106 protein-coding genes and 4 tRNA genes (2 of these 110 running past the window's edge) are annotated in these 114,897 nt (G+C 68.2%); 36 read left to right on the top strand and 74 right to left on the bottom strand.

Annotated elements, in window-relative coordinates; translation table 11 throughout:
• From rfbB to BJ972_RS15285, 3 genes are all read left to right on the top strand, one after another.
• A protein-coding gene (gene rfbB, locus BJ972_RS15295; protein ID WP_129175417.1) for a dTDP-glucose 4,6-dehydratase crosses the window boundary here: on the top strand, positions 1-769 show its 3' portion. Its footprint begins 230 nt before the window's first position; 769 of the gene's 999 nt are visible here — the last part of the coding sequence; the start codon falls outside the window, past its left edge; its stop codon occupies positions 767-769.
• Between the two features lie 26 nt (positions 770-795).
• Positions 796-2,223 carry a sugar nucleotide-binding protein gene (locus BJ972_RS15290; protein ID WP_129175414.1) on the top strand — a complete coding sequence of 476 codons (1,428 nt, stop codon included), beginning with the start codon at positions 796-798 and terminating at the stop codon, positions 2,221-2,223.
• A gap of 311 nt (positions 2,224-2,534) precedes the next feature.
• Entirely contained in the window at positions 2,535-3,182 is a 648-nt protein-coding gene (locus BJ972_RS15285; protein WP_129175412.1) for a glycosyltransferase, read from the top strand.
• A gap of 107 nt (positions 3,183-3,289) precedes the next feature.
• Here the strand turns inward: BJ972_RS15285 and opgC are convergent, their stop codons facing one another.
• The 13 genes from opgC to BJ972_RS15220 all read right to left on the bottom strand — a co-directional run bounded on the left by opgC (position 3,290) and on the right by BJ972_RS15220 (position 17,886).
• Positions 3,290-4,282 (bottom strand): OpgC domain-containing protein, encoded by a 993-nt coding sequence (gene opgC, locus BJ972_RS15280; protein ID WP_129175410.1) that lies wholly within the window; start codon positions 4,280-4,282, stop codon positions 3,290-3,292.
• 207 nt (positions 4,283-4,489) lie between these two features.
• Positions 4,490-5,449, bottom strand: coding sequence for a glycosyltransferase family protein (locus BJ972_RS15275; protein WP_129175408.1), 960 nt, complete (start codon positions 5,447-5,449; stop codon positions 4,490-4,492).
• Positions 5,450-5,481: 32 nt separating this feature from the next.
• Positions 5,482-6,579 (bottom strand): glycosyltransferase, encoded by a 1,098-nt coding sequence (locus BJ972_RS17760; protein ID WP_129175406.1) that lies wholly within the window; start codon positions 6,577-6,579, stop codon positions 5,482-5,484.
• Complete coding sequence (locus BJ972_RS15265; protein ID WP_129175404.1) at positions 6,579-7,598, bottom strand: glycosyltransferase family 2 protein; 1,020 nt, start codon at positions 7,596-7,598, stop codon at positions 6,579-6,581. Before BJ972_RS15265 ends, BJ972_RS17760 begins: the two co-directional genes overlap by 1 nt.
• Positions 7,595-8,635, bottom strand: a complete 1,041-nt coding sequence (locus BJ972_RS15260) for a glycosyltransferase family 4 protein (RefSeq protein WP_129175402.1) — start codon at positions 8,633-8,635, stop codon at positions 7,595-7,597. The genes BJ972_RS15265 and BJ972_RS15260 overlap by 4 nt, the downstream gene beginning before the upstream one ends.
• Positions 8,622-10,034 carry an O-antigen ligase family protein gene (locus BJ972_RS15255; protein WP_129175400.1) on the bottom strand — a complete coding sequence of 471 codons (1,413 nt, stop codon included), beginning with the start codon at positions 10,032-10,034 and terminating at the stop codon, positions 8,622-8,624. The genes BJ972_RS15260 and BJ972_RS15255 overlap by 14 nt, the downstream gene beginning before the upstream one ends.
• Entirely contained in the window at positions 10,031-11,500 is a 1,470-nt protein-coding gene (locus tag BJ972_RS15250) for a lipopolysaccharide biosynthesis protein (RefSeq protein WP_129175398.1), read from the bottom strand. Before BJ972_RS15250 ends, BJ972_RS15255 begins: the two co-directional genes overlap by 4 nt.
• Positions 11,493-12,743 carry a Coenzyme F420 hydrogenase/dehydrogenase, beta subunit C-terminal domain gene (locus BJ972_RS15245; protein ID WP_129175396.1) on the bottom strand — a complete coding sequence of 417 codons (1,251 nt, stop codon included), beginning with the start codon at positions 12,741-12,743 and terminating at the stop codon, positions 11,493-11,495. Before BJ972_RS15245 ends, BJ972_RS15250 begins: the two co-directional genes overlap by 8 nt.
• On the bottom strand, positions 12,740-13,597 hold the full coding sequence (locus tag BJ972_RS15240; RefSeq protein WP_164989942.1) for a glycosyltransferase: 858 nt from the start codon (positions 13,595-13,597) through the stop codon (positions 12,740-12,742). The genes BJ972_RS15245 and BJ972_RS15240 overlap by 4 nt, the downstream gene beginning before the upstream one ends.
• Before the next feature lie 32 nt (positions 13,598-13,629).
• Entirely contained in the window at positions 13,630-14,748 is a 1,119-nt protein-coding gene (locus tag BJ972_RS15235; protein ID WP_164989941.1) for a polysaccharide pyruvyl transferase family protein, read from the bottom strand.
• Between the two features lie 190 nt (positions 14,749-14,938).
• A complete protein-coding gene (locus tag BJ972_RS15230; protein ID WP_206736517.1) occupies positions 14,939-15,889 on the bottom strand; it encodes a glycosyltransferase in 951 nt (316 codons plus the stop codon).
• A gap of 33 nt (positions 15,890-15,922) precedes the next feature.
• On the bottom strand, positions 15,923-17,413 hold the full coding sequence (locus BJ972_RS15225) for a sugar transferase (RefSeq protein ID WP_241830825.1): 1,491 nt from the start codon (positions 17,411-17,413) through the stop codon (positions 15,923-15,925).
• A 260-nt stretch (positions 17,414-17,673) separates the two neighbouring features.
• On the bottom strand, positions 17,674-17,886 hold the full coding sequence (locus tag BJ972_RS15220; protein ID WP_129175386.1) for a hypothetical protein: 213 nt from the start codon (positions 17,884-17,886) through the stop codon (positions 17,674-17,676).
• 228 nt (positions 17,887-18,114) lie between these two features.
• Between BJ972_RS15220 and BJ972_RS15215 the strand changes: the two genes are divergently transcribed.
• Together BJ972_RS15215 and BJ972_RS15210 are read left to right on the top strand one after the other, a co-directional pair.
• A complete protein-coding gene (locus BJ972_RS15215; protein ID WP_241830824.1) occupies positions 18,115-18,762 on the top strand; it encodes a response regulator transcription factor in 648 nt (215 codons plus the stop codon).
• Positions 18,759-19,997, top strand: a complete 1,239-nt coding sequence (locus BJ972_RS15210) for a sensor histidine kinase (RefSeq protein ID WP_129175382.1) — start codon at positions 18,759-18,761, stop codon at positions 19,995-19,997. The genes BJ972_RS15215 and BJ972_RS15210 overlap by 4 nt, the downstream gene beginning before the upstream one ends.
• Positions 19,998-20,027: 30 nt before the next feature.
• Here BJ972_RS15210 and BJ972_RS15205 read toward each other — a convergent pair whose 3' ends face one another.
• Genes BJ972_RS15205 through BJ972_RS15195 form a run of 3 tightly spaced genes read right to left on the bottom strand, consistent with a single transcriptional unit; the run spans position 20,028 to position 22,979 of the window.
• Positions 20,028-20,942 carry a hypothetical protein gene (locus BJ972_RS15205; protein ID WP_129175380.1) on the bottom strand — a complete coding sequence of 305 codons (915 nt, stop codon included), beginning with the start codon at positions 20,940-20,942 and terminating at the stop codon, positions 20,028-20,030.
• Positions 20,932-21,528 (bottom strand): arsenate reductase/protein-tyrosine-phosphatase family protein, encoded by a 597-nt coding sequence (locus BJ972_RS15200; RefSeq protein ID WP_129175378.1) that lies wholly within the window; start codon positions 21,526-21,528, stop codon positions 20,932-20,934. The genes BJ972_RS15205 and BJ972_RS15200 overlap by 11 nt, the downstream gene beginning before the upstream one ends.
• A complete protein-coding gene (locus BJ972_RS15195) occupies positions 21,525-22,979 on the bottom strand; it encodes a tyrosine-protein kinase domain-containing protein (RefSeq protein WP_129175376.1) in 1,455 nt (484 codons plus the stop codon). The genes BJ972_RS15200 and BJ972_RS15195 overlap by 4 nt, the downstream gene beginning before the upstream one ends.
• Before the next feature lie 97 nt (positions 22,980-23,076).
• Here BJ972_RS15195 and BJ972_RS15190 point away from each other — a divergent pair, with 97 nt between their 5' ends.
• Positions 23,077-23,760, top strand: a complete 684-nt coding sequence (locus tag BJ972_RS15190) for a CPBP family intramembrane glutamic endopeptidase (RefSeq protein ID WP_129175374.1) — start codon at positions 23,077-23,079, stop codon at positions 23,758-23,760.
• Between the two features lie 11 nt (positions 23,761-23,771).
• Here the strand turns inward: BJ972_RS15190 and BJ972_RS15185 are convergent, their stop codons facing one another.
• The 7 genes from BJ972_RS15185 to BJ972_RS15155 all read right to left on the bottom strand — a co-directional run bounded on the left by BJ972_RS15185 (position 23,772) and on the right by BJ972_RS15155 (position 29,558).
• On the bottom strand, positions 23,772-23,927 hold the full coding sequence (locus tag BJ972_RS15185; RefSeq protein ID WP_164989940.1) for a hypothetical protein: 156 nt from the start codon (positions 23,925-23,927) through the stop codon (positions 23,772-23,774).
• 72 nt (positions 23,928-23,999) lie between these two features.
• Positions 24,000-24,893, bottom strand: a complete 894-nt coding sequence (locus BJ972_RS15180) for a hypothetical protein (RefSeq protein ID WP_129175372.1) — start codon at positions 24,891-24,893, stop codon at positions 24,000-24,002.
• Positions 24,894-24,919: 26 nt separating this feature from the next.
• Complete coding sequence (locus BJ972_RS15175; RefSeq protein WP_129175371.1) at positions 24,920-25,963, bottom strand: DUF8320 family protein; 1,044 nt, start codon at positions 25,961-25,963, stop codon at positions 24,920-24,922.
• Complete coding sequence (locus BJ972_RS15170) at positions 25,960-26,949, bottom strand: sensor histidine kinase (RefSeq protein WP_129175369.1); 990 nt, start codon at positions 26,947-26,949, stop codon at positions 25,960-25,962. The genes BJ972_RS15175 and BJ972_RS15170 overlap by 4 nt, the downstream gene beginning before the upstream one ends.
• Before the next feature lie 191 nt (positions 26,950-27,140).
• Entirely contained in the window at positions 27,141-27,788 is a 648-nt protein-coding gene (locus BJ972_RS17755; RefSeq protein ID WP_129175367.1) for a response regulator transcription factor, read from the bottom strand.
• A 274-nt stretch (positions 27,789-28,062) separates the two neighbouring features.
• Positions 28,063-28,839 carry an ABC transporter permease gene (locus tag BJ972_RS15160; RefSeq protein WP_129177258.1) on the bottom strand — a complete coding sequence of 259 codons (777 nt, stop codon included), beginning with the start codon at positions 28,837-28,839 and terminating at the stop codon, positions 28,063-28,065.
• Positions 28,836-29,558: an ABC transporter ATP-binding protein gene (locus BJ972_RS15155; RefSeq protein ID WP_129177260.1), complete on the bottom strand. Its 723-nt coding sequence runs from the start codon at positions 29,556-29,558 to the stop codon at positions 28,836-28,838. The genes BJ972_RS15160 and BJ972_RS15155 overlap by 4 nt, the downstream gene beginning before the upstream one ends.
• A 130-nt stretch (positions 29,559-29,688) precedes the next feature.
• Here BJ972_RS15155 and BJ972_RS15150 point away from each other — a divergent pair, with 130 nt between their 5' ends.
• Entirely contained in the window at positions 29,689-30,795 is a 1,107-nt protein-coding gene (locus BJ972_RS15150) for a sensor histidine kinase (protein ID WP_129177262.1), read from the top strand.
• Positions 30,792-31,430 carry a response regulator gene (locus tag BJ972_RS15145; protein ID WP_129177264.1) on the top strand — a complete coding sequence of 213 codons (639 nt, stop codon included), beginning with the start codon at positions 30,792-30,794 and terminating at the stop codon, positions 31,428-31,430. The genes BJ972_RS15150 and BJ972_RS15145 overlap by 4 nt, the downstream gene beginning before the upstream one ends.
• Before the next feature lie 144 nt (positions 31,431-31,574).
• Here BJ972_RS15145 and BJ972_RS15140 read toward each other — a convergent pair whose 3' ends face one another.
• The 8 genes from BJ972_RS15140 to BJ972_RS15105 all read right to left on the bottom strand — a co-directional run bounded on the left by BJ972_RS15140 (position 31,575) and on the right by BJ972_RS15105 (position 39,203).
• Positions 31,575-31,790 carry an SCO4848 family membrane protein gene (locus tag BJ972_RS15140; protein ID WP_129177266.1) on the bottom strand — a complete coding sequence of 72 codons (216 nt, stop codon included), beginning with the start codon at positions 31,788-31,790 and terminating at the stop codon, positions 31,575-31,577.
• Positions 31,791-31,828: 38 nt separating this feature from the next.
• Positions 31,829-31,990: a hypothetical protein gene (locus BJ972_RS15135; protein WP_164990002.1), complete on the bottom strand. Its 162-nt coding sequence runs from the start codon at positions 31,988-31,990 to the stop codon at positions 31,829-31,831.
• A gap of 100 nt (positions 31,991-32,090) precedes the next feature.
• On the bottom strand, positions 32,091-32,888 hold the full coding sequence (locus BJ972_RS15130) for a lytic transglycosylase domain-containing protein (protein ID WP_129177268.1): 798 nt from the start codon (positions 32,886-32,888) through the stop codon (positions 32,091-32,093).
• Between the two features lie 58 nt (positions 32,889-32,946).
• Complete coding sequence (locus BJ972_RS15125) at positions 32,947-34,920, bottom strand: twin-arginine translocation signal domain-containing protein (protein ID WP_129177270.1); 1,974 nt, start codon at positions 34,918-34,920, stop codon at positions 32,947-32,949.
• Between the two features lie 77 nt (positions 34,921-34,997).
• Entirely contained in the window at positions 34,998-35,861 is an 864-nt protein-coding gene (locus BJ972_RS15120; protein ID WP_129177272.1) for a carbohydrate ABC transporter permease, read from the bottom strand.
• Positions 35,851-36,696 (bottom strand): carbohydrate ABC transporter permease, encoded by an 846-nt coding sequence (locus BJ972_RS15115; protein WP_129177274.1) that lies wholly within the window; start codon positions 36,694-36,696, stop codon positions 35,851-35,853. The genes BJ972_RS15120 and BJ972_RS15115 overlap by 11 nt, the downstream gene beginning before the upstream one ends.
• Before the next feature lie 89 nt (positions 36,697-36,785).
• Complete coding sequence (locus BJ972_RS15110) at positions 36,786-38,078, bottom strand: ABC transporter substrate-binding protein (RefSeq protein ID WP_164990003.1); 1,293 nt, start codon at positions 38,076-38,078, stop codon at positions 36,786-36,788.
• Between the two features lie 72 nt (positions 38,079-38,150).
• On the bottom strand, positions 38,151-39,203 hold the full coding sequence (locus tag BJ972_RS15105; RefSeq protein WP_164990004.1) for a LacI family DNA-binding transcriptional regulator: 1,053 nt from the start codon (positions 39,201-39,203) through the stop codon (positions 38,151-38,153).
• A 105-nt stretch (positions 39,204-39,308) separates the two neighbouring features.
• Here BJ972_RS15105 and BJ972_RS15100 point away from each other — a divergent pair, with 105 nt between their 5' ends.
• Entirely contained in the window at positions 39,309-40,919 is a 1,611-nt protein-coding gene (locus tag BJ972_RS15100; RefSeq protein ID WP_129177280.1) for an FAD-dependent oxidoreductase, read from the top strand.
• A 15-nt stretch (positions 40,920-40,934) separates the two neighbouring features.
• On the opposite strand, the gene BJ972_RS15095 is transcribed toward BJ972_RS15100, so the two are convergent.
• Complete coding sequence (locus BJ972_RS15095) at positions 40,935-41,972, bottom strand: LacI family DNA-binding transcriptional regulator (protein ID WP_129177282.1); 1,038 nt, start codon at positions 41,970-41,972, stop codon at positions 40,935-40,937.
• A gap of 17 nt (positions 41,973-41,989) precedes the next feature.
• Entirely contained in the window at positions 41,990-44,455 is a 2,466-nt protein-coding gene (locus tag BJ972_RS15090; protein WP_129177284.1) for a glycoside hydrolase family 2 protein, read from the bottom strand.
• A 114-nt stretch (positions 44,456-44,569) separates the two neighbouring features.
• Here BJ972_RS15090 and BJ972_RS15085 point away from each other — a divergent pair, with 114 nt between their 5' ends.
• Complete coding sequence (locus BJ972_RS15085) at positions 44,570-45,214, top strand: LysE family translocator (RefSeq protein ID WP_129177286.1); 645 nt, start codon at positions 44,570-44,572, stop codon at positions 45,212-45,214.
• 79 nt (positions 45,215-45,293) lie between these two features.
• Here the strand turns inward: BJ972_RS15085 and BJ972_RS15080 are convergent, their stop codons facing one another.
• From BJ972_RS15080 to BJ972_RS15070, 3 genes are all read right to left on the bottom strand, one after another.
• Entirely contained in the window at positions 45,294-45,686 is a 393-nt protein-coding gene (locus BJ972_RS15080) for a phage holin family protein (RefSeq protein ID WP_129177288.1), read from the bottom strand.
• A 190-nt stretch (positions 45,687-45,876) separates the two neighbouring features.
• Positions 45,877-47,049, bottom strand: coding sequence for a sensor histidine kinase (locus BJ972_RS15075; RefSeq protein ID WP_129177290.1), 1,173 nt, complete (start codon positions 47,047-47,049; stop codon positions 45,877-45,879).
• Positions 47,050-47,136: 87 nt separating this feature from the next.
• Positions 47,137-47,925 (bottom strand): IclR family transcriptional regulator, encoded by a 789-nt coding sequence (locus tag BJ972_RS15070; protein WP_164990005.1) that lies wholly within the window; start codon positions 47,923-47,925, stop codon positions 47,137-47,139.
• A 132-nt stretch (positions 47,926-48,057) separates the two neighbouring features.
• Between BJ972_RS15070 and BJ972_RS15065 the strand changes: the two genes are divergently transcribed.
• The 4 genes from BJ972_RS15065 to BJ972_RS15050 are packed head-to-tail and all read left to right on the top strand — an operon-like array spanning position 48,058 to position 52,518.
• Entirely contained in the window at positions 48,058-49,398 is a 1,341-nt protein-coding gene (locus tag BJ972_RS15065) for an MFS transporter (protein WP_129177294.1), read from the top strand.
• A gap of 31 nt (positions 49,399-49,429) precedes the next feature.
• The gene (locus BJ972_RS15060) at positions 49,430-50,467 is read left to right on the top strand and encodes a zinc-dependent alcohol dehydrogenase (RefSeq protein WP_129177296.1); all 1,038 of its coding nucleotides are present in this window, start codon (positions 49,430-49,432) and stop codon (positions 50,465-50,467) included.
• Positions 50,464-51,642 (top strand): L-rhamnonate dehydratase, encoded by a 1,179-nt coding sequence (gene rhmD / locus BJ972_RS15055; RefSeq protein ID WP_129177298.1) that lies wholly within the window; start codon positions 50,464-50,466, stop codon positions 51,640-51,642. Before BJ972_RS15060 ends, rhmD begins: the two co-directional genes overlap by 4 nt.
• Positions 51,643-51,663: 21 nt before the next feature.
• Positions 51,664-52,518, top strand: coding sequence for a fumarylacetoacetate hydrolase family protein (locus BJ972_RS15050; RefSeq protein WP_129177300.1), 855 nt, complete (start codon positions 51,664-51,666; stop codon positions 52,516-52,518).
• A 115-nt stretch (positions 52,519-52,633) separates the two neighbouring features.
• Here the strand turns inward: BJ972_RS15050 and BJ972_RS15045 are convergent.
• Positions 52,634-52,721: transfer RNA gene (locus tag BJ972_RS15045), tRNA-Ser, on the bottom strand.
• Positions 52,722-52,818: 97 nt separating this feature from the next.
• Between BJ972_RS15045 and radA the strand changes: the two genes are divergently transcribed.
• The gene (gene radA, locus BJ972_RS15040; protein ID WP_129177302.1) at positions 52,819-54,183 is read left to right on the top strand and encodes a DNA repair protein RadA; all 1,365 of its coding nucleotides are present in this window, start codon (positions 52,819-52,821) and stop codon (positions 54,181-54,183) included.
• Between the two features lie 101 nt (positions 54,184-54,284).
• On the opposite strand, the gene BJ972_RS15035 is transcribed toward radA, so the two are convergent.
• From BJ972_RS15035 to BJ972_RS15015, 5 genes are all read right to left on the bottom strand, one after another.
• Positions 54,285-54,686: a dehydrogenase gene (locus BJ972_RS15035; RefSeq protein ID WP_129177304.1), complete on the bottom strand. Its 402-nt coding sequence runs from the start codon at positions 54,684-54,686 to the stop codon at positions 54,285-54,287.
• Positions 54,687-54,847: 161 nt separating this feature from the next.
• The gene (locus BJ972_RS15030) at positions 54,848-55,171 is read right to left on the bottom strand and encodes a hypothetical protein (RefSeq protein ID WP_129177306.1); all 324 of its coding nucleotides are present in this window, start codon (positions 55,169-55,171) and stop codon (positions 54,848-54,850) included.
• Between the two features lie 27 nt (positions 55,172-55,198).
• The gene (locus tag BJ972_RS15025; RefSeq protein WP_129177308.1) at positions 55,199-55,825 is read right to left on the bottom strand and encodes a hypothetical protein; all 627 of its coding nucleotides are present in this window, start codon (positions 55,823-55,825) and stop codon (positions 55,199-55,201) included.
• A gap of 104 nt (positions 55,826-55,929) precedes the next feature.
• Entirely contained in the window at positions 55,930-56,436 is a 507-nt protein-coding gene (locus BJ972_RS15020; protein WP_129177310.1) for an amino-acid N-acetyltransferase, read from the bottom strand.
• A 312-nt stretch (positions 56,437-56,748) separates the two neighbouring features.
• Complete coding sequence (locus BJ972_RS15015; protein WP_129177312.1) at positions 56,749-59,280, bottom strand: ATP-dependent Clp protease ATP-binding subunit; 2,532 nt, start codon at positions 59,278-59,280, stop codon at positions 56,749-56,751.
• Positions 59,281-59,497: 217 nt separating this feature from the next.
• Here BJ972_RS15015 and BJ972_RS15010 point away from each other — a divergent pair, with 217 nt between their 5' ends.
• Positions 59,498-60,115, top strand: a complete 618-nt coding sequence (locus BJ972_RS15010) for a DUF2975 domain-containing protein (RefSeq protein ID WP_129177314.1) — start codon at positions 59,498-59,500, stop codon at positions 60,113-60,115.
• Positions 60,115-60,354, top strand: coding sequence for a helix-turn-helix domain-containing protein (locus tag BJ972_RS15005; RefSeq protein ID WP_129177315.1), 240 nt, complete (start codon positions 60,115-60,117; stop codon positions 60,352-60,354). Before BJ972_RS15010 ends, BJ972_RS15005 begins: the two co-directional genes overlap by 1 nt.
• A gap of 53 nt (positions 60,355-60,407) precedes the next feature.
• On the opposite strand, the gene BJ972_RS15000 is transcribed toward BJ972_RS15005, so the two are convergent.
• The gene (locus BJ972_RS15000; protein ID WP_129177317.1) at positions 60,408-60,851 is read right to left on the bottom strand and encodes a hypothetical protein; all 444 of its coding nucleotides are present in this window, start codon (positions 60,849-60,851) and stop codon (positions 60,408-60,410) included.
• A gap of 81 nt (positions 60,852-60,932) precedes the next feature.
• Here BJ972_RS15000 and BJ972_RS14995 point away from each other — a divergent pair, with 81 nt between their 5' ends.
• Positions 60,933-61,925 (top strand): pirin family protein, encoded by a 993-nt coding sequence (locus BJ972_RS14995; protein WP_129177319.1) that lies wholly within the window; start codon positions 60,933-60,935, stop codon positions 61,923-61,925.
• 17 nt (positions 61,926-61,942) lie between these two features.
• Here the strand turns inward: BJ972_RS14995 and cls are convergent, their stop codons facing one another.
• From cls to tilS, 19 genes are all read right to left on the bottom strand, one after another.
• Positions 61,943-63,409 (bottom strand): cardiolipin synthase, encoded by a 1,467-nt coding sequence (gene cls, locus BJ972_RS14990; protein WP_129177321.1) that lies wholly within the window; start codon positions 63,407-63,409, stop codon positions 61,943-61,945.
• Positions 63,410-63,411: 2 nt separating this feature from the next.
• Positions 63,412-63,588 (bottom strand): hypothetical protein, encoded by a 177-nt coding sequence (locus BJ972_RS14985; RefSeq protein ID WP_164990006.1) that lies wholly within the window; start codon positions 63,586-63,588, stop codon positions 63,412-63,414.
• A gap of 167 nt (positions 63,589-63,755) precedes the next feature.
• Entirely contained in the window at positions 63,756-65,750 is a 1,995-nt protein-coding gene (locus tag BJ972_RS14980; protein ID WP_129177130.1) for a PTS fructose transporter subunit IIABC, read from the bottom strand.
• Entirely contained in the window at positions 65,747-66,727 is a 981-nt protein-coding gene (locus tag BJ972_RS14975) for a 1-phosphofructokinase family hexose kinase (RefSeq protein WP_129177128.1), read from the bottom strand. Before BJ972_RS14975 ends, BJ972_RS14980 begins: the two co-directional genes overlap by 4 nt.
• Positions 66,724-67,512 carry a DeoR/GlpR family DNA-binding transcription regulator gene (locus tag BJ972_RS14970; protein ID WP_129177126.1) on the bottom strand — a complete coding sequence of 263 codons (789 nt, stop codon included), beginning with the start codon at positions 67,510-67,512 and terminating at the stop codon, positions 66,724-66,726. The genes BJ972_RS14975 and BJ972_RS14970 overlap by 4 nt, the downstream gene beginning before the upstream one ends.
• A 304-nt stretch (positions 67,513-67,816) precedes the next feature.
• A complete protein-coding gene (locus tag BJ972_RS14965; RefSeq protein WP_164989996.1) occupies positions 67,817-67,963 on the bottom strand; it encodes a hypothetical protein in 147 nt (48 codons plus the stop codon).
• A 32-nt stretch (positions 67,964-67,995) separates the two neighbouring features.
• Positions 67,996-69,513, bottom strand: a complete 1,518-nt coding sequence (gene lysS / locus BJ972_RS14960) for a lysine--tRNA ligase (protein ID WP_129177124.1) — start codon at positions 69,511-69,513, stop codon at positions 67,996-67,998.
• A 248-nt stretch (positions 69,514-69,761) separates the two neighbouring features.
• Complete coding sequence (panC, locus tag BJ972_RS14955; protein ID WP_129177122.1) at positions 69,762-70,619, bottom strand: pantoate--beta-alanine ligase; 858 nt, start codon at positions 70,617-70,619, stop codon at positions 69,762-69,764.
• Complete coding sequence (locus BJ972_RS14950) at positions 70,616-71,374, bottom strand: Rossmann-like and DUF2520 domain-containing protein (protein ID WP_129177120.1); 759 nt, start codon at positions 71,372-71,374, stop codon at positions 70,616-70,618. Before BJ972_RS14950 ends, panC begins: the two co-directional genes overlap by 4 nt.
• On the bottom strand, positions 71,364-73,220 hold the full coding sequence (locus BJ972_RS14945) for a PH domain-containing protein (protein WP_129177119.1): 1,857 nt from the start codon (positions 73,218-73,220) through the stop codon (positions 71,364-71,366). Before BJ972_RS14945 ends, BJ972_RS14950 begins: the two co-directional genes overlap by 11 nt.
• Positions 73,217-73,702, bottom strand: a complete 486-nt coding sequence (locus tag BJ972_RS14940) for a PH domain-containing protein (RefSeq protein WP_129177117.1) — start codon at positions 73,700-73,702, stop codon at positions 73,217-73,219. The genes BJ972_RS14945 and BJ972_RS14940 overlap by 4 nt, the downstream gene beginning before the upstream one ends.
• Positions 73,695-74,159 carry a DUF3180 domain-containing protein gene (locus tag BJ972_RS14935; protein WP_129177115.1) on the bottom strand — a complete coding sequence of 155 codons (465 nt, stop codon included), beginning with the start codon at positions 74,157-74,159 and terminating at the stop codon, positions 73,695-73,697. The genes BJ972_RS14940 and BJ972_RS14935 overlap by 8 nt, the downstream gene beginning before the upstream one ends.
• Complete coding sequence (gene folK / locus BJ972_RS14930; protein ID WP_129177113.1) at positions 74,156-74,701, bottom strand: 2-amino-4-hydroxy-6-hydroxymethyldihydropteridine diphosphokinase; 546 nt, start codon at positions 74,699-74,701, stop codon at positions 74,156-74,158. The genes BJ972_RS14935 and folK overlap by 4 nt, the downstream gene beginning before the upstream one ends.
• A 2-nt stretch (positions 74,702-74,703) precedes the next feature.
• A complete protein-coding gene (gene folB / locus BJ972_RS14925) occupies positions 74,704-75,075 on the bottom strand; it encodes a dihydroneopterin aldolase (protein WP_241830905.1) in 372 nt (123 codons plus the stop codon).
• Positions 75,059-75,859, bottom strand: coding sequence for a dihydropteroate synthase (folP, locus tag BJ972_RS14920; RefSeq protein ID WP_129177143.1), 801 nt, complete (start codon positions 75,857-75,859; stop codon positions 75,059-75,061). Before folP ends, folB begins: the two co-directional genes overlap by 17 nt.
• Positions 75,860-75,896: 37 nt before the next feature.
• Positions 75,897-76,490, bottom strand: a complete 594-nt coding sequence (gene folE / locus BJ972_RS14915; RefSeq protein ID WP_129177141.1) for a GTP cyclohydrolase I — start codon at positions 76,488-76,490, stop codon at positions 75,897-75,899.
• A 5-nt stretch (positions 76,491-76,495) separates the two neighbouring features.
• Positions 76,496-78,508, bottom strand: coding sequence for an ATP-dependent zinc metalloprotease FtsH (gene ftsH, locus BJ972_RS14910; RefSeq protein ID WP_129177109.1), 2,013 nt, complete (start codon positions 78,506-78,508; stop codon positions 76,496-76,498).
• 278 nt (positions 78,509-78,786) lie between these two features.
• Positions 78,787-79,338, bottom strand: coding sequence for a hypoxanthine phosphoribosyltransferase (hpt, locus tag BJ972_RS14905; protein WP_129177107.1), 552 nt, complete (start codon positions 79,336-79,338; stop codon positions 78,787-78,789).
• Between the two features lie 43 nt (positions 79,339-79,381).
• On the bottom strand, positions 79,382-80,398 hold the full coding sequence (tilS, locus tag BJ972_RS14900; RefSeq protein ID WP_129177105.1) for a tRNA lysidine(34) synthetase TilS: 1,017 nt from the start codon (positions 80,396-80,398) through the stop codon (positions 79,382-79,384).
• A gap of 46 nt (positions 80,399-80,444) precedes the next feature.
• Between tilS and ppa the strand changes: the two genes are divergently transcribed.
• Positions 80,445-80,930, top strand: coding sequence for an inorganic diphosphatase (gene ppa, locus BJ972_RS14895; protein WP_129177103.1), 486 nt, complete (start codon positions 80,445-80,447; stop codon positions 80,928-80,930).
• 184 nt (positions 80,931-81,114) lie between these two features.
• Here ppa and BJ972_RS14890 read toward each other — a convergent pair whose 3' ends face one another.
• Positions 81,115-82,410: a C40 family peptidase gene (locus tag BJ972_RS14890; protein ID WP_129177101.1), complete on the bottom strand. Its 1,296-nt coding sequence runs from the start codon at positions 82,408-82,410 to the stop codon at positions 81,115-81,117.
• The gene (locus BJ972_RS14885; protein WP_129177099.1) at positions 82,403-83,683 is read right to left on the bottom strand and encodes a M23 family metallopeptidase; all 1,281 of its coding nucleotides are present in this window, start codon (positions 83,681-83,683) and stop codon (positions 82,403-82,405) included. The genes BJ972_RS14890 and BJ972_RS14885 overlap by 8 nt, the downstream gene beginning before the upstream one ends.
• Before the next feature lie 225 nt (positions 83,684-83,908).
• Here BJ972_RS14885 and BJ972_RS14880 point away from each other — a divergent pair.
• From BJ972_RS14880 to BJ972_RS14870, 3 genes are all read left to right on the top strand, one after another.
• Positions 83,909-83,981, top strand: a tRNA-Glu gene (locus BJ972_RS14880).
• A 48-nt stretch (positions 83,982-84,029) separates the two neighbouring features.
• Positions 84,030-84,103, top strand: a tRNA-Asp gene (locus BJ972_RS14875).
• 60 nt (positions 84,104-84,163) lie between these two features.
• Positions 84,164-84,236: transfer RNA gene (locus BJ972_RS14870), tRNA-Phe, on the top strand.
• A 443-nt stretch (positions 84,237-84,679) separates the two neighbouring features.
• Here BJ972_RS14870 and BJ972_RS14865 read toward each other — a convergent pair.
• Genes BJ972_RS14865 through BJ972_RS14850 form a run of 4 tightly spaced genes read right to left on the bottom strand, consistent with a single transcriptional unit; the run spans position 84,680 to position 89,925 of the window.
• Positions 84,680-86,011: an ABC transporter substrate-binding protein gene (locus BJ972_RS14865; protein ID WP_129177097.1), complete on the bottom strand. Its 1,332-nt coding sequence runs from the start codon at positions 86,009-86,011 to the stop codon at positions 84,680-84,682.
• A 58-nt stretch (positions 86,012-86,069) separates the two neighbouring features.
• Entirely contained in the window at positions 86,070-86,972 is a 903-nt protein-coding gene (locus BJ972_RS14860) for a carbohydrate ABC transporter permease (RefSeq protein ID WP_129177095.1), read from the bottom strand.
• Positions 86,972-87,901, bottom strand: a complete 930-nt coding sequence (locus BJ972_RS14855) for a carbohydrate ABC transporter permease (protein WP_129177092.1) — start codon at positions 87,899-87,901, stop codon at positions 86,972-86,974. Before BJ972_RS14855 ends, BJ972_RS14860 begins: the two co-directional genes overlap by 1 nt.
• Positions 87,898-89,925, bottom strand: coding sequence for a beta-galactosidase (locus BJ972_RS14850; RefSeq protein WP_129177090.1), 2,028 nt, complete (start codon positions 89,923-89,925; stop codon positions 87,898-87,900). The genes BJ972_RS14855 and BJ972_RS14850 overlap by 4 nt, the downstream gene beginning before the upstream one ends.
• Positions 89,926-90,052: 127 nt before the next feature.
• Here BJ972_RS14850 and BJ972_RS14845 point away from each other — a divergent pair, with 127 nt between their 5' ends.
• The 3 genes from BJ972_RS14845 (at position 90,053) to BJ972_RS14835 (ending at position 94,694) form a co-directional block, all read left to right on the top strand.
• Entirely contained in the window at positions 90,053-91,072 is a 1,020-nt protein-coding gene (locus BJ972_RS14845; protein ID WP_373366830.1) for a LacI family DNA-binding transcriptional regulator, read from the top strand.
• Between the two features lie 415 nt (positions 91,073-91,487).
• Positions 91,488-93,905 (top strand): OmpL47-type beta-barrel domain-containing protein, encoded by a 2,418-nt coding sequence (locus BJ972_RS14840; protein ID WP_129177087.1) that lies wholly within the window; start codon positions 91,488-91,490, stop codon positions 93,903-93,905.
• Between the two features lie 195 nt (positions 93,906-94,100).
• A complete protein-coding gene (locus BJ972_RS14835) occupies positions 94,101-94,694 on the top strand; it encodes an HhH-GPD-type base excision DNA repair protein (RefSeq protein WP_129177085.1) in 594 nt (197 codons plus the stop codon).
• Between the two features lie 3 nt (positions 94,695-94,697).
• Here BJ972_RS14835 and ku read toward each other — a convergent pair whose 3' ends face one another.
• On the bottom strand, positions 94,698-95,633 hold the full coding sequence (ku, locus tag BJ972_RS14830) for a non-homologous end joining protein Ku (protein WP_129177083.1): 936 nt from the start codon (positions 95,631-95,633) through the stop codon (positions 94,698-94,700).
• A 75-nt stretch (positions 95,634-95,708) separates the two neighbouring features.
• Between ku and BJ972_RS14825 the strand changes: the two genes are divergently transcribed.
• Genes BJ972_RS14825 through BJ972_RS14815 form a run of 3 tightly spaced genes read left to right on the top strand, consistent with a single transcriptional unit; the run spans position 95,709 to position 99,715 of the window.
• Positions 95,709-98,105, top strand: a complete 2,397-nt coding sequence (locus BJ972_RS14825; protein WP_129177081.1) for an ATP-dependent DNA ligase — start codon at positions 95,709-95,711, stop codon at positions 98,103-98,105.
• A 27-nt stretch (positions 98,106-98,132) separates the two neighbouring features.
• Complete coding sequence (locus BJ972_RS14820; RefSeq protein WP_129177079.1) at positions 98,133-99,059, top strand: DMT family transporter; 927 nt, start codon at positions 98,133-98,135, stop codon at positions 99,057-99,059.
• The gene (locus BJ972_RS14815; protein ID WP_129177077.1) at positions 99,056-99,715 is read left to right on the top strand and encodes a GntR family transcriptional regulator; all 660 of its coding nucleotides are present in this window, start codon (positions 99,056-99,058) and stop codon (positions 99,713-99,715) included. The genes BJ972_RS14820 and BJ972_RS14815 overlap by 4 nt, the downstream gene beginning before the upstream one ends.
• 329 nt (positions 99,716-100,044) lie before the next feature.
• On the opposite strand, the gene BJ972_RS14810 is transcribed toward BJ972_RS14815, so the two are convergent.
• Positions 100,045-100,848, bottom strand: coding sequence for a DNA/RNA non-specific endonuclease (locus BJ972_RS14810; RefSeq protein WP_129177075.1), 804 nt, complete (start codon positions 100,846-100,848; stop codon positions 100,045-100,047).
• A gap of 281 nt (positions 100,849-101,129) precedes the next feature.
• Between BJ972_RS14810 and BJ972_RS14805 the strand changes: the two genes are divergently transcribed.
• From BJ972_RS14805 to BJ972_RS14790, 4 genes are all read left to right on the top strand, one after another.
• Positions 101,130-101,333 (top strand): cold-shock protein, encoded by a 204-nt coding sequence (locus BJ972_RS14805; protein ID WP_129177073.1) that lies wholly within the window; start codon positions 101,130-101,132, stop codon positions 101,331-101,333.
• 384 nt (positions 101,334-101,717) lie between these two features.
• A complete protein-coding gene (locus BJ972_RS14800) occupies positions 101,718-103,223 on the top strand; it encodes a sugar transferase (protein WP_129177071.1) in 1,506 nt (501 codons plus the stop codon).
• Complete coding sequence (locus BJ972_RS14795; RefSeq protein ID WP_129177069.1) at positions 103,223-104,479, top strand: DUF1972 domain-containing protein; 1,257 nt, start codon at positions 103,223-103,225, stop codon at positions 104,477-104,479. Before BJ972_RS14800 ends, BJ972_RS14795 begins: the two co-directional genes overlap by 1 nt.
• Positions 104,480-104,507: 28 nt before the next feature.
• Positions 104,508-105,293, top strand: coding sequence for a CDP-alcohol phosphatidyltransferase family protein (locus BJ972_RS14790; protein WP_129177067.1), 786 nt, complete (start codon positions 104,508-104,510; stop codon positions 105,291-105,293).
• A 50-nt stretch (positions 105,294-105,343) separates the two neighbouring features.
• On the opposite strand, the gene BJ972_RS14785 is transcribed toward BJ972_RS14790, so the two are convergent.
• Entirely contained in the window at positions 105,344-106,009 is a 666-nt protein-coding gene (locus BJ972_RS14785; protein WP_164989995.1) for an arsenate reductase/protein-tyrosine-phosphatase family protein, read from the bottom strand.
• A 92-nt stretch (positions 106,010-106,101) separates the two neighbouring features.
• On the opposite strand from BJ972_RS14785, the gene BJ972_RS14780 reads away from it, so the two are divergent.
• From BJ972_RS14780 to BJ972_RS14765, 4 genes are all read left to right on the top strand, one after another.
• Positions 106,102-107,574 (top strand): tyrosine-protein kinase domain-containing protein, encoded by a 1,473-nt coding sequence (locus tag BJ972_RS14780; RefSeq protein WP_129177063.1) that lies wholly within the window; start codon positions 106,102-106,104, stop codon positions 107,572-107,574.
• A gap of 150 nt (positions 107,575-107,724) precedes the next feature.
• The gene (locus tag BJ972_RS17750) at positions 107,725-110,268 is read left to right on the top strand and encodes a right-handed parallel beta-helix repeat-containing protein (RefSeq protein WP_129177061.1); all 2,544 of its coding nucleotides are present in this window, start codon (positions 107,725-107,727) and stop codon (positions 110,266-110,268) included.
• Positions 110,265-111,590, top strand: coding sequence for an O-antigen ligase family protein (locus tag BJ972_RS14770; protein ID WP_129177059.1), 1,326 nt, complete (start codon positions 110,265-110,267; stop codon positions 111,588-111,590). Before BJ972_RS17750 ends, BJ972_RS14770 begins: the two co-directional genes overlap by 4 nt.
• Positions 111,583-112,626, top strand: a complete 1,044-nt coding sequence (locus BJ972_RS14765; protein ID WP_164989994.1) for an acyltransferase family protein — start codon at positions 111,583-111,585, stop codon at positions 112,624-112,626. The genes BJ972_RS14770 and BJ972_RS14765 overlap by 8 nt, the downstream gene beginning before the upstream one ends.
• Here the strand turns inward: BJ972_RS14765 and BJ972_RS14760 are convergent, their stop codons facing one another.
• The 3 genes in view from BJ972_RS14760 to BJ972_RS14750 are tightly spaced (each overlapping or abutting the next) and all read right to left on the bottom strand, a layout consistent with a single transcriptional unit that may run on beyond the window.
• A complete protein-coding gene (locus BJ972_RS14760) occupies positions 112,627-114,012 on the bottom strand; it encodes an oligosaccharide flippase family protein (protein WP_129177055.1) in 1,386 nt (461 codons plus the stop codon).
• The gene (locus BJ972_RS14755) at positions 114,009-114,557 is read right to left on the bottom strand and encodes an acyltransferase (protein ID WP_129177053.1); all 549 of its coding nucleotides are present in this window, start codon (positions 114,555-114,557) and stop codon (positions 114,009-114,011) included. The genes BJ972_RS14760 and BJ972_RS14755 overlap by 4 nt, the downstream gene beginning before the upstream one ends.
• A protein-coding gene (locus BJ972_RS14750) for a glycosyltransferase family 4 protein (RefSeq protein WP_164989993.1) crosses the window boundary here: on the bottom strand, positions 114,554-114,897 show its 3' end. The gene runs 733 nt beyond the window's last position; only the last 344 of its 1,077 coding nucleotides appear in the window; its start codon lies beyond the right edge, outside the window; its stop codon occupies positions 114,554-114,556. The genes BJ972_RS14755 and BJ972_RS14750 overlap by 4 nt, the downstream gene beginning before the upstream one ends.

The raw sequence follows: 114,897 nt of genomic DNA, 5'->3' as shown, positions 1-114,897 counted from the left end.
CTACGCAGCGGAGTCTCACAACGACAACTCACTAGACAACCCTCGCCCTTTCCTCGACACGAACATCATCGGTACCTACACATTGCTGGAAGCAGTGCGTCGTCACGAGACGCGGTACCACCACATCTCTACCGACGAGGTATATGGGGACCTCGAGTTGGATGATCCCGAGCGTTTCACCGAGTCGACTCCGTACAACCCTTCATCCCCGTATTCATCAACGAAAGCGGGCAGCGATTTACTGGTCCGCGCCTGGGCACGATCCTTCGGCGTCCGAGCGACAATCTCAAATTGCTCGAACAACTACGGTCCTTACCAGCACGTCGAGAAGTTCATCCCCCGGCAGATCACGAACGTTCTTGACGGGGTTCGGCCGAAACTCTACGGCGCTGGTCTGAACGTCCGCGACTGGATCCATGCCGAGGACCACTCGTCCGCCGTGCTCTCGATCCTCGAACGGGGCAGTATCGGCGAGACGTATCTCATCGGCGCCGATGGCGAGAAGTCGAACCTCGATGTCGTACGCCTAATCCTCCGCCTCACGGGAAACCCCGAGGATGACTTCGAACACGTCACGGACCGCCCCGGTCATGATCTCCGCTATGCAATCGATTCCACGAAGCTTCGCACCGAGCTAGGTTGGAGTCCCTCATTCGGCGACTTTGAAACAGGCATCGCGCACACCATCGACTGGTATCGCAACAACCGCAGCTGGTGGTCTCCCGCCAAGGCTGCAACTGAGTCCTTCTACGCCGCCCGCGGCCACTAGACCCCACAGATCGGCGACAAGCAGGCATGGACTTCCAGAAGACACTCACCGGAATACCGACGACCATCCCCGGGCTCACGGTCTACGAGCTTCCCGTGCACGGCGACAACCGCGGATGGTTCAAAGAGAATTGGCAGCGGGAGAAGATGCTCACGGCAGGTCTGCCTGACTTTGGCCCCGTCCAGAACAACATCTCCTACAACGACTCGCGCGGCACCACACGCGGCATTCACGCCGAGCCGTGGGATAAGTTCGTCTCGGTCGCGACAGGTCGAATCTTCGGAGCCTGGGTAGATCTGCGCCGCGGCCCAACTTTCGGCACGGTCTTCACAGCTGAGATCGACCCTTCCCGCGCGATCTTCGTTCCGCGCGGCGTTGGGAACGCCTTCCAGACTCTCGAAGATCACACGGCCTACAGCTACCTCGTCAACGACCACTGGGCAGCGGATGCTCAATACACGTTCCTGAACCTCGCAGACGAAGCCGCGGCGATCGATTGGCCGATAGCACTTGAAGGCGCCGAGCTTTCAGATAAAGACAGGAGCCACCCCCGCCTCGCCGATGTGACCCCGTTCGAGCCGCGTCGGACGCTGGTGCTCGGCGCGGGTGGACAGTTGGGCCGCGCCCTTGCAGCGCGCTTCGCGGGCAACTCCAGGTTTGAGTTCGCGCAACGCTCCGACATCGAGCTGGGAACGACTGACCTCGAAACGGTACGCAATTGGCGGGACTACGACACGATCATCAACGCATCGGCCTACACTGCGGTCGATACGGCCGAAACTGAGCTCGGTCGCAGCGACGCATGGCGAAGCAACGTCAGCGGCGTAGCTGACCTCGCTCGTCTGTCCCTCCGCCATCGGCTGACCGTTGTGCACATTTCGAGCGACTACGTCTTCGACGGCACAGGACAGGCGGCGTACAGCGAGGATGAGCGGGTGAACCCTCTCGGCGTCTATGGCCAGACCAAAGCCGCCGGCGATGCAATCATCGCAATGCTTCCGAACCACTACATCCTCCGCACAAGCTGGGTAATCGGGGACGGCAACAACTTTGTCCGTACGATGTGGAATCTTGCCCAACGCGGCGTTTCGCCTTCAGTCGTAGACGATCAGCGTGGTCGGCTCACATTTGCCAGCGACATCGCTGAGGCGGTGGAACATCTCCTCGCTGTGCGTCCGGCCTACGGCACCTACAACATTTCGAGTGGAGGACCAGTATTGACGTGGGCGCAGATTGCGCAGCTTGTCTACGCATCTGCAGGTCGCAGCATCACCGACGTTACTCCAGTCAGTACCGTGGAGTACTTTGCCAACGCGGCCGCTCCAGTGGCCCCCCGCCCGGCCCACAGCACGCTCGATCTCTCCAAGATCACCGCAACGGGATACACACCAGCAGACGGCGCAGTCGCCCTCAACGACTACCTCTCTCAACTAGAAATCGAGAGGACTTCATGACGCGAGCAATCAGCGACATCACCTACGGCGCTCTCGTTGGCGCAACAGACCCGACTCGGGGAGCGTCAAGCGCACTGCAGGCGACCTGGCAGCTATTCAGAGCTGCTCGCTCCGCCGATGTGATTCTGACGAACGAGGGAAAACGTTCCCCAGTGGGTCTCGTCCTCCTCGCTGCACTCCTTGTGCTGACGCGTCAACGCAAGCTTGTTCTCTCAGAGTTCCTACCCGGAACGCGGCGAGGCTTGCGTGGATGGCTGACGACAAACGGCTACCGACTATTCCTTCCTCGAGCGCTGCTAGGCGCACAAGTCATGACCGCGTGGGAGCGTGACGACTACGCCAGCCGATACAAGATCGCCCCCGAACGGCTGAAGCTCATTCCGTTCTACTACTTCGATGACCGTGTCGTCACGGAACCACGTGAGTGGAGTCCGGACGGTCGAGTGGGCTACTTATCGACCGGCAAGAACTCATGCGACTGGAGTACGGTCATCCAAGCGGCCGAAGGCCAGAACTGGCCACTCACCATCGCGTGCAAACGGTCAGAGTTCGACGAGCATTCGGAGGCAGCCGGGCACGCAGGAATCGAGATGCGCAGCAACATTCCTCGCGCGGAGCACGACGAGAAACTCGCGCACTCGCAACTCCTCATCGTCGCCCTCAAAGAGCGTCGGTTGAGTGCGGGTCACGTTCGTCTCATGACCGCGGCTACGTACGGAACACCCGTCATAGCTACGAGGGTCAGTGGTATTCGCGGATACGAAGAACTCGCTGCAGCGCTCGTGGAACCTGGCGATGCCGAATCGCTTCGAGCTGGTGTTGCCTCCCTCATGGCGGACCCCGACGAGCTCCGCGAACAGATGAATCGAGTCCGCTCATTTGCACGCTCTCGTCCGTACTCGGTTTACGCATCCGAACTCAGGTCATTTGTGCTGAAAGCTTCTGACCAAGGCCGATAGCGGACGCTCCGAGCCGGAGTTATCCGCCACAGAGACCGCTGTGCCACGGCTTCCCTCGGCAGGTTCAAAGGGGATCAGTCGCCGCCATCCCCACGCGTGCTTCCAGTTCAGCGTCTGACCTCGGTGCCCGGCTGAATATGACCATCCGTTGCGAGCTCGGTTCGTGAGCCGGTCCTACGTACGTAGTCGTCGGGAAGTGAGTGCGATCGGAGCCGATTTCGATTCCACAGTCTCATCTCGGCCCAACCCCAGCATGTCGCTAGCGTGGCGAGAGCTAACATAAGCGCGAACTGCGAGTCGTTCGCATAGACGACGAAGCTCGGCACGACCACCGCAACTGCAGCCTGGATGAGGTACCCGTCCAAACTTCTGCTTCCGATGAGCTCAATCGGCCGAAAGACCCAACGTGGCAGAACACGCAGCGTCCATGTCACAACTATGAACATCAGGGTGACAACCGCGAATGCGTTCACGATCGTGCCGGGCGCAAACATCACCTTGGTGAAGAGCCGCGGCGTCTGTATCTCACCTATGTACGCAAGCACCACGAAGCCGGTACAAATCACTGCGACCCAGGCCGATGCCTTTGTCAGTCTTTCTGCCACAAGGTTTCGACGCCAGTACCAACCAATGACGAGCGCAACCGTAAACATGAGCTGCCATGTGGCCCAATTGGCGCCAATTCCGCCGTCAAACCGCGTGAACGCGGTTGCCTGTGGAAACACATATCCCGCCCCGTATAGAGCTACCGCGAATGCAAGGGCTCCAATCCACCAGCCTCGGGCTAGGAGAAAATACGTGAACAGAGCCAGAAGCATCAGGATGACGTAGAGACGAAGGACGCTTCCCGCAGGAGGCGAAAGATGGAACGAGAACACTCCCCACAACAGATCAGGCAGTCCTAGATCTCGAACTGGCGGCAAGTTGCGATGCTCACGCGTAGCGCTGAATGCAGCGATCAGTCCAAGCAGAACGATTGAATACTGCGCGACGACTATGACAACGACACGGCGAAGAGTCGCGCCCTGAACCTTCCTTAAACCGGCGACGGAGAATCGCTTGCTCTGCAAGATGCCGAGCACGACCCCCGACAGCAGCACGAATCCCGAGGCGCGTCAAATGCGGGGATGATGTGAAGTGCACGAGAGAAAGCAGTGCCGGCAGCGAGATGGCCCGCAACCATACTGAAGATGCAGAAACCGCGAATGATGTCGATCGCTGCCAAGCGTCCGTTCATTGCTAAGCGCTCCAGGGGGTCGGGATTGCCATTTTTATACGCAGCAATGATGGAAAGCTCAGGTCGACTCTCACGATCGAGTTTGCCGAACAACTCGAACGGCGTCGGCGTAGGCATCCCTCAGCTGAAAGCCAATGCGCTTCCAATCCCGTCGCGACAGATCCGGGGCGTCCCGCGGTTCATGTTGGACGCGAGTCAGTGCAGCCTCAATATCTGAAGCCTTCAGATCATCGTCGTATAGATAGATCCAGCCCTCACCTACTTCGGCGATAAGTGCCTCGTTGATGGGGTTCCTCGGCAGAAGCACCGGCTTCTGCAGCGAGAGTACGAGGAAAGTCGAGCCCGAATTGTGCATATCTCGGTGCGGGAGCACCACGAGCTCGGAGCTCGCGATCTCAGCCATCAATTCGTCGTCTGGAACATATGCAAGGCGTGACGAGATACGCGAGTCGAGCTCCTCAGCCGATCGAATCGAATCTCCTCGGTCACCCTTGGCGCTTCCAACGAACCTCAAGCTGAGGTCGGCGGCGGACGTCTGCCCGAATGCCGCGAGCAGGTCATCAACGCCTTTGTAAGGACGAATGATCCCAAAGTAGAGCACGCGTCCACGGGTCAGTGTGAACTCCGACCCATCAACTCGATTGAGATAGTGGGGATGAGGAATTGTGACGACGCCCGCCGCGCCTGGCACCTCGGTGAAGTCGTTGAGCCTGATGAATAGATCGGTTCGGCGATCGATGAGATGGAGAAGACTCGCCTCGAACCGCCCACCCGGCTCGTGCGGGCGCACATTGTGCAAGGTGCGCACGAGAGCGACTCGGCGTATCTTCAGCAAGGTCAGAAGTACGAGGGTCCTAAAGACGCCGCGACGAACCAAGCGCTCCGGCCAATGCAAATGGAAGACGTCGTATCCACCGCGGAGTGCGTCCTTCCAACGGAAAAAGCGAATCTCCACTCCTGGAGCTGCACCCTCGACCATGTGATCGACGAAGCGAGTAGCACCTGCCTCGGGAGGCGCGACGGAGAGCATTACTCGGATGCGCTGAGGGTCGCTGGGCATCATCAACGTCCACTAACCACGCGGGACTGCAAACGCACGACGAGATCGCGCAGATCCTTCGTGCTCGACTCTGGGGTGAAGCGGCTCAACCACGGGTAGAGATCGGATTCGCTTAGCTCAGCGCACGCGAGCACAGCATCCGCGATGACGGCCGGATCCGCGCTTGCCGAGAGCTGGCCGGAGAGACCAGGAACGACAGCGTCGGCGGTACCAAGCGCAGCCGAAAGCGCAACTGAAGGAAGTCCGGCGCACGCAGCCTCGACGAGAACATTTCCGAACCCCTCACGAAGCGACGGCAGCAGGACCACGGAGTTCGATGGGGTTTTCACAAACCACTCTTCCTCCCAGCCCGCGTGTTCGAACTCGACGTTCAACTCGCGAGCGGTCCGAAAACAGGCATCGAGCAAAGGGCCTTCTCCGAAGCTCACTACTCGAGCCGCAAGTCCGCGTCGGTTCAGTTCGTGTGCGACGTGAAGTGCCAGCAGCGGCTGCTTCTGTTTGACCAGCCTCGACGGAAGCACCAAAGTGATCGTGTCGGTTGCGTTCACGGCCTTCACGTAGGTGGGCTCAAGCAATCCGGGCTTCGAGGTGGCGGGATTGGGGACGACAGTGCACTTGTCACCGTCGACATTGAACCAACTGACGAGCTCAGCCGCTACGGGGTGCGAAATTGCGACTGCATGATCGGCTCGCCGGTACAAACGACGCGCAACGGCGATCTTCAGCCTGTGGCTTCGCGAGGCACCCTTCATGCCGAGTGAGACCAGATTGCGCTCGCTAATGAGATGCAACGGCCTGTGCCCGTCGCCCAGAGAGCGCAGAGCCGTGAGCGCGATCAGATTGGGATACGTCTGAAGCGAGACGACAACATCGACACGCTCCATGGCAAGGAGCGATCGTAACGCCTTGATCTGCGCTGACCGGCCGCTACCCAGCGCCGTTACCGGCACCTTCGTCCATCGCTCAGAACCGTCGGCACTTCCCGAGGCGATGGCGATGCTGACGTCATCTCCACCGGCCTGCAGAGTGTCCGCCCAGGTCCGAGCAACGAACTCAGCACCACCTCCGTGTAGCGATGTGATGAGGAATACGATTCTCACTACGACCTCCGTCGCTTGATGTGCGCTACGCGCTGAAGTGCCATACGCGGCACTGAATAGAAAGGTCCGGCTGTCCGCGCCAGCAGGGCTCGGCGCCGGACGGATGGTCGCAGTTGATCGAATGCCGAACGCGGTAGTTGACGCAAACGGGCTCTCGAGCGCCTGCTCTCAGCAACGACGACGCCGAAAGGTGCACCTACGCGGCCCGGCGTCTCAGCCATCGGCAAGAGAACGAACCACGTCACGAACGACGCGTAGAGCGCGGAGTCGACGAGGTCAGGTGCATCGGCGACGAGATGAGCACGAAGCTCGGCCACACACACATCGAGGTTGTCGACGCGATGCTGGCGAGATCTTGTGATCGACCCCTCCCGCACCACGTGTTGATACAAGACGTCGGGAATGAACGCGATGGTCTCCGACTGTGAGATAGCGCGAGCGACTCCTGTGAAATCTGACTGCGATGACAACAGGCTGAACAAGTTGTCAAGCAGCACCTGTCGCCGGAAGAGCTTGCTCCAGAGATAGCCGTGCAATTCTCCTCCGAGCAACGCGATCCAGGCGTCGCGACGCGACAGCGCGCGCTCGTCGGGAAGGCCATCGATGACAGTGGCCTGGCGGCCGACGCCTACTAGCTGCGCTTGACACACGACAACATCCGCCCCCGTACGTTCGGCGGCCGAACGCAGTAAGTGGATGATCTCCGGAGACCACTCGTCATCAGCGTCGGCGAACCACACGAACTCGCCGCGCGCGAGAGTCAACGCGTAGTTCCTCGCCGACGCAACTCCCGCTGATCGCGGATTCTGCACAACGCGGAACTGATCGAGCCCACGGACCGCCTCATGAAGCACAGCCCAGGTGTCATCGGTCGAATGGTCTTCGACGATCACGACCTCGGTCAGCTCATCTGCTGCGCCCACGAGGCGGGCAACGAGATCGGATACGAGGTCTCTCCCGTTGCGCACGGGCACGATCACGGTTACGAGTGAAGGATGGATCGGCTCAGCAACACTCATCGCGCGCTCATCGCAGTCCACTCGTGCTCCAGATCAGATCTAACGTTTTCGACGGAGTATCGCGTCTGCACTCTGCTGCGGGCCGCATCAGATCGGTCCTCGAGATCAGTGCTCGTCGCAAGGGAGATGAGACTCTGCGACAGCGCATCAGCATCGCCAACTGGAACGACGTCGCCGATGCCTTCGATCAGCTCGGCCACCTGGCCCACAGGGGTGCCCACCGGCACGCATCCATTGGCCATCGATTCGATCAGGAACATGGGCAGCGCTTCGTGGCGGGACGGGAGCACTGCGATGGCAGCCTGAGCCTGGAGCTTCATGCTCTCGTTGTGCGGTACAGCGCCGACGAGTTCCGCACAACGAGGAATATCGCTCACATGAAATCCGGATGCCATCGGCCCGGCCACCGTCAGTTTCCATCCGTCCATCGAGTCGATCGATTTCGCCCATGCCTCGAGGAGAACATCGACACCCTTCCGATGACCGACCTCTCCGCAGAACAGCACGTTCTTCTGCTTCACGGCAGATCGTGAAGGTATTCGTATCGCGTTGACCGTCTTCACTACCCTCACTCCGCTGCCGCCAACGAGCCGTTCCACAATGCCCTTCGACTCGTCGGTCAGGACGAAGACCGTGAGCGCGGATCGACACACGAACGACACGAGACGAGGGCTCTTCGCGGCGAACTTCGCGAACTCGCTGCCATGGAGGTGGATACCCACCGGGACTTTGGCCATACGCGCGAGAACGACGAGCGAACCCTCACGAATAAACGAACCGCGAGCGGAGATGTGAACCAGTGCCACGCGATCACGGCGGAACGCCATCGCCAGAACGACGCCCAGCGAACGCAGCCACCGAAAGACGGAAAGCCTATCTCCGCGCCCCTTCGTGGTGCGCACGCCGCTCAAGTTGAGTCCCGTGTACTCCCACGACAGGTACTCGTTCACGACCTGAGCCATCCCACCCGGCAGGTCGCCGAGCGGACCGAAATGCACGACCTGGATCTTGCCTGCTGACACATCACCTCTCGGCATAGGTCACCTCCTTATGCGCGATTGCCCGTGATCGAGGTCCCCACTCGGCGTTGAGCGCGATGATGAGGAGACAGCCGAGGAGCACATGTGCGCTCCGGCGGTCGTCGATGAGGTTGTAACCGGCGATTGCGACGAGGTACGCAACAAGACCGCCAAACGCGGCGATATCGATTCGACGTATCGTGACGCTCAGAGCGCTGACACACAGGAGAGTGAAGACGACGAGCCCGGGAATGCCCAGACTCACGAGGATCTGTAGGTACGAGTTCTCGATCGGAAGCGTGAATCCGAATTGCTGGGCCGCTACTGCGGAAGTACCCGGCCCGGTGCCGAGCCAATGTCCCCATTCGGCAGCGGAGAGCGCAACCGAGAACCCGCCGTCCCGTGCATCAGTGGACCCGGCTGCCTCCGTCGACGTCCACCGGTCGACCACGGACGTACCGAACACGACCGTGACCACACCTGCAAGCGCGAGCGCGCCAAGCCCGACGAGACGTTTGGAGCTGCGCCCCTCGCTTCGGGCACCCGCAAGCAGATAGACGGCGAAAATCGTGACGATTGCAGCGAGTATGGCTCCCCGAGAGAGGGACATCACCACGCCGGTTAAAGAAAGTGCTCCTCCGACGAGCGCCGATTTGCGGCCATACTGCAGCCACATGCCGACTCCCAGGCCGAATGCGACGACGAGGAACGTCGACAGGAGGAGTGGATGACCAAAAGGGCCCTCGGCTCGATACATCGACCAGTGCTGCGAACTTGGCATACCGAGCGCCCAGTACAGGAAGTTCTGACGGAGAGCAGACTCGATCACAGTGTAGAAGCCGATGATGCCGCCCAGGGCAATCCATGTGGACTTCAACGCGCGCGCTTCTCGCTCAGAGAAGCCAACACAGACCGGGACGAGGACTGCGGTGAAGAAACTGATCGCCCAGCCTTGGCCCTGACTTCCGAGAGCTCCAGCGAACAAGGTGAAGATAACCCAGACGCCGAGGGCCAATGCCGACCAGAGACCGACATGCGAATTGCCGATCCGCGGCACGCTCGCTGCACCGTTCGCATGCTGACGCAACGAGTCCAGAAGGCGCCGAATAACCCAGAGCATCAGAATCAGTGTGGTCGGTGGTAGAGGAAGCGAAGCCGGCAACGTGACGACGGCGAAGACTCCCAGCGCGTACAGGCCGAGCATGATGGCCGGCAACGACCATGTCGGAACGAGGAGGAGCACGACAATTCCGACGATCATCGCAGCGACGCCGACGATCGACGCAAATCGCACGGGCTGAACTGTGTGCACGGTCGCGACAGCGAAAACCGCTGTACCGGCAGCGACGGCCAGGGCCCAGAACGCGCCGACGGCCACCGACTTGAAGCCACGGGATGGCTGAGTGAATACGGTCATTTCTTTCGCCCTCCCATGAACACCCGGAGCGCAGCGAGAGATGCCAGATCGCGGCGGAAGCTCGGAACTATTACAGCGCACACCGCGACTGCCGCGACAAACGCGAGAAGAGAGATTGAAAGAACGAAGAGCGGGTGCAGGTTTGCGACCAGAAGACCGACGGCGAACGCAGCGCCGCCTGCGACGGCATAGACGACTACCGTGCGAATGCCGACCCTGAACATGCGACCGACGGGAGCGTTCGATACACGCCGAAGCCACAGCAGCGTGCACGGCCAGAGCAGAAAGCTCGCGGCGGAGTATGCGATCGCGACTCCGAGCGCCCCGAACATCGAACCCACGACGACGCTTCCGATCAAGAAGGGGCGGGTGATGAGGGAGAAGACGAGGTAGCTGGACGTGAGCCCCTTCGAAAGAAACACCCAGTAGCAGGCGTAGTTTGCCATCGACGCGAGTCCGCCGATCGCCAGAGCCTGGAACAGCGGTGCGGCCGAAACCCACTGGTCGCCGAGAACGAACGAGAACAGCACGGTCGCTTGTGAGGCGGTGAACGCGAGGACAACGGCGACAACATGGAGCAACGCGGTCTGACCCTGAAGAATGAACGCGTCGAAGCGAGGCTTGTCGTCTTGAAGTCTCGACAATATCGGCAGGGCTACGCGCGTCGAGGGCGCCTGCAATTGGTTCAAGGGAAGCAACAGCAATTGGAACGCTCGATTGTAGAAGCCCAATTGAACAGGTCCGAGCGCCAACCCGATGACGAACGAATCAGCGTTCTTCCCTGCGTAGTTGACGAGTTGAGAGCCGAGCAGCGAGATACCGAATCGGAAGAACGGCCGGATGTCAGCCTGCCGGTTGTACCACCGAGGCATCCACCTCGTCGACACGGCTGAGCCAGTCGCACTCACGAGAGCGATTGTGACCTGCATGGCGACCAGAGACCAATACTCCGCACCAAGAAGCGCAGCGCCGACGCCCACAGCGAGACCGACGAACTGGCTGACGACGTCGATCACGCTGAGGGTTCCGAACTTAAGCGATCTGTTGAGGTCGGCTCGGAACTGGGTCGCGACTCCGTTGATGAGGAACGTAGTCGCCAACAGCTGTGTGATGAGGGTCAGCCTCGCATCACCGTATAGGACCGAAAGCAAAGGTGCTGCCGCGAAGCAGATGAGCGACAGCACGACGCCGATCACGCTATTGAGCCAGAAGAGATTACTTCGTTGCGCATTGCTGAGGGTCTTCGACTGGATAGCCGCAGACGACAGACCGAAGTCGCGGAATAGCTCGCCGACCCCGATAACCACGGTGACCATCGCCAGGAGACCGTAATCCTCGGGGCTCAAGAGACGGGCAAGCACGATAATCGACAGGACCTGGAGGAGTATTCGCGCAAGCTGCCCGAATCCCGTCACCGCTGCACCGCGGAACGCGGATTCTCCGAGCGACCGAGGAGGCTTAGCCATCTTTGCCTCGACCTTCGAGGACTCGACGCGCCATGGCTCTCACACGCCGGGGCAGCGAACGCTCAAAAGTTCCCCTCGCCGCCTGAAGGTTCTTCTTCGCGTAGGGCTTCGCCAAACGAATCAAGCGATAGCCCTTCATCGACGGAATGCTCCGTCCTGCTACACGACGACCGACCAGCCGTCCCAGAAGTGTTCGCTTCCGGGTCACCTGCAGCGGTTGGATTCTAGCCACGTCCTCGAGGTCGATCGGTTCAAGCCGTATTGCGCCTTCAGCAGCAGCACGGAGCAGGAGCGCATGTCCTCGCGAGGTCCGCGCGATGGCCACAGACACGCCAGCTGTGTTCTCGAAAACAGGAAATCCTCTTTCGTCCGCCTGCCAGTAGTCACCCACCGCAACGTCCGCATCGGCGCCCGTACCGTCAGGACACACCTTGCAACGCCACTGCAGGTCCTTGCCCAAGTGCGCTCCCCACGATTCCTCGTAGCTGAGCCGTTCAGAGGAGTCGCGTGTGTTCACCCGGAAGTATCCCGGCCATCCATCGCCACGGTACGCGAGATCGGTGACGTCGTCGACGTCGGCACCTAGCAACACGATGAGTCGGTTCGTCGCGTCCTGGCTCGGCACTCCTGCACAGAAGAACGACAGAGTCAGGGGCTGAGCTGCCTCATCCTGTCCGGCGCGTTCGCGAACGCGCCGGAGGGCCGATATCTCGCACGGCTTCCCCACGACGGCTGTCGTTTCGCCCAGGTCTGGCCGAAGGACAGAGACCGGGGCGTAGCGAGATCCAGCAGCGGCGAGCGCTTCGTTGCGGGTAAGGATGGTCACGGGGACCGTGCGAGTTGGAGACGCAGCCGATGCCGCGGCTCCTGCGACGGATGGAGCCAGCTTCTGCTCGACGATGAACGTACTGAGTGCAGTCAATACTCCTGCGCTACTGCCACGGTGCCGCACCTCGTCATCGACGGCGACAGCACGCCATGCTGAAACATAGCGACCGAATGTCGGGTGAGACTCGAATTCTCCGGCGTCAGGGGCGCGCATCGATCGGCCTGGGCACACCTCACGGAAGGCGGCTGCAGCGTTGCGCTCCGATTCCAATGCACCGTGCGTGAACTGAGGCCGCATGAAACCATCACGCAACCGCATCTCCACTCGGTTCGACAGCATCGAGCATCCGCCGCAGCCGGAGCAGTTGCCCTCGCGGACAACCTTCTCTACGGCACGTTCGAAACCTGTGCTCACTTCTGCTTCCTCGCTCGAAGACCGGCAATGAGCCCAGCCGTCGTTCCTCGGATAGAGGCGGACAGAGCTGCGCCGCGTCGTCCCGGCTGCACGTTCGCAGACCGCAGCATGCGTCGCCAATACCTTGGGCTCGAGATGAACCACCACAGGGCGGAGGATGTGCGCAGATTGAGGAAGCCGAAGAGGATTCGATTTCGACAGTTGTATCGGAAGTAGGTCGGAGACTTCTCGTCTTCAAGCCCTTGCGTACCGCCCGCGTCATGAAGGGCCGTCGCAGTTTCGACGACGCGCAGGCCGCCGCCGCTCGCCCGCCACCGGAAGCTCAGGTCGACGTCTTCCCAGTAAAGGAAGTAGCGCGAATCGAATCCGCCGAGGTTGCTCCAGGCGCGGGCCGGCACCAACATGCACGCACCGGTGAGCCACACAGGATCGACCGGTGCGGCCGCGTGTCGCGCCACGCCCTTCGAGACATCGAGCTCTCCACCTCGGAACCAGACCTTTCCGTCGGGACGCAGGATGAGCGGCGAAAGTATTGTGTCGTCATCCGCCTGTTCGATCAGCTGATCGAGCGAATCTGCACGGATGGAGGCATCAGGGTTGAGAAGCAGAACGTGGCTGCATCCGCGGTCGATCGCCGCTTCGGCTCCGGCATTCGACGCCGAGCCAAAGCCGACGTTCTCGGACATGGCAATGTAGAGCCACCCCTCTGCTTGCGCGAGCAGCTCAGTTGCGTCGCGCTCGAGTTGAATGGTCGAGTTATCGACCACCACGATCGCGACTCCGGGAAGCGGGTTCTTCGCGAGGTTCTCTCTCAACAGTTCCACTGAGTTGAAGGCGACGACAACCGCTGCCACCTGTGTGCTGCGTCCGGGTGGCGACGCCAACGCTAGACGCCCTCTCGAACGAGGGTCGACCCGAGTGCACGAAGCGCGTCGGTTACGTTCGACAACCGATCATCCGCCGCCTCTCGAAGCGCGGCAAGGTACGCGTCCCACGTCGAAGCATCCCGAGCCACGAGCGCCAACGTCTGTTCCTGGGGACGTTGCTCCGTCTTGAGGTCAATCGAGATGGGCCAACCGAGGTCACGAAGAAGAGGAGCGAACTTGCGCGAGTAGGCCCACGGGATCGCGGGCGTTCCTACTGAGAGCGCGTTGAGACACGCGTGCATTCGCGAACCGATCACGATGTTTGCTCCCCGCAGTGCGCTACGAACCTCGTCGAGGGAGTTCGGAACAACGGACTTCACTCGGTCTCCGAACTCACCTTCCAGTTCACGCATAGCAATGAGGTCATTGTCCTTCGTCGGATTGTCGATCACGTGTGCGAGTAACGAGACACGACGCCCGGAAGCATCGAGCTGAGTGATGAGGCTGCGAACCGATTCCTGATACCGCGATGCGTCCACGTGCGAGTTCTCCTGCCACAACAGTCCGGAGACGTTGAGAAGAACATCACGTGCCGGACCAGCGTCGGGGATCTGGAGCCCGAAGACGACGTCGGTTGACGGAAGGAGACGCCGCGCACCGAGCGACTTCGCATAGTCGAGGCTCGCGCTGTCACGCGCGAACGTGCTGCTCGCCTTCGAGAGTGCGAATCGCGCAACCAGTCGCGAGAGGAATCCGTCGAAAGGCCCAATTGTCTGCGGACCGAGGACGACAGGCAATCCGAGCGAGGAGGCCGTGAGCTGCGTGTAGATGATTCGCCCGAGTCGGTTGCGACCATAGATATCGGCGAAGCTGTCGCCTGCACCTGTGTCGACGACGAGATCGAAGCTCCTCAGCCAGCGTTTGATAGGACCCTGCGGGCGCCCGATGTCGGCCTTGACGAGTTGCATCGAGACGCGGAAGCCCTCCTCATTGGGGCCGAGATCCTGAAACGTGATCGCGGCGTCCGGCCAGACCTGGCGGACCAACTCGGCGCTGCCTTGAGCAAGTGCGCGCACTCCCAGATTCGCAGAATGAGCGTTCGCCCAAAGGATCAGGACGCGGGGGCTGACGTCATTCATGGTGTAACGAGTCCACATCTCACGAGGTTGTCGGAATTGAGTTCAGCGCCGCGTACGATGAGCGCGCGGCCTCGCTGATTGCATGATCCGGGCATGGGCCAGGCGATGGTGCCACTCAGCGCGGCGAACGCGAAACCAGGACGGAGTCCTGCGAGCTCGATTCCCGAACCGTGGAACTCAAGACTATCCTTCACGCGTTGACCATGTCTGACGGAACGATCGACCGAGCACTGGCAGAGATGATTGTCTCTGCATCAAGGTCGGGGCCATCGACCGCGCGAGCAATGTCGAGCGAGTTGACGAGATCGGCGATCTGCAGCTGGTGATCATCGACGTGCTCGTTGCGAACACGCCGCCGAGTGACGAGCACGGGAAAGATGCCGAGCTCGAGGAGCGCGAGCAAAGAACCGACACCAGCGTGCGAGATGACCGCGTCAGCCTCGAGCGAGTATTTCTCGAAGTCGGCGCCTGACACTTGCTGAAACACGCGCCCCGGAAGATCAGTACGGCCATATGTCTCACCAAGCTGCCACACCGTGCGGTCATCGGCGAGCCCGGAGGCGAGTACCTGATCGACGACTGAGTCGAAGCGATACTTCTTGATCGTTCCGAGTGTGACGAAGAGACTCGGATTCTCGACAGGCGACTGTTCGATCGAGGTGAAGGACTCGAGCACGCTGCGGTGCGGCTGCCACCGGTGATCGGCCCAGCCGTGGTGCTGTGTGAAGAGTTCGGCCGATCGCGTAGCCGCGATGATGCGCCCGGAGAGTGACGGACCGTTGACTCGAGAGACGCTCTCGATATATGTGGTCTCGATTCCACGCGACTTGGCGACGGGAAGAACAGAGACCGCAAGCGCCGCGCCCGTGCTCACTGCGGCCTCGAAGCTTTCCGAGTCGAGAAGTCGCCTCATCTGACGAGCTGCACCGATCGCTCGACGGAAGTCGCGCGAAGCGATGTACGGGACATAGTGCACCCGCTTCCCGGCGAGGAGTGACTCACTCTGAGGAGTGCGGAAAGTGACCCACAACGAATCGTCGGACGCACCGAGGTAGGGCGCCAAACGAGCCAGTTGTGCGAGGTGCCCTCCGGTTGACGCTGCAAGCAGCAGCTTGCGCGACGGGCGAGCGTCAGAACTCACGATGTCCCCTTCCATGATGCTCTAGCTCTTCCTTTAGTACGCACCATCCCGGGCGAAGACCGCTTTCACGGTGCGCCACAGGATGATGATGTCGCCCGCGAGCGACCAGTTCTCGACGTAGTACAGGTCGAGACGGACGGTTTCTTCCCACGACAGATTCGATCGTCCGCTGACCTGCCAGAGACCGGTGAGTCCCGGCTTCACCAGGAATCGACGGTGCACGTGGCGGGCGTACTGATTCATCTCGCGCACGAGCGGCGGACGCGGACCGACGAGCGACATCGAGCCGCCGAGCACGTTGAAGAGCTGAGGGAGTTCGTCGATGCTGAACCGACGCAGGAACTTGCCCACGGCCGTGATGCGCGGGTCGTCCTTCATCTTGAACATGACCGAATTGCCGGCATCGCGATCCATCTCGGCTTCGAGCGCCTTGAGGCGATCTTCGGCGTCGACGACCATCGAGCGGAACTTGAGCATCTCGAACGTCGAGCCGTTAATACCGACGCGCTCCTGGCGGAAGAGGATGGGTCCGCGCGACCCGAGCTTCACGAGCAACGTCACTATAAGAAGGAGTGGCGAGAGCACGACGATAATCCCGGCCGCGCCGAGAAGGTCGAGTGCGCGCTTCGCGAACTGCTTGCGACCCTCGTACCGCGGAGTCTCGACGTGGATCAGTGGCAGACCGGCAACCGGTCGAGTGTGCAGGCGGGGGCCACCGATGTCAACGAGGCTCGGCACGACGACGAGGTGCTGCCTGCCGGGCTCGAGGCCCCAGCTGAGCTGACGCACCCGGTCGGGCGAGAGTTCGTCGGCACTCGTGATCACGAGCGTATCGGCGCCCGTGACGCGCAGAGCGGAGAGTGCCGAGTCGAAGGTTCCGATAACAGGGACGTCGATTCCCGGCAACGTTTCAGAGGGATCGTCGTCGGGCACGCACGCGCCGACGACGACGTAGCCCGCGGTGGGTACCCGGGCGAGCTCGCGAGCGATGAGCGCCGATGACGACGGAGTACCGACGAGCACGACCTTCGAGACGAACTCGTTCTGGCTGCGCTTGACGTTGAGCCATTGACGCCAGAGCCATCGAGAGAAAAGGAGCACGACGAGCCCGAGGGGCAGCGAGATGAGCACGTAACCGCGCGCGAGGTCGAGCTTGATGAGAAACGCGACGATCGCGACGAGGCCGAAGACCCGGATCGTCGCATCGGCGATGAGCTTGTACTCCTGCGTTCCGGAACCGACGACGCGATAGCCGCGCGTACCGTAGGCGGCGAGCGCCCCCATCCAAATCAGGACGATCAAAATCGAGACAACGGTGTAGCTGACACCGATGTCGACACGCGAGCCACTGAAACCCATGGCTTCACTGTCGGCGCCGAGCCAGGCGAACTGCGCGCCGAAGACGGCCCAGACGAGCACGAGGGAGTCGGTGATTGCGAGTCGACCCGAGTAGCGGTCGCGCCAATCCGTGGCGATGCCGCCGGTGCGCGTTGCACCTGCATGACCCACTGATTGCTCCGGCACTGCGATCCTTCGTCTACGCACGACACGTGATTGCTGGTCGGCGTCGACCTGCGTCCGAGTCTAGGGAAAACGGAGGCTGTACTACTGATTGTGTCGTGACTGTTTACTCAGCCTTAACGAGGGCCGCTTCTCGCGGGAGAGTTCTACTATCGCACGGCCTCTCCCAATGCCCCCCCATTCGGCCCGACATTCGGGTGTCGGCCGGGGAATCGTGCGTGGCAACCCTTCTGAGTACAAACACTCAGTCGAGAATGCCGGGTCTATCCGGAGATGCTCACGCTCGTACCCGTGCCGGGTACGTCCTTATCCGCCGAGAGCGCGGCGTACGCGAGTCCGATCGCGGCGGCGGCGACAACCGCCAGGATCACATAGTGCCACCACCGGTAGCCTCGGCGACGCGGCGGTCGCGGCAGGCCCGTCCGACCCGAACTCGTCGTGGCTCGGCGTACACGAGCATCCGTGTCATTCACCATCGCGACAGTCTCCTGATTCTCGTCAGACGCTCGATCTACCGAGCGGAGCCGATGCTAGGCGTGCACATGGCGAGTGTTCGCATGGGGTGAGTATTTCCACGCAGAATTACCTCGACTGGGGGGTACGAGGCAGCGAAAAACGGCGGCAAGAGGTGGTTATGCTCAAGAAGTCGCCAATAGCCCGGAGTCCTGTGGCGGCATCCCCCCACTGCACGACCAGGAGATCCGGTGAGTGTTCTGCGTGTCGCGATCGTCGAGGATCAGCCACTCTTCCGTCAGCTTCTGACGAGCCTGGTGGCCTCGGCTGCCACGTTCGTCGTGCACGCTTCGGTGTCGAGCCTGACGGAGGCTCGAGCGCGGATAGACCCCCGGCAGATCGACGTCGCGCTCCTCGACATCGGCCTGCCCGACGGCAGCGGAATCGACTACGGGCGCGAGCTTCGGCGCGAGCGCCCGCGGCTCGGCATCGTGCTGCTGTCGGCCGTCGACCGCATGGATACGCTGCTCGATTTGCCCGCGGCCCAGCACGCCGGGTGGAGCTACCTGTCGAAGACGTCGTCGCTCTCGGCACGCGACCTCATGCTGACCCTGCGCGCCGCTGCGGAGGGTCGGAGCGTTCTCGACCGGGATCTCGTCGCCCGCCGCCGCGCGCGCACGAACACGCGGCTCGCTGCTCTCAGTCCGCGCCAGAGCCACGTGCTGTCGCTCCTCGCCGAGGGTCATACGAACGCCGCCATCGCCCGCGAGCTCGACGTGTCGCCGCGATCGGTCGAGAACCATGTCTATGCGATCTACTCGACGCTCGGCATCTCGCGCGATGACGACCGCAATGCACGCGTGCTCGCCGCGCGCATCTATCTCGCCGAGACCCGGTGACGACCCCGATCTCGGATTCGAACGCTCTCGCCCTTCGCGAGAGTCGAACTCGTCGCGACGACGAGGCGCGCGACACGCGCACGACCGTCATCATCGTCGGCGTGCTCGCGGCCTCGCTCGGTGTCGCCGCCACGGTGCAATCCGTGCTCATCTTCGGACTGCAGTCGGCCGATCTGCACGCTGAAGCATCGCCCCTCGCCGAACTCGCTCGGCGCTTCAGCATCAACCTCGTCTCGGTCACGATCGTCACGCTGTGCGCGGCCACCCTGCGGCTGCCGCAGCGACGCCGCGCAGTACAGATCGCCCTCTCGGCGGCCGTGGGCACCGGCGTCGCACTCGTGAGAGCCGGGCTGCAGCTCGTCGGCGGGGTCTACCTCGGAACCCAGCTCGACGCCGCGGCACCCGATGCCCTCGTCGTCGCCGTGATGGTCACGCTCGTCTTCATGACCGCTCTCACGATCACCCGTGCACAGCAGCGGGCACGGCGCGAAGCTCGAGAGCGGGTGTTCCAGGCGACCCTCGCGTCCGACGCTCTCGCCTCGCTGCAGCAGGAAGAACTCCGTGTGCGTCGCCTCGTCGCCGACGGCATCCACGGCTCGCTGCAGAATCGCTTCGTCATCCTCGCGGCAGAGTTGGGCTCGATCGCGCGCGAGTCGTCCGCACCGCACCGAGAGCGCATCGACGCCGTGCGGCGTCAGCTCGACGAGCTGCGAGAGACGGAACTGCGCTCGCTGAGTTCTGCGCTCTACCCCGAGCGGCTCGACGACGGTCTCGTGCCCGCTGCGCGCGCGCTTCTCGCACGCTTGCCCGCCGGCATCGCCACTCGCCTCCGGGTGCGCGACACCGCCGCGTCGAACGACCGCGACATGCGCCTCATCGACGTCAGCAAGAGGCTGCTGCTCGTGCGCGTCATCGAGGAGGCGCTCACGAACGCCCTCAAGCACGGCACGGCGACGAGCGTCGCCCTGTTCGTCTTCCGCGAGGAACGTTCCGTCACGATCGAGTTCCATGACGACGGAGTCGGTATTGACGGCCCCATCGAACTGCACGGACTCGCGCTCCTTCGCGATCGTCTGCACCACCACCGCGGCGAACTCACCCTCGACTCGAGCGCGGAGGGCGGGGTCGTCGTGCGCGCCGGCATACCCCTGAACCCGGACGAGGAAGTTCCGGCACCCGCCGAGAGTGCACCTCTACAACACCGCACTGAGCCGTGCGAGCCGGCCACCGCCTGAGACGCGGGGAATCGGGGCACAGCGATGGCGCTACTGCACGCTCACCGAATCGTTCTGCCACACCCAGGTGGACTCGCCGACGCGGTCGAGAGCAAGGCTCGTCGGCGGCGCCTCCCCCGCCCGGCACGTCGTCGCATCGGGAACCGCGACATCGGCGAGAGCGACGCCCACACACGACTCATCGGCCACACGAGCGATCGTCACCGCACCGTCATCCGCCATGGCCAGCGCACCGACGTCGGCCACCGCGAAGGACGACCAGTCAGCGGCGTCGTTCGCGCGCACGCGCACGTCGCCGTCGCACAGCACGGCGACGGCCACCGGGCTGCGCGCGACCTCGCGCGCCGGAGCGCAGGGCGGCGGGGTGGCGACGCCGTCGATGACGACCGTGACGCGATCGGCCGGGTCGACGTAGGAGCGGGTGCCGAGCTCGCCCGGCGCCTCCTCCCAGAACTCACCGGCCGTGAACGATCGGAAGACCGTGACCCGGCAGTCGTCGCCGGTCTTCGCGACGAGGCTCACGGGGCCGCCCGCGACGACATCGATCGCCAGCACTTCACGGATGCCGGCCGGCGCGGTCGCTGACGCCTGCCACGTCGCTCCGCCGTCGGCCGTCGACTCGACGACCGGCTCGGCGCCGCCGCACGAGCCGGGCACGGCCCGCCACGCGGTCGACGTGTCGAGCGCCTGGAGCAGACGCAGCTCGGGCGCCACGAACGGCGCGGGGGTCTCGGTCGGGGACGCGGTGGGCGTGGGCGCCGCCTCCGCCGTACGGTCAGGCTGGGGCCGCACCTCGGGCGCGGACGGGCTCAGCGCCCACGCCACGAGGGCCGCGTCGATCGCGACGAAGACGATGACGCCCGCCGTGATCCAGCGCCGACGTGCCCGCTTGCGACCCTCGGTCGGCAGGGGGCGCTCGGCGCGGGGTGGCCGCCTAAACGCCATCGCTCCGATTCGCGGCGACCGGTGCCGCGGCGGCCAGTGCCGCGGCGATCACGCGCGTCGAGTCGTCGATGAGGCGACCGGCCTCGTCGTAGACCGACTGCTCGCGGCGGTACGGGTCGACGATGTCGTCGTCGGCGGGATCGGCGGGCGGCGGGAATGCCCCGCGGAGAGCGGCGATCTCGGAGACGAGGTCGATGGAGGCGCGCAGAGGCGCCTGGTCGAGCGTGCCGTCGGCCGACGCCGCTTCGATGAGTCGGGCGAGTTCACGAAGGGTGAACGTGTAGCGACCCGCACGCGGCACCTCCTCGACGACCTCACGGCGGTGCGACCGGCTCGCGACGAGCACCAGGTCGGCTGCCTCGATGAGAGCGGGAGTGATCTGCCTCGCGGTATGCGTCGTGTCGCTCACGCCGAGCGCGCGGGCGAGATCGGCCGACTGCGGCGTCATCTCGTGGCCGTCCATCGCGCGCGTTCCCGCGCTCTCGACCGTCGCGGTCACGCCGGCCTCGGCGAGGCGCTCGCGCAACACCTGCTCAGCCAGGGGCGACCGGCAGATGTTCCCCGTGCAGACGACGAGGATGTTCATGAGGCCGAAGTCTTCGCGTCTTTCTTGGCCTTCTTGGCGGCGCGCTCGGCCTTGTCGGCCTTCTCGGCCTTCTCGCCCTCTTCGACGCCATAACCGTACCCGTAGCCATAGCCATAGCGGCCGTAGCCGTAGGCGTCGGGGCCCTTCGTCGGCATCATCGTGAGCACGAAGCCCGAGATGGTGGCGCCGACGTTCTCGAGGGCGCCGACGGCACCCTTGAGCTGGTTCTTGTGCGTGCGGCCCGCGGCGACGACGACGATCGCACCCGCGACGACGCGCGACAGGATCGCCGCGTCGGTGACGGGCAGGAGCGGCGGGGCGTCGAACAGGACGACGTCGAACGCGCCCGAGAACTCTTCGAGCAGACGCACCATGGCGGCAGAGCCGAGCAGCTCGCTCGGGTTCGGGGGGATGCGGCCGGCGGGAAGCACGTAGAGCTGGCCGCGACCCCACTTCTGCACGACGTCCTGCAGCTCGGCGCGGCCGATGAGCAGGTCGGTGAGACCGGCGCCGCCCTCGATGCCCATGTACTGGTCGACCTTGGGGCGACGCAGGTCGGCGTCGACGAGCAGCACGCGAGCACCGGCGTCGCCGAGCGCGATCGCGAGGTTGGCGGCCGTCGTCGACTTGCCCTCGCTCTCGATCGAGCTCGTGACGACGAAGGCGCGCGAGGGGTGACCGACGTCGAGGAACTGCAGGTTCGTGCGGAGCGTGCGGAACGACTCGGCGCGCGGGCTGCGCGGGTCGACGTGCACGATGAGGGGCCGCTCGCCGGCCTTCGCGTCATACGCGATGCCACCGATGATCGGGCGGTCGCTCACGAGTTCGACGTCGCGCTCGTTGCGGATGCGGGTGTCGAGCGTCTCGAGCAGCACGGCGAGGCCGATGCCGAGCGCGAGACCCACGAGGGTTCCGAGCGCGAGGTTGAGCGGCACATTGGGGCTCGTCGGCGACTGCGGAACCGAAGCATGCTGCACGAGGGTCAGACGCACGGGCGAGGCACCCTCGGAATTCGTCTTCTCGATCGTCTCGACGACATTCGTGAGGCTCTCGGAGATCTCGGTCGCGAGTTCGGCGGCGAGAGCCGGGTCGTCGTCGACGACGGTGATCTCGATGAGGGTCTCGTTGAGCGGCGCGCTCGCGGTGACGTTGCGCGCGAGGCTCTCGGAGGAGCGGTCGATACCGAGGTCGGCGATGACGGGAAGCAGGACGATCGGCGTCGTCGCGAGGCTCGCATACGTCTTCACGCGCTGCTGGGTGAAGGTGTTGCCCTGAGCGAGTTCGCCGACGGTCTCACCGCCCGAGGTCGACACGAAGACCTTCGCCGAGCTGGTGAACTTCGGCGTCTGCAGAATCGAGTAACCCGCTGCGGCGCCGAGGCCGATCAGGGTCAGGAGGGCGATGAGCACCCATCTCTTACGCAGAATGCGAATGTAGTCGCGAAGCTCCACTCGGTTTCCCCTCCGATTGCGGAGTCGTACGCACTCCGATTGACATGGTGCCATAGTTCGATCGAGCCGATCGCATCGTCGCCGCTACGCTGACGGGGTGACCGCCGCCTCCGACGCCCCGCAGACCCCGCCCTCGGTGCTGCCGTCCGCGGTCGGTGTGGTGCTTGCTCTCGCGGGAATCTACGGTTTCGGCATGCTGGTGCGCACCGTCGTGGTCCCCTTCGAAGCACAGCTCCTCGGGTCGTATCTCGTGGTGTGGGTACCACTCATCGCGGTCGTCGTCTGGGCCGTCGCCACGCGCCGCACTCCGGCTCGATCCCTCGGCCTGCGCTTCACGTGGCTCGACCTGCTGTGGGGCGCCGGCATCGGTCTGCTGCTGCGCGCGGTCGCGACGCTCATCGAGATCGGCGTCTACGGTCAGCCTGCGGTGCACCTGCAGCTCGGCGACACGGGTGCCGACCTCTGGTGGCTGTTCGGTGTGGTGCTCGCACCCGTCGTGATCGGCCCGATCATCGAAGAGGTCTACTTCCGCGGGTACGTGCAACACAGCGTCATCCGTGCGTCGACGCCCGTCGTCGGCATCGTCGTGACGGCGCTCGTCTTCGCACTCCTGCACCTCGCGGAGGTGACGTCGCCGGGCACGGCGCTCGTCGTCGGCCTCGCGACCTTCGTGTTCGGCCTCGCGGTGGGCACACTCGCGCACACGACCGGCCGCATCGGCGGCGCGATCATCGCGCACATCGTCTACAACGGAAGCCTCATCGCGACCCAGCTGCTCTGAGTGCTCGTGCGTCACTTGAGAATGTAGGCGGCCACGGCGAGCGCGACGGCTCCGATGCCGACGACGATGAGCAGGGCCAGGAGCCACGGCGAGGTGCGGCTCGAATCGCGCGGCGGACGGACAGGTGTGGGAGCCTTCACTCGCGGCTCCGGCGGCGGTGTCGGCATAGCCCGAGACTACGTCGGCTCGCCCATAAACGGAGGCCCGACTACCGATTTGTAACGACGTGTTCACATGCGTCACAGACCGGCGAGCGACTCGACCGTTACTGCGTCGCCGACGCGGGTCAGACCCGTCATCGACATCGACGACGACTGGCCGTTCTGGCACGTCTGGTAGACGAGGTCGAAGCCGCGCGGAATATCGTCGGTCGTCGCCGTCGCCTGGTTCAGGATCACCTGGATGCCCTCGACGCGATACGTGCCCGAGTGCTCACCAGTGAGAGTGATGAGCGTGCCGGGCTCCTGCGGGAACTCGCGCCCGCCGCACGACCAGTGCTCGGCGATCGTCGGCACGCCGTCGTAGCGCGCGGTGAGGTCGACCGAGCCCTTGCACGCGTCGAGCTCGGGATACCAGCCGCTCGCCCAGACCGTGTTGACGTAGCGGTCGCGCACGATGCGCTCCTGCTCTTCTGTCCACGCGGCGACGGCGAGAGTGATGTCTGCTCGCGGCCCCTCGAGCAGAGCGGATGCCGCGGTGAACCGGTCGGTCTCCGGAACGCCTGCTCGGGCGAGCTCCTCGGCACGCGCGCGATCGGTCGCACCGAAGTCGAGGGCGGCTGTGCTCCCGGCGGCGCGCACCGCGGCATCGAGCGCATCGAGCTCGGCACGGGCCGCGACCCGAGCCTCGTCGGCGGTGTCGACGAGGTCGGCGAACGCCGCGCGCGGTGCGTCGTCGAGCACGCGCCCGTCGCTCTCGTCGAGGGTGTCGTGAGACTTCTCGAGAAGGCTGTCGGCTGCACGGAACTCCCCCTCCGCACGCTCGAGCAGAGCCGAGGCACGCGTCGAGGCGGCATTCAGCGAGTCGGCAGCGATGGCCGACGAGACGATCGCCCCCGTCGCGACCGAGGCGACGAGCACGACGGCCGCGATCGATCCGGCGATCACGAAGCGCCGGCGGCGGGGAGAGGTCATGAATCCAGTGTGCCTGAGTGGCGCGCTCAATTCACCGTTCCGTCGCGCATGACCGCGTAGACGTCTTCGACACCGTCACGTTCGATGGCGACCGACGCGACCGCGAGACGGCCGGCGGGCAGGAGCCGCGCCGTCACCGATCCCGTGTCGAGGGAGAGGAGCTCGGCGGCGAGCAACGACAGCGTCGCCGTCGTATCGGTCTCGCCGTCGGAATCGTCGAGCAGGGTGACGACGACGCCGCGTCGCCTCGCCGAGCGCGCCACCGCGGCGATCTCGGGTGTCGCGAGTCCGCGACCGCGCACCTGATCGCGGAGTGCCGCCTCGACGAGGAGGCACTCCTGGCGCTCGTCATCCGTCAGCGGCTCACCGGCGGCGACCTTCGTGAGCAGCCCGCCGGCGAGGCGGTCGAGGCGGTCGAGCTGCTCAGCGCGCTCGCGCATGCGCTCGGCCTGCGTCGCCTCGGCCTCCTCGCGGTCGACGAGACGCATGGCGATCCGGGTCATGGATGCCGCGAGCGAGCGCAACCCGATGGCGATGAGCGACGCGACGGCGAGAGACCCGGCGTGACGCACGACGAGTTCGACGCCGTCGAGGATGCCCGCCTCGCTCACGAGCGACCACACGAGTGTCACGACGACGACGAGCGCGAAACCGATCCAGGCCTCACGCGCCCGGGCACGCAACGAGAGCACCATGAAGATGACTGTCACGGCGCCCACGTGCCACGCCGCGAACAAGGGCCGGTCGGTCGGCGAGAGCTGGAAGCTCTGCAGCACCGTCACAGCGACCGAGAGCCCGACCACCCCCCACGCCCACTCGCGCGGGTACGGGTCGGGCGCGGATCGCGTCACCCAGAACGCCGCCACGACGACGCCGGCGAACGCCACCGCTGTGCGCCACGGCACGGCCGCGGCATCGGGCAGCGCGAACGCGAGCACGCCCTGAGCTCCGATGAAGATCAAGAGGATCGTGCGCGCCTCGGGCCCGGAGAGCTCGAGGAGCGACGAGACGTCGACCCGCACGCGGGCTTCGGCGGCGCGCGGCTCGGCGCGTTCGGCGACCGCACTCATCGTGCCTCCCAGACGAGCGAGACACGGGTGCCCTCACCCGGTGCACTGACGACACTGGCCGATCCGCCCGGGATCGCGCGCATGCGTGCCTCGATGCTGCGCGTGAGCCCGAGACGGCCGGGCGGCAGCGACAGGCGATCGAAGCCGCGCCCGTCGTCGCGGACGACGATCTCGACGGCGTCATCCGTCACCGAGAAGAGCACCGCCCGGCGAACGCGCGGACCGGCGTGCACGACCGAGTTGCGCACGGCCTCGGCGGTCGCGCTCTCGAGGGCCTCGGCCACGTCGGCGGGCAGGGCGAGTTCCGACAGCGGGCCGCGGAGGAAGTCGACCCACACGGTGTAGGTGGCGAGCAGCGAGCGCAGCCGCTCGTCGAGCTCGTCGGTCGAGATGGCGGCGCCGCCGGGCTCGCGCACATCGGCGAGCTCGGCGAGCGTGCGCTGCGCCTGCGCTGCTCCCGCGACGCTGTCGAGCGTTCCGCGGCCCGCCATGAGGAGCGTGGAGATGACGCCGTCGTGGATGAGCGCCTCGAACCGCGCCCGCTCGCGCTCGCGGGCGGCTGCGGCGGCGTGCTCGCGTGCCTTGGCGGCGGATGCCACGATCGAGGCGTCGAGTCGGCGGGCGTTCGCGATCGCGGCGACCGAGCATCCGACGAAGATCGAGCAGAAGACCGCGCTGTAGAGGGCGATCTCGAGAGCTTCGACCGTCGCGTCGGGCGAGCTCGACGACCTCTCGGCGATGACGAACGTGAACGCCGTCGTGATGGCGAGGTAGCCCCAGACGGGCGGGCGCGGATACGCAACGACCGCGGTGACGGCCGGGATCGCGGTGAGCGAGAGGGGCCACACGTCACCGTGAGGCGCGACACCGATCGGGCCGTCGAAGGCCCAGAGCACGAGAAGACCGATGTAGCCCACGGCGGTGACGCCCGCGAGCACGCGCACGAAGACGATGCTCGCCCGGATCGCACCGAGCGCGAGCAGCACGGGCAGGCCGAAGGCGATCGAATAGGCCGCGATCGATTCGCTCGGAGCCTCGGGGTTCAGCTGTTCGAGGAACGGGGCGAGCGTGAGGACGGAGAAGAGGAGTGAGGCCGCGCCGGCAGCGACCGCGACGAGGCGGACGGTGCGTTCGTACGCACCGCGCCATCGAGCGCGGGTTCGGGCCGGCGCGGAACTCAGCTGGCCCTCCCGGGAGCGGGGAGAAGGCCGTCTTCGATGGCCCGCTGATAGAGCTCGACCTTCGTGTTCGCCGGGCGGCCCGCGCGAGCGTACTTCGACCGCACACGACGGATGTAGTCGAGGACCGTCGACTCCGACAGGCCCGTGCGTGAGGCGACGAGCTGGGTCTTGGCCCCCGCGGCGTACATCGAGAGCACCTCGCTCTCTCGAGCGCTCAGTCCGGCATCCGCGAGCAGGGGGTCGCCGTCGATCGCGGCCGCCCACTCGGTCGAGGCCACGGGTTCGCCGCGTGCCGCCTGCAGCACGGCTTCCTTGAGCACGGTCGCGGGCTCCGACTTCCGCACCACTCCGAGCACGCCGGCGTGGGCCGCCGAACGCACGAGCACGGGGTCGTCGCCGCCCGTGAAGGCGAGCACCTCGGCACCGGAGTCGCGGATGCGCCGCACGTTGTCGATCGGCATCGACCCGTCGGCGAGCCGCAGGTCGAGGATCGCGAGGTCGAGGGCGAGGCCCTGCTCGAGGAGCTCGTCGACCGTGCGCACCGTCGCCGCGACCTCGACCTCCGCGAGCTCGGAGAAGAGCTCGGCGAAGCCGTGAGCGACGATCTCGTGATCATCGATGAGTGCGACGCGAAAAGTTCCCACGAGGGTTCACGCTACTCCCCGAGCGCGGCGGGGCACAGTCGGGATGACGTTCGCGCGCGTCATCCGCCGCCCTGGTGCCGCGCTCGGCGGTCGTTCGTAGGGGAATCGGCGCTGTGTAGGGGATCGCGCGGCTTCTCGGCCTACGAAGGGTCGAATCCCCTACGAACCGCGAGGGCGGGGCCGGGCCGCGCCGGGCGGGGCTGGGCCGGGCGGGGCCGGCCGGGCGGGGCGGGGCCGGGCCGGGCCGGGCGGGGCTACGCCCGGCCGGGCCGCCTCACGACCAGCGGAAGAAGCGCGTCGCGAACGCACCGCCGACGACGAGCGTCACCACGAGACTCACGATCGACGCGAGATCGGGAACGTTTCCCACCCACGCCGCCGACATCGCCTGAACGGCCGCGCCGAAGGGAAGCGCCGTGCCGACCTCGGCGAGCGCGGGCGGCAGGTTCGTGACGGGCCCGAACATGCCGCCGAGCGCGCCCATCGCGAAGAACACGACGAGCCCCACCGCGACGGCCGAGTTAGCCGTCGGCACGACCGCGGCGATGACGAGTCCGATCGCGTACATCGCGCCTGCGGTGAGGGCGAAGACGCCGACGGCGAGCGCGAGATTGCGCGGAAGCCCCGCCCCGAACATGAGCATCGCGATCGCGACGGCGAGCACGACGCCGACGAGGGTCTGCGCGAGGCTGACGGCGACCTGCGCCCCCAGCACGAGCGACGGCCGCGCGGGCGTGACGGCGAGCCGCTTCAAGACACCGCTCTTCCGATACGTCGCGAGGAAGCTCGGCATGTTCACGACGCCGATCGTCGCGACGACGACCGCGAGCACGAGCGGCAGCACGTAGACGTCGAAGACGGTGAGGCCGTCGGTGCCTGGCAGCACCGCGTCCTCGATGCCGAGCCCGTTCATCACGAGGATGAGGATCGGCAGACCGATGGGGATGACGAGGCCGGCCGTATCGCGCACGACCATGCGCAGCTCGGCGCCGACGAGGGCGGGGAACGCGCCGATGCGCGGCGGGGCGGATGTCGGCATAGACGTGGTCATGAGGGCTCCCCCTTCTCTCCGGTGAGTGCGAGGAACGCGTCATCGAGGGTCTCTCCCCCGGTGCGCGAGACGAGCTCGGCGGGAGTACCGCGCGCGATCACGCGCCCCGCGTCGAGCACGACGACCCGGTCGCACAGGCGCTCGACCTCTTCCATGAGGTGACTGACGAGCAGCACGGCGAGGCCGTCGGCCCGCAGGGCGCGGACGAGCGACCACATCGACCGGCGCGCCTCGGGGTCGAGTCCTGTAGTGAGCTCGTCGAGCACGACGACGCGCGGGTCGCCGATGAGGGCGAGGGCGATCGAGAGGCGTTGCTGCTGACCGCCCGAGAGGTTCTCGAAGCGCGTCTTCCGCTCGGCGGTGAGCCCCACCCGCTCGAGGAGCGCGTCGGGGTCGAGACCGTCACGGTAGAACGAGCGGTACAGGCGGGCGAGCTCGCCGACGGTGAGCGCGGCGTGCAACTCAGCGTCCTGGAGTTGGACACCGAGCACCGCGCGCACGCGGCGCCGGTCGCGAACGGGGTCGAATCCGTCGACGCGCACCTCACCGTCATCCAGCCCGATGAGCCCTGCGATCGCGGCGACCGTGGTCGACTTCCCCGCGCCGTTCCGACCGAGGAGCCCGACGATCTCGCCGTACTCCACCGTCAGACCCACATCGTCGATCGCGGTGCGCGAGCGATACCGCTTCGTCGCTCCGCGCAGTTCGATGGCCGTCATGGAAACCTCCTGAATCGTCGTGATTCGACGCTACGAAACGGAAGTGCCGCACACAGGTGCCGCTCGTCGCGGACCCCGACCGTGACGATCGGCAGGGGCGGGATGACGCCGCTCCTCCTACGCTGGAGGGATGAAGCGCGTCGAGGCCACGACCTGGGCGGGAGTCTTCTCGACGCTCATCTGCATCGTCGTCGGGCTGCCCGTGCTGTTCTCGGACGCGTCGACCGCCGACCTTCCCCCGTTGCTCTGGCCGAGCGCGTTCGTCGGGTTCATCGCGGCACTCGTCGCGGCGACGTGGTTCGGCTGGTCGATGCCGCGGGCGATCACGCTCTCGATCTTCGGGGCGCAGGTCGTGCTCGGCGCCGCCGTCGTGCTGCTCGCGCCGACGGCGGGGTGGCTGCCCATCCTGCTCGTCTTCACGTCGACGCTCGGGGCGTACCTGCTCGGGCCCGCCCTCACCGTCGCCGTCGTCGTGCTCAACACGGCCGTCATCGCGTGCGCCGCGTGGCTCGCGACCGAGTCGCTCGGCTCGACGATCATGGGCGCCCTCATCTACGCGTTCCTGCAGTTCGGAACCGTCTTCTGGGTGCGGGCGGGCGAGCGCGAGACGGCGATGCGGCGGGAGCTCACCGCCGCGCATGCCGAGTTGCGGGCCGCCGCGGCTCTCCGTGAATCGTCATCGCGCGCCGACGAGCGCCTCCGCATCTCGCGGGAGCTCCACGACCTCATCGGTCACCAGCTCACCGTGCTCGCCCTCGAACTCGAGGTCGCTTCGCACCAGGCCGAACCGCCCGCCCTCGAACACGTCGAACGCGCGCGCGGAGTCGCTCGCGACCTGCTCGCCGACGTGCGCGAGACGGTCGGCGAGCTACGCCGGCAGACGCCCGACCTCGTCGAGATGCTCACCGAGATCACCGCCGAGCTTCCCGACCTCGACGTGCACCTCGACATCGCCGCCGACGACCTCAGCGACGAGGTCTCGACGACGCTCGTGCGCTGCACCCAGGAGGTCGTCACGAACACGCTGCGGCACGCCGACGCGACCGAACTGTGGATCTCGATCCGCCGCGAGGGCGACCGGGTCACGCTGCTCTCCGAGGATGACGGTTCGGCCAGCACACCGCTCGTCATGGGCAACGGGCTGCGCGGTCTCACCGAACGCGTCGAGTCGCACGGGGGCACCGTGACGTTCGAGGTCGACGGCGGGTTCCGGATGCGTGCGGAGGTGCCCGCATGATCCGCGCCCTGCTCGTCGACGACCAGACCCTCGTGCGGCAGGGCATCCGCGGGCTGCTCGAACTCGTCGAGGGCATCGACATCGTCGCCGAGGCGGCCGACGGGCAGGAGGGGCTCGACGCCGTCATCCGTCATCGACCCGACATCGTGCTGCTCGACCTGCGGATGCCGCGCTTCGACGGCCTCTACCTCTTGAACGCGCTCCGTGACGGGGCGATCGACGTGCCGGTGCTCGTGCTCACGACGTTCGACGACGACGAGCTCGTGCTGCAGGCGCTGCGCGCGGGAGCACGGGGATACCTGCTGAAGGACGTCACGCTCGACCAGCTCGCGGGTGCCGTGCGCACCGTCGCGGGCGGCGGCACGCTCATCCAGCCGGCGATCACCGAGCGACTGCTGCGGGCGGTGCGATCGGGTGCCCCGCTCGATGAGGCACCGACGGCACCGCTGACCGACCGCGAGCTCGACGTGCTGCGGCTCGTCGCGAGCGGATACACCAATCGCGAGATCGGCGAGGCGCTCTTCCTCGCCGAGGGCACCGTCAAGAACCATGTCTCGACGGTGCTCGTCAAACTGTCGGCGCGCGATCGCACGAACGCCGTGCTGCGGGCGCTGCACGACGGGCTGCTCGGCTAGGTTTCACCGGCTGAGCCCGGCGCGGTATGTAGGCTTTCGGCCCGAATGTAGGCCCACGCGCGTCGCTGGAGCCTACACAGGCCGCGATCCCCTACACACGGCAGAGCGGTTGCGTGCAGAGCAGGGGGATGCGCGGCCAGCGCGTCAGCCGACGAGCGCGGCGATCGCGGCGAGGGCCGACGCGAGCGCGATCGTCAGCGCCACCGCGATGAGCACGGTGTGCACGATGAGGAAGGGCGTGGGCTTGCCCGCGGCATCCTTCGACCGGGCGTCGCGCGCGACGCGACGGTAGAAGGTCGGCCAGACGAGGGCGTTGAACGCGGCGTTGATGAGCAGAAGGGTGGCGAGGAGCGGGGTCACCCTCCGAGCCTAGGCGGCGGATGACGCGCGCTCGCCCGTCAGGCCGGCTCGGGCGAACCGCCGGATGCGGTGTCGTCGGCGGTGTCCGACGAGTCACCCGACTCGTCGTCGTGCGCGTGCTCCGTGTAGTCGGCCAGCGCGTCGGCGGCGGCTTCGGCCTTCTCGGTGTCGGGGCCGGTGTTCTCGTTCGGTGTCGACATGATGTCTCTCCTCGACCGGTGGCGCCGACGTTCGGTGTCACCGGGTCGTCCAGAGTATGTCGCGGCAGCGATTGCCGCACCCGGGTTGACTTCTCGCGTCTCAGCCGACGGTCGCGTAGACGTCGGCGACCGCGGCGACGCGGTTGTTGTACTCGATCGACGAGTTGTAGGCCGAGACCGCGGCGATCCAGCCGGCGGGCGTAGCGAGGTCGACGCCGGTGTCGCACAGGTAGTACGCCGCCGAGAGCACGGCGTCGTCGATGTTCTGCGGGTCGGCGCGGCCGTCGCCGTCACCGTCGACCCCGTGAGTGCTCCACGTCGACGGGATGAACTGCATGGGGCCGACCGCGCGATCCCACGTCGCGTCGCCGTCGAGGGCTCCCCCGTCGGTGTCGCCGATCGCGTCGACACCGCCGCCGTCGAGGGCGATGCCGACGATCGGCGGCACGGCGACCCCCGCGGCGTCGAGTGCGGAGCCGTCGATCGTGCCGTGCTCGGACTCGACCGACCCGATGCCCGCGAGCGTGTTCCACGAGAGCCCGCATGCGGGGCGTTCGGACGTCACGCGGAGCGTCGCCCCCGCGTAGGCGGCGAGCGCCCGCTCGGGGATGCCCGCCGCCGAGGCCACCCGAGAGACCCAGGCCGTATCAGCGAGCGCCGACATCGGTGTGGCCGTCGACTCGGGAGCGACATCGATGCCGTCATCCGCCGTGCTCGGCTGCGGAGCCGCCGTCGCCGGAGCCTTCGGTGAAGCCGGCCCGCGCGCGTCATCCGCCGCGCCGATCGCCGCGAACGCGAGCGACCCCGCCACGGCGACGGCACCGAGAACGCCGAACCCGACGGTCGCGAGAAGCACCGCCGTGCGGCGGCGTCTCGGAGCGGCGGCGTGCGAACCCATACCGCGCCATCCTCTCCCGAACGGGTGAACGGCGCCAGTACGACGGATGTCGGCGGGATCAGGGTACGGGGACGACCTTCAGATCGACGTCGAGCGAGTTCGAGAAGCTGATCGTGAGGATGCGGTGGGTGCGGTTGCCGAGGTACGAGCGGTCCATCGGCGCGTACTTCGCCTCGAGCGGCGTGCCCCAGCTGATGACGAAGCGCAGCCCGCCACGGGTGACCGTGATCCCGGTGGTAACGGTGATCGTCTCCTGGTCGTAGGGTGCCGCCACTCCGTTGGCGAACTGCACCTGATCGGTCGTCGCGATGATGAGCGGGATGCGCTCGCGCGACGGTCCCGACGTCGTCATGACGCGACGGATGCCGTCGGCGCGGTGGGTGACGTCGGTGCGCACGGCGTTGTCGGCCGTGACGTACCGCGTCGTGAAGACGCCCGTGTACCCGGTGAGCGCGGCCGGCGCGATGACGGCGCCGCTCGCACTCGACCCGGCGTGGTGCGTCGCCGTCACCGGTCCGCGCGACGACGCCGTGCCGACCGCGTCGGCGACCGTGGTCCAGTCGTCGGGGCCCGTGCTGTTGATCGTGAGGGCGAGCATGCCGGCGACGGGATGCCAGAAGGCGTTCGTTCCCATCCGCTGCAGCGAGTTCTGTCGCACGCCGTAGAGGCCCGCCGTGTAGTAGCCCGGCCGGCGCACGAACACGTACTGCTGGTCGAGGGTGCCGAGGCGCAGCTCGGTGAAGGTGCTCTCCTGCCGGTAGCGGAGCGCGGCGACCTCGGCGTCGCGCTGCGAGCCGGGCACGCCGACGGGCGCCTGCGGTACGTGCATGTGGAGGCGCGGCGACGTATTCGGCTTCTCACGCGGCGACACGGGAGCGGTCGATGCCGCCCAGTCGGCCCGTGCCTGTGTCTTCTCCTCGGCGCTCGCGAAGAACGCTCGGAGAGCGGGCACGTGCGGCAGCAGGGTACGCGCGAGCGCACTGCGGTCGACGTCGTCGACGGGGGTCGGCTCGAACGTCGCGACGATGTTACGTGCGCTCGTGCCCGAGAGGATGAACCCCTCGTTCCGACCCGGCTCCAGGACGACGACGTAGCCGAACCACTCGGCGAAGCGCTCGGCCAGCTCGATGATGGTCGGGTCGGGCAGTCGCAGGTAGAGCGCACCGAGGTCGGGGAGCATGACGTCGAAGTTGTAGCCCGCGTCGGGCGCGACGGGCTCGTGGAAGAAGCCCGCGGGTGCCTGCCCGTCGTCGAGGATGATCTGCAACCGGTTCGGGACGGACGCGCTCACGGCCGGTTCACCGAGGATGTGGGCCGCCTCGACGACGCCGGAGAGGCCCGCGACGACCTGGTTCGCGAACTGCACCGGGCGGTTCCAGTGCGGCTTCGACGTGTCGACGAGCCAGGCCGAGCTCGCCCGGATGGCATCGCGGATCTCGACGCGGCGGTCGTACAGTTCACCCGCCGCGCGGAGGTCGCGGAGCACGGCCGACAGAGCGACCGTGCCGAACCCGGTCGGAGAGAGGTGGTGCTCGGTCGCCGAGTACTCCGGGTACGACCCGTCGGCGTGCTGCAGCGAGAGGTAGTAGCCGAGCGCCGCGTCGAGGCGGCCGAGCAGCGCCGGGTCGCGGTAGTACGGGTTCCACGGCCGGTTGTTGGCGTAGAACCACGACAGCGTCGCGACGTGCTCCATGATGCGGGAGTTGAAGGGCTGGTTCGGCGAGCGCCACCAGCCGTCCTCCATCCAGCCGTAGTTCGGGGCGACGTCGCGCACGCTGTTGGCGAGCGGCGCGACGATCATCAGGTACGCCGCGAGCACCTGCTCGTTGGGTGCGAACTGCGACCGCACCGGCTGGCCGGCGGGCAGCGCGGCGACGAGCGGGAGCACCGCACCCGCCGATGTCGCCCAGGCCGGGTTCGCGCGCGCCTCGCCGAGGGCGAGCAGCGCGGCCGTCGCCCCCGCCCCGGCGAGGAAGTGCCGGCGGCTGAGAGCCGGGGGAAGGGGGGGTCGGATCGCGTCGTCGTCATGCATCGTGTGGACTCCTTCGTCTCGCGACCGGTGGGGTGTGGCCGCGGCGACGTCCGGTCAGCAGCGCCGCGGCGAACGGATCAGCCCTTCAGTCCCGTCTGCGCGAGGCCCTGCACGAACTGCTTCTGCGCGATGAGGAAGACGACGAGGATCGGGATGACGGTGAGCGACGCCGCGCCGAGCTGCGTGTTCCACATCTGCTCGCCGTAGAAGTCCTGATAGCGCGTGATGGCGAGACCGAGGGTGAACTTCTCGGGCGTCCGCAGGAAGATGAGCGCCTCGAAGTACATGTTGAACGAGCGCAGGAACGCCATGATGCCGACCGCCGCGATCGCGGGCGTCGCGAGCGGCAGGGCGATGCGGAAGAACACGCCCGCTCGGCTCACCCCGTCGAGTCGCGCGGCCTCCTCGTAGTCCCGCGGGAAGCTCAGGAAGTGCTGCCGGAAGATGAACACGGAGACGACCGACGTCGGCCCGAAGATCGGCAGGATGATGAGCGGCCAGTGGGTGTCGTTGAGGCCCATCGCGTTCACGGCCGTGAAGATCGGGATGATCGTCACCTCGACGGGCACCATCATCGCCGCGAGCATGAGCACGAAGGCGGAGTTCCGCAGCGGGAAGCGGATGCGGGCGAAGGCGTAGCCGGCCATCGCCGACAGCAGGATCGACGACACCGTGACGATCACGGCGATATACATCGAGTTGCCGTACTGCTGCAGGAAGGGCTGCGCGGTGAACACCTGCACGAACCCGTCGAGCGTCCACTCACGGGGAAGCAACGTCGGCGGCTGCAGGAAGATCTCGTTCGCCGGCTTGAACGACGAGAAGAACATCCACAGCGTGGGATAGAGGAAAGGGAAGGACACGGCCACGAGCAGCACGTAGAGAGTGACCGTGGTGACCCGCGAACGCTTGCGCGCCGCGCTCGCTGCATCAGACCTCATCGTGCACCCACTTCCGACGGGTCGACCACTGCAGCATCGTGAGCGCCAGGATGATGGCGAAGAGCACGACGCCGATGGCGCTGGCGTATCCGAACTGCTGACTGATGAAAGCGGTGCGGTAGAGGAAGAACGGCAGCACGTTCGTGGTGTTGCCCGGCCCGCCGCCGGTGAGCAGCTGCACGGGAGCGAACACCTCGAGCGAGCCGATCGTGGTGAGGATGCCGGTGAGGAGGATCGTCGGAGCGATCATCGGCACGGTGATGGACCAGAACGATCGCCACGGTGACGCCCCATCGAGCTGCGCGGCCTCACGGATCTCTTCGGGAACGCTCTGCAGAGCGGCGAGGAAGAGGACCATGTTCATGCCGACGCCCTTGAAGACCTGCACGACGACGAGCGAGATGAGCGCCGTCGACGGGTCGGCGAGCCAGTTGGGCCCGTCGATCCCGAGGAGTTCGAGCGCGCCGTTCAGGCCGCCGTCGGGAGCGAGGAGGAAGCCCCACGTCACCGACCACGCGACCACCGACACGACGACCGGCGAGAAGAAGATCGTGCGGAAGGCCGTGATGCCCTTCAGCCGACGGTTGAGGAGAACGGCGAGGCTGATCGCGATCACGAGGTTCAGGATCAGCACTCCCGCGCTGAACAGCAGGCTCGCGACGATCGATGCCGAGAACGTGGGGTCGGCGGCGAGCCGGGAGTAGTTGTCGAGTCCGATGAACTCCATCTGGCCGGTGAGCGGTCGCCACTCGTTGAAGCTGTACCAGACGACGAAGATGAAGGGGATGACGCCGAGGACGATCACGCCCAGGACCTGGGGTGCGACGAAGGCCACCCCGAGCCAGCGGTCCGCGTCAGGACGCGGCCGCCGGCTCGGGACGATTCTTCGTCCGTCTGTCGATGTGGTGCGTGTCGTCACTCGGCTCAGCCCTCGAGGATCGGGGAGATCTGCTCGCAGATGCCGGTGACGGCCGTCTCGACGTCTCCGCCGGACCACACGGGGTCGAGGCCCGCACGGACCGCGTCGGTGAACTGCGAGAGCACGGCGTTCTGCGGCTTCACGGTCGCCTCGGGCACGACGTCGATGATCGCGCTCTGAATCTCTTCGGGCGACAGCTTCGGTGCGGCCTGCGAGAGCACCTCGACGTTCAGCAGCGACTCGCGGGGCGGCGGGAAGAACTGGGCGAGGAGTTCGGCGTTCTCGGGGTTCGTCAGGTACGCGAGGAACCCGGCGGCCTGCTCCGTGTGGGCGCTGCGCTCGAGCACGCTCACGCCGGCCTGGCCGACGATCGGGTGGTAGCCCTCCGGTCCGGCGGGAAGGGGCAGGAACGACCACTCGAAGGTGTCGTCGAGGCTTCCCGACTGGCTGAGCTGCGCGACGCTGAAGGCGACGTCACCGCTCGCGAACGCGGCCGGCGCTGCGTTGCCCGAGACCGGCGGAATCGCGCCGCGCGTCATCTGCTCCTGGTACCAGGTGAGGTAGTCGATCATCTCGGGCGACGAGAACTCGCACGTCTTCCCATCCGCCGACCACGGCGCGGCGCCCCACGCGTTGCCGAGCATCGTCACCGCGCTCCAGTTCGTCGGGTTGAACGTGGGGATGTTGAGACCGACCGAACCGGTCGCGCCCGCCGTCGCCGCAGCGATGTCGGTGACCGTATGCCACGTGTAGTCGGGGGTGCCGACGAGTGCCGTCACGTCGGGCTGGCCCGCCGCGGCGAGGAGGTCCTTGTTGACGTAGAGGGCGAACGGCGAGTTGGAGAACGGGTAGGCGTAGACGCCGCCGGCCTCGTCCTGCCAGGGCGCGAGCGCGGCGGGGAGGATGTCGTCGAGCGCGTACCCCTCGGTCGTCTCCAGGGTGTCGCCGACGTTGTGCAGGATGCCGGAGTCGACGAACTCCGGTCCGCTCGCCTCCGGGATCCAGGCCAGGTCGGGAACGTCGCCGCCGGCGATCTGAGTGGTGAGACCCGCGACGTAGTCGGGGTTGGTGACCGGTTCGAACGTGATGGAGGCGACCTCGTCGCCGTGCTCGGCGACGTAGGCGTCGCCGATCTGCGTGAGCAGCGCGAGGTGGTCTTCGTTCGACGACCAGAGCGCCATCGTCAGATCGACAGGGCCGGATTCACCGGACTCCCCTCCCGCCGCACATGCGGTGAGCGAGACGGCGAGAACGCCGGTGAGCGTGATCGCCGCCACTCGGGATCGGGTAGCTCGCATGAAGTACTCCTTCGGACTCATGACGCACCGTGTCGCGCGCTGAAAGAAAAAGTACCAGAGCTATCGAGAAAATCAAGCGTTATTTTCGAGATCTTCCGGCGGGGCCGTCGAGTCACGAACGACGAGCTCCGTCGCGAGGTCGGTGTGGAACGTCGCGGGAGCCGAACCGAACAACAGACGCTGGGCGATCTCGACCGCGTACGACCCCATGGCCTCGGAGGGCTGGCGGATCGTCGTGAGCTGCGGCGCGGTCATGCGGGCGACGAGCTGGTCGTCGAAGCCGATGACGCTGAGATCGCGCGGCACCGAGAGCCCCGCGCGACGCGCGGCCTCGAGCACCCCGGCAGCCTGGGCGTCGCTCGCCGCGAAGATCGCGGTGACCCGATCGGGCCGGCCGAGGAGCTCCTCTGCGGCCTGCATGCCCGACTCGTAGGTGAAGTCGCCGTCGTGCACGATGTCATCGCCCGGCAGGATGCCGGCGGAGGCGAGGGCGGCGAGGTGCCCGTGCTTGCGCGCGACCGAGGCCTGGGTGTCGGCGACCCCCTCGAGGAAGCCGATGCGCCGGTGCCCGAGGCCGATCAGGTGCTGGGTCGCCGCCATTCCGCCCGCGAAGTTGGTCGCGCCCACCGAGTACGAGTCGCTGTCGGGCAACTGGTAGGTGTCGACCTCGACGAGCGGCACGCCGCCCTTCGCGAGCATCGCGCGCTCCTCCGTGCGCAGGCGCGACTTGAGCGCGATGACGGCGGTCGGGCCGTTCCGCTTCGTGCGCTCGAGCCATCCCACGGCGGGCACGTCGTCGGGAAGGTCGAGCAGGACGAGCTCGACGCCCGCCTCGTGCGCGGCGCGCATCGTGCCGCGGAGCATCTCGACGGTGAGCGGGGACGAGAGGCTCGAGCTCGCCACGACGACGACGACGGTCGCGACGTCGCTGCGCGAGCGCTGCTTGGGAGACATGTACTGCTTGTCGCGCAGCACGGACTCGACGCGCACCCGTGTCGAGTCGGCGACGTCGGGGGCTCCGTTCACGACCTTCGAGACGGTCGAGATCGAGACACCCGCCTCGCCCGCCACCTCGGCGAGAGATGGTCGACGCTCCTTCGCGCGCATGCCTGTCCCTTCGATCACTGCAAGTCCTGGAATTCTATGGCGGCCGAACCGCCTTCATGAGATTTTACTTGCAACTCTTCGAGAAATATCCATAGAGTTCTCGGGAAAGAAGGGTGTTCTTCCGTGAAACAACAGCAGGCCGATCTCCTCATCGTCGGAGGCGGCGTCGGCGGCGTCGCCGCAGCCCTCGCGGCACTCCGGCGCGGGGCGTCCGTCATCATGACCGAACAGACGCCATGGCTCGGCGGGCAGCTCACCACGCAGCTGGTGCCGAGCGACGAGCACCGCCGCATCGAGACGACGGGCCGCAACGAGAGCTACGCCCGGTTCCGCGATCTCGTCCGCGACCACTACCGGGCGTACTATCCGCTCACCGACGCCGCCCGTGCCGATCCGCACCTCAACCCCGGCGCCGCCTGGGTCAGTCCGCTGAGCGTCGAGCCGACGGTCATCCTCTCCGTCATCCACAGCATGCTGCGCCCCTACGAAGCGGCGGGCCGACTCGTCGTGATGCGCGAGACGGTGCCGCTCGCCGTCCACTCCGAGGGCGACCGGGTGACCGGCGTCACCGTGCGCGACGCGGAGGGGAACGAGCTCGACCTCGCCGCACCCTTCGTCATCGACGCCACCGAACTCGGCGACCTGCTCGACCTCGGCGGGATCGAACACGTCACCGGCCGCGAGAGCCGGGGCGACACCGGCGAGCCGAGCGCGCCCGAGAAGGCCGACCCGCTCGACATGCAGAGCGTCACGTGGTGCTTCGCCGTCGAACACCTCGCGGGCGAGGACCACACGATCGATCGCCCCGCCGACTACGACTACTTCCGCGACTGGCGGCCGCCGCAGCTCGACGGCGAACGGGTGCTCGGCTTCCGCCGCGCCGCCCACGACGGCTCGATCGCACGCGACTACACGCTCACCATCAACGCCGACGACGACCCGTTCGCGATCGACGTCGACCACCGCAACATGGGCGAGGCACCCGAACTCTGGAACTATCGTCGAGTCGCTGCACGCCGCCAGTTCCAGCCCGGAACGTACGAGAGCGACGTCGTGATCGTCAACTGGCCCATGAACGACTACGTCGGCGGCCCACTGTTCGGCACCCCCGACGCCGCGAGCCACTGGACGGGCTCGAAAGAGCTCAGCCGATCGCTCCTCTACTGGCTGCAGACGGAGGCCCCGCGCCCCGACGGCGGTACGGGGTGGCCGGGCCTGCGGCTCGCACCGCGCGTGACGGGCACCGCGGACGGATTCGCCATGATGCCCTACTTCCGCGAATCCCGGCGCATCCGCGCCGAACGTACGATCGTCGAGCAGGACTTCGACCGCGACCTCCGCGACGGCCGCGGCGCGGAACGCTACCCCGACACGGTCGGCGTCGGCCACTACTACTGGATCGACCGGCACGCGACGACGGGCGGCAGTGCGGGCGGCGGCGGGCTGCCCGAGCCGTTCGAGATCCCGCTCGGCGCGCTCGTGCCGCAGCGGGTGCGGAACCTCATCCCCGCGGCGAAGAACATCGGGACGACGCACATCTCGAACGGCAGCTACCGACTGCAGCCCGTGGAGTGGTCGATCGGCGAAGCGGCGGGAGCGCTCGCGGCGTATTGCATCGCGAACCGCCTCGAGCCCTCGGCGGTGCGTTCCGACGCCCGTCACCTCGACGACTTCCAGCGCGACCTCGAGCGCGGAGGCGCTCAGTTGCGCTGGGACCCCGCGCTCCGCTGGTAAGGGGCGTCGGACGGGTCAGGCCTCGGCCGGCGGGGGGCCGGTCGAGGCTCTGATCTGAAGGGTCGGCGTCGCCTCCTGGTGCGCGGCCGGCTCGGCGCCGTCGATCACGGCGAGCATGCGGCGGGCGGCATGGGCACCGAGCGCCACGATGTCGTGGCCGAGGGCGGTCACGGGCGGGGTGACGAGTCGGCACAGCAGGGAGTCGTCCCACGCGACGATGGACACGTCGCGGGGCACCGAGAGACCGAGTTCGTGGGTGGCCGTGAGGGCCGCGACCGCCATGACGTCGTTGTCGAATACCAGGGCCGTCGGGGGGCGCGTCGATGTGAGCACGGCTCGTGCGCCGGCGGCTCCCGACTCGAGCGACAGGTCGGTGCGCACGATGTCGGGCTCCATGCCCCGGGCGCGCGCTGCTCGCTCGAACGCGGCATCCCTCACGGCCGTGTAGGCGAACCGCGCCGGCGCCGTGAGCCGCGTGATCCGTCGGTGCCCGAGTGCCGCGAGATGCTCGACGGCGTGTTCCATCGCGCTCGCGTCATCCGTCCACAGCGCCGTGAGCCCCGCGGCCGCCGCGGGGTCGCCGATGACGACCGCGGGGATGCCGCACTCCTGCGCCACGGCGATCCGCGGGTCGTTCGGGATGACGTCGGTCAGCAGCACCCCGTCGACCCGTCGTGACCGGTGCCACCGCCGGATCGCCTCGACCTCTGCATCGGCGTTCGGAGCGAGTTCGAGCACCAGACTCATCTCGCGCTCCGCGAGGGTCGATTCCACGCCGGCGATGAACTGCATGTAGAACGGCTCGATCGCGAGCTCGCGCGGGTCGCGCCCGACGACGAGCCCGATCGCCCCCGAACCGCCTCCCGCGAGCACGCGCGCCGCGCTCGTCGGCGACCAGCCGAGGCGGGCCGCGGCGGCGAGCACGCGTTCGCGCGTCGCCGGCGACACCCCTGGTCGATCGTTGAGGGCGTACGAGACGCTCGCGGTCGACGTCTGGGCCTCGCGTGCCACGTCGGCGATCGTGACGCGACGGGGCTGCCGTGCGGTCGTCATGTGCGGTACCGGGCCCTTCAATCGGGATCGATGATATCCCTCAGCGACGAGACGACGAACGCTCCGCGGGCCGCCTCGGGGTCGAGGCTCTCCGGTGCGCGCACGCGGAACGTCGCGGACTCGCCGGGCAGCACGGTCGTGAACCCGCGGTCGACGGTCGCCCGCGGATGGATGCGGTCGGGTTGCACGAGCACGTCGCGGGCGAGCCCGTCGGAGGAGACGACGATGTCGAGACCGCCCGGCACCGCGGTGACGGCGACGTCGAGAGGAGCGCTCGCCCCCGGCATCCTCGGCGGGGCGAAGCACCACAGCGCACGCTCGCCGTCGAGGGTTGCGGCGAGGAACTCCGAGCTCCGATCCGCCGACTCGGCGCGCCCCTCGGGCATCGCGAGACGGATGACGGAGCGGGGCGCCACCGAGACGGGCTCCGTGCGATCGGAGAGCACCTCGCCGTCGACGCGTCGGCGCATGATGCGGGCCGAACCGACCCACGTCTCGTCGTGGTCGTTGATGATGCAGAGCTCGAGCCCTCCGTCGGTCGGCTCGATCGTCATGGCGCGCGGGGCGTACATGTCGCGGATCGCGAAGTAGAGGGGCTTGCACCGACCGGCGCTGTCGATCGCCGACCAGGAGGTCACGGGCCAGAGGTCGTTGAGCTGCCACACGATCGTGCCCGCCGTGCGCGGCCAGTTCGAGCGCCAGTGCAGCACTCCCGTGCGCACGGCCTCGACCTGCATCCACTGCGTCTGCAGGTGCCAGCGATCGAAGTCGTCGGTCGCCGGGAGGTGCCGTGCGAGGTTGCGGGCGATCTTCGTGTGCCCGTCGATGGCCTTCTGGTGGTGACGCACGTTGTCGGAGTCGAGGCGCAACGCGTCATCCGTGATGGCGTCGCGGAGGGTCCGCCACGTCGCCGCGCCCTGCCAGCCGAACTCCGACACGAAACGCGGGGCGCTGTCGCGGTAGACGGCGTAATCGTCCTCGTTCCAGGCGTCCCACGAGTGGAAGGTCTGGTGGTCGACGTCGTTGGGGTCGACCACGCCGTCGCCCGACCACGGGCTGCCCTCGGTGTACGGGCGGGTGGGGTCGAGCTCGTGCACGAGCGCGGGCAGCCACTCGAGGTAGTAGCGCTCTCCCCAGCTGAGGTCGCCGCCCGGCTGCGCCGCCCAGTCCTTGTCGAAGCGCATCCACAGGTTCTCGTTGTTGCCGTTCCAGAGGGCGAGGCTCGCGTGCGGGCTGAGGCGCACGATGTTCTCCCGGGCTTCCGCCAGCACCTCGGAACGGATCGGCTCCTCCTCCGGGTACGCCGCGCACGCGAAGAGGAAGTCCTGCCAGACGAGGAGGCCCAGTTCGTCGCACGCGTCGTAGAATTCGTCGCTCTCGTAGACGCCACCGCCCCACACGCGCACGAGGTCGACGTTCGCGTCGGCGGCCTGCTCGAGTCGGGCCCGCACCCGCTCGGCCGGCACGGTGCCGGGGAAGACGCTCTCGGGAATCCAGTTGACGCCCTTGATGAACAGGGGCCGGTCGTTCACGGTGACGACGAACGGCGTACCGAGGTCGTCGGGGGTGCGGTCGACCGAGATCGTGCGGAATCCGACCCGGGTGTCGCGTTCGTCGAGGCGTTCGCCGTGCGCCCACAGCGAGATCGCCACGGGGTAGGTGTGCGGCTCTCCGAGGCTGCGCGGGAACCAGCGCCGCACGTCGGGAACGTCGACGACGACCGTCGCGGTCGACTCCCCCGGCGGAACCTCGACGTGCACGGCGTGACCGGCGACGTCGACCTCGAGGTGGAGCGGCAGCGCCTCGCCGGACGCGGCGCGTTCGATGTCGATGTGCGCGGTGAGGATGCCGGTGTCTTCGAAGACGTCGACGAGGGGTCTCACCGCGCTGACGCGCGCCGTGCTCCACGCCTCGAGCCTGACATCCCTCCACAGTCCGCACCCGGGGAGCGTCGGCCCCCAGTCCCAGCCGAAGCTGCTGGCCATCTTTCGGATGAACGCGAACGGCTCGGGGTAGGCGCTCGGCCTCGCGCCGAGCTCGCGCTCCCACTTCTCGGCCTCTGTATACGGCGAGGTGAACCGCACCTCGACGAGGGTGTCGTCGGCGATCACCGACGAGACGTCGAATCGCGCGGTGCGGTGCATGTTGCGCACGGTGCCGAGCGTGTGTCCGTTCAGGGTGACGGCGGCGACCGTGTCGATGCCGTCGAACACGAGGTCGACCCGCTCGGCGTCGGCCGGTCGGTCGATGCGGCGGCGGAGCAGCCAGTCACAGCGCGAGACCCAGCCGACGAGGTCTTCATTGCTGTCGACGAGGGGGTCGGGGATGACTCCCGCAGCGAGGAGGTCGGCGTGCAGGGCGCCCGGCACGTGGGCATCGATCTCGCGGCCGATGAGCGACCGCGCCTCCGCGGGCACGGGTGTCGGGCCGGTCTCGTCGACCGACCAGGTCCATCGTCCGCCCAGGTCCAGCGTGGTGCGCATGTGAGTCCTCTCCCTCGATTCCTGACAGGCCCACGTTACCTTAACCGGTTAAGTACGGGCGGGGGATGCCGGTGCGCGCGGTTACAGTGAGCAGAGCGATCGAGAGGAGCACGCATGGTCTCGTGGGCGGCCGTCATCGGCATGAGCCTCGTAGCGCTCGGCATGGTCCTCACACCCGGCCCGAACATGATCTACCTCGTCTCCCGCAGCATCAGTCAGGGCTGGCGAGCGGGAATGATCTCACTCGGCGGAACGGTGGTCGGCTTCATCGTCTACATGACCCTGGCCAATATCGGAGTCGCGGCCGTGTTCCTCGTCGTGCCCTGGCTCTACATCGCGCTCAAGTTCGCCGGTGCGGCGTACCTCCTGTGGCTCGCTTGGAAGACGCTCCGACCCGGCGGGCTCTCGGTCTTCGAACCGAGGGCCCTCGCCCGCGATTCACGCGGTCGACTGTTCCGCATGGGGCTCCTCACGAATCTCTTGAACCCCAAGGCCGCGATCATGTACCTCGCGCTCATCCCCCAGTTCATCGACACGTCCGCGGGCAACGTCATGCTGCAGGGGTTCCTGCTCGGCGGGGTTCAGATCTCGGTGAGCCTCGTCGTCAACGCCCTACTGGTCGTCGCCGCGGGAGGCATCGCCGTGTTCCTCGGCTCGCGCCCCACCTGGATCCGGTGGCAGCGGCGCATCACCGGCACGCTGCTCGGCGCCGTGGGCGTGAAGCTCGCGATCGACGCTCCCGCGCCGGCCTCCGCCTAGCGGCGTTCGGACTCGCCGATCGCCTCGCCCGCGTCATCCGTCGACGCCAGCTCGTCGACTCGATACCCGACGCGTGCGGTCAGGCGGCCTTCGAGCGCTTGCCGGCCCGGTCGCGGAGGAACAGGAGCGGCAGCACCCAGCCGCCGAGCGCCGTCACGAGCCACACGATGAGCGTCGCGAGCACCCACGCGGGGATGCCCGTGATGGTGAGCCCGCCGGGGAAGAACGTCGCGATGAGGAGGGCGACGAACGTCGAGACGAGCCCGATGCCGCCGAGCAGCGCGGGGGCGTACTTCCGCGCCATGTTGAGGATGAACGGCGCGAGGATGCTCTGCGCGATCGCGAAGACGATGACGGCCGTGATGAAGCCCGACGGCGAGAGCACGACCTCGGGCAGGATCCACGCCGCGACGAGCAGGCCGAGGGCCGCGGTCACGAGGAAGATCGCCGCGCGGATCAGGAAGCGGACCATGACAACCCCTTGTTCGGAAGATTCAGCGGCGCGTCATCCGCACCGTTCGCTCTCACCGTATCGCCCGTGCCGTTCTGGCGGATACCTGGGCCGACACGCCGCCCACCGCCATCCGCCACCGGCGCGTTGCGCCGAACCTCCGCCAGAACGGCAGGAACCCGCGGGGCGGGCGGATGACGCGGGCGCCGGTTCAGGAGGCGGGGAGCACGACCCAGAAGCGCGTGCCGCCGAGCGGCGAATCCTCGATGCCGATGCGGCCGCCGTGCCCCTCGACGATGCGCTTGCACGTCGAGAGCCCGATGCCGAGCCCCGCGACCGAGTGCGCCGAGCCGCGCTCCATGAGACCGAAGACGCGATCGCGTTGATCGACGGGGATGCCGGGACCGTTGTCGTCGACCGTGATGTGCCACCCGCCCGTGATGAGCGACGAGCGCACCTCGATGTGCGGTTCACGGCCCGAGGCGGCCGTGAACTTCACGGCGTTGGCGATGAGGTTCTGCAGGAGCACTCGCAGGAGGGTCGCGTCTCCGGCGACATCGTGAGGCGTGTCGACGACGACCGTACTGCCGGTCGCCGCGAGGGTGGCGTCGAGGTCTTCGACGGCGGCGCCGACGATCTCGGCCAGGTCGACGTCGGCGCGACGCGGGCGCGTGCCCCCGCTGCGGGCGTAGTCGAGCAAGTCGGAGATCATCGTCGCCATGCGATCGGCCGCGGCCTCGGCGCGCAGGAGGGACTTAGCAGCCTCCGGCGCGTTGGCCATCTCGGGGCTGTCGCTCGCGAGCTCGATGAAACCGGAGAGCGCCATGAGGGGGTTGCGCAGGTCGTGGCTCACCTGACCGGCGAACTGGGCGAGCTGTTCGTTCGACTCGCCGAGCACACGCGTCATGCGCCGGAGCTCGAGAACGTCGACGATCTGGTGAGCGAGCACGTCGAGTGCGCGCCCCTGCTCGTGGTCGAGGTTGCCGACCTCCTCGTCGAACACGCAGATCGTGCCGATCGGGATGCCCTCGGGCGTGATGAGGGGGCTCGAGGCGTAGAAGCGCACGAGTCCGATCTCGCCCGTCACGAACGGGTTGGCCGAGAATCGCGGGTCGACTCGCGCGTCGGCGACGACGACGCTCCCCGGCTCCTGGAAGACGACCGCGCACATCGAGTCTTCGCGGCTGCAGACGCCCGGCTCGAGGCCCACGGCGGCCACCTGGTGCTGGTACCGGTCGTCGATGATGTTGATGACCGCGGTCGACACGCCGCACACCATCGCCGCGAGCTGCACGAGGCTCTGGAGGTCGGACTCGGGTTCCCGGCCGACCACCTGATAGTCGGCGATCGCCAGCCGCCGCGTCTCGTCTTGCGCAGTGATCACGACGCCCCCTCGTACACGTTCTTGATCGTCCCAGACTATCGGCGCACCCTCGCCGATCGTGATCCCTCGCTCTGGGGACGGCGCGCGCTACGAGCGCGCCACGCCGACCAGATGCATGCCCTCGCGCAGCTGCAGGACGGTGCGGCGGAGCGGCTCCACCATCGAGTGCGGCCACCGCTCGTCGGTGCGGCTCGTGGGCATCGTGATGCTGAGGGCCGCCGCGACGCCCGTCTCGTCGGGCCACGTCAGCGGCATGGCGACGCACCGGCACCCGTCGATGAACTCCTCGTCGTCGACGAAGTAGCCGAGGTCGCGGCCGCGCGCGACGACGCTCATGATCTCGGTCGGTTCGGTGAGCGTCTTGTCGGTGAGACGCGGCAGGGCGACCTGGCGCAGCCGATGGAGCGCATCCTCGTCGCTCAGCGTGCTCAGCAACGCCTTGCCGATGCCCGTGGCGTGCGCGTGCAGTCGCATCCCGACGTTCGACGCGAGCCGCATCTGGTGCGGCGACGGCGTGATCGCGATGTAGACGTTCTCGACGCCGTCGAGACGCGCCATCTGCACCGTCTCGCCGGTCTGGTCCGTGAGCGCGCGCATGAGCGCGGGTCCCGACTCGAGCAGCAGACGGTGCCCGTCGTACCGCTGGCCGATCTGCCACGCCTTCAGACCGAGCGAATAGCGCTTGGTCGCGGGATCGAGCTCGACCCAGCCCGCGGAGACGAGGGTCTTCAGCAGCCCGTGCGTGCTCGATCGCGGCAGCTCGAGAGCCGCGACGAGCTGAGGAAAGGACTGCGACTCGGCCGCTTCCGCGAGGAACTCGACGATCTCGAGGGCGCGGCCCGCGGACTTCACCGAGCCCTGAGGTTGCTCGCTCACCGACATCCGACCTCCCAGAGAAATGAATTGTGCGCTGCTCGCGGATATGTCACACTACCGTGCGTTCAGGTCTGAGACGGTCTGTTCACATACATGAACGCATCGGATACTACTCGTCAATGGAGATGCCTCATGTCCACTCACACACTCGCGCAGCCCGAACTGGCGGCCGTCGTCCGCAAGGTCACGTTCCGGCTCATCCCGATTCTGCTGCTCATGTACATCCTCGCGTTCCTCGATCGCGCCAATCTCGGCTTCGCGAAGGTCGCGTGGCAGGCCGACACCGGCATCTCCGACGCGGCCTACGCGCTCGGCGCCGGAATCTTCTTCCTCGGCTACGCCCTCTTCGAGGTGCCGTCGAACCTCATCATGCGCCGCGTCGGCGCGAAGATCTGGCTCGCGCGCATCATGGTCTCGTGGGGCATCGTCTCGGCACTCATGATGTTCGCCACCAACGAGTGGATCTTCTACACGCTGCGCGTTCTGCTCGGCATCACGGAGGCCGGATTCTTCCCCGGCGTCATCCTCTTCCTCACCTACTGGGTGCCGCTCACGTTCCGGGCGCGCGTCAACGGCCTCTTCTACTTCGGCGCCCCGCTCGCCTTCATCTTCGGCGGCCCGCTCTCGGGCATGCTCCTCGACCTCGACGACAAGGTCAGCATCCACGGCTGGCAGCTCATGTTCCTCGTGACCGGCATCCTGACCGTCATCGTCGGCATCGTCGCCTTCTTCTACCTCGACAACGGCCCGAAGGATGCGAAGTGGCTGAGCGAGCGTGAGCGCACGACCCTGCTCGCGGCCCTCGATGCCGAGGACACCGCCAAGGAGAACCACTCGCCCCGCGGCGTGCTCCGCACCCTCGGCAACCCGATCGTGCTGTACTTCGCGGCGATCTACCTGACGATCCAGATGAGCGTCTACGGCGTCACCTTCTACCTCCCGACCCAGATCTCCGAGATCGTCGGCAAGCCCGTCGGCCTCGAGGTCGGGCTCCTGACGGCCGTGCCGTGGACCTTCGCGCTCATCGTGACGTTCGTGCTCTCGCGCCTCGCCGACAGCACCGGCCAGCGCCGACTCATCGCGACGTGCGCTCTCGCTGCGGCCGGAGTCGGCATCGTGCTGTCGGCGGTCATCGGCGAACCGATCCTCGCTCTCGCCGCCCTGAGCGTCGGCGCGGCCGGCTTCATCTCCGTGCAGCCCGTCTTCTGGACGCTCCCGACATCGTTCCTCGTCGGTGCGGCTGCAGCGAGCGGCATCGCGCTCATCAACTCGCTCGGAAGCCTCGGCGGATTCCTCGCCCCGGTGCTGAAGAACTGGGCCGACGCGACGTTCGGCGACAACGCCGGACTCATCGTGCTCGCCGCGATCGCGTTCATCGGCGCAGCGCTCATTGCGCTCAGCCGCCTCGTCAGCCCCGCCGTCCGCGAGACCGACGGCGTCGGACTCGACACGACCCTCGCCCGCCAGCGCTGACCGCGGTCGGCAGAAGAAAGGAGAGCCGCTCATGCGCGAGCTCGTACTGACCGAGATCGGCCACCTGGCCGTCCGCGACTCCCCCACGCCCGAGCCCGGGCCGGGTGAGGCACTCATCCGCGTCGCCGCGACCGGCATCTGCGGTTCGGACGTGCACGGCTACACGGGCGAGAACGGTCGACGCTTCCCCGGCCAGGTCATGGGCCACGAATCGAGCGGAACGATCGCGGCCGTCGGGCCGGACGTGACGGGCCTCGAGGTCGGAACGCCCGTCACGTTCAACCCCGTCGTCGTGCCCGCCGAGGATGCGGCGACCTACGCCGGGCGCGAGCAGCACCACCCCGGCAAGCACGTCATCGGCGTCGCCCGCGAGATCCCCGCGGCATTCGCCGACTACATCGTGGTTCCCGCCCGCAACGTCGTCACCCTGCCCGAGGCCCTGCCGATCGAACTCGGTGCCCTCATCGAGCCGCTCGCGGTCGCCGTCCACGCCGTCCGTCGCCTTCCCGCGGAGCGCCTCGGGCGTGTGCTCGTCATCGGCGGCGGCCCCATCGGGCAGTCGGTGGTGATCGCCCTCCGCGATGCGGGTGCGGGCACGATCATCGTGAGCGAGATGGATGCCGGTCGGCGCGACCTCGTCCGTCAGCTCGGCGCCGAGGTCATCGACCCGGCGACCGGCAGCGTGCACGACGCCCTCGTCGCGACGGGCGGTCTCGCCGACGCCGCGATCGACGCCGTGGGCATCACGCCGACGCTTCGCGACGCGCTCACGAGCACGACGCTCGGCGCGCCGATCTGCCTCGTCGGCATGGGGGCCCCGCAGGTGAGCCTCGACGCCTTCCTCATCAGCACCGAGGAGCGCTCGCTCATCGGCAGCTTCACCTACGGCTCGAACGACTTCACCGACGCCGCCCGCATCATCGGGGCGGAGCCGGAACTCTACCGAGCACTCATCAGCCGCGAGATCGACGTCGCCGAGGCCGACGCCGCCTTCACCTCACTCGCCGCCGGCGACGGCACACCGGGCAAGGTCCTTGTCCGATTCGACCGAAATGGAGACGCACGATGACCGGAACACCCACGATCCGCGAGGTCCGCGCCTACACGGTGCGCGGCGGCGGCGCCGACTACCACGACCAGGGCGACGCCCACTGGATCGACGATCACATCGCGACGCCCATGAGCATGTACCCCGAGTACCGCCAGTCGCGGCAGAGCTTCGGCATCAACGTGCTCGGCACGCTCGTCGTCGAGATCGAGGCGAGCGACGGCACGGTCGGCTTCTCGGTCACGACCGCGGGCGAGATCGGAGCCTTCATCGTCGAGAAGCACCTCGCGCGCTTCCTCGAAGGCCAGCGCGTCACCGACATCGAACGCATCTGGGACCAGATGTACAAGTCGACGCTCTATTACGGACGTCGCGGTGTCGTGCTCAACGCCATCAGCGGCGTCGACCTCGCGCTCTACGACCTGCTCGGCCGCATCCGTCAGGTTCCCGTCTTCGAACTGCTCGGCGGCCCCGTGCGCGACGAGCTGCAGTTCTACGCGACGGGCGCCCGCCCCGATAAAGCGAAGGAGCTTGGTTTCATCGGCGGCAAGATGCCCCTGCACCACGGCCCCGCCGAGGGCGAGGAGGGCTTCCGGAAGAACATCGAGCTGCTCGCCGACATGCGCGGCAAGGTCGGGGATGACTTCTGGCTCATGTACGACTGCTGGATGTCGCTCGACGTCGAGTATGCGACGAGACTCGCGCACGCGGCATCCGACCACGGCCTCAAGTGGATCGAAGAGGCGCTCATCCCCGACGACTACTGGGGCTACGCCGAGCTGCGGAAGCGCGCCCCCTCGACCATGCTCATCACCACGGGCGAGCACGAGGCGACCCGCTGGGGCTTCCGCCAGCTGCTCGAGACCGGCGTCGACCTCATCCAGCCGGATGTCGGATGGTGCGGCGGCATCACCGAGCTCATCAAGATCTCGGCCCTCGCCGACGCCCACGGCACGATGGTCGTGCCGCACGGCTCGTCGGTCTACTCGTACCACTTCGTCGTGACGCGCACGAACAGTCCGTTCGCGGAGTTCCTCATGATGCACCCGACCGCCGAGGAGGTCGTGCCGATGTTCTCGCCGATGCTCGTCGGCGAGCCGGTGCCCGTCAACGGGCGACTGAAGGTGCCCGAGACGCCCGGCTTCGGGGTCGAGCTGTCGGCCGACATCCAGAAGCACCGCCCGTACACCCACTGACCCCGACCCCTGGAGCACACCATGGAATTCCTCCGACTCGGCGAACCCGGCGCTGAACGCCCCGCGGTTCGACACGACGGCCGCACCCATCGACTGGACTCGCTGACAGCCGACATCGACGGCGCCTTCCTCGCCGACGACGGCATCGCACGCACCCGGGCCGCACTCGCGGCGGGTGAGCTGCCCCTCCTCGACGGAGCCGAGGGTCTGCGCGTCGGCGCGCCGATCGCCCGCCCGCCGGCGGTGCTCTGCATCGGGCAGAACTATGCGGCGCACGCGGCGGAGTCGGGCGATGCACCGCCGACGATCCCGATCCTCTTCCACAAGCACCCCAACACCGTCGTCGGACCGTTCGACGACGTGTTCATCCCGCCGGGAGCGGAGAAGGTCGACTGGGAGGTCGAGCTCGGCGTCGTCATCGGCACGCGCGCCCGGTACCTCTCGAGCCCCGAGGAAGCGCTCGCACACATCGCCGGATACGTCGTCTCGCACGACGTCTCGGAGCGCGCCTTCCAGGTCGAGCATTCGGGCGGCCAGTGGTCGAAGGGCAAGAACGCCGAGACCTTCAATCCGCTCGGGCCCGCGCTCGTGCCGGCCGACGAGGTCGACCCGCAGGCGCTGCGGCTGTGGTCGCGCGTCAACGGCGAGCCCCGCCAGGACTCGAGCACCTCCGACATGATCTTCACGGTCGCCGAGATCGTGCACCACCTCTCGCAGTACCTCGTGCTCGAACCGGGCGACCTCATCAACACGGGCACGCCCCAGGGCGTCGCCTTCTCGGGGCGCTTCCCCTACCTCCGCGCGGGCGACGTCGTCGAGATCGGCATCGACGGGTTGGGCGAGCAGCGGCAGCGGTTGGTCGACGCGGTCGTGTGAGCGTGCGAAAGGGCCCGGTCGATTCGACCGGGCCCTTTCTCGTGGGTTCGTCGTACCCACACAAAGCGAAAGCCCCCGATCTCCTCATCGTTCTGAGGAGCGCGGGGGCTTTCTGTGGCGGTGACGGTGGGATTTGAACCCACGGTAGCTTTCACTACACAACTTTTCGAGAGTTGCACCTTCGGCCGCTCGGACACGTCACCGAGGACGAGCTTACTAGCCCGAGCCCGGCTCGCCAAAACGGGCGACGAGGGGATGCCGCGGGCGGGGGTGTCGGCGGTCATCAGTAGTGTCGAGGGCATGGCCCGATCGACCACCACCTACCGCTGCACCGAGTGCGGATGGTCCACCGTCAAATGGGTCGGCCGCTGCGCCGAGTGCCAGCAGTGGGGCACCGTCGTCGAGATCGGTGAGCCGACGGGCATCGCGAAGCGCGTGCAGACCGTGGCCGTCACGACGGCCGCCCGACCGATCACCGAGGTCGAGACGTCGGAGACGGGCCACTCCCCTACGGGCATCACCGAGTTCGACCGCGTGCTCGGCGGTGGCATCGTGCCCGGCGCCGCCGTGCTGCTCTCGGGCGAACCGGGCGTCGGCAAGTCGACCCTCCTGCTCGAGGTCGCGGCGCGCGTCGCCCGATCGGGTCGCCGGGTGCTCTACGTGAGTGCCGAAGAATCCGTCGCTCAGGTACGACTGCGCGCCGGGCGCACCGACGCCCTGCACGACGAGCTCTTCCTCGCCGCCGAGACCGACCTCGGCACGATCCTCGGTCAGGTCGACGCGGTGAACCCCGGCCTCCTCATCGTCGACTCCGTGCAGACGGTGTCGAGCGCGTCATCCGACGGTCTCGCCGGTCAGCCCGGCCAGGTGCGTGAGGTCGCCGCGGCCCTCATCCGTCTCGCGAAGGAGCGCAACGTGCCCGTGCTCCTCGTCGGCCACGTCACGAAGGACGGCACGATCGCCGGGCCTCGCCTGCTCGAGCACCTCGTCGACGTCGTGTGCCAGTTCGAGGGCGACCGGCAGACCGCGCTCCGCTTCATCCGCGCGCTCAAGAACCGTTTCGGCCCGACCGACGAGGTCGGCTGCTTCGAGATGACGGGCGACGGAATCGCCGAGGTGCCCGACCCGAGCGTGCTGTTCCGCAGCAACAGCACGACGCCCGTGAGCGGCACGTGCGTGACGATCGCGCTCGAGGGTCGCCGTGCGCTGCCCGTCGAGATCCAGGCACTCGTCGTGCGGTCGAGCTCGCCGCAACCGCGTCGCGTCGTCAACGGAGTCGACCCGGCCCGCGTCGCGATGATCGTCGCCGTGCTGCAGAAGCGCGGCCGCGTGCCCGGCCTGTCGGAGCACGACATCTACGTCTCGACCGTCGGCGGAGTGCGACTCGTCGAGCCCGCAGCCGACCTCGCGATCGCCCTCGCCATCGCGTCGGCGACGACCGACACCGTCATCTCGCACACCATCGCGGCGTTCGGCGAGATCAGCCTCGCGGGCGAGGTGCGTGCCGTCACGGCCGCGCGTCAGCGCACCTCCGAGGCCGCGCGGCTCGGCTATCGCACCGTCTTCGACTCCGAGATCGGAAGCGTGCACGGTGCCGTGGCGCGCATGCGACTGGCGTCCGCCCCCGTCACGCCGATCCGGCCCGACGTCGACATCCGCTTCTAGAGCGGGATCCGGGTTCGGGTTCCAAGTCTCGGCTTTGGGTTCCGGGTCCGGTTTCCGGGCTCCGGCTCTGGGTCTCGGGCTCCGGGCTCCGGGTCGGGTACTCAGGCTTCGAGCGCGGCGAGCAGGTCGGCGGGGGGAGCCTGCATGGGGTGCGGGCCGGCGATGTCGAGGAAGACCGTCGTGATCTTCCCCTCGTGACTCGAGAGGAAGGAGCGCAGCCACTGCGGCGGCTGCAGACCGACCGCGGGAGGCAGGTTCTCAGGCTTGTTCTTCGCATCGCTGAAGAGCAGCAGCGCGACATCCCCGGTGTTCGGGTCGCGGTACGTCCACACCTCGCCCGCGCCGGGCTTGTCGCGCGGCGGCGGCTTCAGCAGCGGCACGATCGTGTTTCCGTGGCGGAGCGCGAGGGCGACCGCGGCAATGTCCTGACGCTCGAGCGCTTCGGCGAGCGCCTCCGATCGGAACTCCGGGGCCGGCTTGCCGCCCTTCTTCTTCGCTGCCATCCCTCAACGATACCGAGCGCGCGTGGGCGTCAGCTCCGCCGGGAACCCCTCTGGCCGGTCACGGATGCTGCCGAATGGGGCTCACCCCGGCGTGTTCCGGCCTCAGCCCGGCGTGTCAGCCGCATCCGCAGCATCCGTGAACGGAGACGGGATGCGGATGATCACATGAACCAGCCGAGGATGATGCCCGAGAGCGCGACGACGGTCGTCGCACCGACGAGCAGAGCCGTGATCGGCAGGGCGAGCGGGGCGTGAGCACGCGCGGCGAGCACGACGGCGATGACGCCGAGGATCGTGGCGATGAGCGCCGTGATCGCCGCGAAGGGCCCGAGCACGATGAGCAGCCAGTAGATCGCCATCATGTCGGGGATCAGGCCGATGAGGAACACGACGACGAGCGGGATGAGTCCGAGGGCGGACACGATCAGGGAGGCGACGCCGAAGCCCGACACGCGTCGCTTCGGAGGAACCACCGGTGTCGTCATGCCGCGAGTGTAGCGAACGACGAGGCGCTAGTTGAGGATGAACTGCTTCGTCGCGGCCGACTCGATGCCCGCGACGGTCACGGTCAGGTGGTACGACGCCCCTCCGGCGGGAACGGGCTCGCGCTCACCGTCGCACGTGTCGACGCTCGAACGGGTGCGGTCCCAGACGATCGGCGCCGCCGAGCTGATCGGAACGTTCGGCTCGAGCACCACGTCGGCGTCGACCGCGTCGGTCTGGCAGTCCGTCGACGTCCAGTACGCCTCCTCGCCGCTCGTGATCGTGAAGACCTGACCGCTCGTACCGGCGTTGATGACGCACGCCTCGGTGCCCGTGTTGGTCAGCTGCACCGAGAGTTCGGGCGAATCGCCCGGCGCGAAGACGTCCGCGTTCGTCAGGGCCTCGACGAGCACGTTCGATGCATCGCACGGAGCGCCCTCCGCCGCGGCATCCTCGGTGGGGATCGCCGTCGATGCGGCATCCGTCGCAGCAGGCTTCGACGCAGAGTCCTTCTGCTCGTCGGCACTCGCCCCGGGCCGCACGACGATGAGCACGACCACGACGATGACCGCGAGGAGTCCGAGAAGCACCAGTATGCGTCGCCGCCAGTACACCTTCGGTGACTGCGGGCCGACGGGGTTCTTGAGCGTCGACATGCCCACAGGGTACGGCGAGGCGACGGATGACAGAGGATGACGCGCCGCGAGCACCGCGCAGACTCAGGCTCGCCTCGCTCGGCCTCCGTCGCAGCGGGCGTACGTCAGACGAGGAGCTTCAGCATGCGGGTGTTGCCGAGCGTGTTCTGCTTGACGCGCGCGAGGTCGAGGAACTCGGCGACACCGTCATCCGTCGACCGCACGAGCTCGGCGTACACCTCGGGGTCGACCGTCTCTGCGCCCATGTCGGCGAAACCGTGTCGCTCGAAGAACGGCACCTCGAAGGTGAGGCAGAACAGGCGGGAGAGGCCGAGCGCACGGGCATCCGCTTCGAGTCGGTCGACGAGGGCGTGACCCACACCGCGGCCGAGCCACTCGGAGGCGACGGCGAGCGTGCGCACCTCGCCGAGGTCGGCCCACATGACGTGCAGCGCTCCGCAGCCGATGAGCGTGCCGTCGGCGGCCTCCGCGACACGGAACTCCTGCACCGCCTCGTAGAACACGACGCGCTCCTTGCCGAGCAGGATGCGCGCCTGGACGAGCGGTTCGATGAGCGCGGCGATCGCGGGCACGTCGCTCGTGCGAGCGGTGCGCACAGTGAAGTCGGTCACCCGCTCACTCTACGCCGGGGCCCGGCGCGGATGACGCGGGTGCGCGCCTCCCCTGACACGCGTGCCCTCTCGCGCGAGTGCCTACCGCAGGAGTTCCGTTCGCGCGGTGGAGTGCCGCACGAGTGGTACTCCAGCGCGCGAAGTGCACTCCAGCGCGCGGGGGGCGGACGGGAAAAGAAGGTGGAGATGCAAGAGGGGCGAAGTAGTGAGGAAAGGAGGCGGGGGGTTGAGAATGCGCGCCTCAACGACGAATGCCGCGGGCGCCGCGTCCGAAGAGACATGCGCCCGCGGCATCCGCGGTGCTGGCTGGTGTCAGTCGCCCGATGCGGCGGCGAGGTCGGGTGAGACCGGGCCGGTGCCGATCGCGGCGCTCGAGTTGACGCCGACACCGACGGGGAGTGCCCGCTGCGTCGTCGTGAACACGAACTCGTTCTCGAGGAAGTCGACGTGCACGTGGTCGCCCGAGTTGAGCTTGCCGTGCAGGATCTCCTCCGAAAGGCGGTCTTCGATCTCGCGCTGGATCGCGCGACGCAGGGGGCGCGCACCGAGCGAGGGGTCGAACCCGACCTCGATGAGACGCTCCTTCGCGGCCTGCGTGAGCTCGACGGTCATGTCGCGGTCGAGCAGGCGGTCGGAGAGACGCTTGATGAAGAGGTCGACGATCTGCAGCAGCTCGGGCTTCGTGAGCTGCGGGAACACGATGGTCTCGTCGACACGGTTGAGGAACTCGGGCTTGAAGTTCTTCTTCAGCTCTTCGTTCACCTTGCCGCGCATGAGGTCGTACGCGTTCCGCGTGTCACCCTCGAGCTGGAAGCCCGTGGGGCTGCCCGTGATGTCCTTCGTACCGAGGTTGGTCGTCATGATGATGACCGTGTTCTTGAAGTCGACCACGCGACCCTGACCGTCGGTCAGGCGACCCTCTTCGAGGATCTGCAGGAGCGAGTTGAAGATGTCGGGGTGAGCCTTCTCGATCTCGTCGAAGAGCACGACCGAGAACGGCTTGCGGCGCACCTTCTCAGTGAGCTGGCCGCCCTCTTCGAAGCCGACGAATCCGGGAGGGGCACCGAAGAGACGCGAGACCGTGTGCTTCTCGCCGTACTCCGACATGTCGAGCGAGATCATCGCGGCCTCGTCGTCGAAGAGGAACTCGGCGAGAGCCTTGGCGAGCTCGGTCTTTCCGACACCGGTGGGGCCGGCGAAGATGAACGAACCGCTCGGACGCTTCGGGTCCTTGAGGCCCGCACGCGTGCGACGGATGGTCTTCGCGAGGGCGGCGATCGCCTGCTCCTGGCCGATGACGCGCTCGTGCAGCGCCTTCTCCATGAAGACGAGTCGGCTCGACTCCTCTTCCGTGAGCTTGAAGACGGGGATGCCGGTGGCCTGGGCGAGCACCTCGGCGATGAGACCTTCGTCGACGACGGCGGTCGTCGTGACCTCGCCCGACTTCCACTGCTTCTCGAGGCGCAAACGCTCGCCGAGCAACTGCTTCTCTTCGTCGCGGAGCGAGGCGGCCTTCTCGAAGTCCTGGTCTTCGATCGCGGTCTCCTTCGCGGCGCGCACGACGGCGATCTTCTCGTCGAACTCGCGCAGCTCGGGCGGGCTCGAGAGGATCGAGAGGCGGAGGCGTGCGCCGGCCTCGTCGATCAGGTCGATCGCCTTGTCGGGGAGGAAGCGGTCGGAGACGTACCGGTCGGCGAGGTTCGCCGCAGCGACGATCGCACCGTCGGTGATCGAGACCTTGTGGTGCGCCTCGTAGCGGTCGCGCAGGCCCTTCAGGATGTTGATCGTGTGGGGCAGGCTCGGCTCGGCGACCTGGATCGACTGGAAGCGACGCTCGAGAGCGGCATCCTTCTCGAAGTGCTTGCGGTACTCGTCGAGGGTCGTCGCACCGATCGTCTGGAGCTCACCGCGAGCGAGGAGCGGCTTGAGGATCGACGCGGCGTCGATCGCGCCCTCGGCGGCACCGGCACCCACGAGGGTGTGGATCTCATCGATGAAGACGATGATGTCGCCGCGCGTGCGGATCTCTTTCGTGACCTTCTTCAGTCGCTCTTCGAAGTCACCGCGGTAGCGGCTTCCGGCGATGAGCGAGCCGAGGTCGAGCGAGTAGAGCTGCTTGTCCTTGAGCGTCTCGGGCACCTCGCCCTTGACGATCGCGAGCGCGAGGCCCTCGACGACGGCGGTCTTACCGACGCCGGGCTCACCGATGAGCACGGGGTTGTTCTTCGAACGACGCGACAGGATCTGCATGACGCGCTCGATCTCTTTCTCGCGCCCGATCACGGGGTCGAGCTTCGCGTCGCGCGCCGCCTGCGTGAGGTTGCGGCCGAACTGGTCGAGGATCTGCGAGCCGCCCTGCGCCTGCTGCTGCTCGTTGGCGCCGCCGACCTGCACCTGCTCCTTGCCCTGGTAGCCCGAGAGCAGCTGGATGACCTGCTGGCGCACGCGGTTGAGGTCGGCGCCGAGCTTCACGAGAACCTGGGCGGCGACGCCCTCGCCCTCGCGGATGAGGCCGAGCAGGATGTGCTCGGTTCCGATGTAGTTGTGGCCGAGCTGCAGAGCCTCACGGAGGCTGAGCTCGAGGACCTTCTTGGCGCGCGGCGTGAAGGGGATGTGCCCCGTCGGCTGCTGCTGGCCCTGGCCGATGATGTCTTGGACCTGCTCGCGCACGGCGTCGAGCGAGATACCGAGCGACTCGAGCGCCTTCGCGGCGACTCCCTCGCCCTCGTGGATGAGGCCGAGCAGGATGTGCTCGGTGCCGATGTAGTTGTGGTTGAGCATCTTGGCCTCTTCCTGGGCCAGGACGACAACACGGCGAGCGCGGTCGGTGAATCTCTCGAACATCTCTACTCCTCTCGGCACCACGCAGGGATGCGGCTCCGATACAGAGAGACTAACCACGCTTTCGAGCCGATATGGCGGTGTTCGCCCTCGGCGCATCGTCGCCGTCATCCCCCGCCTCACCCACCCGGGCCGCGAGCGGCGGATGACGGTTGACAGAGCCATCCGCTCGCCCTAACGTATCGTTTATCGTTGTTATCGATAATCGTTAGGAGTCGAGATGAGCACCGTCGACACGTACAAGCAGAGCCGCGGCGACACGATCGGCCTGTACACCTTCATGGTCGCGGGCATCGCGATCGCCGGCATCACGACGTGGGCCGCCGTCGCTCGCATCATCGAGGTCCTGCCGAATCGCGACGTCACCGTGTTCGCCGACTTCTCGGGCACCATCGCCTCGGCGCCGATCGGCCCCGACGGCGCGCCCGTCGACGTCGAACTCGACACGGCCCTCATCACGGCGGAGTCACTGCCCGGGGCATCCGTCGCCGCGCTCGTCATCCAGCAGATCGTCCTCGCTCTCACGGTCATCGTCGTCGTGGGCTGCCTCATCGGGCTCTGCCGCAACATCATCCGCGGGCAGGTGTTCAGCCGCACCAACACGGTGCTCGTCACGACGGCGGGCTTCACGGCGCTGGCGGGCTTCGCGCTCACGCCGTTCTTCGGCAACATGGGCGCGAACGGGGCGTTCGCCCGACTGAGCGACCGCACGTTCAACAACGTCGTGCTCGCGGTCGACCCGTTCGCACTGATCATGGTCGCCTTCGTCGTCGCCCTCGCCTCGACCGTCTTCGTCGTCGGCGACCGCATGCGGCGCGACACCGAGGGCCTCGTCTGATGGCTCCGGTCGACCTCGACTCGCACGACATCCACTGCCGACTCGACGAACTGCTCGCCGAGCGGGGCATGACCCTCGCGCGGCTCGCCGAACTCGTCGGCGTGAGCAACGTGAACCTCAGCGTCTTGAAGAACGACCGGGCCCGCGCCATACGCTTCTCGACACTGCAGGCGATCTGCGACGTGCTCGAGTGCGACGTGGGCGACCTGCTCGTCGTGCGCCGCGCCCCGCGCGCCTGAGCCGAGAACGACGAAGCGCCCCGGCACTCGGTGCCGGGGCGCTTCGCTGAGTCTTACTTGACGTCGAGCTCGATCTCGCGGTCGAGGACCTCGATCGTGAGCGGCTCGGTCGTCGTGACCTTGACGGGCGTCCAGAAGACGGTCGTGTGAGGGACGAGGTCCATGGTGCAGGGCTGGTCGGGCAGCGGCGGAACGACGATCTCGACGCGGTTGCCCTCGCCGGCCTCTTCGAGCACGCGGATGTCGCTGCCGACGTACGGGCAGGTCGACGAGCCCCACAGCGTCACGGCGATCTGACCGCCCTGCTGGAGCCACTGTGCGACGGGCTCGCCGTCGAACTCGGCCTCGTCGCCGTGGTCGCCCGACTCCTCGTGATCGCTCACCGGAAGACCGGAGTAGTCCTCGACGGTCCCCCCACCGGGGTTGCACGCCGAGAGGAAGAGGACGGATGCCGCCGCAGCGGCGACGAGGACGGAGCGACGAAGAGCGGAAGCCATGCCGCCAGCATATCGTTCGACCGCATCTCGCCGTGGGCGTCGGAGGCCCGGCACGTCGGAGGCCCGGCATAGGATCCCGGCATGAGCAATCAGGAGCGCGACCCGGCCGAGCTCGTGTGCGCTCCGGCGGCGACCGACGTGCGAGCGCCGATCGAGATCCTCGAGCCGCGCGACGTGCCCCTCGGCGGGCCGCGGGCCATGCCCGTGCGCCGCACGCTCCCGCAGCGAGGGCGCACGACGATCGGCGCGTGGTGCTTCGCCGATCACTACGGCCCCGACGACGTCGCCGAGACGGGCGGCATGGTCGTCCCGCCCCACCCGCACACGGGTCTGCAGACGGTCAGCTGGCTCTTCGAGGGTGAGATCGAGCACCGCGACAGCGTCGGCAGCCACGCCCTCGTGCGCCCCGGCGAGCTGAACCTCATGACGGCGGGGCGCGGCATCCAGCACTCCGAGGTCTCGACCGACGAGACGCGTCGACTGCACGGCGTGCAGCTCTGGGTCGTCCTGCCCGACGATTCTCGCAACACGGCACCCTTCTTCGAGGCCCACGAGGCCGTGCACGTCGACCTCGACGACGCGCACCTCGCCGTCTTCGTCGGCTCTCTCGCGGGGGCCGATACCGAGGTCACGACGTTCTCGCCGCTGCTCGGCGCTCAGATCGACCTGCCCGCGGACGGCACCGTGCTGCTCGCGATCGATCCCGCCTTCGAACACGGCGTCCTCGTCGATGCCGGGCCCGTGAGAATTCAGAGCGACGACGACGCCGCGGCCGACGTCGCCTGGTCGGAGCTCGCCTTCATCGAGCCCGGTCGGCGCGCGCTGCGCCTCACGGCCGGAGAGACACCGGCTCGCGTCATCCTGCTCGGGGGCACGCCCTTCGAGGAAGAGATCGTCATGTGGTGGAACTTCATCGGCCGCGGGCACGACGAGGTCGTCGAGTACCGACGCCAGTGGCAGGCCGACGTCATCGCGCAGGGCAACCTCGACGGCCGCTTCGGATCGGTCGCCGACTACCCGGGCGAGGCGCTGCCCGCACCCGAACTGCCGAGCGTGCGGCTCAAGTCGCGCTGAGCGACGCGGGCGCTGCGCTACTGCAGCGCGCTCGTGAGACGAGCGAGGTTGTCGAGCACCGTCGAACGCAGGGGCTGCTTGAGCCACGATTCGAGCGTGAGCTCCGTCGAGATCGCCCGATAGCCGTCTTCGACGCGGCGCATGTCGGCCACGAACGTCGCGCCGCGAACGAGCAGCGAGACTTCCATGTTGAGTTCGAACGAACGGATGTCCATGTTGCTCGACCCGATCACGGCGACGTCGTCATCGATCGAGAAGTGCTTCGCGTGCAGGATGTACGGCCCGGGGTACATGTAGATGCGTACGCCCGCGCGCAGCAGCGCCTCGTAGTACGAGCGCTGGGCGTGGTAGACGAGGGCCTGGTCGCCGATCTCCGAGACGAAGAGCTCGACGTGGATGCCGCGCTGCGTCGCACCGCTGATGGCGAGGAGCATCGCCTCGTCGGGCACGAAGTAGGGGCTCGTGATGATGATCTTCTCCTGCGCCGCGTACATGAGCGCGAGGAAGAGCTTGAGGTTGTTCTGGTTCGGGAACCCGGGGCCGCTCGGCACGACCTGGCAGTCGAGGTTCTGTGCCTCGGCAGGCTGATCGAACGGCACGGGCGAACGCTGCAGCAGCTCGTCGGTCTCGAGGTACCAGTCGGTGAGGAAGATCGCGTTGATGCCCGAGACGATCGGGCCCTCGAGGCGCACGATGAGTTCCTGCCACTGCAGACCGCGGCGGATGTTCGACGGCTTGTTGTAGCTGCGGTCGATCATGTTGAGCGAGCCCATGTAGGCGACCTCGCCGTCGACCACGAGGAGCTTGCGGTGGTTCCGCAGATCGGGGCGCTGGTACTTGCCCTTGAAGGGCTGCACGGGAAGCATGAGATGCCACTCGGCGCCCATGTTCGTGAGTCGCTTGAGGGTCTTCCGGTAGCCCTTCGACCGGAGCGACGCGATGTGGTCGAGCAGTACGCGCACCGTCACGCCGCGCTTCACCGCACGCTCGAGCGCGTCGAAGAAGGGAGCCGTCGTCTGGTCGAGGGCGAGGATGTAGAACTCGACGTGCACGTAGTTGGTCGCGTCGTCGACCGCGGCCGTCATGGCGTCGAGCGAGGCCTGGTAGTCGCCGATGAGCGACGCGCCGTTGCCGCCGATGAGGGGCATGGCTCCGAGGTTGCGGTTCTGGCGCACGATGCCCTCGAACCAGTCGGGCCAGAGCTCTTCGCTCGAGACGTGCTCGACGCCATCCGTCGTGTCGAGGATGAACTGGTTGACCTCGGCCTGCTGCTCGCTGCGGTGCTTACCGAGCTTCGGCGAACCGATGAGCAGGAAGAAGAAGACGCCGAGGAAGGGGATGAAGAAGATCGCGAGCAGCCAGGCCATGCCGGCCGTCGGGCGACGGTTGCGGGGGACGACGATGACGGCGACGACGCGAACGATCAGGTCGATCGCGATCAGCACTCCACCGAGGATGAGTGCCGTCTGCTCCCCCGAGGGCATGTCTATGTCGCCGTGCTGTCGAGCCCGAGTCGGCGGCGCTCTTCGGCCTCGATCTTCGCGTAGGCGGCACGCTCGTTGCGATCGGAGCGGATGACCGCCCGCATGACGACCCAGAAGAGCACGCCGATGAGGATCGTCGGCGAGACCGACCAGATCGCATTGAGCCAGTAATCATCCATGGTCAGTCCAGGATACGGCCCGGCGAGCGTTTCGCCCACCACCGTCATCCGCCCCCTCTCCCCCTCCCCCAACAGTCTCGGCGTCACGACACGCTGGCTATCGCACGGATAACCAGCGTGTCGTGACGCCGAGACGGGGGTGGGGGTGGGGGGGGGTGGGCGGTGGGTCAGGCGGCGACGAGGGCGGGCTCGGCCTCAAGCGCGACGGGGGTCTTGCGAGCCCAGCGCTTGAGAGCGATGACAGCGAGCGCCGAGACGACGGTTCCGGCCGCGATCGCGATGACGAACCACAGCAGGTTGCCGATCGCGAAGAACACGAAGATGCCGCCGTGGGGCGCCTGCGAGGTGACGGATGCCGCCATGCAGATCGCACCCGTCGTCATACCGCCGAGGATCGACGCGGGGATGACGCGCAGCGGGTCGGCCGCGGCGAACGGGATCGCTCCCTCACTGATGAACGCTGCGCCGAGCAACCACGCGGCCTTGCCGTTCTCGCGTTCGACCGCGGGGAAGAGCTTGCGGTCGAGCACCGTGGCGAGCGCCATCGCGAGCGGCGGCACCATTCCGGCGGCCATGACGGCGCCCATGATCATCCACGGGAACTGGTTGTCGACCGAACCCGCGCCGAGTCCCGCGACGGCGAACGAGTACGCCACCTTGTTGACCGGACCGCCGAGGTCGAACGCCATCATGAAGCCGAGGATGAGGCCGAGCACGACGGCACCGGTGCCCGTGAGCGACGAGAGCCAGTCGTTGAGGGTCGTCATGAGCCACGCGATGGGGCCGCCGAGCACGATGAGCATGAGACCGGAGGCCACGATGCCGGCACCGAGCGGGATGATCACGACGGGCATGAGACCGCGCAGCCAGCGCGGCGCGTTGATGCGACCGATCCAGTACGCGACGGCACCCGCGAGGAGACCACCGACGAGACCGCCGAGGAAGCCCGCGTTCATGAGCAGCGCGATGGCACCGACGGTGAAGCCCGGCGCGATGCCCGGTCGGTCGGCGATCGCGTAGGCGATGAAGCCCGCGAGGGCCGGCACGAGGAAGCCCATCGACGCGGCACCGATCGTGAAGGCGACGGCGCCGAGGTACTCGCCGAGGCCGCCAGCCGGGAGGTTCCAGAGCGTTGAGCCGAGCACGACCTCGGTCGCGTTGTCGGTGATGTCGTAGCCGCCGAGCAGGAAGCCGATCGCGATGAGCAGACCGCCACCGGCGACGAACGGGATCATGTAGCTGACACCCGTGAGGAGCCAGCGCTTGAGCTTCGCCCCGACCGATTCGTCGGTCGCGGCCGCTGCCGACGACGCGCTCTCGGCGCCCGCGGCGACGCGCGGTGCCTTCGGGTCGTGCGACGCCGCGACGGCGTCGGCGACGAGCTTGTCGGACTCGTCGATGCCGCGCTTCACGGGCACCTGGATGACGGGCTTGCCCGCGAACCGTGCCTTGTCGCGCACGTCGACGTCGACCGCGAAGATCACGGCCTCGGCGCGGGCGATGATCGCCGGGTCGAGCGGTGTCGCTCCGGCCGAACCCTGCGTCTCGACGTGGAACTCGACGTCGGCGCGCTTCGCCGCGGCGGTGAGCGCGTCGGCCGCCATGTACGTGTGCGCGATACCCGTCGGGCACGCGGTGACGGCGACGATGACGGGGCGGGCGGATGACGCGGGCGACGCGGCATCCGTCGGCGGAACGACCTCGGGCTCGGGCTCGTCGCTCTCTTCGAGGGCGTGATCGAGGATCGCGACGACCTCCTCGGGCGTCGATGCGGCGCGGATCGCACCCGTGAAGTCGTCGTCCATGAGCGAGCGCGCGAGCGTCGCGAGGAGCACGAGGTGCGCCTCGGCGGCACCGTCGGGCGCGGCGATCATGAAGACGAGGTCGGCGTCGCCCTCGCCGAAGTCGACGCCCGGCGCGAGACGCGCGACGGCGAGGCTCGGGCGGATGACGGCGGCCGACTTGCAGTGCGGGATGGCGAGTCCGCCGGGGAGACCGGTCTCGGACTGCTCCTCGCGCTTCCACGCGTCGGCGAACAGCTGCTCGACGTCGGTCGCGCGGCCGGCGGCGACGAACCGTTCGGCGAGTGCGCGGATGACGCTCGCCTTGTCGCCGAACGCGCCGTCGAGGACGACGAGGCCCGGCTCTGAGATGTCGGTCATGAGAGCTCCTTCGGGAGGTCGGCGGCGTCGCCGACGGGGGTGACGTCGACCACGGACGGGTCGACCTGTTCGCGAGTGGGGACGATGCTGCCGGGCAGCGAGACGGCGGCCGCGCCCGAGGCGACGGCGCGCGCGAGAGCGGCGGCAGGCGCTGCTCCCTCGGTGGACGCGACGAGGAATCCGGCGAGCGACGAGTCGCCGGCTCCGACGGTGGAACGAGCCTCGACGCGGGGGGCACCGGCGAACCATGTGCCCTCGCTGGTGACGAGAGCGGCGCCGACCGACCCGAGGGTCACGAGGCTCGCACGCACCCGGTCGGCCGGGATGGACTGCGCGAGGGCGATCGCGGCACCCGGGCCCGCCTCGAGCTCGGCTTCGCTCGAGCTGCCGAGGAGTTCGGCGAGTTCGGCGGCGTTCGGCTTGATGAGGTCGAGCGCGAGGCCCGCTTCGACGACGGCGATGAGCGCGGGGCCCGACGTGTCGACGGCGATGCGGGGCGCGCTCGTCGCACCCTCGCGCACGGCACGCACGATGCGGGCGTAGAAGTCGTCGGCGACGCCCGGCGGCAGCGAGCCCGCGAGCACGAGCCAGTCGGCTCCGTCGCTCGTCGCCACGATGAGCTCGACGAGTTGCGCCTGCGCGCGCTCGTCGAGCGTCGGGCCGGGCTCGTTGATCTTCGTCGTCGTGCCGCCCGGCTCGGTGATCGTGAGGTTCGAGCGGATGCGCCCGTCGATCGCGACGGTGAGCGTCGGCACATGCGCGGCCGCGAGCAGCCCGAGGAAGGGGTCGTCGGTCGCACCGGGCAGGATCGCGGTCGCGTCGACGCCGGAGGCGAGGAGCGCGCGGGCGACGTTCACGCCCTTGCCGCCCGGGTCCTCCCGCGTCGAGACGGCGCGCTGCACGTCTCCGCGTTCGAGGCGGTTCTCGAGGAGCACCGTGCGGTCGGTCGACGGGTTCATCGTGACAGTGACGATCATGCGATCACGACCTCGACGTCGGCCGCGTCGAGCGCTGCGGCGAGCGCGGCGGGCGGAGCGGCATCGGTCACGAGGGTGTCGATCTCGTCGAGGCGGGCGAACCGCACGAGAGCCTCCGACTCGAGCTTCGACGAGTCGGCGAGCACGACGACGCGACGGGCGGCGTGCGCCATCGCGGTCTTCGCGGCGGCTTCGGCCTCGTCAGGAGTGCTGAGCCCGAAGCCCGCGCTCACGCCGTTCGTGCCGAGGAAGGCGATGTCGGGCCGGAGCGACGAGATCTGCGCGACGGTCGCGGCACCGACCGCAGCGCCCGTGATGCCGCGCACCGATCCGCCGAGGAGACGAAGGCGCACATGCGCTGCTCCGTGCAGAGCGGATGCCGTCGGCAACGAGTTCGTCGACACATCGAGCGTCGCGCCGGGAGTGCTCGGCGACCAGGCGGTCAGCAGTTCGGCGAGGCGGCTGGTCGTGGAGCCCGCGTCGATGAGGAGCGAGCCCTCGAAGGAGTCGGGCACGAGTCGAAGGGCGGCTCGAGCGATGGCGTCCTTCTCGGCGCTCCGCTGCGGAAGACGATCGGCGAGGGATGTCTCGGCGAGGGTCGTGCTCGCGGCGCCGACCGCTCCCCCGTGCACGCGCCGCAGGCGTCTCTGCTGCTCAAGGGCGTCGAGGTCGCGGCGGATGGTCTCGCTCGTGACGTCGAACTCGCGCGAGAGGCCCGCGACCGAGACTCTACCGTCGCGGGCGATCGCCGAGACGATGTGCTCGTGTCGCTCCGTCGCGTACATGCTGTCTCCTTCTCGATCGACAGCCGGTCACCGTCGACTCGAGAATAAAACCACACATTCCCACACAAAACAATATGTTCACAGAATCATGGACACCTGGCATCCCGTGCCTGCGCCCCGCCGCCGGCCCGCCGCACCCCGTCCCACACCCCGTGGGCGCGTGAGGGGCCAGTAATGAGGGCTCTGCGCGCGCGATAAGGCGATCTACTGCCCCCTCACCGACCGGAATGGGGCAGGGGGCAGGGGGCAGGGGGCAGGGCAGAGTCGGACAGAGCCGGCGGCGGATGACGCGGGCGGGGGCCGCTCAGTTGTTGATGATGCCCCAGACGCCCGAACCGATCAGGTACAGGGCTACGGCGGTGACGACGATCCAGATGGTGAGGCGCGCGTTCGACGTTCGCTTCGGGTCCTTCTCGGGCTCGAGCTCGCTCTTCGGGAGGTAGTCGTTCATCGCGTCATCCGTTCACTGGGTGGAAGGAGCTCTTACTTGACGAGCGGGAAGAGGATCGTCTCGCGGATGCCGAGGCCCGTGAGCGCCATGAGCAGGCGGTCGATGCCCATGCCCATGCCGCCCGTCGGGGGCATGCCGAACTCGAGCGCGCGCAGGAACTCCTCGTCGAGGCGCATGGCCTCGGGGTCGCCCTTGGCCGCGAGCTTCGCCTGCTCGACGAAACGCTCGCGCTGCACGACGGGGTCGATGAGCTCGGAGTAGCCGGTCGCGAGCTCGAAGCCGCGCACGTAGAGGTCCCACTTCTCGACGACCCCGGGGATCGCGCGGTGCTGACGCACGAGGGGGCTCGTGTCGAGGGGGAAGTCCATCACGAACGTCGGGCGCTCGAGACCCGACTTGACGTGGTGCTCCCACAGCTCTTCGACGTACTTGCCGGGCAGCGGGTGGTCGACCTCGACGCCGGCATCCTCGGCGAGCTGCTGCAGTCGTTCGATCGACGTCTCGGGCGTGACGGTCTCGCCGATCGCCTCCGAGAGCGAGTCGTACATCGAGATGCGCGCCCAGTCGCCGCCGAGGTCGAACTCGGTGCCGTCGGCCCACGTGACGACGTGGCTGCCGGATGTCGCAAGCGCGGCGTCCTGGATGAGCTTCTGCGTGAGGTCGGCGATGGCGTTGTAGTCGCCGTAGGCCTGGTACGCCTCGAGCATCGCGAACTCGGGCGAGTGCGTCGAGTCGGCGCCCTCGTTGCGGAAGTTACGGTTGATCTCGAAGACCCGGTCGATGCCGCCGACGACGGCGCGCTTGAGGTACAGCTCGGGGGCGATGCGGAGGTACAGGTCGGTATCGAACGCGTTCGAGTGCGTCACGAACGGGCGAGCCGATGCGCCGCCGTGCATGACCTGCAGCATGGGCGTCTCGACCTCGACGAAGTCGAGCGCGTCGAACGTGCGACGCAGGCTCTGGTTGACCTTCGCGCGGTCGAGCACCGTGCGACGCGACTGCTCGCGCGCGATGAGGTCGAGGTAGCGGCTGCGCACGCGCGTCTCTTCCGAGAGCTCGTTGTGCAGGTTCGGCAGCGGCAGGATCGCCTTCGATGCGATCGCCCACGTGGCGACCATGATCGAGAGCTCGCCGCGGCGGCTCGTGATGACCTCGCCCGAGACGAAGACGTGGTCGCCGAGGTCGACGAGTTCCTTCCACTCCGCGAGCGAGTCCTCGCCGACGTTCGCGAGCGAGACCATGGCCTGGATGCGGCTGCCGTCGCCCGACTGCAGCGTCGCGAAGCAGAGCTTGCCCGTGTTGCGTGAGTAGACGACGCGGCCGGCGATTCCGACGAGCTCGCCCGTCGCGACATCGGCCTCGAGACCCTCGTGGCGCGCACGCACGGCCGGGATCGTGTCGGTGACGGGAACGCTGACGGGGTACGCGCCTCCGCCGAGGTCGGTGGATGCCGCGATGAGGCGTTCCCGCTTGGCGAGACGCACGGCCTTCTGCTCGGAGACTTCCTCAGCCGTCAGTTCGGTGTTCTCGGACGACGTAGCTTCGGTCACGACCAGGACTCTCTCTCGACGGGGCGGGCGCCCACCAGCCTACTTCGCACCGCGGCATCCCCTCGCGCACCGCTCTCACCCACCCCGCGCAGACGTCTCGGCGTCACGACACGCTGGTGTTCGCGCGCATGACCAGCGTGTCGTGACGCCGAAACACCCCCGCGAGAGCTGTTTCGGCGTCACGAATGTGCTGTTCAGCGCGCGCGAGCAGCACATTCGTGACGCCGAGACGGGAAGAGGGTGGGGCGTCAGAGGGTGAGGGGGGCGTTGTCGATGAGGCGCGTGCCGCCGACGCGGGCGGCGACGAGGGCGAGGGCCTCTCCGCGGAAGTCGTCGGCGACGGGCAACAGCGTCGCGGGGTCGACGATGACGAAATAGTCGAGCTCGGCGTCGTCGTGGTCGCCGAACGCCGCGGCGGCCTCGGCGAGAGCCTCCGCGAGGCCTTCCGCAGCCGCATCGGATGCCGCACGGAGCGCTTCCGAGAGCGCGAGCGCCGCGCGGCGATGCGGTTCGTCGAGGAACCGATTGCGACTCGAGAGCGCGAGGCCGTCGTCTTCGCGCACCGTCTCGACGACCTCGATCACCGTGGGCACGTCGAGGTCGGCGACCATCCGCTCGACGAGGAAGACCTGCTGGGCGTCCTTCCGGCCGAAGAGCGCCACATCGGGCATCGCGATGTGCAGGAGCTTCGCGACGACCGTGAGCATGCCGTCGAAGTGACCCGGGCGCGACGACCCCTCGTAGCGGTCGCCGACGGGTCCGGCCGTGATGCGCGTGGAGACGTCGCCGCGCGGGTACATCTCGCGCGCGGTCGGCGCGAAGACGAGGTCGACGCCGCGGCTCGCGAGCGCGGCGACATCGGCGTCGAGGGTGCGCGGGTAGCGGTCGAGATCTTCGCCGGCGCCGAACTGCAGGGGGTTGACGAAGATCGACACGACGACGACGTCGGCGAGCTCACGCGCCCGGTCGACGAGCGCGAGGTGACCGTCGTGCAGCGCACCCATCGTCGGCACGAGGGCGATCCGGGCACCCGCCGCACGTGCGGCGCCGAGGCGCTCACGCAGAGCCGCGATCTCGCCGACGACCTCGGGGGCATCGGTCGTCATGGGAGCTCCGCATCGGGGAACGGGAAGTCGGAATCGGCGCCGTTCAGGGCCGGATCGATCGTACTCGCGCCGGTGCGGGCGAGCGCGGCCTCGACCGCCGAACGCACGAGCGGAGCGAGCACGCGCCCGGGTCGCTCGACCCTGATCGACGAGAGGAGCCCGGTCGCCTGATCGACGATCGCCGTCGAGAACGAGACGGCCGTATCGACCGCCTCGGCGTAGGCCGCGCGATCGGATTCGTCGACGACGTGCGGCTCGCCGCCCATCTCGACGACGAGCGCCTGAGCGATCGGCAGCACGGGAGCCGGGGCGGTCACGGCGAACCAGGTTCCCGCAAGCCGGGCGAGGTCGAGGGTCGTGCCCGAGAAGACCATCGCCGGATGAGCGGCGAGAGGGATGACGCCCTGGGCACGCGCCGGAGCGAGAACGTCGACTCCGAAACGCGCACTCGTGTGGAGCACGAGCTGACCGGGCTGCCAGGCTCCGGCCGCGGCGAGGCCCGCCACGAGTGCGGCGAGTTCGTCGTCGGGAACGGCGAGCAGCACGAGTTCGCTGCGCTCGACGATGTCGGTGACGGGAAGCACGGGCACTCCGGGCAGGATGACCTCGGCGCGTTCGCGGCTCTCGGCCGACACCGCGGAGATACCGGTCAGCGCGTGGCCCGCACCGCCGAGCGCGGCCGCGAGCACCGGACCGACGCGGCCCGCGCCGATCGTGCCGACACCGAGGCGACCGGCGCGTTGCTCAACGCCCATCGGTCGTCTCCTCCGGCGCCGGGGCGGTGGGTCCGATGGGCTCGGCGTCAGCGGCTGGCTCGGCGTCGCCGGCTGGCTCAGCGTCGCCGGCCGGCTCAACGTCGCCGCCCGGCTCAGCATCGCTTACCGGCTCAGCATCACCGACCGCCGCCACTTGTTCGGCGGAGGCCTCCGGCTCGAGCTCGGGCTCGGCACCCCACGAACTCGACGTGTCGCGCAGCGCCCACTCGACGGCACCGGTCGCGACGTCGTCGAAGAAGCGTCGAGCATCGCCGATCTCGATGACCGGAAGCGTCGCGATGACGGGGCCCGCGACGGTGTGCACACGGGCATGTGCGAGCCCGAGCGCCCGGCGGATCGGACCCTGGTGGATCGCCGCGCTCTGCACGCGCGCGAGCGAGACGAGGATGAGGTCGCGCTGCACGACTCCGCGGCGGAGGAACACGACGCCGTCGGCGATCGTGTACCCCGTGCGACGCCACGAGAACGGCGCGAGCCACGCCGCCCGGCGCGGGGGCGTCGAGTAGACGTCGTCGGAGCCGCGCGAGAACATACCGCTCGCGACGATCTCGCTCAGCCGCTCGAGATCGGCCGACGGGAGGATGAGCGAGAGCACCTTCGTCACGTCGGCTCGCGTTCCCACGGGCAACACGATCGAACGGCTCTGCGAGCCCGATGCCTCGGCGATCGACTGCCCGGCGGTCGTGATGCGGATCATCCACCACCCGAACGGTCGCCAGACGATCGACTGCTGCACCTGGATCGCGTGGATGCGCCCCGGCGGAATCGTGTCGTTCGAGGTTGAGAGCAGTCCATGACCGATGCGCACACCGTCGGGGGTGCCGGCGATGGTGAAGCGCAGCGACTTCGTCACGCGCGACCAGTAGTAGCTTCCGAAACCGATGAGCGCGGGGATGAAGCCGAAGAAGACCCAGCCCCGCCCGGTGCTGAGACCCCAGATGAAGGCGCCGATGACGATGAGCAGCGCGATCGTCGCGCCCGAGAGCAGAGTCGATCCGACCACGCGACCCGGAGGGATGTGCACGACCGATTCGGGGGTCGCGAGGCTCGGGTCGAGCTCGGGGGCGAGAAACTCGCCGACCCGGTCGCGCGCGAACTCGGCAGCGCGTGAACCGTTCGCCGCCGGGGCTACGGGAGCCGGCTGATCAAGCACCGGCGCACCCGCGGGCGGCGGATAGTCGGCGAACACCGGGCGCGCGTCATCCGTCACGGCCGCACGCGGCCCACTCCGCGCACCGGACGCGAGGCGCAGGATGTCAGCTCGGAGGCCATCGGCGAGCTTGCCCGACAGGTAGGCGAGCTGCACATTGCCCGACTGACCGGCGACCGCGACCTCGAGGCGCGCGGTGCCGAGGATGCGCGGAAGCAGCGGCCGCGAGATGTTGATGCCCTGGATGCGGTCGAGCCGGGCGCTGCGGTGCGAGCGGAACACGATGCCGCTGCGCACCTCGACCGATTCGCCCGTGATGCGGAACGTGTGCATGCGCCACGAGAGCCAGAAGCCCACGAGCAGCACGATGAGAATGCCCATGACCGCGAGGATCGCCCATCCGAGGGTTCCACTCTCGACGAGACCGTTGACGGGGTCGTTCGCCCATTCGGAGCCGTCCCCGTCGTACCCGGGGAGGTCGGGCGCGAGTCCGCCGAAGAAGATCTCGACGAGCCGTTCGCGCATGTTCGCGATCGCGAAGCCGAGGATGGCGAGCACGAAGATGCCGCCGCGGAGGAGCGGCGTCGCGGGGTGCAGGCGGTGCCACTCGCCGTCGGCGAGACCGGTCGCCGTCGGTCCGAGCGGGCGAGGGGCCTCGGGCGCGGAGTCGGTCACAGACCCGCCCGTCGCGACTCCGCGAGTTCGACGAGTCGGTCGCGGAGCCCCTCGGCGTCGGCCAGGGGCAGACCGGGCAGGGTGACGCCCGTCGTCGCCGCCGCCGTCACGAACTTGAGGTCGGCGAGGCCGAGCATGCGGGCGAGCGGACCGCGAGTGATGTCGACGAGCTGCATGCGGCCGTAGGGCACGGCGACGAAACGCTGGAACATGATGCCGCGGCGGAAGAGCAGATCGTCATCGCGCAGCACGTACCCGATCGAGCGCACCCGCCGGGGCTCGAGGGCGATCGTCACGATCGCGATGACGGCGACGGCGCCCGCGGCCCACGGAGCCCACACCCACTGCCACAGCAGCGCGGCGATGACGAGCCCGGCGATGAGGAGGATCGTGAAGATGATGGAACCGACGACCTCGACGAAGATGTACTTCGGCGACACGCGCTTCCATTCGGGAGCGTCGATCTCGAAACGTTCAGGCACGGGCTTCCTCGGGGTTGGGGGCGTCGTCGTCGGGCGGGAGAGTGCAGAATCGTTCGGCGATGAGGCCCCCGGCGAGCAGGATGCCGGCGCCGATGAACGTCGCGATCGAGAGCAGGATCGGCTCGGCGCCGCCGATGACGCTGCGGGTGAGCAGGAAGGCGGCCACGCCGGCGCCGAAGCCCACGACGATCGCGCCACTCAGGCTGCAGGCCTTCGCGAGGGCCGCGATGCGAATCGCCCGGAAGGGGTCGACACGGCCCCGGCCCTTGACGGCCTTGCGCACGGGCCAGGCCACGGCGACGACGACCACGGCGACGCCGATGAGGGTGATCGGGAGCGAGATCGGCGGCACGATCGTCGACCGGCCGACGGAGACGAGGGCGAGCTCGATGAGGAAGGATGCCACGAGGCCGACGACACCGATGGCGATGAGCGACGTCGCGCGGGTGCGGCTCACGGCTCGTCTCCGTCGGACTCGTCGTCGACGTAGAGGCGCACCTCGTCGGTCGCGAGGGCTCGCACGGCGGAGATCGGCCCATAGCCGGGCAGCACCGCACCCGGCTCGATGTCGAGCCACGGCTGCAGCACGAACGCGCGCTCCCAGGCACGCGGGTGCGGGATCGTGAGCGTCTCGTCGCGCATCTCGAGCGAGCCGTAGACGATGATGTCGAGATCGAGGGTGCGATCGCCCCACACCTCGTCGCGCACGCGGCCGTGACCGCGTTCGATCGTGTTGAGCGCGTCGAGCAGAGCGTGAGGAGAGAGCGTCGTCTGCGCGGCGATGACGGCGTTGAGGTAGCGCGGCGCCTCGCGGTCGACACCGTCGATCTTGATGGCCGGGGTCTCGTAGTACGGCGAGATCGCCCTCACGCGCAGTTCGCGCAGCGCATCGATGTCGGCGATGGCCCGGCCGAGCGTGCCCTCGCGGTCGCCCTGGTTGGAGCCCAGAGCGACGATGACGTGTTCGCCGGCCTCGCGGCTCGAACGGAAGAGCGCCATGCTCAGCCCCTGCCCCGCACGATGCGCACGGCGACGTCGGTGAAGGGAACGGGGATGGGCGCCTGCGGCTTGTGAACCGTGACCTCGACCTCGTCGACCGCGCGGAATGCGAGCACCGTTGCCGCGACGCGCTCGGCGACCGTCTCGATGAGGTCGACCGGGTCGCGCTCGACGGCGTCGTGCACGGCGATCGCGAGTTCGCCGTAGTGCACGGTGTCGCCAAGGTCGTCGGTTCCCGCGGCTCCGGCGAGGTCGAGTCGGGCGACGACGTCGATGAGGAAGTCTTGCCCGTCGGCGCGTTCGAAGTCGAAGACCCCGTGATTCGCCCGGACCCGCAGGCCGGTCAGGATGATGCTGTCAGGCGCGGTCGTCACGCCCACCACTCTGCCATGCCCGGGCGACATCGAGTGCAGTGCGCGTCGAACGCACGTCGTGCACGCGCACCGCCCACGCGCCGGAGAGCGCGCTCAACGCGCTCACGACGGCCGTCGGGAGGTCGCGGGCTTCGACGTCGGCGTCAGGAGCGACGACGGCGCCGAGGAATCGCTTGCGCGACGCACCGACGAGGACGGGGAACCCGAGGTCGATGAGCCGGTCGAGTCCGCCGAGCAACGCCCAGTTGTGCTCGGCGCGCTTCGAGAAGCCCAGCCCGGGATCGAGCACGATCCGCGCGGCGTCGACACCGGCATCCGTCAATGCGCCGACCCGCACGGCGAGCTCGTCGCGCACCTCGGCGACGACGTCGTCGTAGTGGGCGAGGTCGTCCATGCGGTCGGAGTGACCGCGCCAGTGCATCGCGACGTAGAGCGCGCCCGTCGCCGCGACGATCGGCGCCATCTCGGCGTCGGCGAGACCGGCCGAGACGTCGTTGACGATCTCCGCCCCCGCGTCGACCGCGGCCGCCGCCGTCGCGGCGTGCATGGTATCGATGCTGACGCGGATGCCGGCGGCGGACAGTTCACGGATGACGGGAACGACGCGTCGCAGCTCTTCGTCGGTGCTCACGCGCTCGGCACCGGGTCGCGTCGACTCGCCTCCCACGTCGACGATGTCGGCACCGTCGGCGACGAGCGCGAGGCCGTGCTCGATCGCTGCGGTGTGCTCGAGCCAGCGACCGCCGTCACTGAACGAGTCGGGCGTGACGTTCAGCACGCCCATGATGAGCGGCCGCGCGGCACCCGACAGGTCGAGGGAGTCAGTCACGGCGCGCGCCGATCAAGGCCATGATCTCGCTGCGGGCCGCGGGCTCCGTCAGCTCGCCACGGCTCGCGATCGTCACGGTCGAGCTGGCGACCTGACGCGGCCCCCGCGTCGAGACGCACTGCTGCGCCGCATCGAGCACGACGAGCACGCCACGCGGTTCGAGGCCGGCGTCGAGCGCGTCGGCGATCTCCTCCGCGAGTCGCTCCTGCAGCTGAGGGCGCGCCGCGAGCGTGTCGATCACGAGCGGGATGCGCCCGAGACCGATGACGCGCTCGTGAGGCAGGTACGCGACGTGAGCGACGCCGGTGAACGGAAGCAAGTGGTGCTCGCACATCGACCGGAACGCGAGATCGCGCACGATCACGGCGTCGGATGTCGTCTCGCCACCGTCATCCGCCGCGCCCAGCGGCACGCAGTCGGCGAGGTGGACGAGCGGATCTTCGCTCACACCGTGGAAGAACTCGACGTACGACTCGGCGACCCGCTGCGGAGTGCGCTCGATGCCGGGCCGCGTCGGGTCCTCACCGATCGCGAGCAGGAGCTCGTGAACGGCGGCCTCGACGCGCGCCCGGTCGACGGGAGGCATCGCGCTCAGGCCGTCGCCGGTCGTGATGTGCCCCACGTGGGAGTGCTCTGTTCCGTCTCGGGAAGGGGCTCGGAGTCGACGCCGCCATCGACGGCGCCTTCATCGATCGGCATCTTCTCGTGCGGGAAGTCGATGGGAGGGAGGTCAGAGACCGGGCGATTGTCGCTCGAGAGCCAGACCGGGCGCTCGGGGAGCTTCTTCACATCGGTGAAGATCTCGGCGATCTGGTTGTGATCGAGCGTCTCTTGTTCGAGCAACGCGGCGGCGAGTTTGTCGAGGATGTCGCGGTTGTTGTTCAAGACCTCCCACGCTTCGTCGTGCGCCTTCTCGATGAGAGCGCGCACTTCGGCATCGACCCGCTCCGCGATCCGCTCCGAGTAGTCGCGCTGGTGGCCCATGTCGCGGCCGAGGAAGACCTCGCCCTGCGCCTGACCGAGCTTGACGGCACCGACGTTCGCACTCATGCCGTACTCGGTGACCATGCGGCGGGCGATCGAGGTCGCCTTCTCGATGTCGTTCGAGGCTCCGGTCGACGGGTCGTGGAAGATGATCTCTTCCGCGACGCGGCCACCCATGGCGTAGGTGAGCTGATCGAGGAGTTCGTTGCGCGTGACCGAGTACTTGTCTTCGAGGGGCATGACCATCGTGTAGCCGAGGGCACGGCCGCGCGGAAGAATCGTGATCTTCGTGACCGGGTCGGTGTAGTTCATCGACGCCGCGGCGAGGGCGTGTCCACCCTCGTGGTAAGCGGTGATGAGCTTCTCGCGGTCTCGCATCACACGCGTGCGGCGCTGCGGTCCGGCCATGACGCGGTCGATCGCCTCGTCGAGGGCGCGGTTGTCGATGAGTTGGGCGTTCGAGCGAGCCGTGAGGAGCGCGGCCTCGTTCAGCACGTTCGCGAGGTCGGCACCGGTGAAGCCCGGGGTCTTCCGTGCGACGACTTCGAGGTCGACGCCGGCGGCGAGCGGCTTGCCCTTGCCGTGCACCTGCAGGATCTTCTGGCGGCCCTTGAGGTCGGGGGCGTCGACACCGATCTGACGGTCGAAGCGGCCCGGGCGAAGGAGCGCGGGGTCGAGGATGTCGGGGCGGTTGGTCGCCGCGATCATGATGACGTTCGTCTTGGGGTCGAAGCCGTCCATCTCGACGAGGAGCTGGTTGAGCGTCTGCTCGCGCTCGTCGTGACCGCCGCCCATGCCGGCACCGCGGTGGCGACCGACGGCGTCGATCTCGTCGACGAAGATGATGGCGGGCGAGTTCTGCTTCGCCTGCTCGAAGAGGTCGCGCACGCGGCTCGCGCCGACGCCGACGAACATCTCGACGAAGTCGGAACCCGAGATCGAGTAGAACGGCACTCCCGCCTCACCGGCGACGGCTCGCGCGAGCAGCGTCTTACCGGTTCCGGGAGGGCCGTAGAGCAGTACGCCCTTCGGGATGCGGGCGCCGACGGCCTGGAACTTCGCCGGCTCCTTGAGGAACTCCTTGATCTCGTGGAGCTCTTCGATGGCCTCGTCAGCACCGGCGACGTCGGCGAAGGTGACCTGCGGGCTCTCCTTCGAGACGAGCTTCGCCTTCGACTTGCCGAACTGCATGACGCGGTTTCCGCCGCCCTGCATGCTCGAGAGCATGATCCAGAAGAAGAGGCCGATGAGCACGAGCGGCAGCAGGATGCCGAGCATCGACAGCCACCAGTTGCCCTGAGGAACCTCGTCGGTGTACTCGATCGCGGGGCTCGCGTCGTCGATCGCCGTGATGACGTCGAGGCCGCGCGGAGTGACGTAGTAGAACTGCACCTGGGTGCCGAACTCCTTGTCCTCCTTCGTGAGCGTGAGGTCGACGCGCTGCTCGCCGTCGACGATCTTCGCCGACTTCACGTCGCCGTTCGAGATGAACTCCAGACCCTGCTGGGTCGAGACCTCGCGGAACCCAGAGGCGGTGATGAGGCTCGTGCCGATCCAGACCGCTGCAACAGCGAGCAGGATGTAGATGAGCGGTCCGCGCAGGATCTTCTTCATGTTCATGGTGCTGAAAGGCTACCGCTCCCGCGCTGGAGGCCCGCTGCATGTTCGCTGACGGCAGGAAGCGGACCAGAAAGTACAGCCGCTGACGGCAGGAAGCGGACCGGCAGGCACAGCCGCTGACGGCAGGATCCGCCGCCATCTGTTCGCAATTCAGGAGAGGAGCGGCGAGCCGCGGCATCCGTCACGGCAGTTCGACCCTCGACACACCTCCGCACCTGAATTACGCACAGGCGGGAGGGCAATGGGGCGAGCAGCGGGGATGCCGGAGGCGGCGTGACCTACGAGTAGACGTGAGGCGCGAGCACGCCGACGTCGCGGAGGTTGCGGTACTTCTCGGCGTAGTCGAGGCCGTAGCCGACGACGAACTCGTTGGGGATGTCGAAGCCGACGTAGCGGCATTCGATCTCGACCTTGGCGGCCTCGGGCTTGCGGAGCAGGGCGCACACCTCGATCGAGGCGGCGCCGCGCGAGGCGAAGTTCTCGAGCAGCCACGACAGGGTGAGGCCCGAGTCGATGATGTCCTCGACGATGAGCACGTGACGGTCGGTGAGGTCGGAGTCGAGGTCCTTCCGGATCTGCACGACACCGCTCGACTTCGTGCCGGCGCCGTACGACGAGACGGCCATCCAGTCGGTCTCGACGTGCAGGCGGAGCTCGCGCGCGAGGTCGGCCATGACCATGATGGCGCCCTTCAGCACTCCGACGAGCAGCACATCCTTGCCCGCGTAGTCCGTCTCGATGCGGCGCGCGATCTCGGCGAGTTTGGCGTGGATCTCGGCCTCGGTGACGAGAACGGTACTGAGGTCACCTTCGATGTCACTGGCATGCATGGAACGAGCCTAGTCGCCGCCTCCACGCGGGAGAGAACCGGCCTCAGGCATCCGTCGCGGTGAAGTTGATCGAACCCGACTCGCGGTGGGCGGTGAGCCCCGGCAGGTCGATCGGGCCCTGTCCTCGCCAGTCGGTGACGAGGCGCGCGACGTCGAGGGTCTGCGAGCGCGAGAGGGCGACGCCGAACTCGCTCTGGACGACGAAACGGATGACGCGCTGCCGGAGCGCCGCGGGATTCGCAGCGAGAGCCGCCGCCGAGATCGCGATGCCGGCTTCGGCGGGTTCGCAGATCTCCTCGATGAACTCGTCGATCTGCTCCTGGAAGGCCGCGGAGTCCTCGCGTGCCTGCTCGGCCGTGCGGGCGAGCGCCTCGGCGATGCCCGGGCCGAGTTCGGCCTCGAGCACGGGCAGCACCCGCTCACGCACGCGCACGCGTGAGTAGGAGGGGTCGGTGTTGTGGGGGTCGGTCCACGGCTCGAGGTCGGCGTCGACGCACGCCTGGTGGGTCGTGGCGCGGCGGATGCCGAGGAGCGGGCGGACGAGGTTCACTCCCCCGGCGCCGATGCTCACGGGCGCCATTCCCTGCAGGCTCGTCGCGCCGGAGCCGCGTGCGAGCCCGAGCAGCACGGTCTCGGCCTGGTCGTCGAGGGTGTGGCCGAGCAGCACGATCTCAGCGCCCGCCTCACGCGCCGCGACGGTGAGTGCCTCGTAGCGTGCGGCGCGGGCCGACGCCTCCGGCCCCTCCCCCGTCACGTCGACCGACACGCGGCGCACGCTCACGGGGTCGAGGCCGAGCTCGCGAGCGACGTCGGCCGCGTCATCCGCTACCGTCTCGGAGCCGGCTTGCAGACCGTGGTCGACGATGACGGCACCCGCGCGCCAGCCAGCCCGCGACGCCTCGAAGGCGGTCGCGGCCGCGAGGGCGAGCGAATCAGGGCCGCCCGAGAGCGCGACGAGCGCGAGCGGCGAGCGGTCGCCCGCGGCGGGAAGCGCCTCGCGCACCGCCCGGCGTACGTCTGCGACGGCAGGAGTCAAGCGGGGACGGCGCTTCTCGGGCATCCCGTAACCTTAACCGGTCTTCGACATCAACGTTCAAGGAGTGAGCATGGGCGAGTACGCCGCCGTCATCGAGATTCCCAAGGGAAGCCGCAACAAGTACGAGGTCGACCACGAGACCGGTCGCGTCTTCCTCGACCGCGTGCTCTACACGACGTTCGTGTACCCCACCGACTACGGCTACTTCGAGAACACGCTGGGCCTCGACGGCGACCCCGTCGACGTGCTCGTGCTGCTCGACTACCCGCTGTTCCCCGGCGTCGGCGTGAAGGTCCGCCCCGTCGGCGTCTTCAACATGACCGACGACGGCGGCAGCGACGCCAAGGTCATCGCCGTGCCCGCAGGCGACCCGCGCTGGAACCACATCCAGGACACCGACTCGATCCCCGAGTACACGAAGAAGGAGATCGAGCACTTCTTCGAGCACTACAAGGACCTCGAGCCCGGCAAGTGGGTCAAGACCGAGGGATGGGGCGACGCGGCCGAGGCCGAGCGCATCATCCAGGCCGGCTTCGAGGCGTTCCCCGGTCACTGACCGACGCGCACTCTCACGAATCCCGTCTCGCCACGGCCCGCACCGCGGGTTCGGGCGGGGCGGGATTCTGTGTAAGCGGCCCGGGTGTGCGCCCGTTCGTCGCGGAATGCGCCCGTATGCGTGGCGCATTCGTGCACGATGTGGCGCAGAGCGCGCGGGCACGCGACGGATGACGCGAGCGGGGTCAGCCCGAGGGGCGACCGACCCAGGGCGACACGTCGCCCATGCCCCAGATGTAGTACTCGCGCACGGGCTTGCCCCAGTCGGGCGCCTCGAGGATGCGGCCGCCGCCGATGTAGAGCGCTACGTGGTAGTAACTCCCGCCGCCGCCCCAGAACACGAGGTCGCCGGGCTGGGCCTGATCGAACGGCACGAGCTTGCCCTGGTTCTCCATCGTGTAGAACTGGTTCGTCGCCGAGTGCGTTCCGATGCTGATGCCCGCCGCGGCGTAGGCGGCGCGGGTGAGACCCGAGCAGTCCCACGAGTCGGGGCCCGCTCCGCCGAGACGGTAGGGCTTGCCGAGCTGGGCGCGCGCGAAGGCGAGGGCCGTGTCGACGGCGCTGCCGTTGGGCGGGCCGGGGGCCGGTCCGGGAGCAGGAGCCGGCGCGGGGGCACCACCGCCTCCGCCGGAGCCGCCGCCCGAGTTGCCTCCGCCGCCGCCGGTTCCTCCGCCGGCGTTGCCGCCGCCGGGAGGCTGGGCTGCTTCCTGACGAGCACGCTCACCCTCGGCGTACTCGCGCTCGAGTTCGGCCGTCGTGTCCTTGAGCTCGGCGAGCTGCGCGTACATCGTCGCGGAGTGCTCTTCCTCGACCGCGACGGCTGTGCGCGCGGCATCCTCGGCCGACTTCGCCGCGTCGTACGAACCGCGGGCCTCGTCGGCGAGGCGAGCACGTTCGCTCGACGCCTTCTCGGCCTGACCGCGGAGCGACTCGGCGGCGTTCTTGTCCTGCTCGGCCTGCTCGTAGGCGGCCTGCGACTGCTCGCCGATCTTCGTGGCGGTGCCGAGCCCGCGCAGTACCTCGCTCGCGCCCGCGCCCTTGAGGAACAGTTCGAGCGAGAGCTCGTCACCGGTCTTGCGTGCGAGGTGCGCGGCCAGCAGACCGGCACGCATGCGCGACGTCTCGGCTCGCTTCTCCGCGTCATCCGCTTGGCTCGCGAGGCTCGACTCGCGCGTGATCGCGGCCTGGTGCGCCTCGTCGGCGATGCGGTAGGCCTCGGCGGCGATGAGCGACTCGCGTGAGGCGGCCTCGGCGGCGGCGCGCAGGCCGTTCAGCAGTTCGGTGAGCTTCGCGATCTCGGCGAGCTTGGCGGCTTCGCTCTGCTTCGCCTGCTGCACCTCGCTCCACGTCGGGTAGTCCTCATCGGCGTTCGCCGGGTTGCCGACGACGATCGTCGTCGCGGTGACCGCGCCGATCGCGACCGCGGAGAAGAGTGTGGCCGGCTTCACGCGCGAGACGGGCCGGGTGTGGTTGTCAGCCAAGACCGATGCCCCGATCTCCCATGAAGCTCATCGGGTCGATGCGGCTGCCGCCGTTGTAGACCTCGAAGTGCAGGTGGCATCCGGTCGATGCGCCGGTGGTGCCGGCCGAGGCGATGTTCTGGCCCGAGTCGACCCACTGGCCGACACCGACGAAGAGGCCGCCGTTGCGGATGTGGGCGTAACCGGTCGAGATGCCGCCGCCGTGGTCGATCTTGATGAAGTTGCCGTAGCTGCCCGACCAGCCCGCGTACGTCACGACACCGCTGTTCGCGGCGTAGATCGGGGCGTCGCAGCCGGTGCCGAGGTCGACGGCGTAGTGGAAGCTGTTCGAGCAGTAGCCTCCGCCGCAGATGACGCTGCGCGGGCCGTAGCTGCCGGTGATGCGCCCTGATGCGGGCAGCGACCAACCGGATGTCGCGGGGATGCCGGGGCTGCCGGCGCGGAGGGCCTCTTCGCGGCGACGCGCCTCCTCTTCCTTCCGGATGCGCTCACCCTCTTCGAAGCTCGCCGTCGTCTTCGCCTCGGCGTCCTGCAGGAACTTCACCTGCTGCTCGAGCTCGATCTTCTTCGACTGCGACTCGGCGAGGGCGGCCTCGGACGCCGCCTGCGCCTCGCGTGCCGCGACGAGCGCGGCCTCGGCGGCGACGCGCAGCTCCTCGCGCGCGGCGCGGGCGACGGATGCCTGCTCCGAGAGCGACTGCGCGGTGTTCTCGGCCGTGCGGGCCTGCTCGTAGATCGAGGCCGTGCGTTCGACGATCTTGCTCATGTTGCCGAGCTTCGACAGCAGCTGCTCGGTGTTCTTACCCGATCCCGCGTCGAGGAACAGGTTGACGCTCACATCGCCGCCGCCGGAGCGGTAGAGCTGGGCGGCGAGCTGGCCGGCGTTCTTCTGCGCGTCATCCGCGGATGCCGCGCTCGCGTCGGCCTGCGCCTGGATCTCGTCGGCCGTGCGCACGGCCTCGTCGAACTTCTGCTGGGCCGCGAAGAGTTCGTCGGCGCGCTGCTCAGCGAGGGCGATCGCCTCGGCGACCTGCACCTCGAGTCCGGAGATGAGGGAGCGGATGTTCTCGACCGCGGCGTTGGCCGCCGCCGTGTCGGACTTCGCCTTCTGCACGTCGTCCCAGCTCGGGTAGGTCGCCGCCTGCGCCGGAGAGGCGACGGATGCCCCGAGAGACATCAGTATGACGGCGAGACCGGCCGTGATCCGGTGGCGCCAGGCGCCCTGCGTTCGACGCGCGCCACCGTGCACGCTCGTGTCAGCCGTTCGGCCCATCTGTACAACCCCATCCCGCGCGGGGTACCCGTCCCGCTTGGTCAGTCTTCTGGCAACTGCCCGACACAGTCACTCCCCGGCGACGCTACCCGCGAGTTCTCCGCCGTCGATGCATTGCCCCGCGAGTGTCGGATACGGGCGCCCGGGCCGCTCGCGACCTCGTTTTGGTATCTGGCCGGAAGACCCGTATGCTTGGCTGTCGGCGGCCCTGGAAACACGGCCTCCGGCCCCATCGTTTAGTGGCCTAGGACACCGCCCTTTCACGGCGGCAGCACGGGTTCGAATCCCGTTGGGGTCACGCAACACATATAATCGAATAGCCTGATGTTCGTCAGAACATCATCGAGGCCCTGTAGCGCAGTTGGTTAGCGTGCCGCCCTGTCACGGCGGAGGTCGCGGGTTCAAGTCCCGTCAGGGTCGCAGAGGCGACAGCCCTTTCGCAAGAAGGGGCTTTCTCCTTAAAGCGGCATCAAGCCGAACGGCTCTGTAGCTCAGTTGGTAGAGCGCACGACTGAAAATCGTGAGGTCACGGGATCGACGCCCGTCGGAGCCACTGGCCCCTTTTCCAGGCTTCTACTGGGATCGGGGCCTTTTTCTTTGCCTGGGGTTCTGGGCCCGGGGTTTTGCGCCTGGGTTTCGGCTCCCGGCATCCGCGCCGCGACGCGCCCGCGTCATCCGCCCGCCCCGCCTCATCTCCCCCGGTCTTCCCGATGAGTTGCCAACTTAGGCCCGTGTGAGACGCCCCACACGGGCCGAAACTGGCAACTCACGACGGCGACCCCAGGTGGTGAAGCACGAGCCGACGGATGACGCGAGCTGCCGTCATCCGCCCGCTCCCTCGCCCTCCCCCGGCGAGTTGCCACGAATGCCCCGTGCGGCGGCCTCCGCACGGGGCATTCGTGGCAACTCGCAACCGCGGGCACGCGAGAGGCCCCGCGGCACGCGAGCCCGCCGTAGCGGGCCCGCGCGACGCGGGGCCTGAGTCGGAGCCGACGACTACTCGGCGACCGGGATCGACTGCGCCTTGAGCGTCGAGATCGTCGAGTCCTGAGCGGACGAGAGCGCCTCGAGCAGCGTGCCCTGACCGGTGACGGCCTTCTTGAAGCCGTCGGAGACGTCGGCGTAGGTCTGCGTCATGGTCGGGCCCCACACGAAGTCGGGGTTGACCTGGCCAGCGGCCTCGGCGAAGACGTCGTAGATGGCCTGTCCGCCGTAGAACTCCACGCCCTCCTGCAGCGACGGGAGCGAGAGGCCCTCGGTCGTGGCGGGGTAGATGTTCGCCGACACGTTGAGCGCCGTCAGCGCCTCTTCCGAGGTGTTGAGCCACAGAGCGAACTTCGTCGCCTCGTAGAGGTGCTCGGTTCCCTTGAAGACGGCGACCGACGATCCGCCCCAGTTACCGGCGCTCGACTGTCCGGCTTCCCACTGCGGCGACGGAGCGACCGACCAGTTGCCGGCCGTGTCGGGTGCACCGCTCGAGATCGAGTTGGCGCCCCAGACGGCGGAGTTCCACGACCAGACCTCGCCCGAGTTGTAGGCGTTGTTCCACTCCTCGGTCCAGGCCGGGTACGACGACACGAGGTCGTTGTCGATGAGGTCCTGCCAGTACTCGGCGACCGTGGTCGACTCGTCGCCGGTCAGGTCGACCGTCCACGCGTCGCCGTCGTTGGTGAACCAGTCACCGTTCGCCTGCCACACGAAGCCCGCGAACTGGTTGATGTCGCTCGTCGAGAAGTTCGTGATGTACCCGCCGAGAGCACGGATCTGCTCGGCAGCGGTCTTGTACTCGGCCCACGTCGTGGGAACGGCGATGCCGTTCGCCTCGAACAGGTCGGAGCGGTAGAACAGGGCCATGGGGCCCGAGTCCTGCGGAACGCCGTAGACCTCGTCAGCGGTGCCGAGCGTGACCTGGCCCCACGTCCACGGGATGAACTGGTCCTTGGCGGCGACGACCTCGTCGCAGACGCCGATGTTCTCGAGACCGTTCTGCACGCGGAAGCTCGAGATCGCGTCGTACTCGATCTGTCCGAGGTCGGGCGCGTTGCCGGCCTCGAGCTGGCTGAAGAAGTTCTGGTACGTGCCCGAGTTGCCGTTGGGTCCGGTCTGAACCTTGACGGTGATGTCGGGGTTCTCGTCGTTCCACATCTTCACGGCATCCTCGATGCCAGGGATCCAGGACGTGAACTCGAGCGTGACGGGGCCGTCGCTCGGAGCGCACGACGCGGCGGCGTCCGTGCCGCTGTCCGAGTCTCCGGTGGAGCAGCCGGCGAGGGCGATCGCGGCGAGCAGTGCGACGCCGATGGCGCCTGCTCTCGTGGTGTGCTGCATGGGATGCATCCTTTTTCTTGGTGGGGTGGTGCGAGCCGGCGGCGCCGACCTGCGGGACTTACTTCACAGACCCGGAACCGAGCCCGTTGCGCCAGAAGCGCTGAAGCAAGAGGAACGTGACGATGAGGGGGATGACGGACAGGAGCGATCCGACGAGCACATAGGTGCGGAGCTCGGGGATCTGGTTCAGCTGCGTGTTCCACGCGTAGAGGCCGAACGTGACCGGGAACAGCTCTTCGCTGCGCAGCATGATGAGCGGCAGGAAGAAGTTGTTCCAGATGGCGACGAACTGGAAGAGGAAGACGGTGACGAGGGCGGGCGTCATGAGGCGGATCGACACGGTGAAGAAGGTGCGGAGCTCCCCCGCCCCGTCGATGCGGCTCGCCTCGATGAGTTCGTCGGGCACGCTCGCGGCCGCGAAGATGCGGCTGAGGTACACGCCGAACGGGCTCACGATGCTCGGCAGGAGCACCGCCCAGTAGGTGTTCGTGAGGTTCACCTGGCTGAAGATGAGGAAGAGCGGCAGGGCGAGCGCCGTCGCCGGCACGAGGACACCGCCGAGGATGACGTTGAAGAACAGTTCACGACCCGGGAAGCGGTACTTCGCGAGGGCGTAGCCGCACATGCCGGCGACGATCGTCGCGAGGAGCGCGCCGATGCCCGCGTAGCCGAGGCTGTTGATGAGCCAGCGGAGGTAGACGCCGTCGCCGTAGTTGATGAGGTCGCCGATGTTGTTCCACAGGTTCCAGTCGGCGAACCAGAGTGACGGGGTCGTCAGGAACTGGCCGCGGTCCTTCGTCGCCGAGACGAAGAGCCACCAGATCGGCACGAGGAAGTAGAGCGTGAACACGCCCATGATGAGGAGGGCGGCGCCCCGGGAGATCATGCTCTCCTTGGGCTTCGTGCCGGAAATCTTCAGGTCGTCGGCGGTCGCTCCGCGAGTACGGGTGAGCATGCTCATCAGTCAGCCTTCCGCTGCGTTGCCTTCAAGAACGCGAAGGACAGGATGAATGTCGTGAGCGCGAGCACGACCGAGAAGGCCGCCGCGAGGTTGACGTTCGGGATCGAGTTGGTCGCGTAGACCGTCATGTTGGGGGTGAAGGTGCTCGAGACCGCGGCGCTGAACGAGCGGAACACCTGCGGTTCGGCGAGCAGCTGGAGCGTGCCGATGATGGAGAAGATCGCGGTGAGCACGATCGCGGGGGCGACCATGGGGATCTTGATCGCCCACGCGATGCGGATCTGACCGGCGCCGTCGAGACGCGCGGCCTCGAAGATCTCCTGCGGGATGGCGAGGAGCGCCGAGTAGATGATGAGCATGTTGTAGCCGACAAACACCCAGGTGACGACGTTCGCGATCGACCACAGCACGAGCTGCGGCGAGAGGAAGTCGACCGCGCGCGTGACGTCGGTGAACGGCGAGAGGTTCGGCGACATGAGGAAGCCCCACATGATCGCGGCGATGACGCCGGGCACGGCGTACGGCACGAAGAAAGCGAGGCGGAAGAACCGCTTGCCCTTCAGCACGGGCGAGTCGAGCAGCAGCGCGAAGAGCAGCGCGAGCCCGAGCATCACGGGAACCTGCACGGCGCCGAAGAGGAACATGCGCCCGACCGACTCCCAGAACGGGCCGCTCTCGAAGACGAGGCCGTACTGGGTGAACCAGCCGAACACCTGGCGGGGCTCGCCGTAGGTGCCGTCGCGCTCGACGACCTGCAGCGACTGCCACACGGCGTAGCCGATCGGGATGAGGTAGAAGGCGAGGAAGAGCACGCCGAAGGGTGCGGCGAACAGCGCGATCGCACCCTTGTGGGGCACGTGCGCTCTGCGCTTGGTCGCCTTCCGCGGGCCCGCCGTTCGGGCGGGCGGCGATTCGATGTCGAGGGTCATGAGACCTGTTCCTCTCGGATGATGCGGACGGCTCCGGCGGGGGCCGTGAGCGTTCCTGTGCACGAGGTGCCGGTCACGAGTTCGTCTCCGCGGGCTTCGAGGAGGACGTCGTCGGTTCCGTGATTGATGACGAAGAGGTAGCTCGCGTCGTCGGAACGACGACGAACCACGTCGAGGGTGGGCTCGGCTCCCGCGCTCTCCGGCATGAGACGAGCGGGCGGGCGGATGTCGGCGTCGTCGGCCAGACGGGCGACGATGTCGCGGTAGGCATCCGCGCTCGGCAGCGTCGCGAGGTACCACGCCTCGCCCTCGCCGCGCTCGTTGCGGGTGAGCGCGGGGAAGCCGGCCGACGGTCCGTCGACGAAGCGGTCGACGACCTCGGCCGTCGTCACGCGCGAGCGCTCCGTCCAGAGCGATGCCGACGCTCCGCTGTCGAGCGTGAGGGGTTCGTCGGCCGCGACGGGTGCGAACTCCTCGACGGCGACGCCGAGCGTCTCACGGAATGCGCCCGGGTATCCGCCGGTTCGCACACGGTCATCCTCATCGACGATGCCGCTGTAGAAGGTGACGAGCGCCGTGCCGCCCGAGCGCACCCATGCGTCGATGCTCGCGGCGTCGGCGTCGGAGACGAGGTGGAGGCCGGGGATGACGACGAGGCGGTAGCCCGAGAGGTCGGAGCCGGGGGCGACGACGTCGACGGTGATGCCGAGGGCGTGCACCGCGCCGTAGGCGGCGTGCACCTGGTCGAGGTAGCCGAGCTCGTGGCTCGGGCGCATCTCGGTGTCGGTCGCCCACCACGATTCCCAGCTGAACAGCACGGCGACGTCGGCGTCGACGCGCGTGCCGGCGATCTCGCCGAGGCTCTCGATGACACGTCCGAGTTCGACGACCTCGCGCCAGAGCGTCGAGTCGGTGCCGGCGTGCGGCAGGAGTGCCGAGTGGAACTTCTCGCTGCCCTGCACCGAGGCACGCCACTGGAAGAAGCACACGGCGTCGGCGCCGCGCGCGACGTGGGTGAGGGAGTTGCGGGCGAGCTGGCCCGGTTCCTTGGCACGGTTGATCGGCTGCCAGTTGACGGCGCCCGTCGAGTGCTCCATGAGCAGCCACGGGGCGCCCTCGGCGAGGCCGCGCGTGAGGTCGGCGGCGAAGGAGAGCTCGGTGCGAGGGTCGGCGAGACGGTGATCGAGGTAGTGGTCGTTGGCGATGACGTCCATCGCGCCGGCCCACGACCAGTAGTCGAGGTTCTTGATGTGCGCCGTCACCATGAAGTTCGTCGTGGCGGGGATGTCGCTGCGACGGGCGAGCACCTCGACCTCGGCGCGGTAGTACGCGAGCAGTTCGTCGGAACTGAAGCGCTGGAAGTCGAGGAGCTGGCCCGGGTTCCGCGTCGAGAGCGTCGCCCGCGGCGGGAGGATCTCGGCCCATGCGCCGTAGCGCTGGCTCCAGAATCCCGTGCCCCACGCGTCGTTGAGGGCGTCGATCGTGCCGTAGCGCGCTTCGAGCCAGCGCCGGAACGACGCGGCGCTCTCGTCGCAGTAGCAGAGCGCGTTGTGGCAGCCGAGCTCGTTCGAGACGTGCCAGAGGGCGACGGCGGGGTGCGAGCCGTAGCGCTCGGCGACGGCGTCGACGAGGCGGAGGGCGGCCTCACGGAAGACGGGCGAGCTCGGGCACCAGGCCTGGCGTCCGCCGGGGAAGCGGCGCGTGCCGTCTTCGGCGACGGGAAGCAGTTCGGGGTGCGCGGTCGTGAGCCACGGGGGCGGCGACGACGTTCCCGTGCCGAGGTTCACTCGGATTCCGGCCGTGTGGAGCTGTTCGATGATCGCGTCGAGGGCGGCGAAGTCGTATTCACCGGCGCGCGGTTCGATGTGCGACCAGCCGAAGACGTTGATCGCGACGAGGTCGACCCCGGCCTCCTGCATGAGGCGGATGTCCTCCGGCCACACGGCGGGATCCCACTGCTCGGGGTTGTAGTCGCAGCCGAACGCGATTCCCTCGTGTTCGAAGCGTCGTGCGGGGTGTTCCATCGTCTCCTCGATCTGTGAACGTGCACAGATTGGAGTGCGAACGCTCCGCGCCGAGAGTCTGTGAACGTACACAGAGTAGATATGGCCGGCCCGAAATGTCAACTGCGCGATGAGTACGATGAGATTCGTGGACAGAGTGCTTCGTCGCCGCCGCGCGACAGTGAACGACGTCGCCCTCGAGGCCGGTGTCTCGCGCGGCACCGTGAGCCGGGTGCTGAACGGTGAGCGCTACGTGTCATCCGAGGCCCGCGCGGCGATCGATGCCGCCATCGCCAAGGTCGGCTACGTGCCGAACACCGCGGCGAGGAACCTCGTGACTCAGCGCTCCGGCGCGATCGGCCTCGTCGTGCACGAACCGCACTCGCTCTTCGTCGAAGACCCCAACATCGCGTCGATCCTGCTCGGCGCGAACGCCGCGCTCTCCGAGGCCGACTACCAGATGGCGTGCCTCATCGCCGATACCCGGCGCGACGTCGACCGCCTCGCGCGCTACCTCAGCGGTGGCCTGCTCGACGGCGTCATCATCGTCTCGGCGCGCACGAGCGACCCGATCACCAGCGTCGTCGAGAAGCTCCAGCTGCCCGCCGCCTTCATCGGTCACCCCGTCGATATCTCGACGTCGGCGTACGTCGCGATCGACAACGTCGCCGGGGCTCGCGAGATCACGTCGCGGCTCGTCGCCACCGGCCGGAAGAAGATCGGCATGATCGCCGCGGCCCTCGACCGCGACTCGGGCGCCGACCGTCTCGCGGGCTTCACCGAAGCGCTCGGCGGCGACGTCGATCCGAGCCTCGTCGCCGGCGTGCGCCTGTATTCGTATTCTGACGGTCAGGCCGGCATGCGAGAACTGCTCGAACGTCATCCCGACATCGACGGAGTCTTCGCGTCGAGCGACGCCGTCGCCGCGGGCGCACTCGACGTGCTCACCGCGGCCGGGCGCTCGGTTCCCGGCGACGTCGGCGTCGTCGGCTTCGACGACAGCTCGTGGGCGCTGCGGTGCGACCCGCCGCTCTCGACGGTGCACCAGCCCGCGACCGAGCTCGGCCGAGCGGCCGCCGACGCCGTGCTCCGGCAACTCCAGGGCGAACCCGTCGAGCCCGGCGGCATCTTCCTCGACACCCCGATCGTCTGGCGCGCGTCCGCCTGACCACGGCGCGCCCTCTCCCTCTCCCGCCCCTACTCCCCCGTCTCGGCGTCACGACACGCTGGCCAAACGCGTCTTACCCAGCGTGTCGTGACGCCCAAACGCCCCGCGCGCAAGCGAGAGCGTCGTCCGTCTCGGCGTCACGAAATGGCTGTTCAGGGTGCCCGAACAGCACATTCGTGACGCCGAGACGGGTGGACGGGTGGGGGCGAGAGGGCGGGCGCCAGGGGGTGCGGATGACGCGGGCGGCGGTCGTCGCGATTGACACGTTCCGCGCGGCATCCCTAGTCTGTGTACGTTCACAGATTCTGTGAACGTACACAGAACCGGCGCTCCCCCGCCGGACCCGGTCGCTCCGCGACCACCACCGAAGGCACCGTCGCCGACGAGCCTTGCCACCACAACGAAGTAGGAGCAAGTGGATTCTCTGAACACTCGATGGCGCCGCAGCGCCACCGCACTCGGGGGTGCGGCGCTCATCGCGGCATCCCTCGTCGTCGCCACGCCGGCGACGGCCGACCCCGCATCGCCCTCGACGGTCTCGATCGACCTCGAAGGCACGTGGAAGTTCTCGTACGGCGATGACGCCGCATTCGCCGACCCCGGCTTCGACGACTCGGGCTGGGCCGACACCCAGGTGCCCGGTGACGGCGCCGAGTTCGCGAACTACGACGGCTTCGGCTGGTACCGCCTGACGTTCGACCTGCCCGCCGAGGCAGCCGGAACGAACCTCGTCGCGTCGCTCGGCTCCCTGGATGACGTCGACGAGGCGTTCCTCAACGGCGTCCGCATCGGCGGTTCGGGCTCCATGCCGCCGAACGCGAGCAGCCAGTGGTTCGAGAAGCGCCTCTACCCGGTTCCGGCGAGCGCTCCCGTCTTCGGCGGCGAGAACGTGCTCTCGGTTCGCCTCTACGACATGAACGGCGGCGGCGGCTGGTACGAGGGCCCCGTCGGCATCTTCTCGAAGGATGCCGTGCGCTCAAGCGTCTACGGAATCGAGGGCTCCCCCGCGTCGGCAGAACAGACGGCTGCCGTCACCGCGGTGCTCGAAAAGCAGCGCGCGGCCCTCGCCGCGGGCGACGTCGATGCGTTCGTCGCGACGCTCGGCGAGGACTACTTCCACGACGGCCGTTCGCGCGAGCGCCGTGAGCGCGAGATCCGCTCGTGGATCGAGGAGTCGGGTTCGCTCACGCTCCTCGACGGCGAGGTCGAGGTCATCGTCGCCGCCGACGGCACCCTCATCGTCGACACGAACCGCTCGATCACGGGCACCCGCGACGGCGGCTCGTACGCCTTCCAGCCGGCGGCGCAGCAGTTCCTGCGTTTCTCGCCCACGACCGTCCTCGAGTCGGGCAACGCGTCACGCTTCTTCCGCGAGACCGTCGACTCCGAGCTCGAGGGTTCGGCCCGCGAGTTCGTGACCTACCTGCCGCCGTCGTACCTGACGGAGCCGAACCGCCAGTACCCCGTCGTCTACCTCTTCCACGGCATCAACGGCGGAAGCCGCGAGTGGGAGCCGCGCGACATGGACGACGTGCTCGACGCCCTCTGGGCCGACGGCCTCGCCGAGTCGATCGTCGTCATGCCCGACGGCGAATCGCTCTGGTACGCCGACCAGCCGAACGGCGGCGTGCCGTGGCGCAGCATGTTCCTCACCGAGATGCTGCCGCTCGTCGACGCCGAGTACCGCACCCTCGACTCGCGCGACTTCCGCGCGATCACGGGCATCTCGATGGGCGGCTTCGGCGCCTACTCGATCGGCCTGTCGAACCCCGAGAAGTTCTCCTCGCTCGCGTCGCACATCGGCGCGCTGAGCTTCTCGTCGGCCGGTCTGCCGACGCCGCTCGCCCAGGTCGGAGCCATGTCGACCGAGCAGCTCTCGCAGTACGACTTCTACTACGACGCGTGCGAGTTCGACGAGTACCGCTTCGACAACGCGGTGCGCAGCATGGACACCCTGCTGACCGCGAAGGGCATCGACTACACGTCGATCGTCTACCCCGAGGGCCGTCACAACGACGCCTGCTGGCTGCCGAACATCGGCTCGTCGTTCACCGTGCACTCCGACCACTTCCGCGCCGCGGGACTCGTCGAAGACGCGGTCGCACCGGCGATCAGCATCGACCTCGGCGTGGCCCCGAACGAGCGCGGCTGGTTCGCGGCGCCCGTCACGGTCACCCTGTCGGTGACGGATGCCCGCGACGAGGCGCCTCTCGTCGAGTACCGCTTCGGCGAGGGCGAGTGGGCCACGTACACCGAGCCGATCGTCGTCGCTGACGACGGACGGCACGTGCTCGAGATCCGGGCGACGGATACCGCGGGCAACGTCGGCACGCTGACGCAGACGATCGACCTCGATGCGACGCTGCCCACTGCGGCCGCCGACCTCGACGAGGAGTCGCGCACGCTCACGCTCTCCGGATCGGACGCGCTCTCCGGCATCCACGCGATCGAGTACACGACGGCGCCGGCGCCGACCGCCCGCGCGGTCGACCCGGGTGCGGCCGACGGCTTCGTGGCCTACACCGAGCCCGTCGTGTTCGACGCGGATGCCGCCGAGGTGCGTTACCGCGCGATCGATGCAGCGGGCAACGTGAGCGCCGAGGGCACGGTGTTGATCCCGGCAGCCGTGACGACGCCGACGCCGACCCCCGGCGAGCCCACTCCGGGAACGCCGACGCCGGGCACCCCCGGTGGCACACCCGCGGGTGAGACACCGGGCGGGTCGCTCGTGTCGACCGGCTTCGACCCGATGCCGTTCCTCGGAGCGACGCTCCTGCTCGCCCTCCTGGGCGGTGCGTTCATCGCCCTGCGCCGTCGCCGCGCAACGCGCTAACAGCGACACACGAGAGGGGGAGCGCCCACCCGGGCGCTCCCCCTCCTCGCGTCATCCCCCACCCCTTCGCCCCGCCCCACCCCCGGGTTTCGACGTCACGAATGTGCTGTTCCGGCTGCGCGAACAGCACATTCGTGACGCCGAGACGAGTGAGGAGGGGGTGCGGTCGACGGGGCACAGTGCCACCATGGACGCATGAACCCGACGCTGCACATCACCGGCGACGACGCCGCTGACGCCCTCCTCTCGAGCAACCCACTCGCTCTCCTCATCGGAATGCTCCTCGATCAACAGGTTCCGATGGAGACCGCCTTCGCCGGCCCCGCGAAGATCTCCGACCGACTCGGCTCGTTCTCGGCCGAGGCGATCGCCTCCACCGACCCCACCGAGTTCACGGCGATCTTCAAGGAGTCGCCCGCCGTGCACCGCTTCCCCGGCTCGATGGCCGAACGGGTGCAGGCGCTCTGCCAGGCACTCGTCGACGACTGGGGAGGCGACGCCGCGGCCATCTGGACCTCGGGCGACCCCGACGGCGCCGAGATCCTCGCGCGGCTCAAGGCGCTGCCCGGTTTCGGCGATCAGAAGGCGACGATCTTCCTCGCACTCCTCGGCAAGCAGTACGGACTCACCGCCGACGGATGGCGCGAAGCAGCGGGCCGCTACGGCGAGGAGGGCAGCCTCCGATCGGTCGCCGACATCGTCGACACCGACTCGCTCGCGAAGGTGCGTGAGGCCAAGAAGGCCGCGAAGGCCGCGGCTAAGGCGGCCAAGGCCGCGAAGTCGGGCTAGCGCTCAGGCCTTCTTCTTCGCCCTCGGCTTCGATGCGGCCGAGGCCTTCGTCGATGCCGTCGCCTTCGTCGAGCCCGAGGCCTTCGTAGACTTTCCAGCGCTCGACCGGCTCTTCCGAGAACCAGCCGAGGATGTCTTCGACGAGCCCTTCTCGGCGCGCGAGCGTTCGACGCTCGCCCGCAGTGCCTCCATGAGGTCGATGACCTCGCCGCCCTCGTCATCCTCGTCGGACTCGCCGAAGGTCTCGGCGGTGTCGAGTGCCTCGCCCTTCTCGAGCTTCGCGTCGATCAGGGTGCGCAGCTCCTCCTGGTACTCGTCGACGAACTCCGACGGGTCGAAGTCGCTCGAGAAGCTCTCGACGAGGCTCGCCGAGAGCTCGAGCTCCTTCGCCGAGATGCGCACCGTCTCGTCGAGGGCGGGGAAGGCCGCGTCGCGCACCTCGTCGGCCCACAGCAGGGTCTGCAGCATGAGCACGTCGTCGCGCACGCGGAGCGCCGCGAGCCGCGTCTTCTGCCGCAGGGCGAAGCGCACGATCGCGGTGCGGTCGGTCGCCTCGAGCGTGCGACGGAGCAGCGTGTACGCCTTCGGCGACGACGAGTCGGGTTCGAGGAAGTACGCACGATCGAAGAGCAGCGGGTCGATCTGCTCGTTCGGCACGAACTCTACGACCTCGATCTCGCGACTGCGCTCGGCGGGCAGCGACGCGATGTCCTTCGCCGTGAGCACGACCGTGCGCTCGCCGTCGTCGAACGCCTTGTCGATGTGTTTGTACTCGACGACCTCGTTGCACACCTCGCACCGCCGCTGATAGCGGATGCGACCGCCGTCGGCATCGTGCACCTGGTGCAGTTCGACGTCGTGGTCCTCCGTGGCCGAGTACACCTTGACCGGCACGTTCACGAGTCCGAACGTGAGCGCACCCTTCCAGATCGCTCTCATCTCCCCAGTAGACACCTCGCGGATGCCGGGCGCCACCCCCTGGCACACACCCGCCGATCGGGCCAGCATGGAGGGATGGCCGAGCAGACCGTACGTGTGGGCGGCCGTCGACTGCGCCTCTCGAACCTCGACAAGGTCATGTATCCCGAATCGGGCATGACGAAGGGCGAGGTCATCGACTACTACCGCCGCATCGCGCCCGTGATGATCCCGCACATCACGGGTCGCCCGGGGACGCGCAAGCGCTGGGTGCACGGCGTCGGCACGACCGATGAGCCGGGCGCGGTCTTCTTCGCGAAGGACCTCGGCCCGGGTGCGCCCGAGTGGGTGCACCGCGCGACGATCGCGCACGCCGACCACGACAACGTCTACCCGCTCATCGACGACCTCGCGACGCTCGTCTGGATCGCGCAGTCGGCGGCGCTCGAGATCCACGTGCCGCAGTGGCGTTTCGGCGCGGGCGACACCCACGAGCCGCCCGACCGGCTCGTGCTCGACCTCGACCCGGGTGAGGGCACCGGCCTCGCCGAGTGCGCCGAGGTGGCACGCCGAGCCCGCGTCATCCTCTCGGGAATGGGGCTCGATCCCGTTCCCGTGACGAGCGGCAGCAAGGGCATCCATCTCTATGCGCCGCTCGACGGGTCGGTCGACTCCGAGCAGGCATCGGCCCTCGCCCACGAGCTCGCCCGATCGCTCGAGGCCGACGACCCCGACCTCGTCGTGAGCCGCATGAAGCGCGACCTCCGCGGCGGCAAGGTCTTCGTCGACTGGAGCCAGAACAGTGCGTCGAAGACGACCGTCGCGCCGTACTCGTTGCGCGGGCGACCCCTGCCGGCCGTCGCGGCGCCGCGCACGTGGGAGGAGATCGACGACCCCGACCTCCGCCAGCTGACCCCCGACGAGGTCGTCCAGCGCGTCGAGGCCGACGGCGATCCGATGGCGCGCCTCGGCTTCCACGCGGGTGCGCGAGCGGATGACGGCGGCGGGCCGCTCGCGTCCTATCGGGCGAAACGCGTCGCCGCGAAGACGCCCGAACCGGTGCCCGAGAGTTCGGTGCCCGCGCTCGCGGCCTCCGCCGACGACCCGCGTTTCGTCGTGCAGGAGCACCACGCGCGCGCCCTGCACTTCGACTTCCGTCTCGAGCACCACGGCGTCTTCGTGAGCTGGGCGGTGCCGAAGGGCATCCCGATCGAGTCGAGCGAGAACCACCTCGCCGTGCAGACCGAGGACCACCCGCTCGAGTACGGCTCGTTCGAGGGCACGATCCCCGCGGGCGAGTACGGTGCGGGCGACGTGACGATCTGGGACGAGGGGCGTTACGAGCTCGAGAAGTGGCGCGCGGACGAGATCATCGTGCGCCTCTCGGGTCGACCGGGTGGGCCGATCGGTCGGGCTCGCTACGCGCTCATCCGTACCGACGGCGAGGGCGAGAAGAGCTCGTGGCTGCTGCATCGCATGAAGGAGGGGCGCGCGCCCGCGAGCCGTGCGACGCGAACCGCGACGAGCCGCGCGCGCCCGACCGCCCAGGCGCCGATGCTCGCCTCGCCCGCGACGCGCGCCGAGATCGGCGATCGCGAGGTCTCGGTCGAGATGAAGTGGGACGGCATCCGCGCGATCTGCACGATCGATGACGGCACGGTGCGCCTCACGACGCGCAGCCGCTCGGATGTGTCGAAGCGATACCCCGAGCTCCTCGATCTGGCGGGAGCCGTCGACGCGAAGCACGCGGTGCTCGACGGCGAGATCGTCGCTCTCGATGCGCGCGGCCGCCCCGATTTCGGTCTGCTGCAGAAGCGCATGAACCTGTCGAAGGAGCGGGAGATCACCCGCGAGGCCGAGCGCACGCCGGTACGTCTCTACCTCTTCGACGTGCTCGAGATCGACGACGAGTCGCTCCTCGAGGCGCCCCTGACCGAGCGACGCGCGCGCCTCGAAGCCCTCGTCACCGAGTCGACGACCGTGCTCGTCCCCCCGACGTTCGGCGACGACATCGACGCCGCCGTGTCGGCGAGCCTCGCGCACGGGCTCGAGGGCGTCATGGTCAAGGACCCCGCCTCGACGTACGAACCCGGCGTGCGATCGACGAGCTGGCAGAAGCTCAAGAACTCGCGCATGCAGGATGTCGTCATCGGCGGCTACCGGCCGGGCCAGGGCGCGCGGCGCGGGCGGATCGGATCGCTCCTCCTCGGCATCCCCGACGACGAGGGTCTCGTGTACGTCGGCCGTGTCGGCACCGGCTTCACCGATCGCGAGCTCGACCGTCTCGGCACCCGGCTCCGGCCCCTCGAGCGGAAGACGAGCCCGTTCGTCGCCGTTCCCGCACGCGAGTCGTCGGATGCGGTGTGGGTGACGCCGAAGCTCGTCGGCGAGATCGAGTTCGCCGAGTGGACGGCATCGGGCAGCGTGCGTCAGGCGTCGTGGCGGGGCCTCCGACCCGAGACGACGGCCGCCGAGGTCCGACGCGAGTCGTAGCGCGGGGTAATTGTGTAACAATGTGCCATGCGTTCGATCGTGGCCGTCCTCCTCGCCGCCGTCTGCTTCGGCACGACGGGCACGGCGGCCGCCCTGCTCGCGACCGGGTCGACGGATGACGCGAGCGCTCTCTCCCTCGGCGCGGCGCGCATCGTCATCGGCGGCGGCGCACTCGCCCTCATCGCGTTCGTCGTCGCGCGACGTCGAGGCGCACGCACGGCGAGCGCGGCCACCGGAGCGCTCCGCCGCCTCCCGTCGTGGCTCATCATGGGCATCGGTGCCGCGGGCATCGTCGCCTACCAGCCGGCGTTCTTCGCGGGAACGGCGGCGAACGGCGTCGCCGTCGGCACGGTCGTCGCTCTCGGGTCGGCACCCGTCATCACGGGAGCGCTTGACTGGGTCGTGCACCGCCGATTCCCGGGCGGCGTGTGGCTCGTCGCTACGCTCATCGCGACGATCGGCGTTGCCGTGCTCGGCTTCGCCGACGGAACCGCGCCGGGCGGAGCCGACCCGCTCGGACTCCTCGCCTCGCTCGGGGCCGGCGCCTCGTACGCCGTCTACACGCTCGCGAGCAAAGAGCTCCTCGACCGCGGTGCGAGCCCGACGGGCGCGATGGGTGCGCTCTTCGGAACGGCCGCCGTCGCGAGCTTGCCGCTGCTGCTCTCGACCGATCTCAGCTGGCTCGCGCACCCCGCGGGTATCGCAACGGCGCTCTGGCTCGGACTCGTCACGACGACACTCGCCTACGTGCTCTTCGCGCGCGGCCTCGCGGGGCTCCGCGCCTCGACCGTGGCGACGCTCACCCTCGCCGAACCGCTCACGGCGAGCATCCTCAGCCTCGCCGTACTGCACGAACCGCTCTCGGCGGGCGCGACGCTCGGACTCGTGATCCTCGCCGGCGGCATCGTCGTCCTCACCGTCGGTTCGCGCCCGCGTCGCCCGGTGAACGTGTGAGCCCGCGGCGGCGGCCCGCGCCCGGCCCGACCCTCGCGACATCGATCGCCGATGACCTGCGTACGCGCATCCTCTCGGGCGATCTCGAGCCGGGAATCGCCCTCCGCGAGGAGCAGATCGCCGCATCGACGGGAGCGTCGCGGCACACCGTGCGTGCCGCCCTCGCGACGCTGAACGCCGAGAACCTCGTCGAGTCGGTGCCGTATCGCGGGTCGCGTGTCGCCCGACTCGACGATGACGCCGCGCGCGCCCTCGCCGAATTCCGCGGGGCGCTCGAGGCCGAGGCGGTGCGGTTGCTCGGGTCACGCGACGAGTCATCGTGGACGGATGCGCTCGAACCGGCGCGTGCCGCCGTCGAGCGGGTGCGTTCGGCGACGACGTGGGCCGAAGCAGAGGCCGCGCACGCCGACGTGCACCTGGCCCTCGTCGCCGCGGCCGGCAGCCCGCGCATCACCGCGGCGTACGCGGGGCTCGGCGCCGAGATGCGGCTGCTGCTCCTCCACATCCGCCCGCACTACGACGCCGAGTCGCTCGCCGACGAGCACGCGGCCTACCTCGACGACGTCGTGACTCGCGGCACCGACGCCGTGCATGCGCACCTCGCGCGCTCGACCGCCCTCGTCACCCGCCCCCGAGAGGTCAATCCACCCCGGTGACCGGGCCCGGCAACCCCAGCGATTGACCTCTCGAGCATGTTGCGCGGCCACTTCGCCGAGAGGTCGATTCGACGGGGTGTGTGACGCCCGACACCCCGAGCGATTGACCACTCGGGCGGGCTGGGCGGGTTGCGACGGCACCCCACCCCGAAAGGTCAATTCGACGGGGTGTGTGACGCCCTGCATCCCGAGCGATTGACCTCTCGAGCATGTTGCGAGGGCACTCCACCCCGAAAGGTCGATTCGACGGGGTGCGTGACGCCCGGCACCCCGACGGATCGACCTCTCGGCGGGTTACGCGGGGGGCGCGGCCGGCGGGAGCGCGCGCGTCAGAGCACGATGTCGGCGAGGGATGCCAGCGGTCGCGTACTCCGCACACCGACCGCCGCGGGAAGACGGTCGGCGGCCGCGAGCGAGCCGAGGTCGACGCCCGCGAGCGACTCGATGCGGGTCACCGCGACCTGGAACGTACGGAACGGCCCGAGCGGCGGCGGCCCGGCGGTCACGGGGCGCTCGAGCTCACCGCGATCGAGCACGGGCGACTGGTCGAGGAGGAAGGCGACCGCGGCGAGCTCGCCGTCATCCACCCAGGCCGCGACCTTCCAGAACAGCAGGGGAACCCGGATGCCGCGATACCGGGGGTCGTCGTCGCCGAAGACGGGAGCCGTGAAGACGCTCAGCCGGGAGTCGTTCGTCTCGGCGTACGCGAGCACGTGGTCTTCGAGCCCAAGCCAGAGTTCCTTCGACTGGTTGAAACCGCTCGCCTGCGGCGCCGCGTTCGGGTAGACGAACGTGTCGGCGTTCGCCGCCGCCGCGTCATCGCCCCACACGGGGTCGCGGCGACGCACGAGGTGCCCGCGATCGAGGTCGTTCCGCGCGTAGACCGCCGGCCCGGCCTGCCATTCCGCGCGCGCCCGTTCGTCGAGCCGCCAGTCGTCGGAGCGCCCGAGATCGATGAGCTGCGCGCCGTCGATGTTCACTCCGGTCACCCGTGCGAGGCGGCGGTCGTGGTCGAGCAGCACCGAGAAGTGCACATAGTCGAGGAGTGTCTCGCCGGCCGCCGGCGCCCCTCCCGCGTCATCCGTCGTCGGAAACGGAAGATCGACACCGAGGAAGTCGCGGTCGTAGCCCATGCGACCAGCCGACCACACCCTGACGACTCCGACAAGGGTGGTTTCGCGCGCATCGACACACCGATCGGCCCGAACGGGGGGTCACACTGTTACGTGAACGAAACAACGGGTACTCCCGCTGGCCGGAAGCTGTGCGGTAGTGTGAGCCAACGTTGTCGTGTTTCACAATGCAGTTCAGCGTGTTCTCCCCCGGGCGGACACGCTTTCTTCAGGAGTGGTCCACCGCGACGGCGGCCTCGGAGGGCGAGGCTGATAATCCTGAGAAATGAGATGTAAGACACATGGCAACAGGCACTGTGAAGTGGTTCAACGCGGAGAAGGGCTTCGGCTTCATTACCCCCGATGACGGAAGCGCCGACGTGTTCGCGCACTTCTCGGCTATCCAGTCGAGCGGCTACCGCTCGCTGGAAGAGAACCAGAAGGTTGAATTCGAGACCGCCCGCGGTCCGAAGGGCCTCCAGGCGGAGAACATCCGCCCCCTCTGACCCACGATACGAACGGCGTCCGACTCACTGAGTCGGGCGCCGTTCGGCGTTTAAGCCCGGCGCTGCGGCGATCCGGGCAGTACCGTCGCCACGCGATACCCGCACCACCCCGCCCTGCCCCCCTCTCGGGGGCCGCGAGTGTCTTCTCGCGTGCACTAGTGTCTGCACATGTAGTTCTTAAGATCCTCTGACACCGGTCGTTCACCCTAGCGACCGGAGGGGTTCTTCAGAACTACAGACTTACCCACCATTACCTGTACACCCGAAATGCAGGACATTACCCGTGACGCGTACCCGTACGCTCCGGCCACCCACCCGGAGCTTTTCCCTTACCCTTCTGCGTGAGCCTGCCCGCTCGCCGCGCCGGGGCCACGAGGTTCTCTCGTGAGCACCCACGCGTGGAGCCCGGCCCCGCAGCTCCCCGATCTGCGTATCGTCTCGCCGCTCGGCGCTGACGCGACGGCCCCCATCGCCGTCGTCTCGCCGAAGACCGGCGTCCGCTGGGCGCGCCGCTACCGCACCCAGGTGCGCGCGACCGACATCGGCGTCATCCTCTTCGCGATCGCCGCAGCGTTCGTCGTGACCGACGGAGGCGTGCTGAGCGTCTCCGGCGTCGCGACCGCACTGCTCTTCGGCGCGGCCTGGGCGATCGCCCTCGACCTGCAGCGCACCCGCGACCCCCGCATCGTCGGTATCGGAGCGGCCGAGTACAAGAGCGTCGTGAACGCGAGCGCGCTCGCCTTCGGCGCCGTCGCGGTCATCGTCGCCATCGCGCAGGTGCCCGACACGCGCTTCTACTTTATGTTCGCGCTGCCCGCCGGCATCGTCGTCCTGCTCGTCGAGCGGTGGCTCTGGCGTCACTGGCTGCACCGCCAGCGGGCGAACGGGCACTACGTGTCGCGGTCGATCGTCGTCGGCAACCGGTGCGACGTCGAGTACGTCGTCGGCCAGCTCGACAAGCACTCGGGGGCGGGATACGCGGTCGTCGGAGCAGCGCTCATCGACGACGAGCGTCACGCCGTCGTCGCCGGCCGCCTCGCGGTGCCCGTCGTCTCGGGCATCGACGGTGTCGCCGACGCCGCGCGGCAGATCGGTGCGGACGCCGTGATCGTCGCCGGCCAGCCCGCCGAGGGCGGCGACTTCATCCGTCACCTCGGCTGGGAGCTCGAGCGCACCGACGCCGAGCTCGTGCTCTCGAGCCGCCTCGCCGACATCGCCGGCCCGCGCATCCACCTCCGCCCCGTCGAGGGGATGCCGCTCATCCACGTCGAGATCCCGCACTTCTCGGGCGGCAAGCACGTCTTCAAGCGGCTCGTCGACGTCGTGCTGTCGTCGGTCGCGCTCGTCGTGCTCCTGCCGGTCCTGCTCGGCATCGCGGCGCTCGTGCGACTCGACTCCCCCGGCCCCGTGCTCTTCAAGCAGCGTCGGGTCGGTCGCCAGGGCGAGACGTTCGAGATGCTCAAGTTCCGCTCGATGGTGCCGACCGCCGAGCGCGACCTCGACGGACTCCTCGACCGCAGCGACGGCAACGGCGTGCTGTTCAAGATGCGGAACGACCCGCGCGTGACGCGCATCGGCCGCGTCCTCCGGCGCTACTCGCTCGACGAGCTCCCGCAGATCTGGAACATCCTCGTCGGCCACATGAGCGTCGTCGGCCCGCGCCCGCCGCTGCCGACCGAGGTCGAGGCGTACACCGGGCACGTCGAGCGGCGTCTGTTCATCAAGCCGGGCCTCACGGGCATGTGGCAGATCAACGGCCGCTCGGAACTGAGCTGGGACGAGAGCGTCCGGCTCGACCTCTACTACGTGGAGAACTGGTCGCTCACGGGCGACCTCATGATCATCTGGCGGACCTTCAAGACCGTCATTCGTCCGACGGGAGCGTACTGATGCACATTGCGATGATCGGAACCCGGGGTGTCCCCGCGGCATACGGCGGATTCGAGACCGCGGTCGAGGAGATCGGATGGCGGCTCGTCGAGCGCGGCCACCGCGTGACCGTCTACTGCCGCAATGCGGCGGATGACAGCATGACCGAGTACCGCGGAATGGACCTCGTCCACCTCCCCGCCGTCAAGGTGAAGGTCGGCGAGACGCTCAGCCACTCAGCGCTCTCGGTGGTGCACGCGGTGACGCATCGCCGCCCCGATGCGGCGTTCGTGTTCAACGCGGCGAACGCCCCCTTCGTGCCGGCGCTCCGAGCACGCGGCATCCCCACCGCCGTCCATATGGACGGGCTGGAGTGGAAGCGCGACAAGTGGGGCGGCCGGGGTCGCGCCTACTACCGCTGGGCCGAGCAGTTCGCGGTGCGCACGGCCGACGCGCTCATCGCGGATGCCGAGGGCATCGCCGACTACTACCGCGACGAGTTCGAGGTCGCGACGAGACTCATCAGCTACGGAGCGCCGATCCTCCGCGATGCGCCGACGGATCGCCTCGCCGAGCTCGGCCTCGAGTCGCGTCGGTTCCACCTCGTCGTCGCTCGCTTCGAACCCGAGAACCACGTGGATGTCATCGTCGAGGGTTTCGCCTCCTCGAGCGCCGAGTACCCCCTCGTCGTCGTCGGCTCGGCGCCGTACGCGGCGGAGTACACCGAGCGCATCGAAGCCGCTGCCGCGGGCGACAGCCGCATCCGTCTGCTCGGGGGCGTCTTCGACCAGGAACTGCTCGACCAGCTGTATGCGAACGCCGCGACCTACCTGCACGGTCACTCGGTCGGCGGCACGAACCCGTCGCTCCTCCGCGCCATGGGCGCCGGAACCGCTGTCGTCGCGTGGGATGTCGTGTTCAACCGCGGCGTCTCGGGCGACGATGCCCAGTACTTCGGCAGCACCGCCGATCTCGCTCGTGAGGTCGTCGCGGCGGAGCACGACCCGCTGCTGACCGCGCGTCGGGGCACCGCCCTGCAGCTGCGGGCCGAGCAGCACTACGACTGGGACATCGTCACCGCCGACTACGAGCGGCTCGCCGTCGACATCGCCGCGGGCTACAGCACCGCGACGCATCACCGCGTCCGTCGCACCGGCCGCTACGGCGTCGCCGTGCCCGCACTCGGCGGCGCACCGCTGCCCGTGCCGGTCTCGGCGCCCGCTCCGGCACCCACGCCGGTACAGGTACCGGTCTTCGCGTCGATCGTTCGTCCGTAACACGCATCACCCCGGGGAGAAGAGAACCATGACGACATCGTCGATAGCGATCGACCAGCAGCACCGCGAACGCGAACGGTACCGCGATGTCGTCGCGCGTCTCGCGTCGGCCCAGAAGAAGGCGGCGCCCGGCTCGCCGGCCTACTCGGTCTACGTGAATCGTCGGGCGGGTCGCTATATAGCCGCAGCGGCATACCTCGCCGGCCTCCGCCCGAACGGGGTGACGGCGATCAGCGCGCTCTTCACGTTCAGTGGGATCGCCGTGCTCGCGTTCGTGCCGTCGGGGGTCGCCACGGGCATCGCCGTGTGGCTGCTCCTCGCGATCGGTTACGCGTTCGATTCCGCCGACGGCCAGGTCGCGCGACTTCTCGGCGGCGGTTCAGCCGCCGGCGAGTGGCTCGATCACGTCGTCGACTGCCTGAAGATCGTCAGCCTCCACCTCGCGGTGCTGTTCTGGGCGGTGCGCACCCTCGGCGTCGACTCGCCGTGGCTGCTCGTGCCGCTCGGCTTCACGATCGTGAACACGGTGAGCTTCTTCGCGATGATCCTCAACGATCAGCTGAAGACGACCCACGCGCTCCGCCACGGCGCGTCACCCACACCCGTGCGCTCCGCCTCGACGCTGCGTTCGCTCATCGTGCTGCCGACCGACTTCGGCGTGCTCTGCCTGTCGTTCGTGCTGCTCGGATTCACCTCGGCCTTCACGCTCGTCTACGCGCTGCTCTTCGTCGCGAGCCTCGGCCACCTCCTCCTCGCGTCCGCGAGCTGGTTCCGCGCAATGAAGCGCCTCGACACACCCCTGCCCACTCAGTGAGGGCCGGAGGCGACGCGCCGGTCGCGGCCGGCCGCCGTTCCGCGTGCGGATCACCGGGTGAGCGCGAAGTCCGCGAAGCGAGCGACGGCACCGCGTGCCGTCTCGATCATGGGCTGGTGTCCGTCGACGCCCAGCATGTGCACGTCATCGAGGTCGAAGGTCGCCGGCGGCTCAGTCTCGCGCGAGAAGAGCCGCGCCCATCGCCCGCGCGGCGGCTGCGGGGCCGCGACGGGAGTCGCGAGGCCGCGCTGGGCGGCCAGCCCTTCGGCGAGGCTCCGGAGCGCAGCCCCCGTCGCGCCGGGAGCGAGCGCGTGATCGCCGTCGCGATCGGCCATGACCTCGGCGAGCGCCGCGGCCTCGAGCAGGGTGAACGTGCGATCGCGCGACGCCGGGGAGATCCGGGCGGCAGCCGCCCGTTCGGCGCCCGACGCGACGATCACGAGGTCGGCTCGGTCGAGCATCTCGACATCGAGCTGCCGGGCGCGGTGCGCGTCGCCGCCGTCCGACGCGGCGAGGGCGTCGTCGTCTTCGATCGCCCGTGCGCAGACCACACACAGTTCGGCTCCGACGATCGCGTGCGTGCCGGCGCTCTCGACACGGATGCCTCCGGCGACGCCCGCGCCGGCGAGCTCGCGTCGCAGAAGATGTTCGATGAGTGGCGAACGGCAGATGTTCGCATGACAGACCACGAGGAGAGTGCCGAGTTCTTCCACCACGCGGTCGATCCCTACAGTCGTAGACTCACTTCAATGGCTCTGAGCCTACCGTTCGCCCGCGCTGTCGCGGCGAGTATCCGGGGGGAACACACGTGTCACTGAACGAGTATCTGAAGTCCGTGAGTCGACGGTGGCTCATGATCGTGCTCCTCGCCGCGCTCGGCGCCGCCGGTGGCTACGCGATGGCCGCGGCGACCCCCGACGTGTACCGCTCGACGAGCAGCGTGCTCCTCACGAGCGAGAACGGCGGAAGCGCCGCCGAACTCGTGCAGGGAACGGCCTACATCGAGAACCTCGTGTCGTCGTACGTGCTCCTCGCCGACTCCGAGCTCGTGCTCGATCAGGTGATCGACGACCTCGATCTCGACATGAGCACGGCACGCCTCGCGGGGCAGATCACAGCGGGCTCGCCCCTCAACACGACGGTCATCGATCTGAGCGTCGTCGACGGCACGGCCGAAGGCGCTCAGCGCATCGCCCGCTCCGTGACCACACACCTCTCCCTCGCGGTCTCCGAGGTCTCCCCCACGAGCCCCGACGGCACGCCGACCGTGCGACTCACGACGATCCAGTCGGCCTCGCTCCCGTCGTTCCCGATCGCCCCGAACACGCGCCTCATGGTCGCGCTCGGCGCCGCGGTCGGCCTCGTGCTCGGGCTCGTCTACGCGATCATCCGCGGTCTCGTCTCGCAGCCGATCACCGACCCGCGCGAGATCGCCCACCTGACCGACGACCCCGTCGTCGGCGAGGTCGTTCTCGCGAAGCGCGACTCGACGCTTCCGGCGCGGGTGCTCATCGACCCGCAGGGGCTCGAGGCCGAGTCGCTCCGAACCCTCGCGGCGAATCTCACATTCCTCACGGTCGACGGAGGCCTCCGCTCGTTCGTCGTCACCTCCGCATCGCCGGGCGAGGCCAAGAGCTCGATCGCCGCGAGCCTCGCGCTGACCCTCGCCGAGTCATCCCAACGGGTTCTGCTCATCGACGCCGACCTGCGGCGTCCGACGATCGCGACGCTCACCCAGCTCGACGACGCGGTCGGCCTGACGGGCGTGCTCATCGGTCAGTACGACCTCGATGTCGCCGTTCAGCGCTGGGCCCACGACCGCCTCGATGTGCTGACGAGCGGCGCCGTGCCGCCGAACCCCACCCAGTTGCTCTCGAGCGATTCCATGCAGCATCTCATCGAGCAGGCGTCAGCCGAGTACGACGTCATCATCATCGATTCACCCCCGCTGCTCGCGGTGACGGATGCCGCGTGGATCGGGCGCATCACCGACGGCGCACTCGTCGTCGCACGCTACAACAAGACGACGGCGCGCGCTCTCACCCACCTGTTCGAGAAGCTCGAGAGCGCCGGCGTCCGCATGCTCGGCGTCGTCATCAGTTGCGTGCCGCGCCGCACGCGGGCCCGATACGGCTACGTGGCCGAGTACGCGCCGAAGTCGAAGGAAGCTCCCAGGAAGGGCGCGGCGCCCCGCGAGACGCCCGCCCCGACATCCCCGCCGGCGCACAGTAAATCAGCGGCGAAGAGCCCGACCGCCGAATCCGTCGAGACGGCGTCGTGACCCCCCGATGAACCCCATTCGGGGGTCACAAAAATTGCATGCAGAGACATGGTGTGTTTATATGTCGCATCGCCGCCCGCCCTCCCCGAGCTTTCCTCATTGAGACACGCGCGCCTCAGCGGCATGAGAAAACCTCGAGGATGACGTCCTGTGCACAGTAGACCCCTGAAGCCCACTCATCGAGGCCCCCGAGCCTCACGTCTCACACTCGCTGCGATCACGATCGCAGCGTTCACTCTGACCGGCGTCGGCCTCTCGGCCCCCGCAACGGCCGCGACCCAGACCACCGACGGCACGTCCGTCGTGACCGATGCCTTCAGCCGCACCGTAGCCTCCGGCTGGGGCTCCGCGGCGAGCGGGCTCGACTACGCGTCGAACCGCGCCGCCGACTTCTCGGTCAAGGACGGCGTTGGAAGCGTCGCCCTCGTGCCGGGCGCCTTCGGAACCCAGACGCTCCCCGGCGTCAGCACCCGCGACGCGCGCATCCGCGCGAACGTCACGCTCGACGCGCTGCCCGCCGCCGGCAACGGTGCGACCTTCTCGCTGACGCTGCGGTCGAACGGCGGAACGTCGTACCAGGCCCGCGCACGCTTCACGAAGAGCGCCTCGCTCAACCTCAGCCTGTCGCGCTACGACGGCTCGACGAGCAAGGAGACGTACATCGGCGACACCGTCGTGGCACTCCGCGACGTGCGTGCCGGCGAACCGATCACCGTCGAGTTCGTCGCCGCCGGCGCCGACGCGTCGGTGCAGCTCCTCGCCCGCGCATGGAAGAGCGCCGCCACGGCACCGCCCTGGCAGATCGACCGCGCCGACACCGACGCGAAGCGCATCACCGCCGCCGGGGCCGCCGGCATCACGACCTACCTCTCGGCCGAGTCCGCGGCCACGCGCCTGAGCGTCGACGACCTCGGCGTCTGGAAGGACCCCGTGCTCTCGGGCGGCGGATCGACGCCCGCCCCTGCTCCGACGACGCCCGCTCCCGCACCCGCTCCCGCTCCTGCGCCCGCTCCGGCTCCGGCTCCCGCGCCCGCGGCCGGGCTGCAGAACGCGCCCGCGATCACGGCCGGCTCCGTCGCCGTGGGATCGGCGAACTACTCCGTCCCCTCCGGCGCGATCTACGCGACGGCGAAGAACTCGACGTCGGGCGCCGGCACGGCCGCGTCGCCGTACGGCAGCGCCCAGAAGGCGATCGACGCCGCGAAGTCGGGATCGACGATCGTGCTGCGCGGCGGCACGTACCGCGAGTCGATCTACATCCCCAAGGGCAAGAACCTCACGATCCAGGCCTATCCGCGCGAGAGCGTCTGGTTCGACGGCTCGAAGCCCGTGACCGGATGGACGAAGAGCGGCTCGACGTGGGTCGTCGGCAAGTGGACGTACGACTTCGACAAGCGCGTCTCGTTCAACAAGAACCTCGACGAGTCGTCGCGCTTCATCGATCCCGCCTACCCCCTCGCGGGCTACCCCGACCAGGTCTGGATCAACGGCTCCTCCCTCAAGCAGGTCGGCTCGGCCGCAGCGGTCAAGGCCGGCACCTTCTTCGTCGACAAGGCGGGCGACCGGCTCATCGTCGGCTCCGACCCGAGCGGCAAGACGGTCGAGGCGAGCGTCCTCACCAAGGCGATCCAGGTGCACGGCGAAGGGTCGACGCTCCGAGGATTCGGCGTCAAGCGCTACGCAACCACTCTCAATATGATGGGCGCGGTCTCGGCCGAGGTGCCGAAGATCACCCTCGAGAACCTCGTCATCACCCAGAATGCGACCGTCGGTCTCTACGCCTGGGCGGCGGGCCACAACTTCCGTCAGCTGACCCTCTCCGACAACGGCATGATGGGCGCCGGCGCGAACGTCGCGACCGGCATGAAGCTCACGAACTCGCTCATCACGGGCAACAACACGGAGCGCTTCAAGCGCGCCCCCGTCTCGGGCGGCGTCAAGATCACGAAGTCGAACGACGTGGTGATCTCGGGCAACGTGTTCGCGAACAACCTCACGAGCGGCCTCTGGTTCGACGACTCGGCGTACAACGTCACGATCACGCGCAACGTCGTCCGCAACAACGGCGAGCACGGCATCGAGTTCGAGGCGAGCAACAAGGGCGTCATCGCCGACAACCGCATCAGCGGAAACGGCAACACGGGTCTCGTGATCTACGACGCCGGCGACCTCGAGGTGTGGAACAACACCTTCCAGGGCAACACCCGCACCATCTCGTTCCTGCAGGATCAGCGTCGTCAGGTGAACGCATCACTCACGTCGAAGATCCCGTGGGTCATGCGCTCCGTGAACGTGCGGAACAACGTCTTCTCCTACGGCGGAGGCGGCTGCCCCGTGCTGTCCCAGGACATGACGAACACGTGGTCGGGCAACGACTTCGGCATCACTCTCGACAGCAACGTCTACCACCGTGCGAGCTCCACGAGCCCGAGCAACTTCATCTGCTGGGCGAACGGCAGCGCCGGCACGAAGAGCTTCAAGACGATCGAGACGTTCCGATCCGGAACAGGGCACGACAAGAAGTCGAAACTGTGGGAAGGTGCTGCTGTGGTGGATTCTTCCCTCAACCTCGTGAGCTCCCGACTCGCGGCACCCGGCGCGACGAGCGCTGCGCTGCCCGCGGCCGTCGCGAGCGCGACCGGTGTCGCCGCCGGAGTGAAGAGCTTCGGCGCCCTGACGAACGCACCGAGGTGAGTACCGCGCGGGTTCAGAAGAACACGGCGCCCGCGCCTGCCCTTCTGAACCCGCGCACCCTCAGCGGTCGCATCGAACTGCGGACCCACTCGATCGTGGGCCTCGCGACCGCCGCCGTCATCGGCATGCGGATCGACCTCCCCTACGGCCTGCGGGTCGGCACGGTCATCGCGATCCTCCTCATCCCCGTGTGGCTTCCGACATTCGTGCGGATTCGCTCGGCCGTCGTGTTCTCGCTCATCGGCGTGGCCGCCGTCGTGAGCGGAGTCGTGCTGACGAGCATCCACTCGATCAACCACGCGAGCACCCAGAGCGACACGCTCTCGCGCAGCGTCATGATCATCGGACTCATCGCCTCGACCGGTGCGCTCGTCTGGGCGGCACGCGCTGTCGGGGTGGGGCGCATGTGCCTCGCGTTCTCGGTCGGAATGGTCCTCGGCATTCCTTTTAATCTGTCCGACCAGGAGAACGCCTGGCGCTTCACCTATTCGATCGCCATCGGCGCCCTCGTGCTGACGATCGCGTCGCTGTCGGGCCGGCTCTGGGTGCAGCTCGCCGCCCTCCTGGCACTCGCCCTGGTCGGCGCCGTCAACGACTCCCGATCGAACTCCGCGATGCTCCTGCTCGCCGCGGTCATCATCGTCTGGCAGCGGGTCAGCCAGTCCGTCATCCCGGGCCGGCGCGGTATCGGCAGCCTGCTCAGTCTCGTCGTGGCGGCCGTCGCCGTCTTCCTGCTCGTGCAATCGGCGATCCTCGAGGGCTACTTCGGTGAGGCGACGCAGGCGCGCACCCAGGCGCAGCTCGACCAGAGCGGCTCGGTGCTGCTCGGCGGCAGGCCCGAGATCGCGGCGAGCACGGCCCTCATCAGCGAGTACCCCTTCGGCATGGGCTCGGGCACGAACGCCAACTTCCTCGACATCCTCTCGGCGAAGATGGGCATGGCGAGCATTGGGTACGACCCGAACAACGGCTACGTCGAGCGGTATCTCTTCGGCGGTGCCATCGAGGTGCACTCGATGCTCGGCGACTTCTGGATCTGGTTCGGCCTCGCGGGTCTCGCCCTCGGACTGATGTCGCTCGTCATCGTCATCCGCGGGTTCTGGGTGCGCATGCGCGACCATGCCCTCACCGCCATCTATGCGTACCTGACGATCCGCTTCCTCTGGGACCTCGCCTTCAGCCCCGCCGTCTCGGCCACGCGACTGCTCCCGCTCATCCTCGCGCTCGGCCTGGTTCCGCTCCTCGTGCGGCGGACGAGCGAGACGGATGACTCCCACGCGGCCTCACTCACGACCGTGCCGTGGAAGGAGCGACGTGGCTGAGACCGCGCGGCGAGCGTCGCGCCTCGACTGGGTCGACACCGGCCGCGGCACCGCGATCCTGCTCGTCGTGCTCTTCCACTCCATCAACTGGCTGCTCGAGGCGGGGTTCGACGTCGCGGGCTGGCAGACGGCGAGTGCGTTCATCGCCTCGCTCCGCCTTCCTCTCTTCTTCATGCTCGCGGGGCTGTTCGCACAGAAGTGGCTCACGGCGCCGTGGCCGAAGCTCTGGTCGACGAAGCTCTCGCTCTACGTGTGGGTCTACGCCCTGTGGAGCGTCATCGCGACGTTCACCTTCATGCTCGGGCTGAACCTCCAGGGGCAGGAGGGCAACTACCTCTACCAGCTCGTCTATCTCGTCGCGGCGCCCGTCTCACCGCGGTTCGAGCTGTGGTTCATCTGGGCCCTCGCCCTCTTCTTCGCCGGCGCGAAGCTCATCCGTCGCGTCCCGCCGTGGATCCAGCTCTCGCTCGCCGCGATCCTCTCGATCGTGGCGATGTCGATCGAGGGCTTCGGCGGTATCGGGTGGGGCGGCGCCGCGAAGTACGCCTTCTTCTTCCTCGTCGGTCTCTACCTGCGCGATCGCATCATGACGTACGCGACGAGCACGCGATGGGCTCTGCTCGGCGTCGCGTGCGCGGTGTGGGCCGCGGTCGCCGCCGCGGGCACGTTCGGCGGGCTCGCGACGAGCGTGCCGGGCTATTACTTCCTGACGTGCTGCCTCGGGCTGCTCGCCGGCATCTGCCTCAGCCGGGTGCTCTCCCCCGTGCGGTTCCTCCGCCGCATCGGTTCGCGCACGCTCCCCATCTATCTGACGCACACGTCGATCATCCTCATCGTGTGCTGGCTGCTCCACTTCCTCGCCGAGCCGGTGAAGGAGAACCTGCTCGTCGCGGTCCTCGCGCCGCCGCTCCTCGCGGCCGGATCGGCGTGGCTCTCGCTCGTCATCGCGAACCGCGTCGAGCGCTCGCCCGTGCTGCGCTACGCCTACGTGCAGCCTGCGTGGCTCAGCCGGTCGAAGAGCGTCGACTCCCGCTGATCAGTCGGCGGATGTCTGCTCGCCGGCAGCGCTCCGGCGCCGGGCCATGTCGCGCGAGACGTACCAGATGTTCGGCACGATCTGACAGAGCAGCACGGCCGCGGCCGAGCCGATGACCGAACCGGCCGGGCCGAGCGGCGGGATGAGCCACCACGAGAGTCCGAGTGCGACGGGGATCATGACGATCGTGGGGATGACCTGGAAGCGGAGGCCCGCGAGGTCGGTCATGTACATGCCGAGCGGGTACTTCGCCGCCTGGAAGGCGACGAAGACGACGAACGACGCGATGAGAATGCCGTCGACCTCGATCTGACCGTCGGAGACGAACTCGACGAGCCACGGGCACGGCACGGCGATGCCGCCGGCGATCGCGAGACCGCCGAGCAGGAACCACAGCACGGGCTTGGCCGGCGACTCGACGACGCCCGCCGACCGGGCGCGCGCGAAGATCGGCCACAGGGCCACGCCCGCCGCGGCGATCGTCTGCAGCGCGATGCCGAAGAGCTGGGCCGCGACGTTGTACTCGGCGAGGTCGTCGATGCCGCCGAGATGGCTCACGAGGATGCGCGACGTCTGCATGGCGATCGGGAGCGCGAGCATCTGCACGAGCATCGGCCAGGCGAGGTTGAAGACCTTGACGCCCGGAGTGCGGCGCGGGTGCGCGATCTCGCGCACCGCGTTGCCGAGCTGCGGCGAGATCGCGCGCCGGGCGATCACGAGGCTGATGACGGCGACGAGAGCCGCCGCTATATAAGGGAACACCGCGAGGAACTCGGCGGCGGGAAGGGCGAACAGCACGCACGCGCCGACGGCGAGCATGATGAACGGCGCGATGATCGACTGCACCGAGATCTGGGTGGCCGTTCGCCCGAGGCCCACGAGGATGCGGGGCCCGACGGTGAGCGGCAGGCCGATGCCGAATACGGCGAGGCACGCGAGCGCGGCCCACTCGCCGCCCGGCAGGAGCCCCTCGCCGAGGATGAGCGGCCACCAGCCGGCGAACGTCACGACGACGGCCGCCGCGACGATGACGAACCCCGAGATGATGAGCACGCGGAAGGCACTCGTGATCGCGCGCATCATGTCGTGATCGGTGCGCACCGACTTCGACTGGGCGACGGCGTTGATGACGACCGCCGCGATACCGAGGTCGGCGAACGGCAGAAGCGAGGAGAGGCTCGAGAGCAGGCCGTACTGCGCGTAGGCGTCGGTACCGAACTCGGTGATGATGAGCCGGCTCGTGAGGATGCCGAGCACGCCGGTGAGGCCCATGACGAGCACCTTGGCGAACGCGGCGTTGCCGACGCCCGCCCACTTCGAGGCGGGTCGCTTCCGACGTCTCGAGCGGCGCTCGTCCGTCGTCTCCTCGGCCTGGGTCTCGGTCATGATTCGGGGAGCGGGCCGCGAGCGCTCCCCCACTCCGCGACGTCTCCGACGTGCTGCGCCGGGTTGCCGATGACGATGGTGGAGGCGGGCACGGATGAGCGCACGACCGAACCCGCTCCGACGACGGCGCCCTCGCCGACCGTGACGCCCTTGAGGATGAGCGAGCCGGTGCCGATGAGCACGCGGTCCTCGAGCACGATGCGCTTCGTGTGCGCGTGGATGCGGCCGTGGTCGTCGCGGATCCAGTGGAAGTCAGTGTCGAGGATCTGCACGTCCCACGAGATGCGGGTGCCGACGCCGATGATGACCTCGGTCTCGACGTTGAGGATCGAGCGGTCGCCGATCTTCGAGCCGTAGCTCATGACGAGACGGGCGCCGGGGCCGACCCACATGCGCACGCCGCGCGTGATCGTCGCGCCGCGGTGCAGGTCGTAGTGGCCAGGACCCGTGAGCTTCACGTCGCGCCCGATGCGCACTCCGGGGTGTCCGCGGAGCGCCCCGCGCGCATAGTCGAAGAAGTGCCGACGGAGGTTCGTGAGGTTCATCGTCGCCCTCCCTCGTCGGCCCTGATCGCGTCATCCATGAGCCAGTCGTGGGCCGCCACTCGACCGTCGACCGGCGGGAGATCGGCCACGATGTCGGAGGGCGATCGCGTCGAGCGTAGCGCTCCGACGAGGGCGTCGGCCAGGGATTCCGCCTCGGTGACGACGGCGTGACCATGCTGGTCGAGCCACTCGGCGAGACCGGTCTCGGGTGTCGTCACGATCTCGCAGCCGCGCGCGAGGCCCTCGACGATCGGCAGGCCGACCTGCTCACGCCAGAGCGGGCGACGCCGGGAGGGAAGGGTCAGCACCTTCGCCTCGCGGAGCGCGGCGAAGATCACGG

Origin of the sequence: Agromyces atrinae, from assembly GCF_013407835.1 — a bacterium.
Lineage (GTDB): Bacteria > Actinomycetota > Actinomycetes > Actinomycetales > Microbacteriaceae > Agromyces > Agromyces atrinae.
The sequence above is the reverse complement of the archived record's forward strand: the minus strand, read 5'-3'. Positions and strand labels throughout refer to the sequence as shown.

Excerpts from the sequence above, each read along its gene's own strand:
- BJ972_RS15260 (WP_129175402.1), bottom strand. The coding sequence starts at position 8,635 with ATGCCGAGAGGTGATGTGTCAGCAGGCAAGATCCAGGTCGTGCATTTC.
- folK (WP_129177113.1), bottom strand. The coding sequence starts at position 74,701 with ATGGCGCTCTTCCGTTCGAGCCGCGAGGCCGGCGAACACGTCATCGTC.
- BJ972_RS15250 (WP_129175398.1), bottom strand. The coding sequence starts at position 11,500 with ATGGCTAAGCCTCCTCGGTCGCTCGGAGAATCCGCGTTCCGCGGTGCA.
- BJ972_RS15155 (WP_129177260.1), bottom strand. The coding sequence starts at position 29,558 with ATGACGGCCATCGAACTGCGCGGAGCGACGAAGCGGTATCGCTCGCGC.
- BJ972_RS15010 (WP_129177314.1), top strand. The coding sequence starts at position 59,498 with ATGAGCACCGTCGACACGTACAAGCAGAGCCGCGGCGACACGATCGGC.
- BJ972_RS15285 (WP_129175412.1), top strand. The coding sequence starts at position 2,535 with ATGACCGCGTGGGAGCGTGACGACTACGCCAGCCGATACAAGATCGCC.
- BJ972_RS14825 (WP_129177081.1), top strand. The coding sequence starts at position 95,709 with ATGGCCGAGCAGACCGTACGTGTGGGCGGCCGTCGACTGCGCCTCTCG.
- BJ972_RS14820 (WP_129177079.1), top strand. The coding sequence starts at position 98,133 with ATGCGTTCGATCGTGGCCGTCCTCCTCGCCGCCGTCTGCTTCGGCACG.
- radA (WP_129177302.1), top strand. The coding sequence starts at position 52,819 with ATGGCCCGATCGACCACCACCTACCGCTGCACCGAGTGCGGATGGTCC.
- BJ972_RS14810 (WP_129177075.1), bottom strand. The coding sequence starts at position 100,848 with ATGGGCTACGACCGCGACTTCCTCGGTGTCGATCTTCCGTTTCCGACG.
- BJ972_RS15290 (WP_129175414.1), top strand. The coding sequence starts at position 796 with ATGGACTTCCAGAAGACACTCACCGGAATACCGACGACCATCCCCGGG.
- rhmD (WP_129177298.1), top strand. The coding sequence starts at position 50,464 with ATGACCGGAACACCCACGATCCGCGAGGTCCGCGCCTACACGGTGCGC.
- ku (WP_129177083.1), bottom strand. The coding sequence starts at position 95,633 with ATGAGAGCGATCTGGAAGGGTGCGCTCACGTTCGGACTCGTGAACGTG.
- BJ972_RS14805 (WP_129177073.1), top strand. The coding sequence starts at position 101,130 with ATGGCAACAGGCACTGTGAAGTGGTTCAACGCGGAGAAGGGCTTCGGC.
- BJ972_RS15220 (WP_129175386.1), bottom strand. The coding sequence starts at position 17,886 with ATGGTGAATGACACGGATGCTCGTGTACGCCGAGCCACGACGAGTTCG.
- cls (WP_129177321.1), bottom strand. The coding sequence starts at position 63,409 with ATGCCCTCGGGGGAGCAGACGGCACTCATCCTCGGTGGAGTGCTGATC.
- BJ972_RS15085 (WP_129177286.1), top strand. The coding sequence starts at position 44,570 with ATGGTCTCGTGGGCGGCCGTCATCGGCATGAGCCTCGTAGCGCTCGGC.
- BJ972_RS15110 (WP_164990003.1), bottom strand. The coding sequence starts at position 38,078 with ATGCGAGCTACCCGATCCCGAGTGGCGGCGATCACGCTCACCGGCGTT.
- BJ972_RS14795 (WP_129177069.1), top strand. The coding sequence starts at position 103,223 with ATGCACATTGCGATGATCGGAACCCGGGGTGTCCCCGCGGCATACGGC.
- BJ972_RS15185 (WP_164989940.1), bottom strand. The coding sequence starts at position 23,927 with ATGCCGACACCGCCGCCGGAGCCGCGAGTGAAGGCTCCCACACCTGTC.
- BJ972_RS14835 (WP_129177085.1), top strand. The coding sequence starts at position 94,101 with ATGAACCCGACGCTGCACATCACCGGCGACGACGCCGCTGACGCCCTC.
- BJ972_RS15025 (WP_129177308.1), bottom strand. The coding sequence starts at position 55,825 with ATGTCGACGCTCAAGAACCCCGTCGGCCCGCAGTCACCGAAGGTGTAC.
- BJ972_RS14985 (WP_164990006.1), bottom strand. The coding sequence starts at position 63,588 with ATGGATGATTACTGGCTCAATGCGATCTGGTCGGTCTCGCCGACGATC.
- BJ972_RS14950 (WP_129177120.1), bottom strand. The coding sequence starts at position 71,374 with ATGGGCGTTGAGCAACGCGCCGGTCGCCTCGGTGTCGGCACGATCGGC.
- BJ972_RS15125 (WP_129177270.1), bottom strand. The coding sequence starts at position 34,920 with ATGCATGACGACGACGCGATCCGACCCCCCCTTCCCCCGGCTCTCAGC.
- BJ972_RS15030 (WP_129177306.1), bottom strand. The coding sequence starts at position 55,171 with ATGACGACACCGGTGGTTCCTCCGAAGCGACGCGTGTCGGGCTTCGGC.
- panC (WP_129177122.1), bottom strand. The coding sequence starts at position 70,619 with ATGACGACCGATGCCCCCGAGGTCGTCGGCGAGATCGCGGCTCTGCGT.
- BJ972_RS15160 (WP_129177258.1), bottom strand. The coding sequence starts at position 28,839 with ATGACCACGTCTATGCCGACATCCGCCCCGCCGCGCATCGGCGCGTTC.
- BJ972_RS15090 (WP_129177284.1), bottom strand. The coding sequence starts at position 44,455 with ATGCGCACCACGCTGGACCTGGGCGGACGATGGACCTGGTCGGTCGAC.
- BJ972_RS15005 (WP_129177315.1), top strand. The coding sequence starts at position 60,115 with ATGGCTCCGGTCGACCTCGACTCGCACGACATCCACTGCCGACTCGAC.
- BJ972_RS14855 (WP_129177092.1), bottom strand. The coding sequence starts at position 87,901 with ATGACCCTCGACATCGAATCGCCGCCCGCCCGAACGGCGGGCCCGCGG.
- BJ972_RS14995 (WP_129177319.1), top strand. The coding sequence starts at position 60,933 with ATGAGCAATCAGGAGCGCGACCCGGCCGAGCTCGTGTGCGCTCCGGCG.
- BJ972_RS15150 (WP_129177262.1), top strand. The coding sequence starts at position 29,689 with ATGAAGCGCGTCGAGGCCACGACCTGGGCGGGAGTCTTCTCGACGCTC.
- BJ972_RS14790 (WP_129177067.1), top strand. The coding sequence starts at position 104,508 with ATGACGACATCGTCGATAGCGATCGACCAGCAGCACCGCGAACGCGAA.
- BJ972_RS15035 (WP_129177304.1), bottom strand. The coding sequence starts at position 54,686 with ATGGCAGCGAAGAAGAAGGGCGGCAAGCCGGCCCCGGAGTTCCGATCG.
- ftsH (WP_129177109.1), bottom strand. The coding sequence starts at position 78,508 with ATGAACATGAAGAAGATCCTGCGCGGACCGCTCATCTACATCCTGCTC.
- BJ972_RS15080 (WP_129177288.1), bottom strand. The coding sequence starts at position 45,686 with ATGGTCCGCTTCCTGATCCGCGCGGCGATCTTCCTCGTGACCGCGGCC.
- hpt (WP_129177107.1), bottom strand. The coding sequence starts at position 79,338 with ATGCATGCCAGTGACATCGAAGGTGACCTCAGTACCGTTCTCGTCACC.
- BJ972_RS15275 (WP_129175408.1), bottom strand. The coding sequence starts at position 5,449 with ATGCTCTCCGTCGCGCCTCCCGAGGCAGGTGCTACTCGCTTCGTCGAT.
- BJ972_RS14965 (WP_164989996.1), bottom strand. The coding sequence starts at position 67,963 with ATGAACGACTACCTCCCGAAGAGCGAGCTCGAGCCCGAGAAGGACCCG.
- BJ972_RS15145 (WP_129177264.1), top strand. The coding sequence starts at position 30,792 with ATGATCCGCGCCCTGCTCGTCGACGACCAGACCCTCGTGCGGCAGGGC.
- BJ972_RS14980 (WP_129177130.1), bottom strand. The coding sequence starts at position 65,750 with ATGACCGACATCTCAGAGCCGGGCCTCGTCGTCCTCGACGGCGCGTTC.
- BJ972_RS14850 (WP_129177090.1), bottom strand. The coding sequence starts at position 89,925 with ATGGAACACCCCGCACGACGCTTCGAACACGAGGGAATCGCGTTCGGC.
- BJ972_RS14885 (WP_129177099.1), bottom strand. The coding sequence starts at position 83,683 with ATGGGCCGAACGGCTGACACGAGCGTGCACGGTGGCGCGCGTCGAACG.
- BJ972_RS15050 (WP_129177300.1), top strand. The coding sequence starts at position 51,664 with ATGGAATTCCTCCGACTCGGCGAACCCGGCGCTGAACGCCCCGCGGTT.
- BJ972_RS15135 (WP_164990002.1), bottom strand. The coding sequence starts at position 31,990 with ATGTCGACACCGAACGAGAACACCGGCCCCGACACCGAGAAGGCCGAA.
- BJ972_RS15000 (WP_129177317.1), bottom strand. The coding sequence starts at position 60,851 with ATGGCTTCCGCTCTTCGTCGCTCCGTCCTCGTCGCCGCTGCGGCGGCA.
- BJ972_RS15120 (WP_129177272.1), bottom strand. The coding sequence starts at position 35,861 with ATGAGGTCTGATGCAGCGAGCGCGGCGCGCAAGCGTTCGCGGGTCACC.
- BJ972_RS14865 (WP_129177097.1), bottom strand. The coding sequence starts at position 86,011 with ATGCAGCACACCACGAGAGCAGGCGCCATCGGCGTCGCACTGCTCGCC.
- BJ972_RS15205 (WP_129175380.1), bottom strand. The coding sequence starts at position 20,942 with ATGGCGTTTAGGCGGCCACCCCGCGCCGAGCGCCCCCTGCCGACCGAG.
- BJ972_RS15060 (WP_129177296.1), top strand. The coding sequence starts at position 49,430 with ATGCGCGAGCTCGTACTGACCGAGATCGGCCACCTGGCCGTCCGCGAC.
- BJ972_RS15130 (WP_129177268.1), bottom strand. The coding sequence starts at position 32,888 with ATGGGTTCGCACGCCGCCGCTCCGAGACGCCGCCGCACGGCGGTGCTT.
- BJ972_RS15095 (WP_129177282.1), bottom strand. The coding sequence starts at position 41,972 with ATGACGACCGCACGGCAGCCCCGTCGCGTCACGATCGCCGACGTGGCA.
- BJ972_RS14755 (WP_129177053.1), bottom strand. The coding sequence starts at position 114,557 with ATGAACCTCACGAACCTCCGTCGGCACTTCTTCGACTATGCGCGCGGG.
- BJ972_RS15175 (WP_129175371.1), bottom strand. The coding sequence starts at position 25,963 with ATGAGTGCGGTCGCCGAACGCGCCGAGCCGCGCGCCGCCGAAGCCCGC.
- BJ972_RS15255 (WP_129175400.1), bottom strand. The coding sequence starts at position 10,034 with ATGACCGTATTCACTCAGCCATCCCGTGGCTTCAAGTCGGTGGCCGTC.
- BJ972_RS15015 (WP_129177312.1), bottom strand. The coding sequence starts at position 59,280 with ATGTTCGAGAGATTCACCGACCGCGCTCGCCGTGTTGTCGTCCTGGCC.
- BJ972_RS14970 (WP_129177126.1), bottom strand. The coding sequence starts at position 67,512 with ATGTACGCGACGGAGCGACACGAGCACATCGTCTCGGCGATCGCCCGC.
- BJ972_RS14760 (WP_129177055.1), bottom strand. The coding sequence starts at position 114,012 with ATGACCGAGACCCAGGCCGAGGAGACGACGGACGAGCGCCGCTCGAGA.
- BJ972_RS15265 (WP_129175404.1), bottom strand. The coding sequence starts at position 7,598 with ATGAGTGTTGCTGAGCCGATCCATCCTTCACTCGTAACCGTGATCGTG.
- folP (WP_129177143.1), bottom strand. The coding sequence starts at position 75,859 with ATGGGCGTGCTGAACGTCACGCCCGACTCGTTCAGTGACGGCGGTCGC.
- BJ972_RS15200 (WP_129175378.1), bottom strand. The coding sequence starts at position 21,528 with ATGAACATCCTCGTCGTCTGCACGGGGAACATCTGCCGGTCGCCCCTG.
- ppa (WP_129177103.1), top strand. The coding sequence starts at position 80,445 with ATGGGCGAGTACGCCGCCGTCATCGAGATTCCCAAGGGAAGCCGCAAC.
- tilS (WP_129177105.1), bottom strand. The coding sequence starts at position 80,398 with ATGCCCGAGAAGCGCCGTCCCCGCTTGACTCCTGCCGTCGCAGACGTA.
- BJ972_RS15065 (WP_129177294.1), top strand. The coding sequence starts at position 48,058 with ATGTCCACTCACACACTCGCGCAGCCCGAACTGGCGGCCGTCGTCCGC.
- BJ972_RS15180 (WP_129175372.1), bottom strand. The coding sequence starts at position 24,893 with ATGACCTCTCCCCGCCGCCGGCGCTTCGTGATCGCCGGATCGATCGCG.
- BJ972_RS14975 (WP_129177128.1), bottom strand. The coding sequence starts at position 66,727 with ATGATCGTCACTGTCACGATGAACCCGTCGACCGACCGCACGGTGCTC.
- BJ972_RS15235 (WP_164989941.1), bottom strand. The coding sequence starts at position 14,748 with ATGAATGACGTCAGCCCCCGCGTCCTGATCCTTTGGGCGAACGCTCAT.
- folE (WP_129177141.1), bottom strand. The coding sequence starts at position 76,490 with ATGCCTCCCGTCGACCGGGCGCGCGTCGAGGCCGCCGTTCACGAGCTC.
- BJ972_RS14860 (WP_129177095.1), bottom strand. The coding sequence starts at position 86,972 with ATGAGCATGCTCACCCGTACTCGCGGAGCGACCGCCGACGACCTGAAG.